This window comes from Candidatus Amarolinea dominans, from assembly GCF_016704685.1.
Taxonomy (GTDB): domain Bacteria; phylum Chloroflexota; class Anaerolineae; order SSC4; family Amarolineaceae; genus Amarolinea; species Amarolinea dominans.
On sequence record NZ_JADIZS010000002.1, the window covers coordinates 230,686 to 325,699 of the forward strand.

Below are 95,014 nucleotides of genomic sequence, written 5' to 3' on the forward strand. Positions count from 1 at the left end.
CGTCAACTGACGCGTGCTGACCGGGCTGTCTGCGGTTTCCTGATTGGGGCCGACGCAGGCCGGGCAGCCGCCGCGACAGCCGCAGGCCATGACCAGGTCACGTGCAGCCTGCAGCAGGGTGGTGTGTAGCTCGAAGAGCCGCGGGGCAAGGCCGATGCCGCCGGGGATGCGGTCGTACAACGTGATCGTCGGCAGGCCGTTGTGCTGGCTCTTGAAATCGTGCGTCGCGCCCAGGTCACGCGGATCGCACATCAGGTGCAGCGGCGCCACGTTGACCAGGGCGTAGGCGAGACCGGCCAGGCCGCTGCGCACGTGGACGATCATCTCCGCACGGCGATGGCAGGTCCGGCAGAGGGTGGTCAGATTCTCCGGCCGGTTGGCCTCCAGGTAGGCCTGGTTGCCCAACGGCGGCGGGCCGGGGATGTAGCCAAAGAAACGAAAGGGGACGCGGTGATGCACATCGTGCTGGCGCGCGGGCGTCTCCGCGGCGCCGCAGCCTGTGCAGCGATAGCCGTCACGCGCCCGCACGTGGCCCCGCTGCTCCTGCCAGTTGGGGCCATAGTCCAGAATCGGCTCGTCCCACCACAGGCCCTGGCTACGCAAACTCTCACTGGCTTCCTCCGGCAAGCTGAGCCAATAGGCCGTGGTGTCCATGCGCTGCTCAGGGAGTTCAATCGTCCCAGTGCCCAGGGTTTCCTGCGTGTAGAGCCGGACTTTGCGGTAGGTGGTGGCCTGGGTAGTGACGGTGACTTCGCCCTGGCCACGCAGGCTGCTGCCCAGCCGTTCTTGTTTCTCCTCACGACGCACCAGCACCGTGGTGGTGCTGCTGGCTTCCGTGTAATACTCCAGGCTGACAGGCTGCACAAAGGCCTGCCCGGCCGGCCAATCCAAGCGCGTCACCAGGTAGCTACTGCCTTCGTGCAGATAAATCGCCCCTTCGTGCAACAACAGCGGCACGCTGAAACGGTCGAGCACGCCGATGACCGGCGCGGCGGCCGCGGTCGGAGCTGCGGCGGCGTCGGCGGCCAGAATGGTGACGGTGTCATTGCCGGCCGCACGCAGTGACACCTGGCGCGCCGGCTGGTTCTCGTTCATCCAGTACCAGGCGTCGCCGCTCTGATGCAGCAGCCCCTGCTGTGCCAGGTAGGCCAGCAGTTCCTGCGTAAAAGCAACCTGTCCAAAAGTTTCAGCGGTCGTCAGCGGCAGCTCGAAGGCCGCGCACTGCAAATGGTTCAGGAGGATGACCAGGTTGTCGGGGTTGATGTAGGCACGCTCCGGACTTTGCTCGAAGAAGTAGCGCGGATGGGTGATGACGTACTGATCGAGCGCGCCCGGGCCGGCGATGAGGATGGCCGCGGCCACGCCCTGGCGACGTCCGGCCCGGCCCATCTGCTGCCAGGTGCTGGCAATGGCGCCGGGGAATCCGGTCAACACGGCCGCGCCCATTTGACCGATGTCCACCCCCAATTCGAGGGCGTTGGTGGCAATCACGGCGCGCACCCGACCCTGGCGCAGGCCGGTTTCGATGGCCCGCCGTTCTTCCGGCAGATAGCCTCCACGATAGCCGCGCACGGCATCCGGGTCAACCTGGTGCTGCGCGCCGCCCGGCTGTTGGCGGGCTGTGGGCAAAGGCCGTTGCACGCGGCGCCGCAGATAGGTCAGCAGCAGTTCGGTGGTCAGCCGGCTACGCGCAAAGACGATCGTCTGCACCCCGTGCGCCAGGAAATGAGCAGCCAGGCGTTCAGCCTCCAGAACGCTGGAGCGGCGCAGGCCCAGGTCGCGATTCACCACGGGCGGGTTGTATAGGACTACGTGACGCGTGCCCTGCGGCGAGCCGTCACGGTCCAGCAGGCGCACCGGCGCTTCCAGCAGGCGTTCGGCCAGCTCTTGCGGGTTGCCGATCGTGGCCGAGGTGCAGATGAACTGGGGCGCACTGCCATAGAACTGGCAGAGGCGGCGCAGGCGGCGCAGCACGTTGGCGACATGGCTGCCAAACACCCCGCGGTAGGTGTGCAGTTCATCCAGCACAATGAAGCGCAGATGCGTAAACCAGGCGGCCCATGACGGGTGGTTGGGCAGGATGCCGGTGTGCAGCATGTCCGGGTTGGTGAGCAGGATGCGTGCCTGGCTGCGAATGGTGCGACGTTGGCCGGCCGGGGTGTCGCCATCGTAAGTGCTGGCGCGGATCGGCGCAGCGGTCGGGCCTGATTCCGCGGCGTGGAGGGTGGTCAGCAAGGTGTTCAGTTCGGCCAACTGATCCTGGGCCAGGGCCTTGGTGGGGAAAAGGTAGATGGCGCGGCCCTGCGGCTGCTGCAGAAGGGTGTGCAGGACCGGCAGGTTGTAACACAGGGTTTTGCCTGACGCCGTGGCGGTGACGATGACCAGGTTTTCGCCGCGCAAGGCGATCTCTAACGCCTCGGCCTGGTGGGTGTACAGATGAGCCAGCCCGCGCTGCTGCAGCGCGTGCGCCAGGCGCGGATCGAGCGCGGCCGGAATGGGCGCGAATTGCCCGGCGCGGGCCGGCAGCTCCTGCCAGGCAGTTACCTGGCGCATGAAGTCGGCGTCCTGCCGCAACTCAGCCAGGCAATCCTCGATGCTCATGGCAATGGCTCCTGCCGGCGTGCTATGGCCGGCTGCTCCCGCCCATGATGGGCTGAGGCACGGGAGTGGCCGGCTGGATGACCGGCAGGGTGTGGAGGCGCGTGCCCAACTCGATCTGCGCCGCATTTTCGGCCGTGACGCCGTTGGGGACATCGGTGACGCCGTTGGCCCAGAGCAAGAAGTTGACCACGCGCCAATACTGGGTTGGGGTCAAATCGCCCGGCGCAGAGTAGGGCATGGTGAGCGAGACGTAATCGTAGAGCACCTGGGCGTTGGCAAAACGACGCAGGGCGCCGGCAGAGACCACGGCCGGCGCGTAGTTGTTGGGTATTTGGAAACCTTCCGGCGGATGGTCACGGCCGTGGCACTTGGCAGAGGCGCAGTTCTGGTGCTCCTCGTCCCAGGTGGCGCGCCAGGCTGCGGTGAGTCCCTGGCCCACGTCGCCATGACAGGTGGAGCAGCGCTGGGCGTAGACTTCGACGCCGGTCTGGCCGGGGGGAGTGGGTGTGCCGGCAAAACGATAGGGCGCCACATCCGGCGGTTGAGCCAACCAGGCTGCGACCGCGACGCCGGCCACGATGACAAGCAAGAGGGGAGCGATTAGACTTGTTTTCATAGTTGAGGCGTTCAGGCAGAAACCCTGTTAATCCTGTCAATCCTGTCCAACAAAAAGCCCGGCTGTCACCGCCGGGCTTGATGGACAAGGCTGCCATGGTTGGCTGTTAGCTGGTACCCTTCAGGCGTGGGTCGAGCGCGTCGCGCAGACCATCGCCCAGGAAGTTGAAGGCGAACATCGTAATGGCCAGGGCCAGGGCGGGGAAGATGGCCTGGTTGGGATAGGTGCGTATCACCTGGGAGCCATCAGCAATCATCGAACCCCACGAGGGCGTCGGCGGATTGACCCCCAGGCCGATGAAGGAGAGAAACGCCTCCAGGCTGATGTAACCGGGAATGGAGAGGCTTTCGGCCACGATCAGGGGGCCAATGATGTTGGGCATGATGTGGCGGAACATGATGGACATGTCTTTGGCGCCGATGGTGCGGGCCGCTTCGACATATTCCTTTTCACGGACTGACAGCACCTGGCCGCGGGAGAGGCGGGCCATCGTCTCCCAGGCGGTCAGTCCAATGCCCACATAGATGAAGAGCACACCTCCCAGGGCGGCGTCCAGTTGACTGATCGCGTAACTAAAAGTACCTGGCTCTGGTTTGGCGAAGGTGGAGCGGAAGAACGCCATGAGCAGAATGATGAACAGGATCTGCGGGAAGGCGTAGAGAATGTCCACGATGCGCATCATGATGTTGTCAACACGACCGCCGAGGTAGCCAGAAACGCTGCCAAAGATCACGCCGATCAGCAGGCTCACCAATGGACCGATGATGGCCACGGTGAGGGAGATGCGCGAGCCGAAGACGATGCGGCTGAAAATATCGCGGCCCACATAGTCGGCCCCGATAGGATAGTCCGCACTGTACCTGGCGTAGGGCTTCATGGAGGTAAAGATGGTGGGCACCCAGGTAGGCACTTTGTTGACATCCAGCAGCGTCTGGTCAGAAAATGACCTGGGCGCAATGAAGGGAGCGCCCACAGCCAGAACAATGAGCATAAAGATGATCGCCATGCCCATGACGGCTGCGCGATTGCGGATGAGCCGGCGGAAGGCCTCAGCCCACAAGCTGTCGCCCTTGCGCGCCAAGTTGATCGTGACGGCGCTGCTATTTTGTGTACTCATTTGCGAGGCTCCTCTTCCGAATTTAGGCGTAGCGGATACGCGGATCCAGGAAGCCGTAGAGAACGTCCACGACCAGGTTGGCGATGACCAGCAGGATGGCGTAGAGCAGAATCGTGCCCATGATCACGGGGTAATCACGGTTGGTGATACTGGTAATGAAGTATTTGCCCATCCCCGGAATGCCAAAGATGGTTTCGGTGACAAAGGTACCGGTCACTAAGCCGGCAAACATCGGTCCCAGGATGGTGACCACAGGGATGAGCGAATTCTTGAGCGCGTGGCGTGTCACCACCGTGCGCTCGGTCAGGCCCTTGGCACGCGCCGTGCGGATGTAGTCTTCGCGGACCACCTGGAGCAAGCTGGCGCGTGTCAGGCGGGCGATGATGGCGGAGCTGCCCAGCCCCAGCGCGATACAGGGCATGGCTGCATAGCGGAAAAAATCCGGCCCCAGGTTGGAGGGCAGAAAACCGAGCACGAACGGCGGTTGAGCGCCCCAGCCGGTGGGTGGCAGCCACTTGAGGGTGACACCAAAGATCCACACCAGGATTGGCCCCATCACGATGACCGGCACCGAGACACCGAAAATAGCGACACCCATGCCGAGATAGTCAAAAAACGAATTCTGTTTGAGAGCAGCCAGGATGCCAAGTGGCATACCGATAATCACCGCTACGATCAGGGCGATGAGACCCAGTTGCGCGGAGATGGGGAATTGCTGGCGGAAGATATCATTGACCGTGCGGCTGCGTGACGTAAACGACGGCCCAAAATTCATCCATTTGATCCACTGCTTGTCACCCACCTTGATGTTGACGATGGCGTCATCCAGGAGAGAGGTGTTGGGCGGTACAGAGGACAGCTTGGGCACAATCACGTTGGACAGATAGTCAAAATACTGTACGATCAATGGGTCATTCAGATGATAGCGCTTGTCCAAGATCGCAATGATCTCAGGCGGCAAGGCTTTCTCTTTGTCAAACGGGCCACCGGGCACAGAGTGCATGAGGGTAAACGTGATGGCTGACACCACAAACATGGTGAGCACCATCCAGAGCAGGCGGCGTACGATGTAACGTCCCATTTTCTGCGGTCTCCTTTATCCATCAGCGTGCAGACCCTCACCCCCGGCCCCCTCTCCCGTCGTGGAAAAGCACACGACGGGAGAGGGGGGGTAGGGCCTGAACGGTTACGGTGGAAGTTCTGTCATCCTGAAATGAAGCGAAAGGACCTGTTGCGCACAGATGGGGCAGCCGCGGCCAGTGGCTTCGCTGCCTTCAGCATGACACAACGCATTGCCGGCGGCGATGAGATGGCGAACATGTCCGCCATCTCACCGCACAGAGGGTGAGAGAAGCACTGCTCCTCCCACCCCATTGGATCAACTTACTGCGTGATGTCCCACTTCTCGTAGGACTCATGGCCAGAGGCCGAGAAGGTGCGGACGACGTACGGCTTGGTCACTGTGTTGCGCGTGTACCAGTAGATCGGTGCAATCGCAGCGTCAGTGTTGACCAGGATGTCTTCCGCCTGCGCGTAGAGCTCGAGGCGCTTCGCAGGATCTGCCTCGACTGCAGCCTTCAGGACGATCTCCTGGAACGTATCGTTCTGCCAGTTGATGCCACCACCCTCGGTCGGGTTCGCAGAACCGCCCTTGATGAACACTTCGCGGGTGAAGTTATTGGCATCCGGGTAGTCCTGGCACCAGCCCAGACGGTAGATCTGCGGCGTACCGATCGGATCACGGATGGTCTTCAAGAAGACCTTCCATTCCTGGTTGGTCACCTTGATATCAACGCCCAGGTTGGTCTTCCACATCTGCTGGATGGCCTCCGCAATCTTCTGGTGACCCGAGGAGGTGTTGAACATCAGGGTGATGTCCAGCTTATCCTTGGTCAGGCCCTTCTCGGCCAGGTAGGCATCGAGGTCCTTGTTGGCCGCGGCGACATCGAACTTGATGCCCAGATCCGGGTGATCCGCCATGGTCGGTGCAGCAGCCAGGCCGGGGCGAGCAAACCACTGCGCCGGCTCCTGGCCGCCCTTGAGCACGTTGTCAATCAGGCTCTGGCGGTCAATGGACTGGGAGAGGGCACGGCGCACGCGGGCGTCGTCCACAAACGGAGCCTGGGTGTTGAAGCCATAGTAGTAGGTACACAGGTTCGGGGCCGTCACATACTGCTTGGACAGGTCAGGGTCAGCCTTGACGCGATCAATGTCGGCCAGCGGCACACCGGTGCTATCCAGATTGCCGGCTTCGTACTCGGAGAAAGCGGCCGTTTCATCCAGCATCGAGAAGACCACTTCGTCCACCTTGGGCTGAGGCACGGCATCGGTGCCGGGCCAGAAGGGATTCTTGACGATGCTCAACTGCGAGTCATGGATCCAGCTCTTCAGCGTGAAGGGGCCATAGCTCTGGAAGAAGCCAGGCTCGGTCCAGCGATCGCCGCGGGCGTCGGTGCAGTCGCTGCCATCAATGACCCAACTGGGCTGCGCATGAGCGACCCACAGGCCGATGATATTGGCATTGTAGGCAGCAGCTTCGTTGAAGTCAACCTTCAGGGTGTAGGTGTCCACCACGGTGACGCCCACCGTGGCTGTGTCGGTGACCGTGCCACTGTTGAAGTCGGTGGCGCCGGCAACGGCGAAGCTCAGCACGTACGCGTAGTCAGAGGCGGTTTCAGGCTTGAGTGTGCGCAGAATGCCATACTGGAAGTCATAGGCATTGACCATGCGGTCCGCGCCGTTGCAGTCCTGAACCTTGTTGACGACGTTCTTGGCGCCATCATACTTGACCCACGGCACATCATTGCGCAGTTGGAAGGTGTAGCTCTTGCCATCTGCTGAGATGTCCCACTTGGTCGCCATGCCAGGGTTGAGCGCCGAGGTCACTTCCTCGAGACGGGTCAGGCCGACGGTCGTGGAATCCACCACCTGCACGGACGACGTATCGCTCGAAAGGGCCGGGTCAATCGTCGGCACATCGCCGTGCCGCCGGTGTTCTGACGCAGAACCTTGGGGCCTACCGGCGGGACTGCCGTCACTTCCACAACCACCGTCTTCTCGACCACCACCGTCTTCTCGACTACCTTGGTGACCTCAACCACGACGGTTTCCTTGGCCGGTGTCGGTGCAGCGCCGCCGCAAGCCGACAGAACTAAACTAGCAATAACCAGGACTGCGAGCAAAACAGTCCGCTTTGTCGAACGCATGAGTATCTCCTCCTAAAAGGGTGTACAGAAATTGTCGCGTTCACGACCATTTGTCGTGAAGCGCGTTGTGCCACCTTCTACGCAGCGTGCCAGGCCGTATGCAGTAGCAAACGAATCATCGAGCCTCAATCACCCCCCTTCATCCATAAAATATACGGCAGTCACAGGCGCGATCTGTAAATTCGGGCGCCTGCAAGACGTTACGTCTTTTTTCGCCAACCTGCGCCGGCCCAGGGGCACAGCCGGAGCAGCATGACGACCGCAATGAGCGCCTATCCCAGTAACCGCTCTGGCCGGTCCACGGCAGCCACTGCGGATAGGCTTCTAGTAGAGATGGCAGGCCGTGAAATGGTCGCTGCCGACACTCTTGAACTCCGGTTCCACCTGGCGACAAATATCCATCACCCGCGGACAGCGGGTGGAGAAGTAGCAGCCCGGAGGTGGGTTAGCCGGGCTGGGCACATCGCCCTTCAGAATGATGCGTTTACGTGTTTGCTCGGCCTGGGGGTCCGGGATCGGCACAGCCGACAGAAGGGCCTGGGTGTATGGATGCAGCGGGTTGCGATACAACTCGGTGCGCTCGGTCAGTTCCACAATTTTGCCCAGGTACATGACGGCCACCCGATTACTGATGTGGCGCACCATCGAGAGGTCATGGGCAATGAACAGATAGGTCAGGTTGAACTTGGCCTGCAGGTCTTCCAACAAATTGACGATCTGCGCCTGAATCGAAACGTCCAACGCGGAAATCGGTTCGTCACAGACGATGAACTGCGGGTTGATAGCCAGGGCACGGGCAATGCCGATGCGCTGGCGCTGGCCGCCCGAAAACTCGTGCGGATAGCGATTGATGAAATACGGATTGAGGCCCACGATCTGCAACAGTTCTTGCACACGGTTGCGGCGGCTCTGCTTGTCGCCAACGTTATGTACATCCAGCGGTTCACCCACGATGCTGCCCACGGTCATACGTGGATTCAACGAGGCATAGGGATCTTGGAAGATCATCTGCATTTGGCGGCGCTGGCGGCGCAGGTCTTCACCCTTGAGGACGGTCAGATCTTTGTCTTCGAAGAAGACATGACCGGCCGTGGGGCGATAGAGCTGCAAAATCGAGCGTCCGGTGGTTGACTTGCCGCAGCCGCTTTCGCCGACCAGGCCCAGGGTTTCCCCGCGCTTGATGTTAAAGTTCAAACCGTCAACCGCCTTGATGGCGCCGACCTGTTTCTGAAAGATGATCCCCTGGGTAATGGGGAAGTGCATCTTCAGGCCATTCACGCGCAGGATATAGTCGTCGGACTTTACTGAACCGTTCGTACTCATGACCGCGCTCCTCCTGTGGTGACGTCTACCCAGCAGGCCGCCTTGTGTCCCGGACCAACCGGCGCCAGCAGCGGGTTATCTTCCTCGCATTTGCCAATCTTATATTCGCAGCGGGCCGCAAACGGGCACCCCTTTGGCAGCGCAATCAAGTCTGGTGGAAAACCTTCGATAGACTTCAGGCGCACCGGCTTGTCTTCGTCCAGGCGGGGCAATGACCCGAGCAGACCCAACGTGTAAGGGTGGCGCGGGTTGTGGTACAGCTCACGCACAGCCGCCTCTTCGACGATGAATCCGGCATACATCACGAGCACGCGCTCAGCCATGCCGGCCACCACGCCCAAGTCGTGGGTGATCCAAATGACCGCCATGCCGATCTTTTCTTTGAGGCTCTGCACCAGGTCAACGATTTGGGCCTGAATCGTCACATCCAGGGCGGTAGTCGGTTCATCAGCGATGAGCAACTGCGGGTTGCACGACAAGCCCATGGCGATCATCACACGCTGGCGCATGCCGCCCGAGAACTGGTGCGGGTAGTCGTCGAGACGATCGGCTGCGGCCGGAATACCGACCAGCTCCAAAAGCTCCACGCTGCGCTTACGCGCCTGCTCTTTGTTCATGCCGAGGTGCAGGATGAGCGTCTCGCTGATCTGAAAGCCGATGGTGAGCACGGGGTTGAGCGAGGTCATCGGATCCTGAAAGATCATGGCGATGCGATTGCCGCGAATCTGCCTCAGCTCATCCGGATCCAGCTTCAACAGGTCACGGCCATCAAAAATGACCTCACCAGCCACAACCTTACCGGGCGGCGAGGGAATGAGCCGGGTCAACGACATGACGCCGACGCTCTTGCCACAGCCGCTTTCGCCGACGATGGCCAGGGTTTCCCCTTCATTGAGTGAATAAGAGATGCCATTGACAGCATTGACTACGCCATCTTTTGTGAAGAACTGAGTGCGCAGTCCACGAACATCAAGCAGGACTCCCATGGGCGCCTCCCTGGCTGGGCGTGATCGAAGGATGAACAATGAACGGACGAAAGGAGGGGGAAAGAAGGAATGCGGAACGGGTAAGGAGAAAGACGCCATGGACAACTTTGAGTTTAGCACATCAACTGGCACTTGTCAAAGTGTCTGCTGCAACGCGAAGCGCCCTTTACTGCTTCTTCACGGCATCTTAATCTTCCGATTCCTCCGCCAGGGGCAGTTCAACAGCAACGGGGGCGCCCACGCCGATCTCGCTGCTGTTGTGCAGGCGGCCGCCGTGCGGCGCACGCGCTCATGGGACTCTCTGTGCTCGGTGACGTCGCGTCCCACCGACTGAATTTCAAGCAGGCGCCCCCCGTGATCGGGGATGGCGTGATCGGTCCGATGTTGCCAATGCGCGCCGGCGTCGGGGGTAAGCACACGATGTTCAACTGCACTGGTTTACGCATCGCGTCACAGGTGCGGCCAAATCTGCACGGCGGATACGATCTATATCATACCGGCGCGCCAGGGCGGCAAGTACAAACTCACATTGCCGCGCTCGACCTTTCCCGCCAATCCGCTCTTCAGAATTGCCGCCTGTCACAGGGCCCCCTGATGGTATCTTTTCAAAATCCGGGGGAGGCAGGCCGGCGGGGCGACCGCAAGGGTGCGCCCCTACAAGATACATGAAAAGGAGGCACTGCATGCAAGCTTCGTCGCCCGTCAGTGCGCCGGCCCCGCCAGGGCTGGCCGAACGCCTGGCGCAACGTGGTATCAGTCGGCGCCAGTTTCTCAAATTCTGCGGCGCCATGGCCGGGGCGTTGGCGTTGCCGCCCCGCTTCGCGCCACGCATCGCCAGCGCCCTGGCTGCAGCCCCCCGCGTCGCGGTCGTCTGGCTGGAATTTCAGGACTGCGCTGGCAACACCGAGTCCTTCCTGCGCGCCAGCGACCCCACCGTGACCGAAATCGTCCTGAAACTCCTGTCGGTCAACTACCACGAGACCATCATGGCGCCGGCCGGCCGTATGGCCGAGAAATCGCTCATGGACACCCTCCATAATAGCCTTCAGATGCCCGGACAATTCATCGCCGTGGTCGAAGGCGCCATCCCCCTGAAGGACGGCGGCGTCTACTGCACCGTGGCCGGGCAGACCGGCGCGCTCAGTCGTATGGGCGTGGGCGCGATCGTCATGTGGGGCTTCCTGATCCTCAGCGGCCGCGCGGGTGCGGCCCTCACGCTCAGCGGCACGCAATGGATATGGGTGCTCCTCACCTCCGTACTGCTCTCGGGCTATGTGTGGACATGGTATCGGGCGCTGCAAACCGCGCCGGCCACGGTCGTCACCAGTGTGTTGACCATCGGCGCCGTCCTCACGGTGGGCCTGAGCATCGTGCTCGAAGGCAAACCCACCACCGGCTTGCAGGTGGCCGGCTCCGCGCTGCTCATCAGCGGCTGTCTGCTGTTTCTCTGGCGACAACTGCGCGCCCTGCCCCGCGCCGAGGCCGCAGCGTGACGGTGGCGCTGTTGACGCCGCCTGCACGCCAAGTCCTACCCAACGGGGCCAGCAACGCCCGGCTGGATGGCCCCCAGGTCTTTGCGCGCTACTCGTTCATGCCCAATCAACTGGGCTACTGCGGCGCGGATGACCCTGGCGCGCTGTTCGACTATGCCGTCGCCGGTATGACCGACACCGGCTTGCGCCTGCTGCTCGGTTCGTTTCAGGGCGCAGTGCCCTACATGAAGCTGATCGCCCAGGGCAATCTGATTGCAGACCCCTTCGATCGCCGCGTGGTCGAAGCCTATTGGATCGGCAACGACCTGCTCAACCACGTCGAAGCACGGGCCTTGCACGCGTCCCTCCAGGCGCGCTTCGCCCGCCAGATGAACCAAAAGACGCTGGAACTGGTGCTGGGCAAGGCGCCGGCCGGCGCCCGGCCCCATCACAGCTTCCACGTGATCGAAGTGTGCCCGCGCAACGGCTGGCCGCAGGCGCTGGGTTACATGGATAACTGCCGCATCAGTTGGGGGCAGGTGCAGGGCGTGGTTGGCGCCGAACTCCGGACCGCGACGACGCCGCTCATCTTGCAGGACGGCCAACTCACGCTCGCCGCGCCGGTCATGCGCCAGGTGCTGCGCCAGATTGACGGGCGTGGTTTTACCGACCACGTGCAACCGGGCGACTGGATTTCGATTCATTGGGGTTGGGCGTGTCAAGTCCTGACCGCGGCGCAGGTGCGTCAGCTCGAATACTGGACGCAGTACCACCTGCGCCTTGCCAACCAGACGTTGTAGGTAACTGCTCAGGCGGCCCCCCTGCCCCCCAATCCTGGGGGAGCCGAATGCTTTTCCCCCCAGGATTGGGGGGCAGGGGGGCACTCCGGGCGCTATCGAGACCATTCTCACTGCCTGGCTGAGCAGTTACCGTTATAGGCTCCCTTCAATCAGTTTTTGACCATCCGGGTCAGGCTCTTATCGTAACTGCTGGGTCTGCCTGGAATTCAGACAGGATTCACAGGATTGACAGGATATTCGAACTCTCGTGGCGGTAGTTTTGCACACCACAGAGCAAGAATCCTGTTCATCCTGTTCATCCTGTTCATCCTGTTCATCCTGTCAAATCAACTTGCAGGGTGAGCAGTTACCAGACGGAGCCAAAGCCAGATGACAACAACCATCACGGTAGCACAGCCCATCCTCAGCGCCAACGACGCGGTTGCAGCCGCCAACCGCGCGGCCTTCGACGCGGCCGGGGTCACGGTCTTCAACCTGATGGCCTCACCAGGCGCGGGCAAAACCAGCTTCATCCTGGCAACCGCCAGCCGTTTGCCGGCGGCTCAGCGGCCGGGCGTCATCGAAGGCGACCTGGCGTCGCGCATTGACGCCGATCGCATCGCGGGCCAGGGCATCCCCGTGGTGCAAATCAACACTGGCGGCGGCTGTCATCTGGATGCGCCGATGATCCAGACCGCGCTGCCGGCGCTGCCCCTGCCTGACCTTGATCTGCTCTTCATCGAGAATGTGGGCAACCTGGTTTGTCCGGCCAACTTTGCGCTCGGCGCCCATGCCAACATCGTCATTGCCAGCGCGCCCGAAGGGCACGACAAGCCATACAAATACCCCGGCATGTTCGCCAGCGCCACGGTCGTCATCCTCAACAAGGCCGATCTGCTGGCCGTCTTCGATTTCGAGCTGGACTACTTCGGCCGCGGCCTGCAGATGGTCAATCCGGGCGTGCCGTTGTTCGTGCTTTCCTGTCGCAGCGGCGCCGGCTTCGAGCCGTGGATGCAGTGGCTGGCGTCGGCTGCGGCCGCCAACCGGGAGAGGAAATAGAGCCTTATGTGCCTCGGACTTCCAGGTCGCGTCGTGACCATCGAGCCAAATCCGCTGGGCATGACCATGGGCGCGGTTGACTTTGCCGGCAACATTCAACGCATCTGCCTGGCCTACCTGCCTGAGGTGCAGGTGGGAGATTACGTGCTGGCAAACATCGGTTTTGCCACCGCACGCCTCAGCGCGGCCGAGGCGCAGGAGGTCACAACCTTCCTGTGCGATCTGGACGACCTAAATTCAGAGGCTGAGAGCTTGTAGTTCGGCCAATTTGCGTCTTGCGCCAAATGTGGCAGGCTAGTATAATGGTCGTCATGATGAGCACCAACCCACGCGCTACCGTAACGCCGCCAGCCACGTTCGTGATCATCCCCACCTACAACGAGGCCAACAACCTGCCTGCCATCGTGAGCGCCCTCTTTGCGCTGGCGATTGACAACCTGCACATTGTCATTGTAGATGACAACTCCCCTGATCGCACCGGCGATGTGGCCGAACGTCTGCGCCGGACCCATCCGCGTCATCTGCACGTCATGCACCGGCCCGGCAAGCTGGGCCTCGGCTCGGCCTACCGCGACGGCTTTCGCTTTGCCCTTGACCAGGGCGCAGACCTCATCATTCAGATGGACGCCGATTTCTCTCACTCGCCCGACCTACCTCACCGAATTCCTGCGCCACATCCAGACCTGTGACGTGGTGGTTGGCTCACGCTACGTCGAGGGCGGCCGTCTCGATCGCAACTGGAGTTGGTGGCGCCATCTGCTCAGTTGGTGGGCCAACGCCATCTACGCCAGGATCATCCTGGGGCTGGGCGTCAAGGACGCCACCGCAGGCTTCAAGTGCTGGCGCCGCGCCACCCTGGAGGCCATCCTGGCCTACCCCATCCGCAGCAACGGCTACGTCTTCCAGGTCGAAATGGCCTACCTGGCGCAGCGCCTCGGTTTTCACACCCAGGAAATCCCCATCTACTTCGAGGACCGCCGCGCCGGCCGCTCCAAGATGTCCAACCGGATCAAGATCGAAGCCGCCTGGCGCACCTGGCTCCTGCGCTGGCGCTACCGCCAGGTTCGTCCCCTGGCCCGCCCCGCGCCGGCTCCGGCGCAATCCCCCAATGGCGCGCCCGGACGTTCATGAGACCGATCCTGGCCGCCTGGCTGCGCCGCTTGATCAGGGGGCCGGCGCTCATCCTCATCGTCCTGCCGCTCCTGTGGTTTGCGCCCGTCCTGTTCAGCAATCGCACCCTGCTGCCGGCCGACAACCTCTTCGATTTCGAGCCCTGGCGTAGCTTGGCCGCGACCTACGGCATCACCGCGCCGCACAACAGCCTGCTCAGCGACCTCCTCCTCGAAAATCTGCCCTGGAAGACCTTCATGCGCCAGGCCCTGGCCGAGCGCCAGCTCCCGCTCTGGAATCCGTACATCTTCAGCGGCGTGCCCTTCCTGGCGGCCGGCCAGCACTCCGCGCTCTACCCGCTGAGCCTGCTCTTCTACATCCTGCCGTTGCCGGCCGCCTACGGCTGGTTCACCGCGCTGCAGCTCGCCCTCACCGGCCTCAACGTCTACATCCTGGCACGCGTCTTCCAACGCTCGCGCCTGGCCGCAACCCTGGCCGGCATCGTCTTCGCCTTCAGCGCGTTCAGCATCGCCAGCGTCGTCTTCAGCATGATCCTGGCCGCCGTCGCCTGGCTGCCCCTGCTCCTGGCAATCATCGAAAAGGTGATTCAGAAACAGGCTGAGAAAGGCAACGCGCCCTTCTCGCCCGTCCCCTACATCGTCGGCGGCGCGCTCGTGCTGGGCGTTCAAGTGCTGGCCGGTCACATCGAAATCACCTACTACACCCTGCTCGTGATGGCCCTCTTTGCCCTCTGGCGCCTGTGGACCTTGCAGCGCCTGCTGGCCGCCTGGCGCCCCGTGCTGCGCCTGGCCGCCTGGTTCGCCGTCATGACCGCGCTCGGCCTCGCGCTGGCCGCGGTCCAGCTCTGGCCCCTGGTCGAACTGGTCAGCAGCAGCTTTCGCGCAGGCTCCGCCTCCTACGACCAGGTGGTGGGCTGGGCCTGGCCCGTGCGCCAGTTCGTCACCTTCCTCCTGCCCGACTTCTTCGGCAACCCCTCCCATCACGGTTTCACCGACCTCTGGACGCGCGCCTGGCAGGCCACCCCCCCCATCTTCTGGGGCGTCAAGAACTACGTCGAAGGCGCCAACTACATCGGCATCCTCCCCCTACTCCTGGCCGGCGTCGCCGTCTTGCTCCACGGCCGCCTCTCCCCCTCTCCGCCTCTCCGCCTCTCCCCTTCTCCCCTTCTCCCCCTCTCCCCCCCCCTCTCCGCCTCTCCCCCTCTCCCCCTCTCCCCCTCTCCGCCGCGCCACCGTCCTCTTCTTCGCCGTCCTGGCCCTGCTCGCCCTCGCCTTCGCCTTCGGCACCCCGCTCTACGCCCTCCTCTTCTACGGCCTGCCCGGCTACCGTCAACTCCACTCCGCCTTCCGCTGGGTCTTTCCGCTCACCCTCAGCCTGGCCGTGCTGGCCGCGTTTGGCCTGGATGCGCTGCGGGCCGGCGCGGGCCGGCGTGGGCCGGCGCGGCTGGCCTGGCCCTTGATCCTGACCGGCGCTGCCCTCGCCGCGGCCGTCGGCCTCAGCCTGGTCTGGCCCGCGCCCTTCCTGGCCCTCGCCGCCGGCGTGCTCGCCCGTTCGGACCTGGCCCGCGTCGCGTTTAGCGATGGCGCCGCGTTCTGGAGCTACCAGGCGCCCGGTCTGCTCAAGCTGGCCCTGGCCCTGGTCGGCGCCGGCGCGGTCCTGCGCTGGAGTCAGCGGAATGAGAGGCCCGGACCCTTAAGCCGCGGCTGGCCGCTGCTGGCGGTAGCCCTGGTTGCGCTCGACCTCTGGCTGGCCACGGGGGCCTTCAACCCCGCGGTGGATCCGGCGCTGCTGGCGGTCGAGCCGCCGTCTGTCCGCTTCCTGCGGGCGCAGGCCAGCCAGGAGCTGGGGCGCATCACCACCTTCGAAGACGCCAGCACCTCCAAGACCCTCAACGCCAACCTGGGCTGGCTGCTGGGCCTGCAGGATGTGCGCGGCTACGACTCGATCATCCCCCGCCAGTATGTGCAGTACATGCAGGCCATCGAGCCGCAGGGTGGTCTGCTCTACAACCGCATCTCGCCCTTCTACGACCCGGCCTCGCTCACCGACCCGCGCACGCATCTGCTCGGCGTGCGTTGGGTGATGACCGAACTCACCCTCGACCTTCCCGGCTACACCTTGATCTACCCTGCGTCGCCCTCCGTCCCCCCCAAAGTTGGGGGGTCAGGGGGGGGCCTGCCGACCGAGCCGGTCAAGATCTACCGCAACGAGAGTGCGTTCCCGCGGGCGTTTGCGGCCCCTTCCGCGGAGTTCGTCCCCGCCGACCGCCTGCTCGACCGCCTGACCGAGGTGGACCTGCGCCAGACTGTCCTCTTCGACGACCCCGCGGCGCTGGGCGCAGCGTCGCCCTCCGCCCCCCCCAAAGTTGGGGGGTCAGGGGGGTTCCTGGCGACCGTGGTCAACATCGCCAGCTACCAGCCCAACGAGATTACCATTTTCGTTGACCTGCCCGCGCCGGCCTGGCTGGTGCTCACCGACGCCTACTTCAGCGGCTGGAAGGCGTACACGCGTCCCCTGGCCGCAGAAGGCGTGCTGCCCGAACAGTCCCTGACCCTCTGGCGCGCCGACGGCAACTTCCGCGCGGTGCATCTGGACGCAGGCAAGCAAACGGTGCGTTTCAAGTACGCGCCCCTGTCGTTCCAACTGGGCCTCTATACCAGTTTTCTGGCGCTGATGACCCTCCTCCTCCTCCTGGGCTGGTGGGCATGGGGACGCTTCTACCGCGGCGAACACGAGGCGCACGAGGTCTCACGCGTCGCCAAGAACAGCCTGGTGCCCATGGGGCTGGCGCTGCTCAACAAAGGCATTGACTTTGCCTTTGCCCTGCTGCGCCTGCGCATCCTCAGCCCGGCCGGCGAAGGCAGCTACACCTTCGCCATCGGCTTCTACGTCATCTTCGAAATCCTGGTGCGCTTCGGCCTGGGCACCCTGCTGACGCGTGAAGTGGCGCGCGACCGCAGCCAGGCCGGTCGCTATCTGCTCAACGTCACGGTCCTGCGCGGCTGGCTGTGGCTGGCCTCCTTGCCGCTGCTGGCGCTCGTCATGCTCGCCTACGGCGCCTGGGGCGGGCTGACGCCGGCGGAGGGCTGGGCGATTGGCCTGTTCGCCCTGGCCCTGCTCTTCGCCGCCATCTCCGATGGCATCAGCGCCGTCTTCAACGCGTTCGAGGGGATGGAATACCCGTCCGGCGTCTCGACCGCCATCGTCCTGGGCAAGGTCGCCCTCGGCGCGCTCGTGCTCCTGCCCCCCCTCTCCTGGGGCTTCGTCGGCCTGGCCGGCGTCTCCGTCGTCATGAACCTGCTGCAGGTCTTCTGGCTGCTGGCCCTCATGCGCAGCAAGCTGCCGTTAGCGCCGCTCACGCGCCGCGATCTCGACCCGACCTTGCAGCGCAGCATGTTGACCGGCTCGCTGCCCCTCATGCTCAATCACCTGCTGGCGCACATCTTCTTCCGCCTCGATGTCTGGATTCTCAAACCGCTGGCGGGCGCGGCGGCCGTCGGCCTCTACGGCGCGGCCTACAAGTACATTGACGGTCTCAACGTCATCCCCTCCTATTTCACGCTGGCGATCTTCCCCTTGCTGTCACGCTACGCGCAGGCCGGCCAGGGCAACGGTGGCCGCGCCGCGCTCCTGCGCTCCTACGTCGTGGCCCTACGCCTGCTCGTCCTGGTCAGCCTGCCCATCGCCATCCTGGTCACTTTCATCGCCACCCCGCTGATCGCCATCCTGGGCGGCGCGGCCTATCTGCCCGGCTCCGCCATCGCCCTGCAACTGCTCATCTGGTCCATTCCCATCGGCTTCACCAACAGCGTCACCCAATACGTCCTCATCGCCGTGGATCAACAGCGCTTCCTCACGCGGGCCTTCATCATCGGCGTGGTCTTCAACGTCGCGGCCAACCTGGTCTTCATCCCGATCTTTAATTTATACGCCGCGGCCGCCATCACCGGACTGTCGGAACTGGCGCTCTGCATCACCTTCATGTTCAGCGTCTACCGGCACGTGGGGCCGTTGCCGTGGGGACAAATCGCCGGCCGGCCGCTGCTGGCCGGGCTGGGCATGACCGCGAGCCTGCTCGGCGCACAGCGTCTGGCCCTGCCGCTGCTGGCGCAGATCGCGCTGGCCGGCCTGGTCTACGTGGTCATCCTGATCGTCAGCGGCGCCTTCGACGATCCTGACATGCAGACCGTGCGCCGGGCGCTGCCCTTCGCCGGCCGCGCCCGGCGATAGCCCTCTCAGGTCTGGCGCCGCGGCCCGAATGGCGCCGCGGCCCGAAGATGGTATACTTCAGGTAGCGAGGAACATCATGCCAAATCAGACAGTCCAACAAGCTATCCAAATGATGGTAGAGCGATTGGTCGCTCGCTTCGATCCCGAGCAAATCATTCTGTTTGGCTCACAGGCGCGCGAGTCGGCCAACCCGGCCAGCGACGTAGACCTGTTGGTGATCATGCCGTTCAGCGGTTCCAAGCGCGCCAAACAACTTGAGATGCGCGTGGCGCTGCGTGACATCACCATTCCAAAAGACATCATTCTGGCGACTCCGGACGAAGTGACCCGGCGACGCGACATCGTTGGCACGATCATCCGGCCTGCACTGCGCGAAGGGAAAGTGCTGTATGCTCGATCTCCTGAATGATGAAGTGCTCATCGCGCGTCGGCTCCGTAATCAGGTGCATCGGCGCCATCCTGAATTGGTTCGCTAACCTTGTCGCATCTGCGGAGGTGATGCCATGAACACCGATCGCGAACGCAGCCTTTCGATTGGTTCTCTGCCCGCGGAGTCCCCATTTCGCTCTCCTCCCTGCTTTGGATGCGCTGATCGTACGCACTCCTTCTTCACAACTTCTTCACAAGCCATGCATCAGATCTTCGCAGCGCGTCGCGATGATGAAGGCGATGAAGGCGCGGCCGGGGTAGTCGAACAGCTCCGGTGCAAACTGACAAGAGAGAGAGACAGAAGATGGAGGAATCAAGCTCATGACGACGACCGCCCACATTCCGAATTTTGGTAGGATCAAACCCCGACGCAAGGGCCTGGCAGCCTGGCTCACGCACCACACCTTCCGCCGACTGGCGCAGCTCGGCGTGTTTCTGTTCATTCTGTTCATTGCCGTCCAGCACCTGCTGGTGGGCGAAGAGAGCGGGACGGTCACCGCGTCCTGGGAAGCCTACTGCCCGATGGGCGGCCTGGAGACGATGGTCAAATATCTCACCACCGGCGGCAGTTTTGTTTACACACGCACCTTTCCAATATCGTCATCCTGGCGGCCGCGCTGGCAACGGCCCTGCTGGCGCGCAACGCCTTTTGCGGCTGGCTCTGCCCGCTTGGTTTCATTCAGGACATGACCAGCCGTTTTTCGACCTGGGTGCAGAAGCGTGTGCCGGCCGTTCGCCGCGCGGTCAAGACGCTCAAGACGCGCGGGCAGCGCCTGGCTGTACTCGACCGCTATCTGCGTTTCCTGAAGTACGGCGTTCTGGCCTGGGCTGTGACCGGCGCGGCCGTCTACGGATTCATGGTGTTTCGCGACTACGATCCCTGGGCGGCTCTCTGGAATCTGCTGGAGCTGAGCATTGGCCCGGGCGTAGCCGTGCTGGCGCTGACGTTGATCGGATCGCTCTTTGTGGAACGCCCCTGGTGCCGCTACGCCTGTCCCCTGGGCGCAGCCACCGGACTGGTTGGCGCGCTCAGTCCCTTCTACCTCAAGCGTGAGGTTGAGGCCTGCAAGGCGTGCGCCATCTGCACCAAAGCCTGTCCGATGGGATTGGCGGTCCACACGGCGACGACCATCAAGAGCGCGGACTGCATCGGCTGCCTGGAGTGCGTGGATGAGTGCCCGCGCGAGGGCGCCCTGGAACTGAAACTTGGCCTGCCGGTCTTTGGTCATTGAGCAGCGAGAGGAGAATCAACCGTGAGAGTCAATCCATTTGTTTATGGTATACTGATCTTGACGCTCTTTTTCGGCGTCATCGGCGGGGCAAAGGCGGCGGGGTTCTGGTCCATTTCCGGCCGCATGACCTCAGCGGGCGGCAAAGTCCTGCCGACAGGCGCCAACGCGGAGGAGATCAAGGGCTGGATGACACTGGACGATGTGTCGGCTGCCTACAAGGTGCCCGTGGCGGAGATGCTGGCGGCGCTCAATCTGCCGGCCGATACACCCGGCGCGACACAGATCAAGTCGCTGGAGAGCGACACCTTCTCAACGGCCGATTTGCGGGCATGGCTGGCCGCTCGCGCAGGGTCGCCAGCGCCGTGAGGCGGAGGGACCCGCCTCGCGTTCGGAAGACTGGCTGAATCAAAGGATTGGACGGAAGGGGTATGACTGCAAAAATCCTGGTTGTGGATGACGAAGCCAAGATCGTCAAGCTGGTGCGTTCGTATTTGGAACAGGCCGGCTTTGCGGTTGTGGAGGCCGCTGACGGCCAAACTGCGCTGATCCAGGCCCGGCGCGAGCAGCCAGACCTGATCGTGCTTGATCTGGGGCTGCCTGGGCTGGACGGGCTTGAGGTTACGCGCACCTTGCGCCGCGAGCGGGCCACGCCCATCATCATGCTGACCGCGCGCATCGAAGATACCGACAAGATCGTGGGGCTGGAACTGGGCGCGGACGATTACATCACCAAACCGTTCAACCCACGCGAACTGGTGGCGCGGGTGCGCTCGGTTCTGCGGCGGACCGGGAGCGCAGCGCCGGCGCCGGCGGTTTTGCGCGCCGGCGAAATGGTCCTGGACACGGGCGGACACCAGGCCACCCTCGATGGTCGCATCCTCGATCTCACCCCAACCGAGTTCGAGCTCCTGGCCGTGCTCTTGCAGAACCCCGGACGCGTCTTCACCCGGCTGGAACTGCTCGACCGCGTGCAGGGCGATGCCTATGAGGGCTATGAGCGCACCATTGACGCCCACATCAAAAACCTGCGCGCCAAGCTGGGCGATGACCCGCGCCGCCCGCGCTTCATCCAAACAGTGTTCGGCATCGGCTATAAACTAGGGGGACTGGGGGCCGATCTGTGAACCGCCTGTGGCTCAAGCTGAGCCTGGCCTTCCTCGCGATCTCCCTGGCCGCCATCGGCGTGGTGGCTGTGTTTTCGGCCCTCGCCACCGGCGAACAGTTTCGCCAGTACGTGGTTGCCAGCGGCATGAGCGGTCAACCGGCCTGGGCGCAGACTTTGACCGACTACTATGCGGCCAACGGCAGTTGGGATGGCGTGGAGAGCGTGCTGGCGCAGCTTGGCCCTGGCAACATGGCGCGCGGACGGGCCGGCGCGGCCGGTCCCAACATCGCGGTCGCCGACGCCTCCGGCCGCGTGGTGGCGAGTAGGACCGGAGAGCTTGTCGGCGATGTCCTGCCGGCCAGCGCGCTGGCGCAGGGCGTTGCCTTGACGCTGAATGGCCGGCCGATCGGCGCCCTGGTCAATGTGCGGCCGGCCGATGTGGTGCTCGATGCGCAGGGACTGGCATTCCTGAGCCGCGTGCAGAACTCCCTGGCCTGGGCCGCGCTCCTGGCGGCCGCCCTCTCGCTCACCCTGGGCGTCCTCGTCAGTCGCCTGCTGACCGCGCCGCTGGCGCGCCTGACGCAGGCCGCGCAGGCGATTACCGGCGGCGATCTTTCGCAGCGCGTCGCGGTGCAGAGCCATGACGAGATCGGCGTCCTGGGCGCGGCTTTCGACGAGATGGCCGCCAGCCTGGCTGAATCGGAGACGCTGCGCAAGAACCTGGTGGCTGACATCTCACACGAACTGCGCACGCCCCTGACGATCATCCAGGGCAATCTGCAGGCGATCCTGGATGGCGTCTACCCACTGGAAATGGCGCAGATGGCCGGCCTTCACGACGAAACGCGGCTGCTGACCCGCTTGGTGGATGATCTGCACGATCTGGCCCTGGCCGACGCCGGCCAACTACGCCTGGAGCGGCTGCCGGTCAACCTGACCGAGCTGGCTGCCAGCGCGCTCGATCAATTCGGCCCGGCGGCCGAGGCGGCGGGCGTCAGGCTGGAGTTGGCGGCTGACGACGCCGCGGCCGTTGTGCTGGGCGACGCTGATCGCCTGGCGCAGGTGCTGCGCAACCTGTTGAGCAACGCGCTGCGCCACACGCCCGCCGGCGGCGCCATCACCGTGCGCCTGGCCCACCGCGCCGACCAGGTGCAGATGCAGATCAGCGACACCGGTTCGGGTATTGCCGCGGATGACCTCCCGCATGTCTTCGATCGTTTCTATCGCGGGGACAAGAGCCGCAGTCGCCGCGGCGGCGGCGCCGGGCTGGGGCTGGCGATTGCCCGTCAATTGATCCGCGGCCATGACGGCGCCATCGAGGTTGCCAGCGCCAGCGGGCAGGGGACAACCTTCATCGTGACGCTGCCCGCAGCGCCAGACGACCTGCTGCCCGCAGCGCCAGACGACCTGCTGCACGCAAAGGACGGTTGACCACCCGTCGAGAAAATGATAGAATGTGACCATGACGCGATCGATAGCGGCAGATTGAAAAAAGGCCAACAGATCAGCCGACTTCGGAATGATAGAAATCGAAAGGGGTGTAAAGACATGGTCGCTCTGGAACGAATTCAACAAGTTCTTCTGAGATTGCCTCCTTCCTACCAGACAGAAGTGCTTGATTTCACTGAGTATCTTCTGGCAAAAGCGAAACGCGAGGCAGTGTATCGAGAGGATGATTGGTCGTCGTTGTCGCTCTCCTTTGCTATGCGCGGAATGGAGGACGAAGAGACACCCACCTACGCGCTATCTGACCTCACGGTGGTGTTCGCATGAAACAGGCCGGACAAGTTGTTCTCTTCAGATTTCCCCAAAACCAATGGGGGGGGAAAAAAAACCGGCGCCCCCCGGCCCTGGCCCCCCCCCCCGGGGGAGGGACGGGGGTGGGCCGTGTTTCCCGCTTTTGCCCCCCCGTGTTCCCCCTTTGGGGGGATTGGGGGGGAGGGCGGGGGGGGGGTGGGGGGGGGGGGGGGGGGGGGAAGGGGGGAGGGGGGGGGGGGGGGGGGGGGGGGGGGGGGGGGGGAAACACCCCCCGCGCGGGGGGGGGGGGGGGGGCCCGGGAGGGAAAAACCACCGGCGCAAATTCGCGGATTGGCTGACTCATTTTTGAAGAAAACGTAACCGCTCAGGCATCCGGCGCCGATTACGGCCGCCGAATGAATTCGGGCCGCAGGGGCGTTCCACCCGGATATCACCTGCACGCCCACTACTACCCGACCCTTAGTATCTTACCAGTTTGCATGTAGCTCAAAACACGCGCCATAGCAGTAGATGGAACCACCTATGAATATCGGTATTATCAAACCCATTGACATTGACCAGGAAATGCAGACGGCTTACCTGGATTACGCGATGAGCGTCATCGTCGCCCGTGCGCTCCCCGACGTGCGCGATGGACTCAAACCGGTGCATCGGCGCATTCTCTACGCCATGCATGACATGGGCTTGAGCCATGACCGGACGCACAAAAAGAGCGCCCGCATCGTCGGTGAAGTGTTGGGCAAGTACCATCCGCATGGCGACGCCGCGGTGTATGAGGCGATGGTGCGCATGGCGCAAGATTTCTCCCTGCGCTACATGTTGGTGGACGGCCAGGGCAACTTCGGCTCCGTAGATGGCGACAACGCCGCGGCCATGCGCTACACCGAGGCCCGCCTGGCGCGCATTGCCTCCACCGTGCTGGCTGATCTGGACAAAGACACCGTGCCCTTTGGCCCCAACTTTGACGAATCGCTGCGCGAGCCTATCATCCTGCCGGCCCTCCTGCCCAATCTGCTCGTCAACGGCGCCAGCGGCATTGCCGTTGGCATGGCCACCAACGTGCCGCCGCACAACATCGGCGAAGTCTGCGACGCGCTGATCTATCTGATTGACAACGTCCAACGTATGGACGATGTCAGCATCGAAGACCTCATGCAGTTCATCCAAGGCCCGGACTTTCCCACCGGTGGGCTGGTCTTCCGTTATGGCGGTACCGCCACCGGCGAGCAGGAAGACCTCATCGCTCAGAGCTATGCCGTGGGCAAGGGGCGCTTCGTCATCCAGGCCAAAGCGCACCTGGAAGAGATGAGCCGCAACCGCAATCGCATCGTGGTCACCGAGCTGCCCTACATGACCAACAAGACGCGCCTGCTGGAGCGCATCGCCGAGTTGGTGCGCGATGGCCGCCTGGAAGGCATCAGCGACCTGCGCGACGAATCTGATCGCACAGGGATGCGCATCGCCATCGAACTCACGCGCACGGTGAACGCACAGCAAATTCTGAACGACCTTTTCCGCCTGACGCCCATGCAGCAGACGTTTGCCGTCTCCTTGCTGGCCCTGGTGGACGGTGAGCCACGCCTGCTGTCGCTCAAGAAAATCCTGACCCACTACATCGAGCATCGTCGCGAGATCATTCGGCGCCGCACGGAGTTCGATCTGACCCGCGCCCGCGCGCGGGCGCACATCATCCAAGGACTGTTGATCGCGCTCAAGAACCTGGACGAGGTCATTCAGATCATTCGCAGTTCGCGCACCGCCGAGACCGCGCGCACCAACCTGATGGGTCGCTTTCAACTGAGTGAAGTTCAGGCGCAGGCCATCCTCGACATGCCGCTCAAACGCCTGGCGCAGTTGGAACAGCAAAAACTGGAGCAGGAGCACAAGGAATTACTGCGCCTGATTGCCAGCCTGGAGGCGCTGCTGGCCTCGCAGGGCAAGATGCTGGCCCTGATTCAAGAGGAACTGCGCCAACTCAAGGCCACGTACGGCGACGCCCGCCGCACGCAGATTGTAGAACGGGCCAAAGGCAAAATGAGCGCGCAGGACCTCTTGCCCGACCAGGACGTGTGGGTGATGGCGGCCCGCGAAGGCACGCTTGCCCGCCGCCCGCTGGAGGAACTGAAGCCCGCCATGCTGCGCAGCCTGGCAGCCAACAGCGACCTGGCGCTACTGCGCGCCAACACCCGCCACGTCCTGGCGCTGTTCAGTCGCGATGGCCGCAGCGTACGCCTGGGGCTGCACCAGGTTAACGAGGTTAATCAGGGCAATCAGGGCAGCGGCAGTCACTGGGCCGATCTCAGCGGCTTCACGCGGCGCGACCGCATCGCGGCCATCGTCACCATACCCCGCAATCTCAACGGCGATAGTTTCCTGGTACTGGTTTCGCGGCAGGGCCGGATCAAGCGCGTGGCGCTGAACGATTTCCTGGACAGCGTCAACCTGGAGCCAACCGTCGTTTTCAATCTGGATGACAAGGACGAACTGGGCTGGGTCATGCTGGCGCCGGCCGGCAGCGAGCTGCTGCTCGTCACCCGCCAAGGGCAGGCCATTCGCTTCAAGGACGAGGATGTGCGTCCCGTCGGTCTGCCCGCGGGCGGCGTCAACGCCATCAAACTGGGCAACAAGGATCAGGTCATCCACGCAGGGTTGGCCGCGCCCGCGGCCGAACTGCTGACAGTGAGCGAACTGGGCTACCTGAAGCGCAGCGCGCTGGGCGATTTTCCCACGCAAGGCCGCGCCGGCAGCGGCGTCGTCGCGCACAGCCTCAACGCTCGTTCCGGTAAGCTGGCACAGGCGGCCGTGGCCGCGCCGGGGGGCCTGCTGGCGCTGGGCGCCAGTCAAGCGTCATGGCACGTCCTGGCCCTGGCCGATGTGCCGCTGGCCGGACGCAACACGCAGGGCAAGGCGCTGCTGTCCCTGGCCCGCGGCGAACAGGTGAGCGGACTGCTGGTGGTGGGTCAGGGGGGGAGCGCTGAGCCAGGTGAGACCAGAGAGACTCCCCCGGCCGCTAACCGACCGCCAAGCAGTGCCGCGCGCGGGGCGAAGGGTCAGGCGCAGCCCGCAGCCGAGCGCCAGTTGACCCTGGCCCTACCGTCAGGCAGGGAGGCGCCGGCCGCCGCAGCCAGGACTGCGCCCGCAGCCAAGCCGGGCAAGTCCACCGCCGCCGCGCCCGTGACAACGATCGCGCCTGGGCCGGGCAAGACCACCGCCGCCGCGCCCGTGACAGCAACAGTCGCGCCCGCAGCCAAGCCAGGCAAGTCAGCGGCCGCGCCCAAGTCCGCGCCGGGGGCCGCCGCGCCCGTGACAGCAACAGTCGCGCCCGCAGCCAAGCCAGGCAAGTCAGCCGCCGCGCCCAAGTCCGCGCCGGTGGCTGCCGCGCCCAAGTCCGCGCCGGTGGCCGCCGCGCCCGTGACAGCAACAGTCGCGCCCGCAGCCAAGCCAGGCGGGTCGGCCGCCGCCAAGTCCGCGCCGGTGGCCGCCGCGCCCGTGACAGCAACAGCCGCGCCGCAGCGCGGCCGGCAGCCAGGCAAGCCGCGTCCGCCGTGCTGCCGCCCGTGCCAGCAGCGGCCGCGCCCGCAGCCAAGCCAGGCAAGACCGCGGCCGCGCCCAAGTCCGCGCCGGTAGCTGCCGCCGTGACACACGGCCGCTGAGCAAACCGCAGCCGCGGCGCCCGGCTGCCAGCGCAGCCAAGCCAGGCAAGACCGCGGCCGCGCCCAAATCTGTGCCTGCGGCGCCGGCCCCAGCGGCGGTTCCCCCGGCCAAACCGGGCAAGTCCACGCCTCTCCGCATCTCCCCCTCTCCCCTTCTCCGCCTCTCCGCCGCCGCGCCCGCGGCCATCACCGAGAAGCCGGTCAGGGTAAGCAGTGTAAGCAAGGCCAGCGCGGCCGCCCAAGAACCGCCATCGCCCAAAGCGCCAAAAGTCAAACGTGTCAAACCATGAAGGGAGCGGCGCGGCGTCGCCACGGAGAGCGACTCAGCGCAGCGCCCAGCGCGTGACGCGCACCCCGGTAACCGCATGCGTGACCACCGGCTCTCCGTGCGCGTCCAGCCACTGCCGATTGAAAGCGCGCCGATCCCACGTCTCTGCCTCCGATTCGATCAACCAGACGTGGTCGGCCCCTTGCACCAGCCGGGTCAGGACCGCGCCGGTGCTGTCGAGTGACACGCGCTGGCGGTCGTTAGTGAACGGCGCCTCACGCCAGGCGTAATCCCAGCCCGCGTAATAGGCGAAGGTGAAGCGACTGTAGGGGTGCAGGAAGATCAGCACATCGGTCGGGCCACGCTGCGCCTGCACGAACGCGGCCGCGGTCCGAAAGTCGGCCTTGATGGGCGTCACGGCCTGGCCGCCCACGCCCACCAGGTTGAGACTCAGCGCCAACAGGAGCGCGCCGGCCGCGAGGGCGCGGCTGCGCTGGGCCACCAGGTAGGCGCCAACCGCACTCAGCAGATAGAACGCCGGGCCGAGGTAGATCAGGTAGCGGTCGTTGAACAGCGGGACACGCAGGGTGATGACAAAGAGCAGCAGCGGCGGTACCAGCAGCCAGGCCGCCAGTATGATGACCGGCCGTCGCCAGGAGCCTGGTTTACCGCCCGCCAGCAGCAGGGCCGCCAACAGCAGAAATACCCAGACGCTCACCAGGCCGATGGTGGGCACACCGCGCATACCGCGGCCAAAAGCCACCAGCAGAATGGCGAACATCCTCGGTAGGGACACGGGGCTGAAGCCGGGGTCGAACGTGGGTGAGGTGAACAGCCGCCATTGCCACCAGACCAGGGGGAGATAGGGCAAGACGAAACTGGCCAGAGCCAGCAGCGCGCCGCGCCAATGCCGTCGCGTGGACGGCCAACCCAGGGCAAAGAGCACCGCATGCACCGGCAGCAGCAGCACGAACATCACATGCAGATAGAAGCCCAGGCTGGTCAGCGCAATATAAACCAACCAGCGCAGGCGCACGCCCGCGGCCGCGGCCGTCAAGGCCCACAGGAGGGCCAACACGCTGCCCAGCGCCAGCGCCACCACCAGGGCGTACATCTTGCCCTCCTGGCTGTACCACACCAGGTAGGGCGACGTGGCGGTGAGCAGCATCGCCAGGGTGGAGACGCCGGCCGCGCCCGCGTGCGCCGTCGCTGTGGCGCCAAAACGCAGCAGACGCCGCGCCAGCACCCAGGTCAGCGGCACGCTGAGGGTTCCCCAAAGCACAGAAGGGAAGCGCAGGGCGGTCTCGCTCTGGCCGAAGACCTGCAGCCAGGGGCGCAGGAGCAGGAAGAAGAGAGGCCCGTTTTCCCCGGGCTTCGTGAACGTGTCCAGGAGTTGCGCCAACGGGCGCGTGGCAAAGCGCAGGGCGTCCACTTCATCACGCCACAGGCTCTGAAAATCAAGGTGATAGACGCGCAGGGCAAAGGCGAGCAGGATGATGGCCCACAAGAGCCATGGGTGACGGCGGCGACCCTCACCCATGGCCCCTCTCCCGCTGGGAGAGGGGAAGGGGTGAGGGCGCTCCCGGCTGGCCGGCGACCGGGCGACTGTCAGCGCGGCGGCGGGTTGAGTTGAGCGTGGCGGCCGGTGCATGGCAGCTTACTCGGCCGGCCCGCGCCGCAGCAGGAAGAACAGCCCGGAGCCGAGGCCCAGGATCACGAGAATGCCGCAGCCCAGCCAGACGAAACTGAGCGCCTGGATGAGGGTTTGCGCGAACAGGCCGGCTTCACCCGCGGATGCAACGGGCGGTGTGGGTGTGGCGGGCTGCACGAGGCCATCGGTGGCAGGCGGCCGCGGCAGCGGTGGTGCAACCACGGCGGGCAGCAAGGTCGCAGGTAGAAGGGCAGGTAGAGCGGTGGGTGTCATCACCTCGGTTGGGGGCGGCGGCGTATCGGGACTGGCCGGGGTAGGCGTGTCGGTCAGGGCAGGCAGAGTCGCGGTAAGAGTCGCGGTAACGAAAGCCGTCGGCCCAGGCAGCGTGGGCGTGGGTGTCGGCGGGGTGGCTGCGGGCAGGGGAGTGGCCGTCGGCGTCGGCATCGGTGTATCGGTCACGGCGCCTGGGGTGAACGAGGGTGTCCAGGTCGGGGTGATGGTGGGCGTGGGCGTCGCGGTGGGGTTCGTGGAATTCGATTGAAAAGGCAATGGCGCGGCGCGACCGGCTTCAAGTTGCAGGCCGATCAACAGAGAAGCCAGCACCAGCCACAGCAAGCTGCGCGCACCGTGCGTTGCGGTGGCAGGCGCCTGCAGCCGACGTTCAGCCGCGGACCGCGCCACGAGCGCAGTAAGATGGCGGTAACAATCAAGAAAGAATCGAATCACTATATTCACACATCGGCAAGCCCGCGCTTGGGGCCATGAGTGCAGATGACCATCAGGGCGCCAACGCATAAGCGCGCCACTGCTGCTCGAATTCACGCAGGTCGAGACCCAGACGCTGCATCGTGTCGCTGGGCGACAGACCGTCACCCAGGGCGCGCAGGAGGACGGGAATGCGACCGGGGTCGGTGCTGTTAGCCAGATAGGTGACCACCTGGTAGGACTGGCCCAGCGCCTGCGAGGTGCGTTCGATGCTGCCGTAGCGAAATGGCGGCCACAGGGCACTGATGGGCAAGAACTGCCCCTGGGAGGCGACAGTTCCGAACTGTTCGCTGAGGCCTGCGGTCATCGCGTTGTCGGGCACAAGGCGCTGCAGTTGCCAGAAGACCACCCCTTGCAGCAACACCCAGTTGCCATTGGCGAAGTTGCGCGTGCGCAGGAACAGCCCCGACTTCTCCATGGCCAGGCGCAAACTGATGTCATACGCGACAGTCTCCACCAGCTCTGCTGGCAGTTGACCGTCGAGGCGCACGCCACTGAGCTGCGGTGACGACAGGTGAAAGCGCCCCTCATCGAAGCGCGCCTGCGTGGGTGGTGCGTCCGCATCGAGGTAAAACTCAAGCTGCGGGCTGGCGCCCACGTTGAAATCGAGATGCGTCCGGCTGTAGAAATCCTCGGCCAGGTCACTGAGGGCCTTGACCAGCGCCTCGTCCTTTTCACGGTAGTGAAAGATCAGGTGTCGGGTTTCGAGGCTCCGCTCCTCGCCCCAATACGCAGTGTCGGGCGCGGTGCGTTTCCAATGGCCCGCAACCAGCCGGTAGAACTGGATGCGTTGATAATCTACCTGGTCGTGCTGATAGCGTACCGTGGCCCACGCGACATCGCCGGTCAGGATGAAGTCTTCCAGGGTCAACGTCGCGCTGACGGCGCTGCTGCTCAGTTGATCCATCTGCGTTTTTTGCAGATTTTGCCAGGCGGCATCGCTGTCATCCTGAAACGTAAGGAAGATCTCTTCATCACCGGCCGCCAGCGCGTTGGCCTCGACGGTGATGACTGCCTGCAGGTCGGCCCGTGCGATCTCACGATTACGCTGAGCCACAGCATAGATCACGCCCAGGCTGATGATCGTGCCGATCAGGGCGCCCAGGCCGAGATAGCGCACGACGCGCGTGGCTTCCCAATGCGTGGTGTGCTGCGAGGCAACCTGGCGCCCCTTTGGCTTTTGCGGGAGGGCCGATGCGGCAGGCGGCGCCGACTCCTGGTCCTCAGGCGGTCGCCAATCGTGCCGGGCCGGGCGGTGGTCGCCATCCCCATGACGCCAGCGCTCGTCTTCAGAATCATGCCAATCGAACTGAATGCTCATGGAGCTACCTATCGTCTGCTATTTTCTTGTGCAACAACAGCACATCGCCTGCCCATACGGTGTGAGTCAGGCCGGCCGCGTCCTGAACGAGCAGAGCGCCGTCGGGATTGACACCTGCCACCGTGCCGGTGAGCGTCGTGTCCGGCAGCGTCACCTGCACGGTCTGTCCGTAGTATGCCATCCGCTGCGCCCACGCGGCATAGGGTGAATGTCCTGCTTGCAGGCGTGTGTAATGGTCCTCGATGTGACGCAGGAGCGCCTGCAAGAGCGCCAGCCGGCTGACAGGCTGCCCCAACGCCTGGGAAAGGCTGATGGCGGTCGGCGCCAGTTCGTGGTCGGCCGGCAGCGCCAGGTTGACGTTCAGCCCCAGCCCCACGACCGCGTAGGCGATGCGATCGCCCTCCAACTGAGTTTCGGTCAGCACGCCCGCCAGCTTTTTCCCGTGCAGAAGGAGATCGTTGGGCCACTTCAACTGCACAGGCAGCCCGGTAACCTCTTCCACCGCGGCCGCGGCGCCCAGACCCACGCACATGGTCAAACGGGGGCCTTGCGGCGCGCCAAGCGCGGGGCGAAAAAGCATGGAGAGCAACAGGCTGGAGCCAGATGGCGCCTGCCAGACGCGTCCCAGGCGTCCCTTGCCGGCCGTCTGCGCGTCGGTCAGCAGCACGAAGCCATCGCCGGCGCCTTGCTGCGCGGCGATATGCACGAGCGGCTGGGTGGAGGGCACGATGGGCAGGTAGCGCAACGGGTGGCCCAGGCGGCGTGTCGGCAGGGTCAACGGTCGGCCCGCGCGCAGCGCCGTGGTCAAATCATCGGGCAGCGTCTGTAAGTCATGCGTCATGCCCATACGATACATCGGTTCTGCTGCCAGGTCAAGAAAGGTAGCTTCCGCAAACAGCACGGTCTGGTTCTGAGTTGACGCTGCGCGGCATATCTGGTACACTGCAAGCGTATCCAGCGACTTCGGACATCATCCGGCAATCGAGAACCCTGATTTCGGGCACGACAGTCGAGACACGGGTTGGGACGAGAAACCGTTCTGGAAGGTAGCATCACCATGTCAATCCTGTGGGCGCCGTGGCGCATGAGCTACATTCGTAGTCATTCCCAGCAACCGATCGTCGGCTGTATCTTCTGTGACAAGCCTGCCGGTGCGCACGACCGCGACGAGTTGATCTTGTTGCGCGGGCGGTACAACTATTTGATGATGAACCTGTATCCCTATAACAATGGTCATTTGTTGGTTGCCCCCTTCGCCCATCGGTCCAGCGTCGAAGATCTGCCCGTGGAGACGCTGACCGAGATGATGGTCATGACCAACCAGGGGTTGGCTGCGCTGCGTCAGGCGCTCAAGCCGCACGGCTTCAACCTGGGCGTCAACCTGGGCGCTGTGGCCGGCGCGGGAGTGGCGGAGCATGTCCACATGCACATCGTGCCGCGCTGGGGTGCGGACACCAACTACATGACGGTGACCGGCCGCACACGCGTCATCCCGGAGGCGCTGGAAACTACCTATGAGCGCTTGCTGGCTGTGCTCGACCCCATGGCGCCACCTGATCCCCGCCGGTGAAGGGCAGGCTCTCCTTTCTTCTGATTTCTGCTAGTTTCTGCTGATTTCCGCTAATTTGCCTTGTGATTTTTCCCCGGATCGTGTAAAATGAATCTATCTCACTGTCTCGCGAGAGGAACACCCGCTTGAAACGATTAGGCATTGCCCTGTTAAGCGCCAGTTGCGGTTTGATCGTTGGCGCTGCCGTTCTCTACCTGTTGACGGCTGTGATGGGAACAACCCCAGGGATCGCTCAACTCATTGCCGGCATCCTCACCCTGGCCATCAGTTTTGGCCTGGCGTTTGCCTTGTCGCGATCAGACGGCAGGTCGGCCGGCAACCTGGTCGCCACCCTGATCGCGCTCCCCGTGCTACTTGGCGTCTTCCTGGGCTGCGGGCTTGTATGGGCGATGCTGGCGGTTCTGATCACCGGCAGCTAGGCTGTGCGCCGGCATGCCACCTGCTGGCTCCAAACCTGATCCGGGACGCAGGCATTCAGTGCTCGCAGTTCAACAAAGGCTAATAGAGGCCGAGAGATATCAGCCGAGAGATATCAGCCGAGAGATATCAGCCGAGAGATATCAGCCGAGAGATATCAATGGAGGTCAGAAATGGACTTTAGGCTCAATGACGAGCAACGCATGATTCGTGATATGGCGCGCGACTTTGCGCGCAAGGAAATTGCGCCGGTTGCGGCCCACCACGATGAGACCGGGGAATTCCCCTACGAGATCGTGAAGAAATTGGGCGCCCTGGGCCTGATGGGCATCGAGGTGCCGGAAGAATACGGCGGCGCCGGGCTGGACACGTTATCCTATGTGTTGGCTATCGAAGAAGTGGCCAAAGCCGATGTCGCCACCAGCACCATCCTGTCGGTCAACAACTCGCTCTATGGCCACGGCTTGCTCAAATTTGGCAGCGAGGCGCAAAAACAGAAATACCTGGCGCCGATTGCCAGCGGACAGGCCATTGGCGCGTACGCGCTCACCGAACCGATGTCCGGTTCGGACGCCGGCAGTATGATCAGTCGTGCGGTGCGCAGTGCGGACGGCAGCCACTACGTCATCAATGGCCGCAAATCGTGGGTCACCAGCGGGCCGGTAGCCGATTATGTGGTGCTCTTTACAATGACCGAGCCGGAGAAGCGCCACAATGGTATTTCGGCGTTCGTCATCGAAACCGACCGGCCCGGCTTCAGCCCGGGCAAGGTAGAACCAAAACTGGGCATTCGGGCCAGCGCCACGTCGGAGTTGATCTTCGAGGATTACCGCTGCCCGGCCGAAAACATGATCGGCCAGCCGGGTCAGGGTTTCCGCATCGCCATGACGGTGCTGGACACTGGGCGCATTGGCATTGCGTCGCAAGCGCTGGGCGTGGCCGAAGCCGCGTACGAGGCCAGTGTGCTCTACGCCCGTGAGCGCCAGGCGTTTGGTCGGGCCATCGGTGAATTTCAGGGCATCCAATGGAAGATTGCCGACATGAAGACCCGCATCGAAGCCAGCCGCCTGCTCATCTACAATGCTGCGCAGGCAAAGATGGCGGCCAAAGAAACCGGCGGACGCTACACGCTGGAGGCGGCCATGGCCAAGTTGCACGCCAGTGAGACGGCCATGTTCGTGACGCATCAGGCCATTCAGATTCACGGTGGGATGGGTTACAGCAAGGAGATGCCGCTGGAGCGCTATTTCCGCGATGCCAAGGTCACTGAGATCTACGAAGGCACCAGCGAAGTGCAACGACTGGTGATTGCCCGCAGCGAACTGGGACTGCGTTGAATCGAAAGTAAACAAAGTAGACAAAGTAAACAAAGTAAACAATGAAAGCGGTTGTATTTTACGAACACGGCGGCCCCGAAGTGCTGCAATACCGGGAGGATATTCCGGTACCTGAAATCGGTGCGGACGATGTACTGGTGAAGGTGCGCTATGCTGCGCTCAATCGGCTGGACAACTTCGTGCGCAGGGGTTGGGCCGGCCTGCAGCTCAAAATGCCGCACATTCTCGGCTCTGACGGCGCCGGTACGCTTGCCGCTCTGGGCGAACGCGTCAGCGGCTGGCAGATCGGTCAGCGGGTGACCTACAATCCCACGCTGTGGTGTGGCAAGTGTGCCTATTGCGTGGCCGGCGAACACCCCTACTGTGACGAGTTTGCGATGCTGGGTGAACATGCGCCCGGCAACTACGCCGAGTACGTGCGCGTACCGGCACGCAATCTGCTGGCCGTGCCGGATGACGCCGATCTGCTGGCGGCGGCCGCGGCGCCGGTGGTTTTCGTCACTGCCTGGCGCATGCTGTTCACCAAGGGCAACCTGCAAGCGGGCGAAAGTGTGCTGATTGTCGGCGCGGGCGGGGGCGTCAACACGGCAGCGGTGCAACTGGCAAAATTTGCCGGCGCCACCGTCTTTGTCATAGCCGGTGATGCCGCCAAGGCCGAGGCCGCGCTGGCCCTGGGCGCCGATTGGGCCATTGATCGCAGCGTGCAGCCCAATTGGGGCAAGGCGGTGTGGGCCAGAACCAACCGGCGCGGCGTCAACGTGGTGGTTGACAATGTGGGGGAACCCACCTGGCTCAACAGCCTGCGCAGCCTGGGCGCCGGCGGCCGCCTGTTGACGGTGGGCGGCACGGCCGGCTACAATGCGGTCACGCCCATCAATCTCGTCTTTGCCCGTCAACTGCACATCATCGGCTCCACCATGGGCAGTCAGGCGGACTTCAACAAGGTGATGACCCTGATCTTCGCGGGTAAGATCAAGGTGGCGGTAGACGAAGTTTTCCCGTTGCAGGCGTACCCGGCGGCGCTGGCACGCATGATGACCGACCAGCACTTCGGCAAGCTCGTCGTGGAGATCGGATAAGCCGTTATGACACCGAGCAACAGACGCCATGACCGTCTGCAGATTCGCCCATCCCCTGATGAACGCAACACGCTGCAGCACCTGTACAGCACAGTTCCCTTTTGGCGGGTGGTGCGCAACTGGTTGGTCATCTACACAGCACGCTACCTGCCGTGGCTGCATGTCAAACGACGCCTGTACCAGGCCGTCGGCGTGACCATCGGCGAGGATGTATCGGTGGGACTTGCCGCGGTGTTCGATGTCTTTTTTCCCGAAGAGATCACGATCGGCGCCAATTCGATCATCGGCTACAACACGGTCATTCTGGCGCACGAGTATCTGCAGCGGGAATGGCGTAAAGGGCCGGTGGTGATCGGGCGCAACGTCGTCATTGGCGCGAACTGCACCATCCTGCCGGGGATCATCATCGGTGATGGCGCCGTGGTATCGGCCATGAGCCTGGTCAACAGGGACGTTTCACCCGGCGCCACCGTGGGCGGCGTGCCTGTTCGGGTGCTGGCTGAAGCTGAGAGCGGGGAGCGGAGAGCTGAGCTATGTTGAATGTCAATCGGCCCCTGCGACAACTTTTCGATCTATTGCAGCGCCGCGACCTGGCCTGGACGATCATCAGCCTGAACCTGATCGGTTTTATCGTGGGCACAGTCTACTGGTATGGCCCGCATTTCATGGTCGGCAAGAACGGCCTGGGCGCGCCGTCACCCCTGCTCTGGGTGTTCATCCCTGACTGCCCGCTCTTTGCGTTCCTCTTTGTGCTGGCGTACATCGGCTTACGCCGCCACAGGGACTGGAACTGGTTCTACGCCGTGACCGCCATCGGTTTGATCAAGTATGGCGTGTGGACGGTCACTTTTTGGCTTACGTACTGGAACGTGGGCGCCCCCATCACCCTGGAAGGTGTCATCATGACCGTCGCCCACCTCGGTATGATTACGCAAGGTATCTTTTTGTTGACGCAGTTCCGTGCCGAAATGCGTCATGTGTTGGTCGCCCTGGCCTGGTTTGTGCTCAGTGATTTTGTGGATTACGGCCTGGGCGAATACCCGTTCTTCTATCCAAGCGTGCCTTTATGGCTCATGCAGTGGCATACGATCAGCATGACGTGGTTGTTGTGCGCGTGGGTGGCCTTCCTGGCTGCACGCAAGGCGCCCGTGTTGCAAGCATCTGGTAGCAAATCCTAATCTCGACTGGAGGTCAGGCCAGTGACGCTCGACCCAAAGATCAAAGAACTACGTGAGTTGAAAGAGCAGGCCACGCTGGGGGGCGGCGCCGAGCGCATCGCCCGTCAGCACGAAAAAGGCCGGCTCACGGCGCGTGAGCGCCTGGAACTTCTGCTGGACAAAGGGAGCTTCCGCGAACTTGACATGTTCGTTACCCACCGCATCACTGACTTCGGCCTGGCCGATCAGCTCATCCTGGGTGATGGTGTGGTGACAGGCTACGGCACGATTGATGGACGCCTGACTTTTGTCTATTCCCAGGACTTCACCGTATTTGGCGGGTCCCTGTCGCAGGCGCATGCCGAAAAAATCTGCAAAGTGATGGATCTCGCCCTCAAGAATGGCGCACCGGTGGTGGGGCTGAACGATTCCGGCGGCGCTCGTATCCAGGAAGGGGTGGTTTCCCTGGGCGGTTACGCCGACATCTTCCTGCGTAACACCCTGGCCTCCGGCGTGCTGCCGCAGATATCGGTCATTCTCGGCCCCTGTGCCGGCGGCGCCGTCTATTCGCCAGCCATCACCGACTTCATCATCATGGTCAAGGACTCCAGCTACATGTTCGTCACCGGGCCGGAGGTGGTGAAAACCGTGACGCACGAAGATGTGACCTTCGAGACGTTGGGTGGCGCCCTGGTTCATGCCAACAAGAGCGGGGTGGCGCACTTCGTGGCCGAAGGTGAAGAAGAGGCCATGTTCCTCAGTCAGAAGCTGCTGAGATTCTTCCCGCAGAACAACCTGGAAGACCCGCCTCGGCGCACCGCCAGTGACGATCCGCTGCGCATGGATGCGGCGCTGGATCAGTTAGTGCCCGACAACCCGAACAAGCCTTATGACATGAGGGATATTCTGCAGCGCATCGTGGACGATGGCGATCTACTGGAGGTGCATGAGCACTTTGCGCGCAACATCCTGATCGGTTTCGCGCGCCTGGGCGGTCGTACCGTGGGCCTGGTTGCCAATCAACCGATGGTGCTGGCCGGCGTACTCGACATAGACGCATCCTGGAAGGCGGCGCGCTTCGTTCGTTTCTGTGACTGTTTCAACATTCCGATCGTGGTCTTCGAGGATGTGCCCGGTTTCATGCCGGGTACGGCCCAGGAGCATGGCGGGATCATCCGCAACGGCGCCAAACTGCTCTACGCGCTGTGCGAGGCCACGGTGCCCAAGATCACGGTCATCACGCGCAAGGCATACGGCGGCGCCTACTGCGTGATGAGCAGCAAACACATTCGCGGCGACCTCAACCTGGCCTGGCCCACGGCCGAAATTGCGGTGATGGGGCCGGAGGGTGCGGTCAACATCATCTTCCGACGCCAGTTGATGGAGGCCGCGGATTCGGAGGCCGAAAAAGCGCGCCTGGTAGCGGAGTATCGCGCCAAATTTGCCAATCCCTATGTGGCGTCCAGCCGCGGTTACATTGATGATGTCATCGAGCCGCGGGAAACGCGGCCGCGGCTGATCAACGCGCTGGAGATGCTGCAAAACAAGCGCGACACGAACCCGCCGAAAAAGCACGGTAACATTCCGCTCTGAAAGTCGCCCACTCTTATGCAACTCACGATCGAACTACCTGGCTGGCAATTTGCCGCCGCTGGTTATCCTAGCCTCCGCCCTGGCTCGCTCATCACCGTCATCCCCGATGGCGGCGCCGTCACCTTCGGCGAAGAGGGTGGCCTGGGCCAGTTGCACCGTGCCGTGCAGGGCAAGCCGCGCCTGGTGGCATTGGCCCCGGGCGTCTACGCGTTAGCCGGTGTGGTCACCGCGATCACCGATTTCCAGGTGGACGATGACACCCTGCTCGAATTCGAGGTGGATTGCGGCCTGTCCGTGCGCTTTACCTGCCTGCCAGACAACAGCGAACTGCCGCTGCACGGGCTGTGGGTCAGCGGTCTGGTGGTGCTGACCGCCGTCATGGCCGAATCAGACACGCGCCTGTTGGGTCAACCCCTGACCGCCATCGTGCAGGAGATTCAACAGTGCTGCTTGCGCAGCACGGAAGAGACCTTTGGCAATCTTCAAGCGCTGGCCGAGCTGGCCCCCTTGCCGTTTGGCCCGGACCTGGTGTACGTGACCCTGCATGGTCGAGGCGGGAATCTGTGAACGAACCTGGTGCGTCAACGACCTCCGCCGAAGCCCTGGCGCAAATCGTCGAACTGCTGCGCGCGCGCGCCTACTTCACCAGCCAGGGCCTGCCGGTCGCGGCCATTGAAAAGGCGCAAGAGGCCAACAAACTGGCCGAGCAGCACGGCATGTTGGCGCAGCAGGCCAACATCTATGTCCACCTGGCTGAGGATCAGGCCTTTCTGCTGGGCAGCTACGAGGCGGCGGCGCAGAATGCGCGACACTGCCTGGAGTTGAGCGAACAGCTCCTCGGCGACAACAAGACGAAAATCGCCACGGCCTACAGTGTCATTGGCTTTTGTGCCGCCCAAGAGCATCATTACGTAGATTCAGTCTGGGCGCTGCGTGAGGCGCTGGACACGCTGGCAGAAATGCAGCAGCGCAAGCCGGTTGATCTGTCGGTACACGAACAGCGCACCTTGCTGCGCGCGTATATCAACCTGGCGAACTCGTTTGCCCTGGTTGGCGAGTACCTGCAGGCGCGTGACCTGTACCTGAAAGGTCTGGAGTTGGCGCGGGCGGTGGGCAACCAGGTGGCTCTCATCACCCTGCTTGAAAATCTGGGCCACTATGAGATCCTGCTGGGCAACTATGCGCAAGCCGAAGCGTATCTGATCGAAGGTGAAGAATTGGCGCGCACGGCCACCCATGCCGATTGGCTGGAGCGCCTGAGCTACTTCCACCAGATGCGCGCCGAAGTCTGCTTCCGCCGCAGCGAACTGCGTGAAGCCTGGCGCTACGCCAGCCAGGCGCTCGACATGCACGTGCGCCAGTTGTTCCATTTCGACCGCTCCGTGGTGGCCGACGTCAATGCGCTGATTGGCAACATCTACCTGGCCAGCGGCGCCTACCAGACCGGCCTCGATTGTCTGCAGCGCGCCGAACGCATCTACCATCACCGGGGCATGGTGGCCGAGGCCGACCGCGTCCATTTGCAGTTGGCCCTGGGGCGCATGTTGCTGGAGGGCGGCAGTTTGCTACCCACGGCACGGCCCAACTTGCTCTCGACCGAAGATGAACGTTCGTTCGTATTGCTCAGCCAGGTCATGGATCTGCTCTTCGATATGTACACCGTGGAAGAAGAGGTGGCAGATCACAGCGATCGGGTGGTGCGTTATGCGCTCCTGTTGGCGCGGCAGCTCAACTTGCCGGCTGCAGGCATAGACGCCCTGGCCTACATTGGCCCCTTGCACGACCTGGGCAAGATGCGCGTGCCGCCGGAGATTCTCAACAAGCCAGGCGCCTTGACCGAAGACGAGTTCAATCTGATGAAACGCCATCCCGAAGAGGGGGTGGAGATTCTGCTGCAGGCTGCCCTGGGCCTGAGCGATGAGGCGCTGGCCCTCCTGCGCCATCATCACGAACGTTGGGACGGCCGGGGTTATCCGGCCGGCCTCAAGGGTGAGGCCATTCCACCTGTCGCCCGTGCGCTGAGCGTGGCCGATTCATACGATGCCATGACCATGGATCGTCCCTATCGTAAAGGTATGCCGCACGGCGAGGCCATGCGTCGCCTGGCAGCCGCGTCCGGTTCACAGTTCGATCCGGCGGTTGTGGCGGCCTGGGAGGCACTGCACGAAGTGCCCGCTGACTTCAAGTATGTCGCAAGCTGGTAAAACCTGGAGCATCCGCCCCCCCGACAAACCCGGCCGGCCCTATGACCCGCTCCGGGGGCGTACACCGGTTGCTCCAACAGGAGGCAAACCATTTTATGTTCAAAAAAGTTCTGGTCGCCAATCGCGGTGAAATTGCCGTGCGCATCCTGCGCGCGTGTGAGGAGCGCGGATTGAAAACCGTCGCTGTCTATTCGGATGCCGACCGCAACGCCTTGCATGTGCGTTTCGCTGATGAGGCGTACCACATTGGCCCGGCGCCGTCGCGTGAGAGCTATCTACGCATTGACAAGCTCCTGGAAGTGGCGCACAAGGCCGGCGCCGAGGCCATTCATCCTGGCTACGGCTTTCTATCTGAAAATGCAGATTTCGCCGAAGCCTGTGAGGCTGAAGGCATCGCCTTCATCGGTCCGCCGGCCGCCGCCATCCGCGCGATGGGTGACAAGGTGGAGGCGCGGCGCAGCATGGTGGCGGCCGGGGTACCGGTGGTGCCGGGCACGCCGCACGGGTTGCGCGACGATGAAGCCCCGGGCGCCGCGGCGCAGATTGGCTTTCCCCTGCTCATCAAGGCGGCGGCCGGCGGCGGCGGCAAGGGCATGCGCGCGGTGCGCCGCGCCGAAGACCTGCTGAGTTCCCTGGATGCCGCACGCCGCGAGGCCAGGAACGCATTTGGCAACGACACCGTGTACATGGAAAAACTGGTGGAGAACGCCCGCCATATCGAGATTCAGATTCTGGCCGACCAACACGGCAACGTCATCCACCTGGGCGAACGTGAGTGCTCCATTCAGCGCCGTCACCAGAAGCTGATCGAAGAGGCGCCCTCGGTGGCGGTGAACGACGAATTACGCACGCGCATGGGGGCGATTGCCGTACGTGCCGCGCAGGCGGTCAAATACGTCAACGCCGGCACCTTCGAGTTCCTGCTCGATCACGATGGGCATTTCTATTTTCTGGAGATGAACACCCGCCTGCAGGTGGAACATCCGGTGACGGAGATGGTCACCGGCGTGGACATCGTCAAAGAGATGATTGCCATTGCCAGCGGCCGTAAGCTGCGCTGGAAGCAAGAGGACATTCGCCCGCGCGGCTGGGCCATCGAGTGCCGCGTCACCGCCGAGGACCCCTTCAACAACTTCATGCCGTCCGGCGGCCGCGTGGTCACACTGTCGGAACCAACGGGGCCAGGGGTACGCGTGGAAAGCGGCATCTACGAAGGCTTTGAGGTGTCGCTATACTACGACCCCATGATTGCCAAGTTGATTGTGTGGGGCGAGACACGACCCGAAGCGATTCTACGCATGCGCCGCGCGCTGCGTGAATATAAAATTGGCGGAATCAAGACCAGCATCCCATTCCATCAACAGATCATGGACAGCACGCGCTTCATGTGGGGGACGTTCGATACCACCTTCCTGGAGCAGCGCTTTGCCCTGCAAAGCACTGAGAAGCCGGAAAATAAAGAGATTGCCGCGATTATCGCCACGCTCCTCTTGCACGAAAGCGAACGCCGGGCCATCAGCGTCCGCCAGTCGGCCGACGCCGGCACCTCAATCTGGAAGCGTGCCAGCCGTTGGGGAGGGTTACGCGTATGAAGTATATTGCATCCGTCCAGAGTAAGGACTTCCTGGTTGAGATTGACCTGGACCACCACATCACGGTGGACGGCAAGCCGTTCGACGTTGATCTCAAGCGCATCGGCACCCTGCCGGTCTTTTCGCTGCTGCTCAACAAAGCCTCGCACGAAGTAGTGGCCGAGGAGTTGCAGGGCAACACCTACCGGATAATGATCGGCGGTGAAGTCCTGGAAGTACGGGTGGAGGATGAACGCTGGCGTCGCCTGAATCAAGCGCGTGATCTTCTCGCGGTGCAAGGCGGCGAGCTACAACTCAAGGCGCCCATCCCCGGCCTGGTGGTCAAGGTACTGGTCGCCGAAGACGAGGCCGTGCATGCCGGGCAGAGTCTTGTCATCCTGGAAGCCATGAAGATGGAAAACGACCTCAAGGCGCCGCGCGCGTCCATCATCGGCCAGGTCAAGGTCAAACCGGGCGATCGCGTGGATCAAGGGCAGGTGCTGCTGACACTGCATGGTGAGGCGTAGGGGCCTCATCGCGGCACCTTCTCAATTTGTAGGGGCGCACCCTTGCGGTCGCCCACACGGGCAGGCGCGAGGCCATGCCCCTACCCCGGATTCCCCCGGATGATTAAAAAGCGACAAACCATTTGCTACAGACCCCCGCCTATGCTATAATCTGAAACTGCGGTTGCGAGAGCATACGTCACTGGTGTTCCAGCGGTGCCCTGGCTTCACGCAAAGGGATTGCAAAAAAGGAGAGAAACTGTGTCACTGTCACGTGAAAACAAATCAGTCGTCATCCAGGAATACCACACGCACGAAACCGATACCGGTTCACCCGAAGTTCAGGTGGCCCTGCTGACCAAGCGCATCAATTCCCTGGTCGAGCATCTCAAGGCGCACGCGCATGACGAGAATTCGCGCCGCGGCCTGCTCAAACTGGTTGGCAAACGCCGTCGCCACCTTAACTATCTGAACCACATCAACAACGACCGTTACATGGCGTTGGTTGGTCGTCTCGGTTTGCGCAAGTAGGCTCACCGTTTTTACGGCGCCGCGGCAGGCGGTCTCCCGCCTCACCGTCGAAACGGATTATCACGCACCTCGGCCTGAGGAACAGGCATTGGGGAAAGCGGAGAACAGAGGTCTGTTCTCCGCTTTCCCCAGTTCCTGGCCTTTCGGTCCGACCCATAAATTTGGCGCTGGTCAATCCAGACGCCAGGCGCTGGTGTATCGCACGAGTTGATACACCTCACTGACTGCTGTTGCCCCCACCCTCCCCCACGATCAAAGGGGGACACACTCGTGCCTGTTGACCCAGGCATGAAAGGACCGAATATGATACAGAAGCATCGTTTTAGTGCCCGGCTGGGCAATCATGAGATTGCCATCGAGACCGGCACCCTGGCCCAACAGGCCGGTGGTGCAGTGACCATTCACATTGGCGACACCGTACTCCTGGCCACCGCCACCGGATCCAAAACCGTCCGTGCTGGCATTGACTTTTTCCCTTTGACCGTTGACTTCGAAGAGCGACTCTATGCCGCGGGCAAGATCCCCGGCAGCTTCTTCCGCCGTGAAGGGCGCCCCAGTGAGTCCGCCATCCTGCTCTGCCGCTTGGTAGATCGCCCGCTGCGCCCGCTCTTCCCCAAAGGTTGCCGCAACGAAGTTCAGGTCATTCTCACCGCCCTCTCCGCTGACCCAGACCACTACCTGGACACGCTGGCGATCATTGGCGCCTCAGCCGCGCTGATGATCTCCGACATTCCCTTCGGCGAGCCGGTCGGTGCTGTGCGCATCGGCTACGCAGATGGCGCATTCATCGTCAACCCCACGGCCACTGAAATGGCGAATAGCACCCTGGACTTGCGTGTCGCGGGCACCAAGGACGCCATCCTGATGGTGGAAGCCGGCGCCGACGAGATTCCTGAGGACACGATGGTGGAGGCGCTGCGCCTCGCACACGAGTCCATCCAGGATGTGATCCGTATGCAGATTGAAATGGCCGCGCAGGTGGGCAAGCCCAAGATGACGTTCAAGTCGTACCTGCCCAAATCCGAGACCGTTGAATCGGTCACTGAGCAAATCCAGAGCAAAATTGCCGAGGTGGTGACCAGTGGCATGGGTAAGAGCGAACGCAACGATGCGCTGGACATCCTGCGCAGCGAAGTGGTGGATGAAGAAGATACGATTGACGATACCCGCGAGCGCATCGCCGTCTTTGACAGTCTGGTCAAGAAGCAGGTGCGTGATCGCATTCTGAATGAGGGCATCCGCCCCGATGGCCGGCGCACCGCGGAAATCCGCCCGATCAGTTGCGCGGTGGGTGTTCTGCCGCGCACGCACGGCTGCGGCCTGTTCACCCGCGGCGAAACCCAAGTGCTCTCCATCGCCACGCTGGGCACGCCGCGCGAGGCGCAGACGCTGGACACCCTGATGCCGGAAGAATCGAAGCGCTACATGCACCACTACAACTTCCCGCCCTACTCCACCGGTGAAGTCTACCCGATGCGTGGCCCCAAGCGCCGCGAGATCGGGCACGGCGCCCTGGCCGAGCGCGCCCTGCAATCCATGATCCCGGCCGTGGACAAGTTCCCGTACACCCTGCGCGTGGTATCCGAAGTGCTGTCATCCAACGGCTCCACCTCGATGGCGTCTGTCTGTGGCAGCACCCTGGCGCTGATGGATGCCGGTGTGCCGATCGTGGCGCCGGTGGCCGGCATTGCCATGGGCCTCATCACCGAATCAAACAGCGACCGCTACGCGATCCTGTCGGACATCCAGGGCATGGAAGATCACCTGGGCGACATGGACTTCAAGGTCGCCGGCACCAAGGATGGCATCACGGCGCTGCAGATGGATATGAAGATCAAGGGCCTGCGCATGAGCATCATGGAAAAGGCGCTGGAACAGGCACGCGAGGGGCGTTTGTTCATCCTGGACAAGATGCTGGCTGTGATGCCCACCTCGCGACCGGACCTTTCGATGTTGGCCCCGCGCATCCTGACGATCCACGTTGACCCAGAAAAGATCGGCAAGATCATCGGCCCCGGCGGCAAGCAGATTCGGGCCTTGCAAGAGAAGTACGGCGTCAAGATTGACATCGAGGACGACGGCTCCGTCTACATTGCGGCCAGTGATGGCGCCAGTGCGCAAGCGGCCGTTCACGAAATCGAAGGGCTGACCGAGACGGTGGAAGTTGGCAAAACCTATGTGGGCACCGTGGTCCGCACCGAGAGTTACGGCGCCTTCGTCGAAATTCTGCCCGGTGTAGATGGCATGGTGCATATCTCGCAGTTGGCCGATTACCGCGCCCCGTCCGTCGAAGATGTCGTACGCATCGGCGACGAAGTCATGGTCATGGTCACCGATGTGGATGACCAGGGCAAGATTCGCCTCAGTCGCCAGGCCGTCCTCGAAGGCTGGACCGTGGACGAAGCCCGCTCGCGCGACCGTCGTTCACCCGGCGGCGACCGCGGCGGTGATCGCGGCGGCGACCGCGGCGGCTCACGCGGTGGTGACCGCGGCGGCTCACGCGGCGGTGATCGCGGCGGCCGACGCTAAGCAGCAATAGACAAGGGACCCGTTTTCTCGCAGAAAACGGATTTCTCATGACACAAGAGACCCGTTTTCTGACAGAAAACGGGTCTCTGCAATAGAACACACAACGACGATGACACACGCGATTGATGTGTGATTAGTTGCCCATGCGCCGTGGGACACAACCATAGATGAAAATGGTGCGCAAGCCGGCTGCTTGCCTCTGTGGGCGCTACAATCCGGAGGATTGCGTTACAGGGCTGTTTTCAGGTCAGCCCAGGCTCGGCGTCTTTGAGTGGATGACCGGCGTACCCGGGCTTGAAGTACCGCTGCCGTCCAATGGCACCGCCACGACCCCATCCTCGGTGCGCACCAGGCGGCGAATCTCGGTCGCCATGTCCACAAATAAGCGCCCGTTCAGATGGTCAATCTCGTGCTGAAAGGCACGGGCAAGCCAGTCTGCGGCCTTGATGCGCACTTCCTTACCGTCGCCGTCCAGGCCCTTGATGGTCAGCCACTGCGCGCGCCAGACATCGCCCACCAGGTTCGGAATAGAGAGACAGCCCTCCTCGCCCAGCACTTCGTCGCGTGAGGCTTTCACAATTTCTGGGTTGACCAGTGTATACAGCTTCCCGCTGCCGGGGATTTTCTCATCTTCGGGTATTTCAACCACGATGACCCGTTCGGGCACACCCACTTGGGGCGCCGCCAGGCCGATACCTGGCGCTGCGCGCATCGTTGCCACCATATCATCAATCAGGGTTTTCAGGCCGCTCCCAAACCGATTCACCTTATTGGCACGCTGGCGTAACACCGGCTGTCCAATTCTGACTATTTCACGAATCGCCATACCATCATCGTCTCCTAGAGATTCCCCGCGATTATAGCCAGTTCACACAGCGCTGTCAAACCTCTTTGCCACCTCCTTGCAGCAGGCAGGGGAGCCTGGGGACGAAGCCTCATTGGATCGGCGCGCGGCAAGTGTAGGCCCACTGCCTTTCTCAGGGCGACACGCAAAAATGGTCATATAGTACACTATTCCAGCTTGACGGTTTGTGTTATATCGTATACAGTTGCACCGCTTTGATTCGGTACACAGACTCGACCCGCCGAGCCGCATCGCAGCACGAAGGAGGAGAAAGGAGGAGAAAGGAGGAGAAAAGAGGGGAAAGGAGGAGAATCCAATCTTGCCCTCACATGATCGCCGGGACTCAATGTGTCACTCAATCCCGATGACGGCCCGCACCGTCAGGCTTGGGGCTTTTGCCCCACAGAATCGTTAGCTCAGCTTAGGAGAATCAACCACCTTATGAATAAACGCACCGTTCTCACTCTTGTTGCTCTGCTTGTCGTGGTCAGCCTGGCCGTGGTGGCCGTGCGGCCGTCAAACCCTGTCGCCAGTGTGGCTCCCCAGTTAGCCGCACCCGGTCTGGATGAGGGGACAACCCCCGATGCCGATGGCGTTCCTCTCCTCGATGTGGCCCCAACGTTCGACATTTCGGCTCCCATCGTGGGCGAAGCGGTCGCGGCCGTCTCGTTCGATGGTGATGTGCGCTCGCTGCCGCAGACTGGCCCTGAAACAAAGACCGTTCTTCGCGAGCTTGAGCTGCCGCGCAACCTGCGTGACGCCGTGACTGCGCCCGATCCGGTGGTGCAGAGCGCCGACGGCCCCCTGGCCATGCCGGCCGCTTCGGTCAGCTTCAAGGGCCTTTATCTGCAGGCCTGGGGCGCCGGTTGGCCGCCCGATACCCATGGCGACGTTGGCCCCAACCATTACGTGCAGGCCGTCAACACCTCGATCGGCATCTACAGCAAGACTGGAACGCAGTTAGCCGCCTTTACCTTCGACACCCTGTTCGCAGGCACCGGCACCCCGTGCGATGCCAACAACAGGGGCGACCCCTACGTGCTGTACGACGCGGTCTCTGGCCGTTGGATCGTAACCGATTTCGCCTGGTCATCCACCTCCGGGCCATTCTATGAGTGCATCGCCGTTTCCAAGACGGCCGATCCGGTCAGCGGCGGCTGGTGGTTCTACGGTTTTGTGGCCAGCAGTAACGCCCTGCATGATTATCCCAAACTCGGCGTCTGGGCCGACGGCATCTACATGTCGGCCAACATGTTCCTCAACGCCAGCAGCTTCAACGGCGTCAAGGTCTGGGCGTTCAACCGCGATGACCTGATCAGCGGCGCGCCGCTGCGCAACGTGGCCTTCTCGCTGGGCACCGCCTATGCCAGTTTGCTGCCGAGCAATGTGCGCGGCGCCATGCCGCCCGCCGGCGCGCCCGCCTACTTCGTTTCACGCACCAGCAGCGCGCTGCGTCTGTGGAAGTTCTCGGTCAACTGGGCCAATCAGGCCAGCTCCACCTTCACCGGGCCGACCTCCATCAGCGTCGCCAGCTATTCCACGCCAAGCGGCCGCGTGCCCCAGAAGAGCGGCGAGCGCCTGGACACCCTGGGCGACCGTCTGATGTCGGCCCTACAGTACCGCAACATTGGCGGCGTCGAATCGCTGTGGGTCAACCATACCGTGGCCGTCGGCTCAACCTCGACCGGTGTGCGCTGGTATGAAGTGCGCGGCATGAGCGGCACTCCTGCGGTCTATCAGCAGGGCACCTACGCCCCGGACACCAAGTATCGCTGGATGGGCAGCCTGGCCGTGGACAAGCAGGGAAACATGGCCGTGGGTTACAGTGTCTCCAACAAGCAGATGTTCCCGGCCATCAACTATGCGGGACGGTTGGTGGGCGATGCGTTGGGACAACTGGCGCAGGGTGAGGCGACGTTGATCGCGGGCACCGGCGCACAATCGGGCGGCTACAACCGCTGGGGCGACTACGCGTCCATGTCGGTGGATCCGAGTAACGACTGCACTTTCTGGTTCACCACTGAATACTACGAGACGACCGGCAACAACTGGCAGACCCGTATCGGCGCCTTCAAGTATCCCGGCTGCAACTAGCCAGCACCACGGCTCGGCCTGATCTTTCTGTCGGGCCATGACCACAAAAAGGACCCTGCCAGCTCTTGCTGGCAGGGTCTGTTTTTGGCAAGTTCCGGAGAGCGGCCTCACCTCATCCCCCGGCCCCTTCTCCTCTCCGCTGTGCGGAGAGGAGAAGGGGGGAAGGGGGGGAGAGGAGTAGGACGACGTTGGGCGCGGGAGAGCGTGATCTATTGCAGAGAGCGCCGTCACGCCGGAGACGTGACCTACGGCCGGGAGGTGCTATTTTCACATCAACTCTGCGACTTATGGCACGCCAGGCAAGATTCAGTGGTACGCCCCTGGTGGTTGGCCGGGAACGGCTTGAACCCACCCGCCGCGTGACAGACCAGGCACTGATCGCGTCGTCCTTCGAGCGAATGCGGAATCGCCGGCGGGGCAGCAGTGGCCGGCTCGCCTGGCTGAGCGTTGGCATCGGTGGCAGCCGACGCATGGCACTGCGTACACAACGAGCGCTCAAAATCGGCGTGATTCTCAGGGAACGGGCGCACCGCGGCCTTGAGGCCGTGGCACAACACACAATCGGTGCGCTCACCGACCGGGTGTGGCACCGGACGGGGTTGCCCAGACCCAGGCACCGCGGGCGGTTGCACCAACTGGCGCACAGCAGGAGCGTCCAGGCCAGCAAATTTCCACTCAGAGGCATGACAGGCGCTGTTGCTGCAAAAACTGCTGTTGTCGGCGCCGCCGGGATTCGTGACGTTGTGGCAGCCGGCGCAGCTCTCATCGAACACGAAACGGTGACGGGCGATCCAATTGGAGTCTTTGTGCGATGCGGGTTCGCCTGGCCTGTCCACGCTGAGCACTGGTGCGGTATCGTCGCCTGTCACCACTTCCGGGATCGAGTGGCACACGTTACATTCGAGGCGCACCGTCTGACCCTGCGGAGAGACGTGTTTGCCATCATGGCAGCGGAAACAGCCAGGAAATTCCAGGTGCCCGGCGTTGTCAGGATGGGTTTGCCAACCAACCTTCAGATTGGGAAAGACAGTCTGGCTGAAAATGCCTTTGACCGCAATGACGGCTTCCTGCACCTTCTGCGCATTGGCCGCGTAATAGGCGGGTTGATTGCTCCTGTACCACTCCTCGATTCCCTCAACCGCCTTCATGCCCGCGTCCAGGCTGGTGTAGTCCTGACTCAGAATCTGGCTACCCTGCCATTTGATGTAGGGGATGGTGCTGTCAACCTGACCGCGTGCCAGGGCAGCGTCCATGGCATCATTGGGCGAACGGAAGAGGTGCGAGATGCGGGTATGGCAGTCAATGCAATCCATGCGGTGCAACTGGCTTGCGACCTGCGTGCCAAAATCGGGCGGCAGGCCGGCTTCCACATCGAAGTACTCCGTCACCTTGCCATCTGGCGCGACCTCTTTGACATACGGAATCGTCTGTTTGAGGCGGTCATCGGTGTAATAGTAGACTTCGCTCTCGATGTGCCAATGAATACCGCGTCCAAGCCCCTCACGCTGCGAACCGCCGCCGGTCTTGATGACCATGTAGTTGCGCGTGTGTGTGTTCTGCTCATCACCGGCGTAGCGTTTGATCTCAATGAAAGTATCTGAGGAGAATTTATCGGGACTATGACACTGCTCGCAGGTGTCGCGCGCAGGGCGCAGACTCTTGACATAGATGGGTGGTTCATACGCCTGGGTCAGGGCGTTGATCACATGGCTCAACTCACGCGCCTTGCGGGGCACCGTGAGCAGGATCGAATCTTGTCCCAGGTGACAGTCCACGCACGCCACGCGTGCATGGGGTGAAGCCTGGTAGGCGAGGTATTCGGGGGGCATAGTGTGGCAGGTGGTGCCACAGAATTGGGCGCTGTTGGTGTACTCCCACGCGGTTGCGCTGACCGTGATGGTGGCCAGCACAATCAGGATAGTCAGCGACCCGCCAACAATCCACGGCCAGGGGCGACGCAGAGACCTGATCCAGGAAAAGAATCGTTTCATTGGTGTACCTGCCTGGCTGACAGAGGCAAAAACAGGAGCCAGGCGCCCAGTCAGAAACTGAACGCCCGGCTGCAACAACGATCAATAGGGGCAAACTAACGCAGAGGTTAGGGCCGGGTCATGCCGGTCATGTCTATCTTGACGCCGCCCGTGCCCAGATCTTCCAGTGCATCGTACAGAATCTGCGCGGCGTACTTGGGATTGTGGGCAAAGGCGCCCGGATCCTTCTGAACGTACTGGTAGTTGTAAGCCGCACGCAGCAGGCGCGGCGTCCAATCGGTGTAGGCCTTTTCGTCCTGGTCCGCCGCGCCGTTGCCGTTGGCATCTGCATAGAAGTAAGGATAGGCAGTCGAACTGTAGGCGATGGCGGTCTTGGCGACATCCTGCGCGTAGGTTTGCAGACCGACGAACAGCTTCTCTTCCAGGGTCGCAATCTCACCCGCGACGCCTTCCTTCGTATCCTGGTCGCCGTCGAAGTCGGCGGCGGTGGCGCGAATGTCCTGCGGCGACTTGACGCCGGCATGGCAGGTGACGCACTTGTCTAAGCTCAGTTCAAGCTCATGCGTCTGATGGCATCCCGTGCAGGTGTCGAGACCCGGTGCGTGGGTATTGCGGCCCGCGTACTCTTTGTCCGCGTACTGATACGCAACCTGCGCATCGTTGCCAAACAGCGTGGCGCCGGCTGCGAAGTAGTGTACGTTCAGGAAGCTCAGCTTCTTCTCCGGCACAACATCGTCCTCCAGTCCCTTGAGGCGGTTGTTGACCGCGACCGTGGACTGGCGACCCTGGTGGCACTCGATGCATAGATTCGCATCCACCGGCTTGAGGTTACCCTTCTCGTCCTTCTCCGTGCTGAAGGTGACGCTCTTGCCGCTGGGGAACGGCACGCTTGTCACCGCGCGCACCGAGAAGTCGGTCAGGTCATCGTGACAGGTGGTGCAGGCCAGGCCATTGGACGGCTCGGCCCCAACAACGCCCGATGTCACAATCGAACCGCTGCCGGTAACAGCCACGGTGCCGCCATTGGTCAGGAACTGGGGCAGGCCGGTGGCCGAGTGGCACTTGGCGCAGCCGGCCGGCACCATGCCCGCATCGTCCCAGTCTCGGAAGGCCATCGCTGTGCCGTCGAAATGACCGGCATCGTTGCGAGCAGCTTTCGAGAGGTCCAGCGGTGCAGCCAGCTTGGTGTTCAGGTCTGCGATCGAGTCGTGCAGGAGCTGGATGATGTACTTGGCATTGTGCGCGAATTTGCCTGGGTCCTTGCTCGCAACCTGGTAGTTGTACGCGGCCCGTAACAGGCGGGCGGTCCAGGTGGAATATGACTTCTCACCGGTGTCGAGCTTGCCGTTGGCGTTCGCATCGGCAAAGAAGTACGGATAAGTGACCGCATCGTAGCCGATGTCTTGCTTCGGGACCTCTTTGGCGTAGGTCGTGATGGCGACCAACAGCTTCTCCTGCAGACCGGCCGCCTCCGCCGACACCCCTTCTTTGGCATTGCCGTCGCCGTCATAGTCCATCAGTGAGCCGTTCATGCGGATATCGAGCAGATCGGTCACGGCCTTGACGTCCTTGTGGCAGGCGGTGCATTCCTCAACCTTGACTTCCAGGGTGTGCGAGTTGTGGCAACTGATGCAGGTGTCGTACCCTTCTACGTGGCGGAACTTGCCATCGTACAGCATGCCTTCATACTCGTAGCCGCCCTTGACCAGGGTGCCGTACTGAGTGGCCGCGGCCGCAAAGTAGTGAACATTGCGGAAGCCAAAGGTCTGGGTGACGCCCTTGCTATCCACGAACGGCTTGACGACCGCATCCATGTCCGTAATCTTGAACGTGTCGGTAATCAACTTGTCCACGCTGAGCTTGGACTCACGGCCCTGGTGACATTCCATGCAGCGGGACTCGTCACCCAGGTCCTGAATTTCAATGCCCGACGGGAAGGTGACGCTGGTCTTGGTGGCCGTCACGTCGTTGTGACAGGCCGCGCACTGAACGGTCGTCCCGATCGCGGCCGCCTTGTCAACCTTACCCGCGGCGCTGCCGTCGGCGCCCAGGAAGTCGAGGTAACCAGGGGTGCTATGGCACTTGGCACAACTGGCCGGAACCTCGGCTGGGGTGGCGGCATCCCAATGGACGAATGCCTCGGCTGTTTTGTCATTATGCGGTGAACCGGTCCAGGCCGCTTCGAATGGCACTTCGACGGCTGGCTTCGCTTCAGGGCAGGGCGCGGGTGCGGGGCAAGCCGCGCAGGTGGGACATGGCACCGGCGTCGGCGCCGGCGCCGCGGTGGGCGGCGGGGGCGTTCCCTGGCACGCAACCAGCAGAAAAACGATGGTTGCGAGCACGAGAACACCAAACAATCCATCTCTTACCTTCATAAGGACCTTCATAAGGAACCCTTCCTTTCCAGCGAGCAATCTTTCCCTGACAACAGCGTCAAGGATTTCCGGAGATGGCTGAGGCTCCTCGTCGGTCGGCCAATCAAGCACGGCGGAGGGCTGTCTTGACTTCCGTCGCACGGCGAGAGGGCTTGACGAAACAAAATGCGTGGGATAGATGCAAGTCTACCTGCGCTGGCGTTACGCGTCTATGACATCTATCATAAGACACAAGCCTATTTTTCTGGCGCGCCGGCGTCAATCCAGGCCCTGATCTGAGCCATCTCAGGATCGCTCAGTTTGAGCGGATGCGCGCTGCCGCTCAGTATCGTCACGACCAGGCTTTCATCTGACTTACCGGCCGTGAAGATCGGGCCTGACTTCCCTCCTTTCTGCGCGTCCGCATAGCTGGCCAGTGACAGATTGCCGAGAGCGCCATGACAGGCGACGCACTTTTGCACAAACAGCGGGCCGATGAAGCCATCCCAGGTGACGGCGCCGACCGCCGGCGGTGTGCTCGGGGCCGGCGTTGGCGTCTGCGGGATGGGCGTTGGCGTCTGCGGGACGAAGACCACCACAGTCGCCCGCACCGGCAGGGTGGTGATCGCGGTCTGCTCGAAGGAGACAAACAGGTAAAGGCCAATCAACAGAGCGACTGACAGAACCCCTGCCGCCGGATAGAACAGGCGCTGCCGGCGCTGCATCTTCTGGGGATCCAGCGGTCGCGTGGCCGTACCCATCCTGATGGCGGCCAGCTCGGCCGGGTGCTCGTGCAGCATCTCTTCTTCGCTGAGCACGCCGGTGAACATACTCTTGTTGAGCGTCCGCAGGTGAACATGATACATGTGCCAGACGATGATCGCCAGCACAGCCAACAGCGCCTCGCCGCCGTGCGCGGCCTTGGCGGCCGGGATGAACTCGCCGGGCATGAAACGCGTCGTGGAGATGGGATTCCAAAGCATGAAGCCGGTCAGGATCATGATCAGGGTGCCCCACACCAGGGACCAGTATTCGACCTTTTCATCGAAGGCATAGCGCCCCATGGCCGGTCGTTCAGAACGGCGCCCCAGGAGATACAGAATCAAACCCCCGAAGTTGCGGACATCCTGCAGATCGGGCAGCATGGACAGGGAAACGCGGCGCACATAGATCTTGTAGGCAACGACAACGACATGGTAAACCGATTCCAGCATCAGAACGATCGCCGCGACACGGTGAATGACACGCGTCACCTCGATACCGCCGAACAGCCCGATCATGATCTCGGCCAGGGGCTGGCCGATGAACTTCTGCGGCAACCCGGTCAGCGCGAGAACGACAAAGGCGGCGACCATCAACAGATGCTCGATACGCTGGGAAAGAGAGAAACGCAGATAGGTTTTCGTGGTCGTAGTCATGCTCCTTTCTCTCCCTTCGCTGCGGGGGGAGTGGAGATGCGCCGCCGGTTGAGAAGACGACGGCCGGCGTCCCCGACCGCAAACAAAACCATGCCGCCGATGAGGGTGGGGATGACAATCTGGTAGAACAGATTGACATAGTAGACGATTGGGTATTTCTCGCGATCGGGCGTGTAGTGGCTCAACCAGGCTTCAGAGAAATTGGCGTTGGCGTCGGGATGACAACTCTGGCACTGGGCCACGAGGTTTTCGCGCACATGCAAACCCTTCTGGGGATCACTGGCTTGCTTGATATCGTGAAAACCGTGGCAATCAATGCAAACCGGCTTGTTCGTCAACTGGTCTGGCGCCTGCTTTTCGAACAGCGTCACCGTCGAGCCATGGAAATCGGCCAGGTAGGTGTTCATGACCTGGGTCGAGATGCCGTACTTGTCCATTCTGGCCGCGTCGGTGTGGCACTTGGCACACACAGATGGAGAGTTCAAGCGAAAGGTTGCGGAAGTGGGATCGGCGATGCCATGCACACCATGACAGTCAATGCAGGTTGGCACATCCGGGTTTTGCGCATCTACCAGGGCCGCGCCATGCACGCTCGTCTTGTACTGTTCGTAGATCGTGTTATGGCAGGTCGCGCAGGTCTGTGGAATAGCCAGGTGCGCGTCCGGCAGCGGTTGATGGGTCTTCTGATCCAGGATGCGCCCCTGCGCGTGCGGATCATGACAATCTGCGCAGACGGCTGCCTGTCGGTTGCCCGCCTGCAGCGCAGTTTGATGCACGCTGTCTTTGGACAGTTCATACTTGTCGGCATGGCAGGTCTTGCACAATTCGTAATTGGCGATGGCATACCCGCGCAGGTCTTGCGCCTGCTGCGGAGGATGAGGATAGCCCGAAATGTTCGTGTGGCACTGAGTACACAAGTAGCCCCCGCTGCCATGCACCGAAGCGGCGTAGCGCGCCGGGTCAATCCCCAGATACAGATCCTCGCCGCTCGGCAGCCTGGTCGTTGCAGCGGTCGCGTGACACGCGAGGCAGGTTTCGTTGCTCACCATGATTGGCGGGGACAGAGGGGAACTGGTGGGGGGCGTCGTATCTTGTACAGGCGGGGCGGCGGCCGCAGGAGCCACGGGCCAGGTCAGGGCAGCCAGCCACAGCACCGCGCCAGCAAAGACCACCATCAAGCCGAGGCTCAAACCGCTTATGCCTCCGGACCAACGTTGCGCACCTTTCATCCGTTACTCCTCCACTTCAGTGTTCAGCATCGTTCAGCATAAACTATCGGGCCGGTGGGCGCCGGCCCGGTAGAGGCGTCGTCGTCAACAGTCAACAGATGTTAGCGCTGCCCGTCTACTGCTTATCGTGGTAACCGACAGCAGCAGCCTTCAGGGCCTCGTCCGTCTTTTCAACCGCCGAACCTGGAATGTGGCAGCTCTTGCAGGCAAAATCGAGGCCAAGCTGCGAAAGCGCCTTCTTCCCGTCGGCGCTGAACTGACTCGTCTGCGTGGGGTCAATGGCCATCAGGTGCGTGCGAATGTCGCCGGTGAATTTCGTGGCGTCGCCCCACGCACTCTTGCCCACACGGGGCATGTGGCAGGAAACGCACTGCACGTTCAGCGCGGCATGTTTGCTCACCTGGGCATTCTGCGCTTGCTGATAATGGCAATTTTCGCACGTGGTACGCGTCGGCGGCTTGTCCTCAGCGCGCAACTGCACCACACCCTCGTGCGGGTTGTGGCACACCACACAATCCAGCGTGATGTGCTTGCTCTGGTACAACTCCTCGTACTGCTCGTGGTGCTCGATGAAGCCGCCACTGGCGTCAACCGCTTCGACGGCGTTACGGCGATGGCACGCGCCGCACGCCTCACCGCTGCGATCAACCTTCAGCGCGATCCCGTACGGATTTGCCATGTGCAGGCTGCCCGGCCCATGACACGCCTCGCACTGGATGCCCGGCGCGGCCCAGACGCCCACGATGCCCGGCAGATCGTCCTGATGGCCGTCTGGCCGATAACCGGTCGTGTGACAGGCGCCGCAGTTGTAAACGAGCTTGGGCTTACCGGAGTTGTACTTGACCCAGCCGGCCTCTTTGCCCACAGCCACATTGGCAAAGTTGTACTGGTTCAGGTAATTGGTGTCGCTGATGGTGGCGCCCGGCTTATCGGTGATGATGTAGCCGTTTTTGTCCATGAAGCGCGCCTTCCAGTTGTAGCCGCCGATCACATACGAAATGTCGTTCCAGGTGTAGCCTTCGGGCGGCTTCTCCACCGCGGTGAAGGGATAGGTTGGCGCCTTGCCGTCCACCACCTTGTTCAACTTGTAGCTGTGGCCCGATTTCATGAACAGATCATAAGTTGCTTTATGACAGGCGCCGCACTTGTCAGAACCAACGTATTCAGCGCCGATGGCGGCGCTGGCCACAGCGCCGGCAGGACCGGCAGACCCAGCGGGACCTGGGGAGCCAGCAGGCCCAGCCGGCCCCTGCGGGCCAGGCGCGCCTTGTGGCCCGGGCGGCCCAACCGGGCCGACGGGACCGGTACAGGCCGAGAGCACGAACAGAGTACCCAAGACGATCACGAACACAACGATCAACTTATGTAACATACGTCCCCCTTTTGTCCCCCTTTTATAACGAAGCAAACGAGGTCAATCTGCTGCGAACGTGCTGACAACCGCTCAACAATTGCACTCATCATACACTAATTTTAGTTGCCTTGCAAGGTTTTACACATCGCTTCGATTTCTTTATAATGAACCCGCGACGCACCGCTGGTCGCTGAAAATCTGAACCGGCTACCTGTTCGATGACACGATCCGCATTCTTTTTACAACGCATCACCTGGCTGGCTTTCTTAGCCCTGGCGCTGTGCCTGCCCTTCGAGGCCGTGCAGCCCTGGCTGCAGGCCGGCCCGCTGCGTTTTACCAATCTCGAACTGCTGGCCGCGCTCGCGCTCATGCTGTGGGCGCTTGCTCTGCTGGCGGCCCGCCGCATGCCGCGCTGGCCGGCCTGGCTGGGGTGGCCGCTCCTGGCCTGGAGCCTGGTCTTGTGCCTGTCGGCCCTGCTCGCGCCAACCGAACGGGGCGCTGCGCTCAAGTTCGCCTTGCGCAGCCTGGCCGGAGTCATCGTGAGTCTGGCTGCATTCGATGTGCTGACCAGGCAGCGCGCCGCAGATGCGCGCGCAACCGGCCCTGTCGCCGCCCTGGCCTGGGCGCTGACGAGCGGCGCCCTGTTAGCTGCCGTCCTGGGCTGCGCCGAAGTCCTGTGGCCTGCCGTGCTGACCCCCTGGCTGAGCCTTTTCAAGCTCCACACCACGCGCGTCGCCGGTACGATCCGGGCCAGCGGCACATTTGGCTATGCCAACATCGCCGCCCAGTACTGGGAAGCGGCCCTGGTATTGCTCAGTGTTCTGCTCACCACCGTCAGCCGGCGGCGCGCCCAAATTCTAATCCTGTTCGCCATCGGCCTCATGGGCGCGGCGCTCGTCTTGACGGCCAGCCGCGGCGGCCTGGTAGCCATCCTACTCAGCAGCGGACTGTTGCTGGCGACCGCCGGCTGGAGCCAGCGCCGCCTGCGCCGGCTGGCGCCCGATTCTCCCCCGCTCGTCGGTGTGTCGCTGCCCCGCGCGGCCGCCATCACGATCATCGTGATTGTGGCGCTGGCGAGCGTCCAGGTGGCGTTGAGTCCGGTGCAGCAGGCGCGCCTGCAGCGCGAGGTTGAAGCCGGCTTCATGCAGGCCGAGTATGCCGCGCCGGCCCATCTCACCCTGGTTGCCGGTCAACGCACGCAGGTTCCGGTGCATCTTACTAATGCCGGGCGCCTGCTCTGGCGGGCACACGGCGCGGAGCCGATCTTGCTCAGCTATCATTGGCTGGACGCCAGCGCCGAGATGATCGTCTTCTTCGAAGGCGATCGCACCGCCCTGCCCCATGATGTGCCGCCCGGCGGGTCCGCGCGGGTGTCGGCCTACGTCCTGCCGCTCCTTCAACCTGGCCGCTACATTCTGGCCTGGGACCTGCTGCAAAACCACGTGGCCTGGTTCTCCACGCGTGGAGCTGGCCTGGGGCGCACCACGGTTGACGTGGCGGCCGGGGCCGGCGGCGCTGCGGCCCCACCCCTGCCGCCCCCTCTTTCCGCCAGCTTGCTGACCGCAGCCCAGGGCAGCACCCAGGTTGAGCGCACCACCCTCTGGCGGGCTGCCTGGCTGCTGTGGCGCCAACACCCCTGGCTGGGCGTCGGCCCGGACAATTTCCGCTACCTGTGGGGCGACGCCTTGGGCTTGACAGACTGGCGCCCGGCCGGGCAGGCGTCTGTCCTGCACAGCAACAGCCTGTATGTCGAAATTCTGGTGACGCTTGGATTGGCGGGAGGCGCTTGCTTCGCCTGGCTCCTGCTCAGCCTGGCACAGCACGTCTTCACGCGGCTGCGCTGGCTGCTGACCCTTGCCCCACCCACCTTACCTGCAAAGTCCCGCATTCACTCCCTCAACTGGCTACTTGGTTTGTGTGCGGCCCTGGTCGCCTTCCTGGTGCATGGGTTTTTCGACTATTTCCTGGAGTTTACGCCTACCTACCTGCTGTGGTGGATCCTGGTCGGCAGCCTGGCCTCCTGCACAACAGAGATCGGGGCACAGAGCGTTTCGCTTCGTCTCCCCCTCTCCCGTCGTGTGCTGTTTCACGACGGGAGAGGGGGTCGGGGGGTGAGGGCGTCAACGGAGAAAACGCCGTGATGCGCATCGGCTATGATGTCACCACCCTGGAAGGGCAAATGACCGGCGTTGGCTACTACTCGGCGCATCTCCTCGCCCATCTCTTACGCCGCGCCGACCCCTGGTGCTTCGAGCTGCTGAGCAATCGCCGCTCGCCGCACCTGGCGCATGCACTCGCCGGCGCCATCGTGCCGCCGGTCGGCCCACGCGGCCCCTCGATGCCGCTGCGGCCGCTCTGGCTGCAGGTCGTTCTGCCGCTCTGGCTGCGCCAACTCAACCTCGATGTGTGCCATTTCACCAACTCGCTCCTGCCGCTGGCCGCCCACGGCCGCATGATCGTCACCGTCCATGATATGTCGCTCTTCCTGTTTCCCCGGTACCATCGCCCGCGCAGCCTGCTCATGGCGCGTCCTTTGATCAAACCGTCTGTGCGCCGGGCACAGGCCATCATCACCGTCAGCGCCAGCGCCAAGGCCGACCTGGTACGGGTGTTGGGCGTTCCCGCGTCCATGGTGCATGTGATCTATGAGGCCGCCGCGCCGCAGTTTCGCGTCCTGCACGACGCGGCGAACCTGGCAGCCGTGCGTCAACGCTACGCCCTGCCCGACCGTTTTCTGCTCTATGCCGGCACGATCGAACCGCGCAAGAACCTGGTGCGCCTGGTCGAAGCGCTGGCCCTGCTGCACCACCGAGGGCTGCACGTGCCGCTGCTGATCGCTGGCCAATGGGGACCGCTCCCCTACCACGACCTGTTGGCAACCATCGAGCGCCTGGGGCTGCGCGAGGCTGTGCGTTTCGTCGGCTATGTGCCCACGGAAGACCTGGTTGCGCTCTACAACCTGGCCACGGTCTTCGTGTTCCCTTCCATCTATGAAGGCTTTGGCCTGCCCATCATCGAGGCCATGGCCTGCGGCGCGGCGGTGCTCACCTCGAACGGCTCATCGCTGGCCGAGATTGCCGGTGCGGCCGCCACCCTGGCCGATCCGCACGACCCCGAGGCGCTGGCAGAGGCGCTGGTCACCTTGCTCAGCGATGATGCTCAGCGTTTTGCCCAGCGCACACGCGGGCTTGCGCGCGCGACCGAGTTTTCCTGGGCGCGCACAGCGGCCGAAACGGCCGCCATCTACCGTCAGGTCATGGCGGCATGAGCGTCGAGACGTCGCCCGTCCCTGTCCTGCCCGCGTCGGCCGTCACAGCGAGCCGGGCCGCGTGCAGCCAGGTGCAGTCGCGGCTAACCGTCGCGGCCCATACCCTGCTCACCATTTTCCTGGCGCTGGCCTTTCTCACCCCGTCCTGGCGCCAGGGGCCGTTCACCTGGTGGCCGCTGCTGACCGCCAATCTGGCCGGGCGCCCGGCGCAGATTGGCCTGCTGGCGTTGCTGCCGCTGCTGGCTGCGCTGCTGCGGGTTGCCGCGTGGATGGTTCGCCCCGCGCGCCGCGACTCGATGCGCTTCCACGCCTGGCGCGACGCCTGGCCGGTGCTGCTGCCGGTGATCGGCCTCGGCGCGCTGACCTTGCTACGGCTGCGGCCGGCTGTGGCCCCCGGCGTGGCACTGATCATTCTGGCCGGCATTGGCTTCTTTTGGCTGCTGACATTCTGGCTGGCCCAGGCGCCGGCCGCGCAGGTGATGCGCTGGCTCTCGCTGCTGTTTGCCCTGGTCGTCTTGGGCCAAAGCACCGTTGGCGTCGTACAGTTCGTGCGCCAGGACTCCGCCCATCTGACCTTCCTGGGCGAACCGGCGCTCGATCCACGCGTCGAAGCCACCAGCGTGGTGGGTCCGGAGGGTCAACATCGCCTGCGCGCCTATGGCCTGACCGCGCATCCCAACGTGTTGGGCGGCCTGCTCAGCATCGGCCTCCTGTGGATCATGGCGGGATGGCTGGCAGGCGTGCCCTGGCCGCGCGTGTCACCCGCGATCAGCACCGTGCTCTGGCTGGTCATTGGCGCGGTCGGGTTGATGGGGCTGCTGGTCAGCTTTTCACGTGCGGCTTGGTTGGGCTTTGGGGTTGGCGCGGCCTGGCTCTTCTGGCGTCAACGCCGCGCCTGGTTGCGCAGCCGTTGGCTGCTGCTGGGGATGCTACTTGGAGTGATCTTCTTCGTGTGGCGCCAGCCCGATCTGCTCTGGACTCGTTTCTTCGATCTGACCAGTCCGCTCGAAGCGCGGTCCATCAGCGAACGCGTGGGCGGGCTGGTCGTCGCGGCCGGCCTGATTCGAGATCAGTGGCTGCTGGGCGTCGGCAGTGGGTTGTACGCGATGACGCTGGTACCTGGCGCGTCCCCGCCGGTGGTCCACAATGCACCGCTGTTGGCCGCCGCGGAGTTGGGGGTTGGCGGCGGGTTGTTGTGGCTGTGGCTCAACGGGGCCTGGTTGGTCGGCCTGCGCCGTGGACATGCGGCGCAGGGGAGCGCCGCGCTGGCGCTCTTCGATGCCGTTTCGGCCTGCTGGCTGGCGCTGTTCGTCACCGGCCTGTTCGACAACTACCCCTGGCTCACCAGTTCGTGGCGCGCCGCCATGCTGCTCGGCCTGCTGGCCGGCGCGCTGATTGCCAGCCTGCGCGCAGCAACGCCGGGCAACGGGGATCAGGATCCCCAATCGAACATGCGCTCCGCGGCAAAGTCGTAACGAAACGTCATCTGACCGAACACAGCCGGCAGGAACAAGCGCGGATTCGACCCGTCCGCTTCCATCATAGTCACCTGCCAGGAGCCGCTGCGATCGCTCAAGAAGATGACCTGGCGCCCGTCAGGCGACCAGGCCGGGGCAACGTTGTTGGGGGCGCGGTCGGCCAGAGGATCATTGGCCGTCAGGCGGGCCACAACGCGACCGTTACGATCGAGCATAAAAATATCGCGATGATCGTGCAGGCGCGTCTGCACCAGCAGATGTTGGCCGTCGGGACTCCAGGCCGGAGATTCCTGGAATAGATTGGCTGTCAAGACATCTTCACGCGCATCCGCGCTGCCCGGCTCGGTAAATTTCAGGCCCTGCTTGCCCCGGTAGACAATGCGCAGGCCATTCGGCTCCCAGGCCGGGGACTGCACCGTCTGGCTGGCCGGCAGATCGCGCAGAATCTTCTCATCCACTCGCACCGTGGCCAGGCCATTATAGTCTTCCGGTGGAATGTCGAAGCAGAAATCGCCAATGCACACCTGGCGGCCAGGAATCGTCTTGCGCCACCAGGCAAAAGCCAGCTCGCTGCCGTCCGGTGACCAGGTGGGGGTGCGCGCGCCATTGGCCTGCACCAGCAGATACTCCTCGTTCGTGCGCAGGTCGTAGATCCAGACCCCGCGCGGCTCGTTCCAGCGCGTGAAGGCCACACGCTGTCCGTCCGGCGCCAGGGCCGGGTCGAAACCACTGGTCAAGCGGCGCAGGCCGCTGCCATCGGCGTTGACCAGGTAGATGGAGCCGCCGTTGCTCTCCTGGAAGACGATCTTGCCGGCCGGCGCAGGCTGCGGTCGAACTGTTGGCGCGGGCGCGACCTTGACCACCGGCAGCGCCGCTGGCTCGCCGGTTAGGCGCACCAGGCTGGCGGCTACCCAACCGCGCTGACCGCCCGGCAACGTGATCTGCCACCAGGCGCCGTTGTCATCACGGCCGCTGACCTCGGCCGCGACCGCCGGCAACAGACGGCCAACAATCGGATAAGCCGTGCCGGGGCCGCTGCGCACATGGATCGCCGCGTCGCCGATCACCGTGACTGCCGGCGTGACTGCGCCGGGAGCTACCGTCGCTGTGGCTGTTGCGCTCACCGCGGTGAGCGTCGGCGCGAGCGTGGCTGTGGCCGTAGGCAGAGGCGTCACGCTCGGCAGCGGCCTGGTCGTCGGCATGACCGTCGCGGTGGTCTCATCGCCGGCGAGCGGCACCAGGGTTGGCGTCGGCGCCGCCGGCGGTGTGCTACATGCCGTCAGCGCGAAAGAGCCGATGAGAAGAGCCAGAGGAATCAGTAGGGGACGCATGGGTAGGCGCCTGCTGCGCCATCGAAGGGTGAACACGAATTGTAGCATTTCTTGGTTTACTCGTAGCGCAGTGCATCAATCGGGTTCAGGCGCGCGGCGCGTGTGGCCGGGTAGATGCCAAAGAAGAGTCCGACCGCCGCGGAGAAACCGGTGGCGAGGGCCACCGAGTCGAGCGTGACGAAGGTTTGGAAATCGCTCTGCAAGCTCGAGACGGCCGCCGCGCCGCTGGCGCCCAGGCCAATGCCAACGAAGCCACCGATGAGAGAGAGCACAACGGCTTCGAGCAGGAATTGGGCCAGGATGTCGCGGCGTTTGGCGCCGACCGCCTTGCGAATGCCGATCTCGCGCGTGCGCTCCGTCACCGACACCAGCATGATGTTCATGATGCCGATGCCGCCGACCAACAACGAGATGGCGGCGATGGCGCCCAGGAATAGCGTCAGCACGCCGGTGATCTGACCGAAGATGTTGATCAGGTCCGCCTGGCTGACCACGCTGAAATCATCATCGTTGCTGTAGGTGATACCGTGCGTCTCACGCAAGACGTCGGTAATTTGGCTGGCCGCAGCTTCCATGCGGTCCTCGGCCGTGGCCTGCAAGTAGATGACCGACACCCGATAGTCGCCGCTTGGTGTGCGGCTGGGGAAGAGGCGTGATTGTGCGGTGGTGATGGGCACGAAGATCTGGTTATCCTCATCGCCAAAGCCGCTGCCGCCGCGCTTTTGCAGCACGCCCACGATACGGAAGGCCACATCGTTGATTTCGATGGTGCGATTGGCAAGGTTTTCCTCCTCGGGGAAGAGGCGCGTCACGACCGTTTGACCAATGACGGCCACGCGTGCGTGGGCCGTCACATCTTCAGGTGTGATGAAGCGCCCGGCCTCGACCACCCAATTGCGCACGGCCGCGTACTCAGGCTCCACACCGCCTATCTGAGGCGTGATTTCGCGCTTGCCCGCCTTGACCGCGGCCACGCGGCTGACTTCCGGGGCCACCGCCATCACATCAGGCACCCGCAAGGTGTCGCGCAGCGCCATCACATCGCGCATCGTCAGGCTGGAGCCTGTGTTCGCGCGCGTGCGCGGGGGGCCGCCGCTGGTGAGTTGCCCCGGCACCGCGAACAGCAGGTTGGAGCCGATGCTCTGGAACTGATCGGTGACGTAGCGTTCAACTCCGCGCCCCACCGAAAGCAGAGTAATGACCGCGCCCACGCCGATGATGATGCCCAGCATCGTGAGCACCGAGCGCAATTTATTGGCCGCAAGTGCCCGCAGGGCGACTCGTAGTGCTTCGCTTAAATTCACAACTTACTCCTAAAATCAGATACCGGCTGCCACGGCGTCCATTTCGGGGGCTCGCCGCCTTGCACCAGGTCGCGCGTGCGTCGGGTGTAGGCGCGTTCGCCGGCGCGGCGTTGATGTGCCACCAGGTTATCAGATTCGACGCAGCCGTCCATGATGCGTACGATGCGCTTCGTATGCTCGGCAATATCCGGCTCGTGCGTCACGAACACGATGGTGATGCCGCGCTCCTCGTTCAGGTGCTGGAAGATCGCCATAATCTCAGCGCCAGACTTCGAATCGAGGTTGCCGGTCGGCTCGTCCGCCAGGATGATGGCCGGGTCATTGATGAGGGCACGGGCAATTGCCACACGCTGCTGCTGACCGCCCGATAGCTCATTGGGGCGATGATGAATACGTTCGCCCAGGCCCACCGCTTCCAGCGCGGCAATCGCTTTCTGCCGGCGCTGGCGGGTGCCAGCGTAGATCAGCGGCAGCTCCACATTTTGCAGAGCCTCGGTGCGCGAGAGTAAGTTGAAGCTCTGGAAAACAAACCCGATTTTGCGATTGCGAATGTCCGCCAGTTGGTTGTCGTTCATCTGCGACACATCAGCGCCATCGAGCAGGTAGGTGCCACTGGTGGGTTGATCCAGGCAGCCGATGATGTTCATCAACGTGGACTTGCCTGAGCCGGACGGCCCCATGATGGAGACCATTTCGCCCGGCATCACGCGCAACGCAACGCCGCTGAGCGCGTGTACTTCCATTTCTCCCATCCGGTAGACCTTGCGCAGATCCCGGATCTCGATCATTGGTTTGTTATTGTCTGCCATCGTCTTGCCTTTCTTGCCACCCGTCTGTCCAACACGAGTTTGCTCGAGGAACCCTAGAAGCCAAAAGTGCGCCGCAACTGGTCGCCCGCAGTCGTATTGGGGATGATGATCACGTCGCCTTCGCTCACCCCTTCGCTGATCTCGGTCTGGCCTTCATTGCGCATGCCAATCTTCACCTCGATCCGCTGCGGCGCCTCACCCACGAGCTTCTCGACATAGGTCTTATCCGAAGTGCGGTCGCGCTGAATGGCGCGGTTGGGCAGCACCAGCACGTTCTCAACCTCGGCCGTGGTCACATTGGCCGTGGCGCTGAGGCCGGCGCGCAGCACGGCATCGGTGGGATCGAGCACGACGGTGACCAGATAAGAGACCACGCTGGTGTTGGCCTCGGCCATCGGGGCAATTTGGCTGATCTGCCCGGTCACCTGCGCATCGGGCAGTGACTCCAGCGTAATCACGGCGATCTGGCCTTCCTTGATCTGCCCAATGTCAATTTCATCTACGCTGATGTCAATGTGGAAGCGATCAATGTTGACAATGACGATGGCGGCCCGTGCGGCGTTGGGGAACTCGCCGGGCGTGATGTTCACCTGCGCGACCACGCCCGCGATGGGGCTGCGCAGAATGGTGTTGTCCCGATTCAGGTGCGCCTGCGCCAGCACCGCTTCGGCCTGTTTGACCTGCGCCTGCGAGGCGGCCGTCTGCTCAGGCGTGGCGCCTTCCTGCAACTTCAGCAGCGACGACTTGGCCTGTGCGACCTGCGCGCGTGAACCGGCCACGGCCGCTTCGGCCTGGGCAACGGCGGCCAGCGCCTGCGCACGCTGCGCCGCGTCCGCGCCGGCGGTGGCAATCTGGTATTGCGCCTTCGCCTGCTCGTAATCAATGGTCGCCCGCTGCAGGTTGAGCGACTGCGGGAGCAGCCCCACGTTGGGCAGGCTGGCTACCTGGTCGTAGGCAGACTGCGCCTGTTGCAAGGCGGCCTGCGTGCGCTCCAGGTTGGCCGCGGCCACCTTCTTGTCATTTTCTGTGGCGCCGGCCTGCAGCTTGGTGTAGCTGGCGCGGGCGCTGAGCAGATTGGCCTCGGCGCTCTTGACACTGGCCTGCCCGCTGTCCAACGATGCCTGGCGGCCTCCAGGTCTTCCGGGCGCGCCTTGCGCGTCAACTGGGCCAGGTTGGCCTGTACGCTGGCCAGGCCGGCCTCAGCCTGCAGCACCGACAGCGCCACATCCTGGCTATCGAGCAGGGCCAAAACCTGCCCAACCTGCACGCGGTCCGTTGTCTTGACCTTCACCTCGGCCACACGGCCCGCGCCTTTGAAGGCCAGGGAGACTTGCCCCTCCGGCTCGATGCTGCCCGTGGCGCTGACAATCGAACGCAGCGTTGTGCGGGTTGGCTGCACTGTCTCATACTTGGGCGTCTGGGGCGCCTGGGCCTGTGCCAGTGTTCGCCACAGGAGAAAGCCCCCGGCCGCTACGACTACCAAAATGACTAAAATAATCAGAGTTCTGCGCATAGATTCGTCTCGTTTTTCTATTCCTTTTTTTCAAGCTCAGCTCAGCCAGGGAGCAAGGCACCGTCAATCAAGCCAGGTTTGCCAAAGCTTTGCATAAACCTACTCTACCACGCCTGTCACTCCGCGTCAATAACGGCGCCGCTTTCTGTACCCTGATATGACGGCGAACGGGCGATAACAGTCACCCGGCCCTCACCCCCCGGCCCCCTCTCCCGTCGTGGAAAAGCACACGACGGGAGAGGGGGGGAGGGCCTGCGTTTTGCATAAAAACGTCGGGTGTGTTAGTATTGTGTACACAACTTCACAAAAGTCACACAAGTTAAATTTCGTACACAAAAAGGAACGCCATTCGATGTCAATCATCACCATACCCGACATCGTGGTGGGTCGCTTGCCCATCTATCTGCGAGCGCTCAACTTCTTGGTGGCAGAGGGGCGTGAAATCACGTCCTCGCAAGAGCTGGGCGATAGATTAGGCATCAGTTCGGCCCAAATCCGCAAAGATTTATCGCACTTCGGTGAATTTGGCAAGCAAGGCACCGGCTACGACATCTCCTTCCTGCGCGATCAACTGCAGCGCATCCTGCAGGTGGATCGCATCTGGGATGTCGTGCTGATCGGCGCCGGCGATTTGGGCCATGCTTTGGCGCACTACGGCGGCTTTAGCGGGCGCGGCTTTCGCATCGCCGCGGTGTTCGATAGCGACCCTGACAAGGTAGGCCAGCCCCTGGCTAACCTCGTCATCCAGGACAGCCAAGACCTGGTGGATGTCGTGCGCCAGCAGGCGATCTACGTGGCGCTGATTGCCACGCCAGCCAGCGGCGCCCAACCCGTGGCTGACGCCCTGGTCAGCGCAGGGATCAGGGCAATCCTCAACTATGCGCCCATCACCCTGACGGTTCCACACGGTGTGCGCGTGCAGTATATTGACCCGGTGGCGCACCTGCAACGCATGACTTTCTACCTGTAGACCAGATCCGCTAAGGCTCCAGACTGTTCCCGAAACCGGGTTGCGCAAGGCATCCCGGTTTTTGCATTTCTACCTGCTGGCGCTGCGACCCTGCGCACATCAGGCCGGACAGCACGCGTCCGTGGCACAGTGCGTTACAAATGGCGACCCATCGTCAGCAGATGTATGATGGGTATCATGTTGAAACGGCGTTCTTGGGGTTACAATGAACTCACAGCGGCGGTAGCCCACCATGGTACGCGAGTTCAACACTTGTCAAAGGTGAAAACGGATGACCCGAGTTGCCGAAATCATGACAGAGGATCCTGTCACAATTCAACCTTCGCAATCTATTGGCACAGCCATTGCCCTGATGCGCCAGGGAATCTTCCGCCGCTTGCCGGTGGTCGAAAACGGGCGCCTGGTTGGTATCGTGACCGATCGCGACATGCGCCGTGCGACCAACTCGCCTATCCTGTTGCACGAAACATGGTATGACAACTTCCTCCTCGAACATATCGAGGTGGGATCCTGCATGACGTCCAACCCGACAACCCTGTCACCGGATGCGGACATACTCGAGGCGGCCGTCATCATGCGCAGCCGCAAAATCGGTGGCATCCCGATCGTACGCGGCGACGTGCTGGTGGGAATCATCACCGAAACGGACCTGCTCGACCATTTGATCGAACTGCTTGAGGCCGAATAAGTGGTTCAGCGAAATCAGGCGCCAACCTGAAACATCGTCAACGACGACGAGATTCCGGATGAAATTCCGGATGAGATGCCAGATGAAATTCCGGATGAGATGCCAGATGAGATTCCAATGGAGGAACAACAATGGCCAGAGGTACTGTAATCATCACGACGAATCGCTGTAAAGGTTGCGAACTATGCACCACTGTCTGCCCACAGGAGGTGTTGCATATGTCAACCGCCCTGAACGCCAAGGGGTATCACCCGGTCGAGCTGAACGATCCCCAGAACCGATGCACAGGCTGCGGCCTGTGCGCGGTGATTTGCCCCGATGTCGTGTTCAAGGTCTACCGCTATCAGGCAAAGATGCCGCAGCGGGCAGCAGCCGTCGCGTAAGCGAGCATTAGGTAGCACGCAGCAAAGGAGATTGACCATGGCAAAGGAGCTATGGAAAGGCAACGAAGCAATAGCCGAGGCCGCCATCCGTGCCGGCCTGGAAGCCTATTTTGGCTATCCCATCACCCCACAGACTGAATTATTGGAATATATGGCCGCCCAGATGCCTGCACTTGGGCGGGTTTTTTTGCAGGCCGAAAGTGAATTGGGCGCCATCAACATGGTGTACGGCGCCGCGTGCGGCGGCTCCCGTGTCATGACATCCTCGTCCAGCCCCGGCGTCAGCCTGATGCAAGAGGGCCTCTCATACATCGCCGGATCAGAAGTATCCTGCGTTATCGTAGACATCATGCGCGGCGGGCCTGGCCTGGGCAACATCCAGCCGTCACAGTCAGACTACTTCCAGATGGTGAAGAGCGCCGGGCATGGCGACTACAACAATATCGTGCTGGCGCCGGCCACCGTGCAAGAGGCCGTTGACATGACCTACGAGGCCTTCGACCTGGCCGACAAATACCGCACCACGGTCGTCATCCTGGCCGATGGCACCATCGGGCAGATGATGGAACCGGCCGAAATGCCGCCAAGCAAACCCTTGCGCACCGAGAGACCAGACTGGGCGCTGAGCGGAGCGGCCGGCCGCCACCACCGCTCGATCACGTCGCTCAACCTGACGGCGGAAGGGCTGGAGAAACACAACCTGCATCTGCAGGCCAAGCTGGCCGAAATCAAGGCACGCGAAGCGCGCAGCAAAGAGTTCATGACCGAGGATGCCGAATACCTGATTGTGGCCTTTGGCACCATGGGGCGCGTGGCTACCTCGGCCATTCGCCAGGCGCGGGCGCAGGGCGTCCGCGTGGGCCTGCTGCGCCCGGTGACGCTGTGGCCCTACCCTGAAGACCGCCTGCGCGAGCTGGCCGCGGGCAAGAAGGCCATCCTGGTGGTGGAAATGAACGCCGGCCAGATGCTCAACGACGTGAAAGCCATCGTGGAGGGGCGCGCCCCGGTCCACTTCTACGGCCGCATGGGCGGCTCCATCCCCCTGCCCGACGAAATCCTGAACGCCCTGCACACCCTGGTCTCCCTGTATGGCACGGTGCAAATGAGCGGACACAACAACGGCTACAAACACAACGGTCATAATGGCAGTGGTCAGCCGGGCGCTGCGCTGCGCCAAACGACCAACGCCGCTACCCTGTCCGTACACCTGGCGGAGGTGAAGTCATGACAACGCAAACCCTGGCGCTCGATGAGATGATGCTGGTTTACCAGCGCCCCGATTCCCTGACCGATGTGGCAACGCACTACTGCCCCGGCTGCACGCATGGCATCATTCACCGCCTGGTGGCCGAGGTGCTGGACGAGTTGGGCGTGCGTGAGCGCACGATTGGCGTGGCGCCCGTGGGCTGCGCGGTCTTTGCCTACAACTACTTCAATGTAGACATGGCTGAGGCGGCGCATGGACGCGCCCCGGCCATGGCCACCGGCCTCAAACGAACGCAGCCGGACAAAGTCGTCTTCACTTACCAGGGCGACGGCGACCTGGCGGCCATCGGTACGAATGAGATCATTCATGCCGCGGCGCGCGGCGAAAAAATCACGGTGATCTTCGTCAACAATGCGGTGTACGGCATGACGAGCGGCCAGATGGCGCCGACCACCCTGCTGGGCCAGGTCACCACCTCATCACCGAAAGGGCGCGATGTCAGCCTGACCGGCTATCCCCTGCGCGTGGCCGAATTGTTGGCAGGGCTGCCGGGCACATCGTACGTCGTCAGACGCTCGACACACAACGTGCGCGAAATCAACCGCACCAAGAAGGCCATCCGCACCGCGTTCCAGGCTCAGTTGGCCGGGCAAGGACTCTCCCTGGTAGAAATCCTGTCGTCATGTCCCACCAACAACCATACCACCGCGGCCGAAGCCCTGACCTGGATCGAGAATCAGATGGTGCCCTACTATCCGTTGGGCGATTACAAGGTGGTGGATGCCGTGGCGCGTCTGAATTAGGCGCTTTGCAGTTGATTTCTTGCACATGGGGATGCAAGGAGGATACAAGGAGGACACAAAATGGAATTCTCGATCGTTTTCTCTGGCTTTGGGGGACAGGGCGCCCTGTTCGCCGGCCAGTTACTGGCCTATGCCAGCATGGATGAAGGCAAAGCGGTGACCTGGATCCCGTCCTATGGGCCGGAGATGCGCGGCGGCACCGCGCACTGCATCGTGGTGGTTGGGGATGAAGAAGTTGGGGCGCCGCTGGTGCGCAACCCTGACGCCGTGATTGCCCTGAATCTGCCATCGGTGGACAAATACGAACCGTTGGTCAAACCGGGCGGGTTCCTGATCTACAACAGTTCATTGGTGACGCGCGCGGTGACGCGCAGCGACATCAACGTCATCCCGGTGGCGGGCAATGACATTGCCAGCGCGCTGGGCAATATCAAATTAACCAATGTCGTCATGCTGGGCGCCTTGCTGCAGGCCACCGACCTGCTGCCGCTGGAGGCTCTCGATCGGGCCTTGCTGGCTCATCTGCCGGAACGCAATCGGCGCTTTCTGGAGCCAAACAAGGTGGCTCTGCGGCGTGGCGCCGAGTGTGCCATGCGCGTTCCGGCCTGACACCTGGACGCGTTTCAATGATGGGAGGCAAATGCATATGTATCACAACATTCTCGTGCCGCTGGATGGCTCAGCGCTGGCAGAAGCCGCGCTGCACCACGCGGAGGCCCTGGCGCTGGAGTTCAAGAGTAACATCACCCTGCTGCGAATTATCATCTCGCCCTACCAGTTGATTGCGCCTGACCTGGTGCTTTCCGGGACCGTGGCCGAAATACCCGGACTGCGCGACCAGGCGATGCAATACTTGCAGGGAGTATCCGGTGAGCTGCGCGAAAAGGGCATCTCTTTCCAGACCGCCATTTTGGACGGCCCCGTGCCCGATGCCATCACCGACTATGCCCGGGCCGAGCACATTGACCTGATCGTCATGTCAACGCATGGGCGGGGCGGCATCAGCCGCTGGGTGTACGGCAGCGTTGCTGAAAAGGTTCTGCAGGCTGCGCCCTGCCCGGTACTGCTCATTCGCGCATCCGGCAAGTAGGAACAGACGCGTCCCGGCACAGCAAAAGATAGACACAAAGGAGTGTAACTATGACCACACCGTGGCAACGACGGTACGCACAGCGCAATCAACGGATGGGTGGTTCTATCATCCGTGAGCTGCTGAAGTTTACCCAACAGCCAGACATGATCTCGTTTGCCGGGGGCCTACCGGCGCCTGAGTTGTTCCCGGTTGAGGCCTTTCGCGCGGCGGCCGACAGGGTTCTTGTCCAGTCAGGCAGCAAGGCATTACAGTACAGCACCACCGAGGGCTATCAGCCATTGCGCGCACTCATCGTCGAGAAAATGGCGCACTACGGCATCCTGGCCAAAGAAGATAATGTATTGATTACTTCCGGTTCGCAGCAGGCCCTTGACCTGATCGGCAAGTTGCTCATCAACGCGGGCGATACGATCCTGGTGGAACGCCCAACCTACCTGGGCGCGCTGCAGGCCTGGAATGCTTACCAGGCCGAGTACGTCGAGGTACCCATTGATGACAACGGGCTGCAGGTAGATCAACTGGAAGAGGCGCTGCGCGCGGGCGTCAAGTTCATGTACGTGTTGCCAAACTTCCAGAACCCGGGCGGTGTCACACTCTCTCTGGATCGCCGGCAGGAACTGGTGGAGTTGGCCGACCGCTACGGGGTGCCCATCATCGAGGATGACCCGTATGGCGAGCTGCTCTACGAAGGGGAACATCTGCCCACCCTGGTGCAGTTGGACTGTGAGCATCTGGAATCACGGGCTTGTGATGGTCACGGCTATTTCCGGGGCAACATCCTGTACCTGAGCACCTTCTCCAAGACGCTGGCGCCTGGTTTGCGCCTGGGATGGATCGTGGCGCCGGTTGAGGTGATTCAAAAGTGCGTGCAGGCCAAGCAGGGCATGGATTTACACACCAGTATTTTCGATCAGATGGTGGCATACGAGGTAGCCAAAGGCGGCTTCCTGGAGAAACATGTACGTACCTTGCGCCGGGTGTATGGCGCACGTCGCGATGTGATGTTGGCCGCCATGGAGCGCTACTTCCCGGCCGGTGTACACTGGACGCACCCGCGCGGCGGGTTGTTCCTGTGGGTGGAATTACCGCCGGAGATCAACGCGGAGGAACTGCTGCAGGACGCCATCAAAGAAAAGGTGGCCTTCGTACCGGGCCATGCGTTCTATGCGGCCGGACGCAGCAGCGGACAACTCAATACCATGCGCCTGAACTTCTCCAACGCCGAGCCGGAGATGATCGAAGAGGGAATTCGCCGCCTTGCGCGTGCCATCGAGCAGCGCATGGGCGGGCGCATGACGCCCGTGGTCACACCAGTGCCGGCCATGAGCATGAACTAGAGAATGCCCTCCGGCGCCCGATCGCTGGCTGGTCACGAGGCATCGAGGATGAAGGACGAAGGATCAAGATTGCTGACCGTTCGTCCTTCGTCTTGTCCTTGCGAAAGACCGGGTTTCAGCAATGAGCCTGGCTGTGAACGACTGCAAGAGGAGACGAACATGCCGACCTATTTCGTGCGTGACATTATGAGCGCTCCCGCCCTCACGATTCACTATGAGGCTGACCTGGATGAGGCGGCAGCGATGCTGGAAAGCAACCAGATTCGCCGCTTACCGGTGCTGGACGACGAAGGGCAATTGGTCGGCATCCTGACGCAAGGCGATGTGCGCGTGGCGTCCATGGCCACTGCAGTGGACCCGTACGATGCCGCCGCCACCACCTGGCTGACCGCGGGCGACGCCATGACACACCGGACGTTTACGGTGACGGCTGACACATCGGTGGTCGAAGCGGTAAAAATGATGTTGGCGCACAAAATTGGCGGCCTGCCGGTGGTAGATGACGCCGGCGCCGTCATCGGCATGGTGACTGAGACAGACATTTTCCGCTTGGTCGTACGCGAGTGGAGCGAAGAATAAAGGAATAAAATAAAGGAATAAAGGGAACAGATCATATGGATATCGGAGTCCCGCGTGAACGGAGGGCCAGCGAGTATCGAGTGGGCATCACGCCGGCCAATGTGCAGACCCTGCACGACGAAGGTCATCGCATCTACGTGGAGCAGGGCGCAGGTGTGGGCAGCGGCTACAGCGACGAGGATTACCGCCGTGCCGGCGCCACCCTGGTCTACTCTGCGGATGAGGCATTTGCCCGCGCCGACCTGTTGCTCAAAGTGGCACGCCCGACCCCCGAAGAGACCGGTTTGCTGCGCAGCGATCAGATTGTCTGTGGGTTTCTGTATTTGCCGGCGGCGCGCAAGAGCCGGGTACAGAGCTTTCTGAACAACAACGTCACAGCCATTGGCTATGAAACCATCCAAGAGGACGACGGCTCCTTGCCGGTGTTGCAGCCGATCAGCGAGGTCACCGGTCGCATGTGCGCACAGGTGGCGGCGCGCTTGCTGGAAAACACCAGCGGCGGCAAGGGCATCCTCCTGGGAGGCGTGCCAGGCGTCGCGCCGGCCGAAGTAGTCATCCTGGGCGGCGGGGTGGTAGGCGCCCAGGCGGCCCGCGTCTTCCTGGGTCAGGGCGCCAACGTCTACCTGCTGGACAAAGACATCAAGCGTCTGCATTACATTGACAGCCTTTTCATGGGCCGCGTCATTACGCTGATGTCCAACCCCCTCAATGTGGACAAGATGGTGCGCTTTGCCGATGTGGTTGTGGGCGCGATCCAGGTGCCGGGCGCCCGCTCGCCGGTCCTCATCTCGCGCGAGTTGGTGCGCAGCATGAAACGGCGTTCCATCATCATAGATGTCGCGGTGACCACGGGCGGTTGCGTCGAAACCACACGCCCCACCACGCACACGGCCCCCACCTACATCGAAGAAGGCGTCATCCATTATTGCGTTCCCAATATGACCGGCATCGTGGCGCGCACCGCCACGCACGCGTTCAACAATGCCGCTTGGCCGTACATCTACAGTATCGCCTCCGAAGGGTTGGACGCGGCGATCGAAAAATCACCATCGCTGGCGCGTGGCGTCAACATCCGGGCCGGCAAGATCATGCTGCCCGGCCTGGCAGCTGCGTACACGATGAGTTCCTAAGGGTTTGGGATGTAATTCATGAATAATTGGATGATGCGCTGTTGGAACAAGATCGTTCCGGCCGAAAGGGCGGTGCAGGCCGTCAAATCAGGGAATCGTGTGTTCTTGACCGGCAACTGCAGCGTTCCCCAACAACTGCTCAGCGCGCTGGTGGATCGCGCAGCCGCGGGCGAGGTTGAGAATGTCGAAATCGTGCAAGTCCTGACGATTGGTGATGCCAAATATGTGGCGCCGGAAATGGAAGGTAAGTTGCGCGTCAACACCCTCTTCATCAGCCATAACGTGCGCAGCGCGGTCAACGAGGGTCGCGCAGACTTCACGCCGGTCTTTCTATCAGAGATTCCACGCTTGTTCCGTAACGGCCAACTGCCGCTCGATGCCGCGCTGATTCACTGCTCGCCGCCCGATGAACATGGCTTCCTGTCGTTTGGGGTCGAGGTGGGCTTGACCAAACCGGCCGCCCAGAACGCGAAGATCGTCATTGCCGAAGTCAACGAATTCATGCCCCGCGCCCTGGGTGACAGCTTCATCCACATCAGCAAGGTGGACTACATGGTGCCGGTCAGCTACCATCTGCCGGAAGTGCCGCAGGGTACACCGGGCGAGCTGGAGAAGCGGATCGCCGAGCATATCGTGCATCTGATCCCCGACGGTGCGACCATGCAGATGGGCATTGGCGCCATTCCCGACGCCGTGCTGCACTTCCTCAGCAGCAAGCGTGACCTGGGCATTCACACCGAGCTTTTCTCTGATGGCGTCATCCCCCTGGTGGATGCCGGGATCATCAACAACGAGCGCAAGACGCTGCATCCAGGCAAAATCGTCGCCGGGTTCATCCTGGGCAGCCAGCGCCTGTATGAATTCGTGGACAACAACCCGATCGTCGAATTCCATCCGCAGGATTATGTCAACGATCCGTTCATCATCGCGCAGAACGACAACATGGTCTGCATCAACTCCGCCATCGAGGTGGACCTGACCGGACAGGTCTGCGCGGATTCGATCGGCACCAAGTTCTACAGCGGCGTCGGCGGCCAGTTGGACTTCATCTACGGCGCGTCACGCAGCAAGGGCGGCCGTCCCATCATCGCCCTGCCCAGCACCACCAAGAACGATACGGTTTCACGGATCGTCCCTACGCTGCAAACGGGCGCCGGTGTCACTACCAGCCGCAACCATATTCACTACGTGGTGACGGAGTACGGTGTGGCTGAGCTGTATGGCAAGACGATCCGCCAGCGCTGCCTGAACCTGATTCAGATCGCCCATCCCAAGTTCCGCGATCAACTGACCGCCTGGGCCAGGGAGCAGCACTACATCTGAGCCGCCAACGAGCATGTGACGATGGTGAAACATCGGTCGTCAAATGACGACAAGAAAGGTAGGGGACGGACGATGAACCAAAAAACGATGTTGATTACCGGCGCGACCGATGGTATTGGCAAGGCGACTGCACAGGCGTTGGCGATGCAGGGCCACACGGTCATTTTGCACGGCCGCAACGCGGCGCGGGGACAGGCAGCGGTTGACGAACTGAAGAAGGCTGCCGGCCACGACCGTGTGGATTTCATGGCCGCGGACCTCTCCTCCCTGCGCGAGGTGCGCCAGTTGGCGGCCGCGGTGCAGGCGAAGTATGAGCAGTTGCACGTGCTCATCAACAATGCCGGTGTGTTCATGAACGAGCGCCAACTCACCGAGGACGGTTTCGAGATGACCTTTGCAGTCAATCACCTGGCGCCGTTTCTGCTGACGCAGCAACTTCTGCCCCTGCTGAGGCAGAGCGCGCCGGCGCGCATCATCACGGTCAGCTCTGTGGCGCACCAGCGCGGCCGCATCAACTTCGACGACTTGCAGAGCGAGCGGGCCTTCAACGGCTACCGGGCGTATGCGCATTCCAAGCTGGCGAACGTGCTCTTTACGTATGAACTGGCCGCGCGCCTGGCCGGCGCGGGCGTCACCGCCAACTGTCTCCACCCCGGCGTGATTGGCACCAAACTGCTGCAGACCGGCTTTGGCATCGGCGGCGCGACGCCTGCGGAAGGCGCACGCACCTCGGTCTACCTGGCTTCTGCGCCCGAGGTGGAAACAGTCACCGGCGCGTATTTCGATGATCTGCGAGCCGTGCCCTCAGCGCCGCAGACACACGATGAGACCACACGCCGTCGCTTGTGGGAAATCAGCGAGCAACTGTGTCAATGAGAAAAATGAGAGGACCGGTATCCAGAAAGACGGGCAGCGCCTTCGTCATGCCTTGAGATTGACAGCATGGCTGGCGGTCCTGGGTCTGTGCGCTTTTCTCCTGAGAGACATGACCGGTGCGGCAGCCGGGCCGATCGCCCGCGTTCCGCCCGTCGCCGCCGAGATTTCTCAATTCGGCATTACGTGGACGTTCGACGACAGTTACCCCTACGGCCAGTTCGCCAACGGAGATTTCTGGGTGGCCGGCCCGGTGACGATCATCCAGATCTCCCCGGCGTCCATCATTTCTGGGACGCGCACCCTGCATGGCTCCATGATCAACCCCTCGCCCCGCAGCGGCCAAATCCAGGGCTACGACAGCGCGATGTATGGCGACTTTGGCCCCTATTTCGACGCGGCCCTGAACGTGGCCCGGCCCAACCAGCAGGACCTGTCTGCGCTCAACCCGCTGCTCGTACCGGCCAACTCATCGCTGGTGTCCAGCATCAGTGTGCCGCAGGCCGGCGCGCTGCCGCAGTTGCAAACCGCCGCCATCCTGACCGTCCTCCCTGCGCCCCCGCCGGCCGGCAGCTTTCGGCCTGCCTACAGTGGAAACGACAAAACGATCCGCTTCAATCGCAGCCAGCTCAACCATGCCCTGCTGAGCCGGCTGCCGCCGGTGAGTGGCACGCCCGACCTGGCTGCGGTCGAGCGCTTGTTCGAGCGCCCCTGGCTTGACCATGTGCCCAACTGGCCGGCCCGTTTCCTGCATCCCCTGGACAACATGCCCGATTACGGTCGCGAGATGTCCACTCAGGTTGGCATCGGCGCGCTCATGCTGCATCTGAACTTCAGCGACGCGGCCAAAGAAACGCTGCTGGTTCGTTTTGTGCAGTTGGGAATTGACCTGTACGGCGTTGCCCAGGATGGCGGCAATCACAACTGGCCGCCGGCCGGCGGCCAGACCAGTGGGCGCAAATGGCCCATTCTCTTCGCCGGGCTGCTGCTCAACGACGCCGCCATGCGCGGCATTGGCCCCGGCAATGGCACAGGCGCCGTGGAGTTCTCGGAAGATGGGCAGACCTTCTTCGTGACCCAGGCCGACATCGAACGCTCGCATGCGCCCGACACGCGCGGTTGTTACGCGGAGGAGTACACGCAGGCCGATTTGGGGTTGGCCGAATGGGGCATCTCCCATTCGACGGAGCCGGCCGGCGACAACCGGCCCTGGTGCGCGGCTTACCGCCAGTGCTGCACAGCCACTGCCTGGGCCGGCTTTGTGCTGGCGGCTCACATCATGAACGCCACGGACGACTGGCAGCACGACGCGCTGTTCGATTACCAGGACCGCTACATGGCAACCGAACCCCATGAGGGCTATCGCTGCTGGGACCCGTTCACCGAGGCGATGTGGGACGCTTATCGCGGCCACTACCCCAACCAACGTTCGCTGCACCTGCCGCTCGTATTACGCTGAGCAACCGCCGCAAGGGCTTCCACGAGTTCGGTCGAGCCGTCGGTCTGCGCCAACCGGCATCGCTTTCGCACCGGTTACTGGTACACGGATTGACACCGATCGTTTTTACATCCGTGTCCGTCCGCGTGAATCCGTGTACCAATGTATAGCAACTGTCAATCCACTACTCTACACACCAGTTCCCCTTGCCCGATGGGGACGATCAGCGCGTCCACGCGTGGATCGTGCAGGGCGGCGATTTACTTTTCATCAAGGGCGCGTGCGAGCAGATCGGCGACCTGGAGTTCATTGGCCCAGGTGCGCAAATAAGCGAGGTCGAGATCGCCAGCGCGGACTTTGAGAACGCCGAGAATATCACGCCACTGGCGCTCCGAGACTTCACCGCCCAGGCGATACCATTCCAGTTTGGCAAGGATGGTGTCTTCGGGGCTGGTCACGTAGACGCTTCGGTCGGGATCCGCTGTAATGACGGACGGCTGGCGTCGCTCCAATTGCATTTGGTCGAAGGGGCGCAGTTTACGGATGAAAATGTCCACTTTGAAGGCGGTTTCGTAGTGGATGAGGTTGAAGCTGCTGTGATGAACGATGGCTTCTCGGATCATTCCGTCGTCGGCGTAGAATTCCTGCGCGAGCGCGGCGACCAGCGTTGGGATGTGCGCCAGTTGCACGTCTGCCACGATGTCCGCGTCCAGCGTGGCGCGCATGACGCCATGCAGAGAACTGGCAAGCGAGCCGCCCACTGCGTAGGGGATTCCGATTTGCTCCAGCGCTTGTGTGACGAGCAGTACGACTCGCGCGATTTCACTTTGCATAGCCGTACACCTTGCGCGCCAGATCTTCGCCGAGTATCAATTCTGCCAACATGCGGCGAACTTCCCCGGGCGTGGCGGCGGGATGGCGCTGCTTGATCCCGCTGATTGCCAGCGTTCGCACGGTTTCGTTCAAGTCATTCACGATGGCGAGTTTCTTCCACGCGGGCATGCGCCGAATGAGTTGGATTTGCAGAGCCTCCACGGTAGGATGAGTATCGGAGAACAGGGCGTTCATGATAGATGGTTCCCTCTGGTGGTCATGATATTTCCTGTTTCATTCCTTTGGCTTGGCGCGGCGGGAAGAAGCCATTACTCATCGCTTCGGCTGCCCCTTTGCTATCCAAATGGAAAACAAAGATGCTTACATTATAGCATAATAGCATATGCCCAGGCCTACAGGCCTATCCTCCCCGCGCGGTTGTGCAGACAAGCCAGCCGATGCGCCAGCCCCACGATGGGATTGCGCTGCAAACCGAATTTCCTGTCGAGCAGGAGTTCAAGGGGTTGCCCCATGGTGGGCCTACGCCTCGCGCTTGATGGCGAATGCGTTTTCCAGTTTCTCGAACCCGATTTTGGGATAATACCCCATCGCCGCGGGCGCGGAGAGCAGGAGGAGGGTGCATTCCAACCCCGCGGCTTCCCGCGTGCGCCGCACAAGCTCCTTGCCGATGCCCGCACGCTGGTATGATTCATCCACGGCCAGGTCGGACAGGTAACAGCAGTAACTGAAATCGGTCACCGCGCGGGACACGCCGACGAGCCTGTCTCCATCCCAGGCGGTGACGATCAGATTGGCGTTGTCGAGCATGCGCTGCACGCGCTCGGCGCGGTCGAGCGGCCGCCGGGCGGCCAACGTGGAGCGCTGGAGCAGGTCAATGAACTGCTCGACGCTGATCTTCTCGTGGACTCGATACCGGATGTCTGGCATGGGTTTTCACCTCGCAGCGCGTCTCAGCGTGACAATGACTACAATGCGGGTGGGCAGAGGATACTCCTGCCACGAATGACACGAATTCACACGAAAACGAAAAACCAATTCGTGAAAATTCGTGAAATTCGTGGCGAAAACTGCTCCTACATGCTGCGCAGCTTGAGTTGGCGCAGGGCTTTCAACGGCGAGTCGGCGCGGCGGCCAAACTGATCCACCAGGCGACTGTACTGCTGGTAGAGCACCTCATAGACCGCGGCTGCGCCTGCGTCCGGCTGATAGGAAGCGGCCGGCACGCTGGCCATCGCCGCCACCGCGTCGCCCAGGCTGTCGAAGCCGCCGGCTGCCGAACCCGCGGCCGTGGCGCCCAGCATCGCCGCGCCCAGGCCGGTCGCCTGCTCTGTACCCGCCACTTCGATGGGCCGGTTCGTCACATCGGCATAGATTTGCATCAGCAGCCGGTTCTTGGTCAACCCACCGGTCGCCACCAGGCGCTCCACCGGCACCCCCTGGCTCGTGAAGGTCTCGATCACCAGCCGCGTGCCAAACGCCGTGGCCTCGATCAGGGCGCGGTAGACCTCTTCGGGCTTCGTGTTCAGGCTGTAGCCGAAAATCACCCCGGTCAGGTCTGCATCCACCAGCGGCGTGCGGCAGCCGTTCCACCAGTCCAGCGCCAGCAGCCCGCTGGCGCCGGGCGCCAACCGCGCCGCCCTGGCGCTCAACAGCTCGTGCAGACTCACGCCGCTGGCGCGCGCCTCATCCTCATACGCGGCCGGCGCGCCATGCTCGACGAACCAGGCGAAGATGTCGCCCACGCCGGCCTGCCCCGCCTCATAGCCGAACAGTCCCGGCACGATGCCATCCTCCACCACGCCGCTGATGCCTTCGGCCAGCGCGGCCTCGCGGCCCAGCAACATGTGACAGGTGCTGGTGCCCATAATCATCCCCAGCACGCCGGGCGTCCCCACGCCCATGCCCAGCGCGCCCGCGTGCGCATCAATCATCGCGACGCCCACCGCGACGCCGGCCGGTAAGCCCAAGCGGCCAGCCCAGGCCGGCGTTAGCCCACCGGCGTACGCGCCGGCCGGCAGCACCTCCGCGCTGAGCTTCTCTTCGACCACCGCGGCGAAACGTGGATGCAGCGCGGCCAGAAAATCAGCCGACGGGTAGCCCTCGCCCTTTGTCCAGCACGCCTTGTAGCCGGCCGCGCAGGCGTTGCGCCGCTCCTGCCCGCTGAGCTGCCAGACCAGCCAATCGCCGCCCTCGATGATGCGACTGGCCGCATCGTAGACCGAGGGCGCCTCCTCCAGGATGGACAGCGCCTTGGGCAGCAGCCACTCCGACGAAACTCGGCCGCCGTAGCGGGCCAGGAACGCTTCGCCACGCGCAACCGCCACCTGGTTGAAGCGGTCGGCCTGCGGCTGCGCGGCGTGGTGCTTCCACAGCTTGGGCCAGGCATGAGGCGTCTCGCGCCAGGCCGGCAGTTGGCACAGCGGCGTCCCGTCCGCGGTTGTCGGCAGGATCGTGCAGGCGGTGAAGTCCACGCCGATGCCGATGACCTGTTCTCCGGCCACGCCGGCCGCGGCCAGCACCTGCGGCACGATCGCTTCCAGCACGGTCAGCCAATCGGCCGGATTTTGCAGCGCCCAGTCTGCGCCCAGCGCGCGGCGTGAGCCTGGCAAATGTTCGTCAATCACACCGTCCGCATAGTCACAGACGGCCGTCGCCGCAATCAGTCCATCCGTGCGCACCAACAGCGCCCGCGCCGACTGCGTCCCGTAATCGAGTCCGATGGTGTATGTTCTGTTCACGATGCCCCCATTCCCCACCCTACCACTTCGTATACGCGTCGCTGCCCTTGCGATACTCGATGAACGGCTCGTTGATCTGCCGGGCGTAGACGCTGATCTGGCAGGCCTCTTCGAGTACGGAGGACCAAAAGAACGCTTCGTCGAGGGTCTGGCCGATGGCAAAGCTGCCGTGGCCGCGCAGCATGACGATCTTGTACTTCGACAACGTCTGCGCCACGTTCTTTGCCATCTCCGGCGTGCCGGAGGCGAACTCCTCGTAGATCACCGGCACCTTCTTGAGCAGATAGGACGCCTCGTTGTCAATCGGCACGATCTCATCGCGGGAGAGCGAATAGGCGATGGCCGCGCGGGGGTGACAGTGAACGATCGCCAGCGCTGGCGTGGCCTTGTAGACGGCGCGGTGAACCAGCAGCTCGGTGGAGGCCAGCGCCACCCCGCTGTCGTTGCGCTCCAGGTCGGTTTCCACCAGGTCGTGCGGCTGCAGGCGGCCCAACATCGCGCCCCGCCGTTTGATGACCAGGCGATCGCCCAGGCGCAGGCTCAAGTTGCCGCCGTGCGAGCTGATCAGGCCGGCCACATACAGATCACGGCCAATCTCCTGGAACTGCTTGAAGATGCGTTCGTCAATCATAAATTGCTCCCTACCCCGTCGGTCATCGCCTCCGGCGTGATTTCACCGCCTATCATCACATACGGGTCACGCGGTCAACTTCTCCAACCCCAACTCGGCCAGCTTGGCCGGTTTCGGCACGCCGGCCGCGTCCCAGCCGCGCGTCCGATAATACTCACGGCGCATCTGCTCCAGCTTCACCGTCCAACCGGCGCTGGGGCCGGCCGGCGCGGGTTCTTCCAGCAGGCGCCTGGGCAGCGTGTCGTCCGCCGCGGTGAAGCCCTCGCGCAGGTTGTACAGGCGCTCCAGGTTCCAGATGCGTTCGCCGGCCCGGATCAGGTCGCCCGTGGAGTAGGGCAGCCCGGTGACCGCGCTGAGCACGCGGGCGAAGTATTCATCGGCCACCGCCATGTTGGTGAACTTGCACAGCACCAGCGAGTCAATCGCGGCCGCGCTGTTCTGATGCAGCGTGACGTAGGCCGACTTGCCCTGCACCTGGAAGCGGTCAATCAGCTTGGGCAGGCCGAGCACCTCCAGCCCCAGCATGTTGCCGCGCATGTGGCAAGCGCCGCGGTTCGAGGTGGCGAAGAGCAGGCCCTGCCCCTGCATGCCGCGCGGGTCGTAGGCCGGCAGTTCCAGCCCCTTGACGCTCATCGAAAGCTCAGGCGCGCCGTACTTCGCGGCCAGGCGCCGGCTGCCCTCGGCCATGTCCGCGCCCAGGCCGCGGCGCAGCGCGATGTCTTCCACTGCCCCCGCCAGCAGGTCGGCCCGGCCAAAGCGCAGATCGCTGTCCACCAGCCCGCGCTCGCTCAGTTCCATCAGACAGCCGATGGTCGAGCCGACCGAGATGGTGTCCAGGCCAAAGTCGTTGCACAGCGAGTTGGCTTCGATGATCGCGGCCAGATCGCCGATACCGCACTGTGCGCCGAACGCCCAGACCGATTCGTACTCCGGCCCTTCGCCTGCCACCTTGTCGGTCTTGCTGATGCGCGTACAGGCGATGGGGCAGGCCCAGCAGGCCGCGTTGTCCACCAGGTAGCTGTCGCGCAGCGCCTCGCCGGAGATGGCCTCCGCGTGCTCAAACTGCACGGCCTGGAAGTTGCGCGTGGGCAGCGCGCCGATGGCGTTGATCAGGTTCATCACCACCGCGGTGCCAAATTCTGGCAGCGCCTGGCTGGTGAGCGGGCTGGCGCGCAGCATCTTGCGGCTTTCGTAGAGCAGGAACTTGAACCGCTCATCATCTTCGATCTCCGGCCGCGTCTTGCCTTCCACCACAATCGCCTTCAGATTCTTGCTGCCCATCACCGCGCCGGGGCCGCCGCGGGCCAGGGCGCGTTCGCCATCGTTCATGATGGCCGCCATCAGCCCCAGGTTCTCGCCAGCCGGGCCGATGCACAGGACATTGCGCCGGTTGTTGTTCTGCCCCAGGCGCTGCGTCACCTCTTTCACGCGCAAACCCCACAGCGGCGCCGCGTCCTGGATGCTCACCCCCGCCGGCGTGATTTCGATGAAGACGGGATGATCGGCGCGGCCGCGCACGATCAGCACATCGTAACCGGTCTTCTTGAACTGCATGCCCCAGAAGCCGCCGCTGTTGGCGTCAAGGATCGTGCCCGTCAGTGGACTCTTGGTGCTGACCGAAAAGCGATTACTGGTCTGGTAGCCGGTTCCGGTGAGCGGGCCGACGGCGAAGATCAGGACATTCTCCGGCGCCAGCGGCGCCACCTCCGGCCCCACCAGGTCCCACAGCAGCCGGCCGCCCAGGCCGCGGCCGCCGAGAAACTGCTGCGCCATGTCCATGTCCAGCGCATACGTCTTGGTCTCCCTGTTGGTCAGGTTGATATCTACCACGCTGCCGTTCCAACCATTCATCGCCCATTACCTCTTTGTTCTGAGATAGATCAAAAATAGCTCTGCTTGACATTGAACGCGGCCGCGATGGCCCTGATCTCCTCGGCTGTCAAGCCCTCGGCGCGGTTGCCGTTGACCAGGTTCATGAACTCGTAACGCGCCGCCGTCTCCACGTATTCGATGCGGTCAGCGGCCCGTTTCACCGATTGGTCCGAACGCGCCACAAGGCCGTGCTTGCACCACAACACCACCGGATGATCGCGCAGCGCGGCCAGCGTCGCGGTCATCAGATCGGCCGAACCGGGCGGGAAGAAAGGCGCAATACCCAACCCTTCCGGCAGGGTGATGATCGTCTCTGGCTGCCAGCGCAGCAGATGGCGGTTGAGATAGGTCTCGTCACGGTAGTCGGCAATGTGGCTCAAGTGGACGATATGCACCGGCTGCGCATGGACGACCGCATGGAAGTTGGTGCCCGAACGCCGAATCTGCTGGCGATGCACGGCCAGGTGTGAGTTGAACTCGCTGGTCAGCCGGGCAAAGAGCCGCCGCTGGGAGGTGTAGAGCGCGCCGGTAGCGCCGCCCTCGTTCACCACCAGCGCGCCCAAGTTGGCGGCCGGGTCGTGAATGATGTCGCGCAGTCGCCGGCCCGAACCGGTGACCAGGAACAGCCGGCCGGCCAGCTCAGGCACGGCCTCGGGCAGGGCGATGGTCTCGGCCTGCGGGAAGATGCGCCGCGGCTCCAGCGGCCAGCCGATGTAAACTGAGATGTTGCCGGCCGCGCCCTCCGAGGCTTCGATCTCGGACAGGCGCTGGCCCGCTTCGCCAATCGCCGCGATGAGCTCGGCAAGGTCTGGGTAAGGTACTTCAAGTGCCATGTGTTGTCGTTTCTCCTATTTTTTCGATCAACCGCGCCGCCTCAGCGGGCGCCAGGTAGCCGGCCGTCATCTCGAAGCGCAGCGCTGCGCCGCCGGTCAGTTGCCGCACATGCCCCTTGGCCTTCTCAGCCGTGTACCCTTCCGGCTCGGCCGTGGCAGGCAAACACAGCCCCAGCGCGTCCTGGTCAGCGGTGCGGCTGATCCAACGCACGCCATGATCGAGCTGCGCCGGCCGGTGGGAGACGATGTCGGCCGATCCGTCGGGGTGAACCTGCAGGGAATGCGCCCAGCCGTCCGCATCGGCCAGATAATCAATGAAAAACACCACCTCAGGATCGAACGCCAGGCCGGGCGCCAGCACATGGTGGCGTTCGGGATGCTGCGCCAGCTCCTCCAGAAACTCAGCGTACCCGGCCGGCGGCCTGATGTGCGACGGAATGCTGCGGCGCACGCGCACCGTCTGCGGCGTGCAGGCCGCGCTGTAGATCAAGCGCCCGTTGTCCACCGGCCGGAAGTTGATGTGCGCCAGGTACATCGTCTCCATCGGCGTCCGCTTGCGGTTCTCGATGGTGATCGAAATGAACGCTTGTCCGCGGCCCGCGACCAGGCGCACCTCCGGCCGCGCCACGTAGTGATGGCTGAACGCCATGATATGTTCGTACTCGCCGCTCAGCCCCAGGTACGCCCCCTGCGCATCTTCCCCCAGCACCAGCCAGGCGCGCTCGTAGGGCGCATTGGGTAGTTCACCATGCAGCGGATGGCTATCGGTCGCGCCGGGGACGCCCATGGCCGTTGCGCCGCAGTGAATCAGGAACCCGCCGTAGGTCTCCAGATAATTGCGCGTCGGTCGCGGCGCGCTGAACATGGACTTCATGGTCAGATCGCGACCGCCGAACGCGGCCGACCAGATCTGTTGACCCTGGAACGGCAGCATGACCAACTCGCCCAACTCGTTGCGCAGCCGCAGCGCGCAGACGCCGCTGTCGTAGCGAAACGTGCTGGCCGTCAGCGGCCCACATTCCACCAGCAGTCGCTCTCGCTCGCCAAAGACGGCGGGTGTCAAATGAACGTTCGTTCGTTTCATGTCAACGCTTCCAGGCGACCGAGCCGCTCATCCCGGTCGGGGCGCGGCCGCGGTTCGAACGCCTCGACTTCGAAGGAGCGGCGCACGAGGTTGCGACCCTCGGCCAGGGAGGCCAGGGCGCCGGTCGCCAGCATCTGCATCAGGATGTTGCCGATGGCGGTCGCTTCCACCGGCCCGGCGATGACCGGCCGGCCGGTGAAGTCGGCCGCCAGTTGATTGAGCAGGCGGTTCTGGCTGCCGCCGCCCACGATGTGCAGCGGCGCGGCCGTCCGGCCGGTCAACCCCTCGATGCGCGCCAGCGTGCTGCGATACTTCAGCGCCAGGCTCTCATAGACCACGGCCGCCAGCGCGCCGACGGTATCTGGAACAGGCTGGCCCGTGCGCTCACAAAAGGCGCGCACACGGCCGGGCATATCGCCAGGGGCTGCGAACTCGGCCGCGTCCACATCAATCACCGCCGTGGCCGGCATGGCTGCCCCGGCCGCGGCCACGATCTGATCCCACGACAGGGGGCGACCCGCGGCGGCCCAGGCGCGGCGACATTCCTGGATGATCCACAGCCCGGTGATGTTCTTCAGCAGGCGCACGGTGCCACACACGCCGCCTTCGTTGGTGACATTGGCGGCTAGGCTGGCCGCGTTGATGACCGGCGCCTGCGTTTCGACGCCCAGCAGCGACCAGGTGCCGGAGCTGAGGTAGGCGTAATCCGCGCCTTCTGCCGGCACCGCGGCCACCGCGCTCGCGGTGTCGTGACAGCCCGGAGCCACAACCAGCACGCCCTGCGCGCCGGTTTCCGCGGCCACGTGCGGCAGCAGATCGCCCAGGACCGTGCCCGGCTCCACGATGGGCGGCAAGATGTGCGTCGGCAAGCCAAGCCGCGCCAGCAGGTCAACGGCCCATTGACCGCGGTAGGGATCGAGAAACTGCGTCGTGCTGGCAATGGTGCGCTCGCTCAGCGCCCGGCCCGTCAACCAGTAGTTGAGCAGATCGGGCGTCAGCAGCAGGGTGGCGGCCGCGGTCAGGCCGGGGTCCTGGCGTTCGGCCAGGGCCAGGAGCTGATAGAGCGTGTTCAACTGCATGAACTGAATGCCGGTTGCGGCAAAGATCTCCTCGCGTGGCACGCGGCGGAACGCAGCCCCCATCATGCCATCGGTGCGGCTGTCCCGATAGTGGTAGGGATTGCCGAGCAGTTGGCCGCGGCCATCCAGCAGGCCAAAATCCACCCCCAGGTATCAATGCCCAGGCTGGTCAACCGGCCGCCGGCGGCCGCGGCCCGGCGCAGCCCCTCTTTGATCTCGGCGAACAGGCCCAGGATATTCCAGTGCAGACTGGTTCCCCCGTCGGCGCGCGGCAGTTGCACCGGCCCGTTGGCGAAGCGGTGCAGCTCGACCAGCGTCAGGCGTTCTCCGTCGAAGCGACCGACGATGGCCCGCCCCCCCGAAGCGCCGAGGTCAAGCGCAAGGTAATTGCGTGTAGACCGGTTCACGGTTCTCCTCGATCGGGAAAGCCTTTGCGCCCCTGCGCCGTGGCGTCTTTGCGTTTGGGCTTTTTCGTGTCAAAGCTTCCGTCCCAGCATCAGCTTGGCGTTGTTTTCACCACCGTTGGCGGCGTAAAGCAACGGCAGCGGCCGATCCACCCCTTCGATGAACGCTGGGCGGGCGCTCCAGTTGGCCTGCGACAGGACGCAGTTCAAGTCCATCCAGTATTGCAGCCGTGCCGGGCTGAGTCCCTGCACCATGTGAAAATGGTTGGCCGGCGGCAGATGCTTGTACTCGCCCATCGTGGCGTACTTGGGCACCACAAACGTGTGCGGCCATTGCGGCGTGGTGGCTTTGCACAGCGCGGTGGCGAGCGGTTCGGGCACGCCGGCCGAACTGGCCTCGTCCCAGCTCATACTAAAAATGCCGCAGAGGTCGCTGAAAGTCAGGCGCCCGGCAATACCGGTCAGGCCACCCGGCGAGATGAAGGTGACCGAGTTGCCCATGCCGGGGAAGTAGCCGGAATCGGCCAGCGGCATACTGACGGCGGCCATGATCTCGTCCACGCTGGCGCCCGGCGCCGCGGCCCAATCGAACGACGCACTGCCAGAGTTATCGCCATCCACCAGGCCCTTGTTCGCCCAGGTCGCGTCGGGCAGACTGAAATCAAGTTTCTGCGCCAGCGCCTTCAATTCCCACGGCTCCCACACCTTGCGGAAATCCATGAAGAGGGGCGGAGCGCCGCCGGTCAAACCGGACATGAAGAGCATGGTGAGCAGCCCTTGCATGTCGGCCTCGGTGGCGAAGGGGACCGGCGTCTTGCGGCCGTTGTGATCGAAGGTCGAGTTGAAGAAGGACTCCATGGCGTCGGCCACCGGCAGCGGAATACCCCGCAGATCGGAGCCCCATTCGAGCTGGCTCATGAAGCCGCCACCCACCGCGTTCAGGTCAGTCAACAGATTGCGCGTGATCAGGTAGAGCGCCAGGCTCTGATCGAACCGGTCCGAGTCCACCTGGTCGCGCAGTTCCAGCCGTTGGCCCAGGTGATGATCCACGAAACCCCGCAGCGCCTTGAGTTCGGCCGCGTCATAGGCTTTCCTGGCGAGCATGTCGGAGAGCAGCTTCATGTCCAGGCGGGTGATTTCCACGCCAAACTGACGCCGCGTGGGGATGACGTGCGCGAGCGCGGTTTCCATGCCCATGCTGTCATGGCCGAAGATGACCACGCGGCGCCCCTTCAGCGCCTGGGTAGTCACGGCCGCGTAGGCCCAATCCACCAGCGCCTGCGCCGTGCCCTCGCTCATCGGCGGGTTCATGCCGCTGTCAGGCCATGAGCCTACGTTGAGGTGCGAGAGCTTGCCGTACTGCGCCAGCGCGCCGTTGACCGCGTGCGCAAAGACGACCCCAGGTTTGGGGCCGGAATTTCCACAGGTGAAGTTGATCGGGGTATCCCTGGGGAATTGAGCGAGCAGCGAAATCACGCTGAGCTGCGGAAAGGCCCAGGTGTCGGGTGTACAGACCAGGATCTTGACGCCGGCGTCCTGAAACTGCTTGGCGACCGCATCCGCCTGCGGTTCGCCGTCCACCAGGGTGGGCGACCAGACGACTTTGACCGCCGAGCCGTCAGGAAGTTTGACCCGATCGGCCAGCATGTCAGCCACCATCTGGCAGATGTTGCGGCAGCGTTGGCGGCTGGCGGCATCAATGCGCGGGTCGCCGGCCACGAACACGCCGATCGCGGGGGTGTTGTGCGCGACTGCGGGGACAGAATCGGAAAGAGCCATCGCTTTTTGCATGGTTGGTCTCCCTGCAATTGTGTCGTTGTCCATGAGCCATTTTTGTCAGCAGGGCGAGCCGCGGCTCATGGCCGCCGAATGAATTCGGGGCGAATGGGCGTTCCGCCGGGCGTCCACCTGCGTGGACGGGAGGCACCTGGCGGGGAAGCCCGGCGGCGGTTTTCCCCCGGGGGGGGGGGGGGGCCGCCGAGGGGGGGGGGGGGGGGCCGCCGGCGTCCACCTGCGTGGACGCGCTGGTCGGCGCAGGCCGACCTGGCGGCGGAACGCCCGTCAGGCGCGATTTCAATCGCTCCCTAACGCTCTCCCTGACGATCAATCGTACAGGAGCGGCTTCATCTCTTCCGAGTCCACGTTGGTCTTATCCCACCACTTGAACCCGGTGTCAATGTTCTTCTCGACCTTCTCGCCCTTGATCGCCTTGACCGCGGCTTCGACAGCCTTGTAGCCGATGCCGACCGGGTCCTGGGTGATGGCGCCAGCCATCAGGCCATCGCGCACAGCCTGCTTTTGCAGCTTGCCGGCGTCATAGCCGATCACCACGATCTTACCGCTCTTGTTCATCTCCGTGACCGCGTTGATCACGCCGACGGCCGAGCCTTCATTGGCGCCGAAGAAGCCCTTCAGATCAGGATTGGCCTGCATGATCGCCTTGGCCAGGTCGGTGGACTTGGCATGGTCGCCGCCGCCGTACTGCACATCCACGATCGTGATGTTCGGGTACTTCTCCTTGATGCGATTGACGAAGCCATCGCGGCGGTCAATGCCGGTGCGGCTGGTCTGATCATGCACGATGACCGCGATCTTGCCCTCGTTGTTGATCAACGCGGCCATCTTGTCCGCGGCAAACGCGGCCGCGGCGATGTTGTCGGTGGCGGCCGTTGCGACCGGGATATCGCTGTCCACGCCGGAGTCGAAACCGACAACCGGGATGTTGGCGGCCTTGGCCTTCTCCAGCAGCGGGATCAGGGCCTTGCTATCGAGCGCAGCCAGACAGAGCGCCTTGGGGTTCTTGGCGAGCGCAGCCTCCACCATCTCAACCTGCTTGTCAACCTGGCTTTCTGATTCCGGCCCTTCGAAGGTGATCTTCACATTGTAATCCTTCGCGGCCTGCTCAGCGCCCATCTTGACGGCCTGCCAGAACTGATGCTGGAAGCCCTTGGAAATCACAGGGATGTAAATATCCCCGGAGGCGGCTGGCGTGGGGGCGGCGGTCCCGCACCCGGTCAGCAGCGATGCAACAACCAACAGGGTCAGTACAACGAACCAATTCTTCTTCATACGTTCTGCTCCTTCTGTGTGCAACGAAACTTATTGTCAAGCCCACAATGGGCCTCAGGGATGCTCAAGCATGAATTCCAACCGCTCATCACTTGAACGATCCCCTAACAACCAACAGAGTATTGCCGTCACCCCTGCCCGCGCCTACGTGTTCCGGCGCCGCACGATGTCGGCGTACACCGCGAAGATGACGATCACACCGGTCACCACCATCTGCCATTCCTGCGGCACAGCCATGATGCGCAGGCCGTTGGTCAGCGTGCTCATGATGAACGCGCCGATGATGGTGCCCAGGATGGTGCCTTCACCGCCGCTCAGCGAGGTGCCGCCAATCACCGCCGCAGCGATGGCGTCCAGTTCATAGCCGGCGCCCAACGCGGGCTGTGCGGAGTTGAGGCGCGCGGCCATCAGCACGCCGCCTAAACCGGCGAACAGGCCACAAAGCGAGTAGACGGCGATCTTCCATGTGTCCACATTGACGCCGGAGAGGCGCGTGGCCTCTTCGTTGCTGCCCATCGCAAAGGTGTAGCGGCCCAGGATCGTCTTGCTCAGGATCAGGCTGGCCACCAACGCGGCGCCGAAGAGAATCAGCACGGCGTTGGGAATATCAAAACCGGGAATGAGGCGGCCCAGGATGGACCCCATCGCAATCTGGTTGAACGCGGGGGTATCGAGCAGATAGACCGGCTTGGAGTGTGACAGGATCAGCGACAGGCCTTTGGTGATCATCATCATGCCCAGGGTGGCGATGAAGGGCGGGATCTTCATCTTCGCGATGACGATGCCGTTGACCATGCCGCACAGGGTGCCCGCCAGCAGGCCACCGATGACGCCGACCCCTACCGGCAGTCCCAGGTCAACGATGAACACGCCGCTCATCACCGCGGAGAAGGTCAACACCGTGCCGATGGAGAGATCAATGCCGCCGGTGACAATGACAAAGGTGACGCCCAGGGCCAGCACGCCGTTGACCGCGGTCGAAAGCAGAATGGCGACAACGTTGTCGAACTGGCGGAAGTAGGGCGATGCCAGCGAAAAGCCGATGAAGATCACGATCAGGCCGGCAAAGGCCAAAATCTTCTGCATGGCGTCGGGGCGGATCAGCACTCGTTTGGCGGTCGTCGCCGGTGTTGTCTTGCTAGTCATGGCTCAACCTTCCTCGCTTGCGGTCGTCGCCGCGGCTGCGTCAACAATACTGCCGCGCTGCGTTGCATATTTCATGATCCGTTCCTGCGTGGCTTCAGCCGCGGTCAGCTCACCGGTGATCCGACCCTCGCACATCACCACGATGCGATGACTCATGCGTAGAATTTCGGGTAGTTCCGACGAGATCATCATGATGGCCTTGCCCTGCTGCGCCAACTCGTTCAACAGCCGGTAAATCTCGCTCTTGGCGCCGACATCAATGCCGCGGGTCGGCTCGTCGAAAATCAGAATGTCAGTATCGGCGGTCAGCCACTTGCCGACAATGACTTTCTGCTGATTGCCGCCGGAAAGGTTGCGCACACGCTGCCTGAGTCCGGGCGTCTTGATGGCCAACGCCTGGACGTGCTCCTGCGCCGTCTTGTGAGTCCGGTTCGTGTTGACCCAACCCAGCCCGTTGATGAACTTACGCAGCGAGGCCAGGGCAATGTTGGTTTCCACGTCCAGGCCCAGCGCCAGGCCGTAGCGTTTGCGATCCTCAGACAGATAGGCGATGCCATGCCTGACCGCGTCGCGCGGATGCCTGATCTGCACCGACTGGCCCTTGATGACCATCTGGCCGGAATCGTACGGGTCGGCGCCGAAGATGGCGCGCGCCACCTCGGTGCGACCGGCGCCCATCAGCCCGGCAAACCCCAGGATTTCGCCCTTCTTGAGGCGAAAATTGATGTCGCGCAACACCCTGCCCCGATTCAGGCCCTTCACTTCCAGCGCGATATCCTGGCTGGGCCTTTCCGGCAGCTCCGGGGTGGACTCGAAGATCGTGCGGCCCACCATCAGGCTGATGATCTGGTCAATCGTCACTTCTTTGGTGTTGACGGTGTCAATCGTGCGGCTATCGCGCATCACCGTGATGCGATCGGAGATCTGTTTCAACTCCTCCAGGCGGTGCGAGATATGCACGATGCCCACGCCCTTTGCCCGCAGTTGGCGCACGATACGGAAAAGATCGTCTATTTCCGATTCCGTCAGCGCGGCGGTCGGCTCGTCCATGATGAGCACTTCAGAGTTGAACGACAGGGCCTTGGCAATTTCTACCATCTGCTGCATGGCGACGGTGAGATCGGCCACTTTCGTGCGCGGGTTCAGTTTCAGGTGCATCATCTCGAAGAGCTGCTCGGCCTTCTTGTTGGTCGCATCGTCGTCTACGAGGAAGCGGACGCCGCGCCGCGGTTCGCGGCCGATGAAGATGTTCTGCGCCACGGTCAGGTGCGGCATCAGGTTCAATTCCTGGTGAATGATGCTGATGCCCAAGTCCTGCGCCGCGCGTGGGTTGGGGATGTCCACTTCCTGGCCCCTGTAATAGATGCGGCCCGCGTCCTTGCGGTAGACGCCGGAGAGAATCTTCATCAGGGTGGATTTGCCTGCGCCGTTCTCACCGACCAGGGCATGCACCTCGCCGGGACGCAGTTCGAAGTGCGCCTGATCCAGCGCATGAACGCCAGGAAAGCTCTTGTCAATCCCTTCCATCACCACGAGGGTTTCACTCATGCGTCGTCCTCCTTGCCCTGATGTGACAATCTACGGCTGGGATCGCGGCCGGGTCGCTTCGATCATCGCGACGAAATTCGCGGGCGGGATAGCGTCCGAAATTCCGCGGGGCGAACCGGGCACGTAGCCTCCCTGCCCCGCCAAGCGCCGGCACGTCTCGGCAACGGTCGCCTCGATCTTCTCACGCGGTCCTTCGATCAGCAGAGTTTCGGAGATGCCGCCCATGAGAACCAACCTGCCCGCCCAGGCCGCGTGCAGCGCATCCAGGTCATTGAACGCCGGATCCAGGCCGTGAATTGCCCGGAAACCGGCCTGCTGCACAAAGGGCAGCGCGGCCGCCACCTGACCGGTGGAATGAAGCACCGCGGGCACGCCGTGCTCCAGCACCGGGGCAATCAGGCGTTGCAGGCGGCCTGGCGCCAGTTGGGCAAATAACTCCGGCGGCAAAGCCAAACCCTGGTCGTTGGCCACGTCATCGGCGATCAAGACAAAGGCCAAATCATCGGCGAAACGATCGCAAACAGCGCGGATCAGGCGTTCACCATGCGCCGCCAGCAAATCCATCACCCGCTCCAGGAGAGGCAAATCAGCCGCGCCGCGGCCGTTCAACGAGCGCAGCGCATTGGCAAAACAGCCGCTGAAACTGGCGAAGACCCCCACGCCGGCGCCTTGCGCGGCCCGCAGATAGCGCTCCAGTTGGCCCAGTTGCCAGGCCAATGGCGCAGGCTCCAACCGCGCCATATCGGTGACAGAGACGACAGCATCGTCAGCCCAGGTTTCGGCGTGCCAGGCAAACTCGCAGCCAACCGCATCCAGGCCCACATGCTGGGCGAACTCGACCTGCGCCTCAGGAGGCGCTGCGAAGGCGCCGGAACGGCCGGCCGCAACCTCCTGTTTCAGTGGTCGTTCCAACACATACTCGTACACATTGCGCCCACCGATACGCAGCTCCACGCGCGGCGGACGATCTGCCTCACGGAAATTGAACACCTGCCGTAGACGGCCCAGATCCGGTTTGTCCGGCGCCAGCGGCGCCGTGCGCCGGCCGTGGCGCCGGCGTCCATCGGTCGTGCGGCCGGCTTCCAGTCCCGCCAATCCAGCAGATTCCTCCGGCGCCAGTGGCTTGACCAGGAACTCCCTGGGGGGGACGAGACCCTCCAGGGGCAGACTCAGCGTAGAATGTTGAGGCTCTTTCAAGGTGCTGCCACACGAGTAGCGCACCACCATGCGCACCGGCAACACCACACGCCGCGGCTTCAAGGGTACGGGCGATTCCAGGCGGCTCAGCAGGAGTTGGGCCGCGTTGGCCCCCATGTCGTAGGCCGGCTGCGCAATGACGGTGAGAAAGGGGAAAAACTTGACGGCGTGAGGTAAATCGTCGAAGCAGACCAACGCTACATCTTGTGGAATGCGCAGGCCCAGTTTGCCCAAGGCCCCGATTACACCGATGGCGATGGCGTTGTTGGCCGCAAAGATCGCCGTCGGCGTGTTGCCCTCACGCCAGAGCTGGTTGGTCAGCTCATCACCGGCTCGCCAGTTGAAGCCCCCCCGGCGAATCAAGCACGGGTCAGGTTCGATGCCGGCATCTGCCAGCGCCCGGCAGTAGCCAACGATGCGATCCTCGGCTGTGGGCGCGCCCTCCGGCCCTGACAGCATGGCAATGCGGCGGTGGCCAAGATCAATCAAGTGACTGGTCAAGGCATAGGCGCCAGACAAGGAATCGCCATACACCATGTCCAGGTCCCAGCCAATGATGCGCCGATCAATCA

General features: G+C 63.0%; 84 protein-coding genes (1 of these 84 cut by a window edge). 46 read left to right on the top strand and 38 right to left on the bottom strand.

Annotated elements, in window-relative coordinates:
- From IPF85_RS02580 to IPF85_RS02610, 7 genes are all read right to left on the bottom strand, one after another.
- On the bottom strand, positions 1 to 2,601 hold the 5' portion of the coding sequence (locus IPF85_RS02580) for a DEAD/DEAH box helicase (protein ID WP_343406501.1). 33 nt of this gene lie to the left of the window's left edge; the window shows 2,601 of its 2,634 coding nt (coding positions 1–2,601); it begins with the start codon at positions 2,599 to 2,601; its stop codon lies off the left edge, out of view.
- Positions 2,602 to 2,623: 22 nt separating this feature from the next.
- Positions 2,624 to 3,217, bottom strand: coding sequence for a hypothetical protein (locus IPF85_RS02585; protein ID WP_343406502.1), 594 nt, complete (start codon positions 3,215 to 3,217; stop codon positions 2,624 to 2,626).
- Positions 3,218 to 3,323: 106 nt separating this feature from the next.
- On the bottom strand, positions 3,324 to 4,334 hold the full coding sequence (locus IPF85_RS02590) for an ABC transporter permease (RefSeq protein WP_343406503.1): 1,011 nt from the start codon (positions 4,332 to 4,334) through the stop codon (positions 3,324 to 3,326).
- Between the two features lie 22 nt (positions 4,335 to 4,356).
- Complete coding sequence (locus IPF85_RS02595) at positions 4,357 to 5,415, bottom strand: ABC transporter permease (RefSeq protein ID WP_343406504.1); 1,059 nt, start codon at positions 5,413 to 5,415, stop codon at positions 4,357 to 4,359.
- Positions 5,416 to 5,717: 302 nt separating this feature from the next.
- On the bottom strand, positions 5,718 to 7,310 hold the full coding sequence (locus IPF85_RS02600) for a peptide ABC transporter substrate-binding protein (protein WP_343406505.1): 1,593 nt from the start codon (positions 7,308 to 7,310) through the stop codon (positions 5,718 to 5,720).
- A 554-nt stretch (positions 7,311 to 7,864) separates the two neighbouring features.
- Positions 7,865 to 8,863: a dipeptide ABC transporter ATP-binding protein gene (locus IPF85_RS02605; RefSeq protein ID WP_343406506.1), complete on the bottom strand. Its 999-nt coding sequence runs from the start codon at positions 8,861 to 8,863 to the stop codon at positions 7,865 to 7,867.
- The gene (locus IPF85_RS02610; RefSeq protein WP_343406507.1) at positions 8,860 to 9,849 is read right to left on the bottom strand and encodes an ABC transporter ATP-binding protein; all 990 of its coding nucleotides are present in this window, start codon (positions 9,847 to 9,849) and stop codon (positions 8,860 to 8,862) included. The genes IPF85_RS02605 and IPF85_RS02610 overlap by 4 nt, the downstream gene beginning before the upstream one ends.
- A 683-nt stretch (positions 9,850 to 10,532) precedes the next feature.
- Between IPF85_RS02610 and IPF85_RS02615 the strand changes: the two genes are divergently transcribed.
- The 9 genes from IPF85_RS02615 (at position 10,533) to IPF85_RS02655 (ending at position 18,929) form a co-directional block, all read left to right on the top strand.
- The gene (locus IPF85_RS02615) at positions 10,533 to 11,342 is read left to right on the top strand and encodes an EamA family transporter (protein WP_343406508.1); all 810 of its coding nucleotides are present in this window, start codon (positions 10,533 to 10,535) and stop codon (positions 11,340 to 11,342) included.
- Positions 11,339 to 12,121: a DUF6390 family protein gene (locus IPF85_RS02620; RefSeq protein WP_343406509.1), complete on the top strand. Its 783-nt coding sequence runs from the start codon at positions 11,339 to 11,341 to the stop codon at positions 12,119 to 12,121. Before IPF85_RS02615 ends, IPF85_RS02620 begins: the two co-directional genes overlap by 4 nt.
- A gap of 369 nt (positions 12,122 to 12,490) precedes the next feature.
- Positions 12,491 to 13,159 (top strand): hydrogenase nickel incorporation protein HypB, encoded by a 669-nt coding sequence (gene hypB / locus IPF85_RS02625; RefSeq protein ID WP_343406510.1) that lies wholly within the window; start codon positions 12,491 to 12,493, stop codon positions 13,157 to 13,159.
- A 6-nt stretch (positions 13,160 to 13,165) separates the two neighbouring features.
- Entirely contained in the window at positions 13,166 to 13,417 is a 252-nt protein-coding gene (locus IPF85_RS02630) for a HypC/HybG/HupF family hydrogenase formation chaperone (RefSeq protein WP_343406511.1), read from the top strand.
- A 44-nt stretch (positions 13,418 to 13,461) separates the two neighbouring features.
- Positions 13,462 to 13,848 carry a glycosyltransferase gene (locus tag IPF85_RS02635; protein ID WP_343406512.1) on the top strand — a complete coding sequence of 129 codons (387 nt, stop codon included), beginning with the start codon at positions 13,462 to 13,464 and terminating at the stop codon, positions 13,846 to 13,848.
- A 1-nt stretch (position 13,849) separates the two neighbouring features.
- Complete coding sequence (locus IPF85_RS02640; protein ID WP_343406513.1) at positions 13,850 to 14,290, top strand: hypothetical protein; 441 nt, start codon at positions 13,850 to 13,852, stop codon at positions 14,288 to 14,290.
- Positions 14,287 to 15,867 carry a YfhO family protein gene (locus tag IPF85_RS02645; protein ID WP_343406514.1) on the top strand — a complete coding sequence of 527 codons (1,581 nt, stop codon included), beginning with the start codon at positions 14,287 to 14,289 and terminating at the stop codon, positions 15,865 to 15,867. The genes IPF85_RS02640 and IPF85_RS02645 overlap by 4 nt, the downstream gene beginning before the upstream one ends.
- A 1,096-nt stretch (positions 15,868 to 16,963) precedes the next feature.
- Positions 16,964 to 18,520: a flippase gene (locus IPF85_RS02650; RefSeq protein WP_343406585.1), complete on the top strand. Its 1,557-nt coding sequence runs from the start codon at positions 16,964 to 16,966 to the stop codon at positions 18,518 to 18,520.
- A 76-nt stretch (positions 18,521 to 18,596) separates the two neighbouring features.
- Positions 18,597 to 18,929: a nucleotidyltransferase domain-containing protein gene (locus IPF85_RS02655; protein ID WP_343406515.1), complete on the top strand. Its 333-nt coding sequence runs from the start codon at positions 18,597 to 18,599 to the stop codon at positions 18,927 to 18,929.
- Between the two features lie 211 nt (positions 18,930 to 19,140).
- Here the strand turns inward: IPF85_RS02655 and IPF85_RS02660 are convergent, their stop codons facing one another.
- Positions 19,141 to 19,272, bottom strand: a complete 132-nt coding sequence (locus IPF85_RS02660) for a hypothetical protein (RefSeq protein WP_343406516.1) — start codon at positions 19,270 to 19,272, stop codon at positions 19,141 to 19,143.
- Here IPF85_RS02660 and IPF85_RS02665 point away from each other — a divergent pair.
- From IPF85_RS02665 to gyrA, 7 genes are all read left to right on the top strand, one after another.
- On the top strand, positions 19,271 to 19,639 hold the full coding sequence (locus IPF85_RS02665) for a hypothetical protein (protein ID WP_343406517.1): 369 nt from the start codon (positions 19,271 to 19,273) through the stop codon (positions 19,637 to 19,639). The two genes, IPF85_RS02660 and IPF85_RS02665, sit on opposite strands and share 2 nt — an antisense overlap.
- On the top strand, positions 19,636 to 20,181 hold the full coding sequence (locus tag IPF85_RS02670) for a 4Fe-4S binding protein (protein WP_343406518.1): 546 nt from the start codon (positions 19,636 to 19,638) through the stop codon (positions 20,179 to 20,181). Before IPF85_RS02665 ends, IPF85_RS02670 begins: the two co-directional genes overlap by 4 nt.
- Positions 20,182 to 20,202: 21 nt before the next feature.
- Positions 20,203 to 20,547 (top strand): hypothetical protein, encoded by a 345-nt coding sequence (locus IPF85_RS02675; RefSeq protein ID WP_343406519.1) that lies wholly within the window; start codon positions 20,203 to 20,205, stop codon positions 20,545 to 20,547.
- A gap of 62 nt (positions 20,548 to 20,609) precedes the next feature.
- Entirely contained in the window at positions 20,610 to 21,305 is a 696-nt protein-coding gene (locus IPF85_RS02680) for a response regulator transcription factor (protein ID WP_343406520.1), read from the top strand.
- Positions 21,302 to 22,717 (top strand): ATP-binding protein, encoded by a 1,416-nt coding sequence (locus tag IPF85_RS02685; RefSeq protein WP_343406521.1) that lies wholly within the window; start codon positions 21,302 to 21,304, stop codon positions 22,715 to 22,717. Before IPF85_RS02680 ends, IPF85_RS02685 begins: the two co-directional genes overlap by 4 nt.
- A gap of 117 nt (positions 22,718 to 22,834) precedes the next feature.
- Entirely contained in the window at positions 22,835 to 23,059 is a 225-nt protein-coding gene (locus tag IPF85_RS02690; RefSeq protein WP_343406522.1) for a DUF2281 domain-containing protein, read from the top strand.
- Positions 23,060 to 23,566: 507 nt separating this feature from the next.
- On the top strand, positions 23,567 to 26,671 hold the full coding sequence (gene gyrA, locus IPF85_RS02695; RefSeq protein ID WP_343406523.1) for a DNA gyrase subunit A: 3,105 nt from the start codon (positions 23,567 to 23,569) through the stop codon (positions 26,669 to 26,671).
- A 349-nt stretch (positions 26,672 to 27,020) separates the two neighbouring features.
- Here the strand turns inward: gyrA and IPF85_RS02700 are convergent, their stop codons facing one another.
- The 4 genes from IPF85_RS02700 to IPF85_RS02715 all read right to left on the bottom strand — a co-directional run bounded on the left by IPF85_RS02700 (position 27,021) and on the right by IPF85_RS02715 (position 31,558).
- Complete coding sequence (locus IPF85_RS02700) at positions 27,021 to 28,505, bottom strand: glycosyltransferase family 39 protein (RefSeq protein WP_343406524.1); 1,485 nt, start codon at positions 28,503 to 28,505, stop codon at positions 27,021 to 27,023.
- A 117-nt stretch (positions 28,506 to 28,622) separates the two neighbouring features.
- Complete coding sequence (locus IPF85_RS02705) at positions 28,623 to 29,342, bottom strand: hypothetical protein (protein WP_343406525.1); 720 nt, start codon at positions 29,340 to 29,342, stop codon at positions 28,623 to 28,625.
- A gap of 52 nt (positions 29,343 to 29,394) precedes the next feature.
- Positions 29,395 to 30,702: a hypothetical protein gene (locus tag IPF85_RS02710; protein WP_343406526.1), complete on the bottom strand. Its 1,308-nt coding sequence runs from the start codon at positions 30,700 to 30,702 to the stop codon at positions 29,395 to 29,397.
- A gap of 4 nt (positions 30,703 to 30,706) precedes the next feature.
- Positions 30,707 to 31,558: a biotin--[acetyl-CoA-carboxylase] ligase gene (locus tag IPF85_RS02715; RefSeq protein ID WP_343406527.1), complete on the bottom strand. Its 852-nt coding sequence runs from the start codon at positions 31,556 to 31,558 to the stop codon at positions 30,707 to 30,709.
- 201 nt (positions 31,559 to 31,759) lie between these two features.
- On the opposite strand from IPF85_RS02715, the gene IPF85_RS02720 reads away from it, so the two are divergent.
- The 13 genes from IPF85_RS02720 to IPF85_RS02780 all read left to right on the top strand — a co-directional run bounded on the left by IPF85_RS02720 (position 31,760) and on the right by IPF85_RS02780 (position 45,196).
- Positions 31,760 to 32,272 carry an HIT domain-containing protein gene (locus tag IPF85_RS02720; protein ID WP_343406528.1) on the top strand — a complete coding sequence of 171 codons (513 nt, stop codon included), beginning with the start codon at positions 31,760 to 31,762 and terminating at the stop codon, positions 32,270 to 32,272.
- Between the two features lie 125 nt (positions 32,273 to 32,397).
- The gene (locus tag IPF85_RS02725) at positions 32,398 to 32,691 is read left to right on the top strand and encodes a hypothetical protein (RefSeq protein WP_343406529.1); all 294 of its coding nucleotides are present in this window, start codon (positions 32,398 to 32,400) and stop codon (positions 32,689 to 32,691) included.
- A 171-nt stretch (positions 32,692 to 32,862) separates the two neighbouring features.
- Positions 32,863 to 34,026, top strand: coding sequence for an acyl-CoA dehydrogenase (locus IPF85_RS02730; protein WP_343406530.1), 1,164 nt, complete (start codon positions 32,863 to 32,865; stop codon positions 34,024 to 34,026).
- Between the two features lie 41 nt (positions 34,027 to 34,067).
- The gene (locus IPF85_RS02735; RefSeq protein ID WP_343406531.1) at positions 34,068 to 35,105 is read left to right on the top strand and encodes a zinc-binding dehydrogenase; all 1,038 of its coding nucleotides are present in this window, start codon (positions 34,068 to 34,070) and stop codon (positions 35,103 to 35,105) included.
- Positions 35,106 to 35,111: 6 nt separating this feature from the next.
- The gene (locus tag IPF85_RS02740) at positions 35,112 to 35,645 is read left to right on the top strand and encodes an acyltransferase (protein ID WP_343406532.1); all 534 of its coding nucleotides are present in this window, start codon (positions 35,112 to 35,114) and stop codon (positions 35,643 to 35,645) included.
- Positions 35,639 to 36,283, top strand: coding sequence for a DUF1405 domain-containing protein (locus tag IPF85_RS02745; protein WP_343406533.1), 645 nt, complete (start codon positions 35,639 to 35,641; stop codon positions 36,281 to 36,283). Before IPF85_RS02740 ends, IPF85_RS02745 begins: the two co-directional genes overlap by 7 nt.
- 21 nt (positions 36,284 to 36,304) lie before the next feature.
- A complete protein-coding gene (locus IPF85_RS02750; protein ID WP_343406534.1) occupies positions 36,305 to 37,855 on the top strand; it encodes an acyl-CoA carboxylase subunit beta in 1,551 nt (516 codons plus the stop codon).
- A gap of 15 nt (positions 37,856 to 37,870) precedes the next feature.
- Entirely contained in the window at positions 37,871 to 38,422 is a 552-nt protein-coding gene (locus IPF85_RS02755; RefSeq protein ID WP_343406535.1) for a hypothetical protein, read from the top strand.
- Positions 38,419 to 40,059, top strand: a complete 1,641-nt coding sequence (locus IPF85_RS02760) for an HD domain-containing phosphohydrolase (protein WP_343406536.1) — start codon at positions 38,419 to 38,421, stop codon at positions 40,057 to 40,059. Before IPF85_RS02755 ends, IPF85_RS02760 begins: the two co-directional genes overlap by 4 nt.
- A gap of 95 nt (positions 40,060 to 40,154) precedes the next feature.
- Entirely contained in the window at positions 40,155 to 41,651 is a 1,497-nt protein-coding gene (gene accC, locus IPF85_RS02765; protein ID WP_343406537.1) for an acetyl-CoA carboxylase biotin carboxylase subunit, read from the top strand.
- Positions 41,648 to 42,157: a biotin/lipoyl-containing protein gene (locus tag IPF85_RS02770; protein WP_343406538.1), complete on the top strand. Its 510-nt coding sequence runs from the start codon at positions 41,648 to 41,650 to the stop codon at positions 42,155 to 42,157. Before accC ends, IPF85_RS02770 begins: the two co-directional genes overlap by 4 nt.
- A gap of 240 nt (positions 42,158 to 42,397) precedes the next feature.
- Positions 42,398 to 42,667, top strand: a complete 270-nt coding sequence (gene rpsO / locus IPF85_RS02775) for a 30S ribosomal protein S15 (RefSeq protein WP_343406539.1) — start codon at positions 42,398 to 42,400, stop codon at positions 42,665 to 42,667.
- 303 nt (positions 42,668 to 42,970) lie between these two features.
- Positions 42,971 to 45,196, top strand: a complete 2,226-nt coding sequence (locus tag IPF85_RS02780) for a polyribonucleotide nucleotidyltransferase (RefSeq protein WP_343406540.1) — start codon at positions 42,971 to 42,973, stop codon at positions 45,194 to 45,196.
- A 247-nt stretch (positions 45,197 to 45,443) separates the two neighbouring features.
- Here IPF85_RS02780 and def read toward each other — a convergent pair whose 3' ends face one another.
- Entirely contained in the window at positions 45,444 to 46,022 is a 579-nt protein-coding gene (gene def / locus IPF85_RS02785) for a peptide deformylase (RefSeq protein WP_343406541.1), read from the bottom strand.
- A gap of 459 nt (positions 46,023 to 46,481) precedes the next feature.
- Between def and IPF85_RS02790 the strand changes: the two genes are divergently transcribed.
- On the top strand, positions 46,482 to 48,134 hold the full coding sequence (locus IPF85_RS02790; protein ID WP_343406542.1) for a hypothetical protein: 1,653 nt from the start codon (positions 46,482 to 46,484) through the stop codon (positions 48,132 to 48,134).
- Positions 48,135 to 48,406: 272 nt separating this feature from the next.
- Here IPF85_RS02790 and IPF85_RS02795 read toward each other — a convergent pair whose 3' ends face one another.
- The 5 genes from IPF85_RS02795 to IPF85_RS02815 form a co-directional block, all read right to left on the bottom strand.
- The gene (locus tag IPF85_RS02795) at positions 48,407 to 50,125 is read right to left on the bottom strand and encodes a NapC/NirT family cytochrome c (RefSeq protein WP_343406543.1); all 1,719 of its coding nucleotides are present in this window, start codon (positions 50,123 to 50,125) and stop codon (positions 48,407 to 48,409) included.
- A gap of 107 nt (positions 50,126 to 50,232) precedes the next feature.
- The gene (locus tag IPF85_RS02800; RefSeq protein WP_343406544.1) at positions 50,233 to 52,500 is read right to left on the bottom strand and encodes a hypothetical protein; all 2,268 of its coding nucleotides are present in this window, start codon (positions 52,498 to 52,500) and stop codon (positions 50,233 to 50,235) included.
- A 236-nt stretch (positions 52,501 to 52,736) separates the two neighbouring features.
- Entirely contained in the window at positions 52,737 to 53,897 is a 1,161-nt protein-coding gene (locus IPF85_RS02805; protein WP_343406545.1) for a cytochrome b/b6 domain-containing protein, read from the bottom strand.
- Complete coding sequence (locus tag IPF85_RS02810; protein WP_343406546.1) at positions 53,894 to 55,087, bottom strand: cytochrome c3 family protein; 1,194 nt, start codon at positions 55,085 to 55,087, stop codon at positions 53,894 to 53,896. Before IPF85_RS02810 ends, IPF85_RS02805 begins: the two co-directional genes overlap by 4 nt.
- Before the next feature lie 154 nt (positions 55,088 to 55,241).
- Positions 55,242 to 56,234 carry a multiheme c-type cytochrome gene (locus tag IPF85_RS02815; RefSeq protein ID WP_343406547.1) on the bottom strand — a complete coding sequence of 331 codons (993 nt, stop codon included), beginning with the start codon at positions 56,232 to 56,234 and terminating at the stop codon, positions 55,242 to 55,244.
- A 464-nt stretch (positions 56,235 to 56,698) separates the two neighbouring features.
- On the opposite strand from IPF85_RS02815, the gene IPF85_RS02820 reads away from it, so the two are divergent.
- From IPF85_RS02820 to IPF85_RS02830, 3 genes are read left to right on the top strand one after another with little or no spacing between them, the layout of a single operon-like run.
- Positions 56,699 to 58,621 (top strand): O-antigen ligase family protein, encoded by a 1,923-nt coding sequence (locus IPF85_RS02820; RefSeq protein WP_343406548.1) that lies wholly within the window; start codon positions 56,699 to 56,701, stop codon positions 58,619 to 58,621.
- The gene (locus IPF85_RS02825; RefSeq protein WP_343406549.1) at positions 58,621 to 59,748 is read left to right on the top strand and encodes a glycosyltransferase family 1 protein; all 1,128 of its coding nucleotides are present in this window, start codon (positions 58,621 to 58,623) and stop codon (positions 59,746 to 59,748) included. The genes IPF85_RS02820 and IPF85_RS02825 overlap by 1 nt, the downstream gene beginning before the upstream one ends.
- Positions 59,745 to 61,223: an O-antigen ligase family protein gene (locus IPF85_RS02830; protein ID WP_343406550.1), complete on the top strand. Its 1,479-nt coding sequence runs from the start codon at positions 59,745 to 59,747 to the stop codon at positions 61,221 to 61,223. Before IPF85_RS02825 ends, IPF85_RS02830 begins: the two co-directional genes overlap by 4 nt.
- Here the strand turns inward: IPF85_RS02830 and IPF85_RS02835 are convergent.
- Genes IPF85_RS02835 through IPF85_RS02855 form a run of 5 tightly spaced genes read right to left on the bottom strand, consistent with a single transcriptional unit; the run spans position 61,181 to position 66,183 of the window.
- Entirely contained in the window at positions 61,181 to 62,557 is a 1,377-nt protein-coding gene (locus tag IPF85_RS02835) for an SH3 domain-containing protein (protein WP_343406551.1), read from the bottom strand. The two genes, IPF85_RS02830 and IPF85_RS02835, sit on opposite strands and share 43 nt — an antisense overlap.
- 56 nt (positions 62,558 to 62,613) lie before the next feature.
- On the bottom strand, positions 62,614 to 63,861 hold the full coding sequence (locus tag IPF85_RS02840) for an ABC transporter permease (RefSeq protein ID WP_343406552.1): 1,248 nt from the start codon (positions 63,859 to 63,861) through the stop codon (positions 62,614 to 62,616).
- Positions 63,858 to 64,670 carry an ABC transporter ATP-binding protein gene (locus IPF85_RS02845; RefSeq protein ID WP_343406553.1) on the bottom strand — a complete coding sequence of 271 codons (813 nt, stop codon included), beginning with the start codon at positions 64,668 to 64,670 and terminating at the stop codon, positions 63,858 to 63,860. The genes IPF85_RS02840 and IPF85_RS02845 overlap by 4 nt, the downstream gene beginning before the upstream one ends.
- Positions 64,671 to 64,723: 53 nt before the next feature.
- On the bottom strand, positions 64,724 to 65,680 hold the full coding sequence (locus tag IPF85_RS02850; RefSeq protein ID WP_343406586.1) for an efflux RND transporter periplasmic adaptor subunit: 957 nt from the start codon (positions 65,678 to 65,680) through the stop codon (positions 64,724 to 64,726).
- Positions 65,611 to 66,183 carry a biotin/lipoyl-binding protein gene (locus IPF85_RS02855; protein WP_343406554.1) on the bottom strand — a complete coding sequence of 191 codons (573 nt, stop codon included), beginning with the start codon at positions 66,181 to 66,183 and terminating at the stop codon, positions 65,611 to 65,613. The genes IPF85_RS02850 and IPF85_RS02855 overlap by 70 nt, the downstream gene beginning before the upstream one ends.
- 289 nt (positions 66,184 to 66,472) lie before the next feature.
- On the opposite strand from IPF85_RS02855, the gene IPF85_RS02860 reads away from it, so the two are divergent.
- From IPF85_RS02860 to IPF85_RS02920, 13 genes are all read left to right on the top strand, one after another.
- Positions 66,473 to 67,153: a redox-sensing transcriptional repressor Rex gene (locus tag IPF85_RS02860; RefSeq protein ID WP_343406555.1), complete on the top strand. Its 681-nt coding sequence runs from the start codon at positions 66,473 to 66,475 to the stop codon at positions 67,151 to 67,153.
- 271 nt (positions 67,154 to 67,424) lie between these two features.
- A complete protein-coding gene (locus IPF85_RS02865; RefSeq protein ID WP_343406556.1) occupies positions 67,425 to 67,841 on the top strand; it encodes a CBS domain-containing protein in 417 nt (138 codons plus the stop codon).
- A gap of 131 nt (positions 67,842 to 67,972) precedes the next feature.
- Positions 67,973 to 68,224: a 4Fe-4S binding protein gene (locus IPF85_RS02870; protein ID WP_343406557.1), complete on the top strand. Its 252-nt coding sequence runs from the start codon at positions 67,973 to 67,975 to the stop codon at positions 68,222 to 68,224.
- Between the two features lie 37 nt (positions 68,225 to 68,261).
- Positions 68,262 to 69,452 carry a 3-methyl-2-oxobutanoate dehydrogenase subunit VorB gene (locus IPF85_RS02875; protein WP_343406558.1) on the top strand — a complete coding sequence of 397 codons (1,191 nt, stop codon included), beginning with the start codon at positions 68,262 to 68,264 and terminating at the stop codon, positions 69,450 to 69,452.
- 26 nt (positions 69,453 to 69,478) lie between these two features.
- Complete coding sequence (locus IPF85_RS02880; protein ID WP_343406587.1) at positions 69,479 to 70,234, top strand: thiamine pyrophosphate-dependent enzyme; 756 nt, start codon at positions 69,479 to 69,481, stop codon at positions 70,232 to 70,234.
- A gap of 60 nt (positions 70,235 to 70,294) precedes the next feature.
- Entirely contained in the window at positions 70,295 to 70,843 is a 549-nt protein-coding gene (locus tag IPF85_RS02885; RefSeq protein WP_343406559.1) for a 2-oxoacid:acceptor oxidoreductase family protein, read from the top strand.
- Between the two features lie 37 nt (positions 70,844 to 70,880).
- The gene (locus IPF85_RS02890; protein WP_343406560.1) at positions 70,881 to 71,324 is read left to right on the top strand and encodes a universal stress protein; all 444 of its coding nucleotides are present in this window, start codon (positions 70,881 to 70,883) and stop codon (positions 71,322 to 71,324) included.
- A 50-nt stretch (positions 71,325 to 71,374) separates the two neighbouring features.
- The gene (locus IPF85_RS02895) at positions 71,375 to 72,664 is read left to right on the top strand and encodes a PLP-dependent aminotransferase family protein (protein WP_343406561.1); all 1,290 of its coding nucleotides are present in this window, start codon (positions 71,375 to 71,377) and stop codon (positions 72,662 to 72,664) included.
- Positions 72,665 to 72,823: 159 nt separating this feature from the next.
- Positions 72,824 to 73,243, top strand: coding sequence for a CBS domain-containing protein (locus IPF85_RS02900; protein ID WP_343406562.1), 420 nt, complete (start codon positions 72,824 to 72,826; stop codon positions 73,241 to 73,243).
- Between the two features lie 35 nt (positions 73,244 to 73,278).
- Positions 73,279 to 74,373, top strand: coding sequence for an alanine dehydrogenase (gene ald, locus IPF85_RS02905; RefSeq protein WP_343406563.1), 1,095 nt, complete (start codon positions 73,279 to 73,281; stop codon positions 74,371 to 74,373).
- Positions 74,374 to 74,391: 18 nt separating this feature from the next.
- Complete coding sequence (locus IPF85_RS02910) at positions 74,392 to 75,696, top strand: acetyl-CoA hydrolase/transferase C-terminal domain-containing protein (protein WP_343406564.1); 1,305 nt, start codon at positions 74,392 to 74,394, stop codon at positions 75,694 to 75,696.
- A 72-nt stretch (positions 75,697 to 75,768) separates the two neighbouring features.
- Positions 75,769 to 76,572, top strand: coding sequence for an SDR family oxidoreductase (locus tag IPF85_RS02915; protein WP_343406565.1), 804 nt, complete (start codon positions 75,769 to 75,771; stop codon positions 76,570 to 76,572).
- Positions 76,573 to 76,681: 109 nt separating this feature from the next.
- Entirely contained in the window at positions 76,682 to 78,028 is a 1,347-nt protein-coding gene (locus tag IPF85_RS02920; RefSeq protein WP_343406566.1) for a hypothetical protein, read from the top strand.
- 239 nt (positions 78,029 to 78,267) lie between these two features.
- Here the strand turns inward: IPF85_RS02920 and IPF85_RS02925 are convergent, their stop codons facing one another.
- The 15 genes from IPF85_RS02925 to IPF85_RS02995 all read right to left on the bottom strand — a co-directional run.
- Positions 78,268 to 78,840, bottom strand: coding sequence for a hypothetical protein (locus IPF85_RS02925; RefSeq protein ID WP_343406567.1), 573 nt, complete (start codon positions 78,838 to 78,840; stop codon positions 78,268 to 78,270).
- A complete protein-coding gene (locus tag IPF85_RS02930; RefSeq protein WP_343406568.1) occupies positions 78,830 to 79,075 on the bottom strand; it encodes a hypothetical protein in 246 nt (81 codons plus the stop codon). The genes IPF85_RS02925 and IPF85_RS02930 overlap by 11 nt, the downstream gene beginning before the upstream one ends.
- 285 nt (positions 79,076 to 79,360) lie before the next feature.
- Complete coding sequence (locus IPF85_RS02935; RefSeq protein ID WP_343406569.1) at positions 79,361 to 79,768, bottom strand: GNAT family N-acetyltransferase; 408 nt, start codon at positions 79,766 to 79,768, stop codon at positions 79,361 to 79,363.
- Between the two features lie 146 nt (positions 79,769 to 79,914).
- A complete protein-coding gene (locus tag IPF85_RS02940) occupies positions 79,915 to 81,579 on the bottom strand; it encodes a ribulokinase (protein WP_343406570.1) in 1,665 nt (554 codons plus the stop codon).
- 19 nt (positions 81,580 to 81,598) lie between these two features.
- Positions 81,599 to 82,210, bottom strand: a complete 612-nt coding sequence (locus IPF85_RS02945) for an aldolase (protein WP_343406571.1) — start codon at positions 82,208 to 82,210, stop codon at positions 81,599 to 81,601.
- Positions 82,211 to 82,276: 66 nt separating this feature from the next.
- The gene (locus IPF85_RS02950; protein WP_343406572.1) at positions 82,277 to 84,061 is read right to left on the bottom strand and encodes an aldehyde ferredoxin oxidoreductase family protein; all 1,785 of its coding nucleotides are present in this window, start codon (positions 84,059 to 84,061) and stop codon (positions 82,277 to 82,279) included.
- Positions 84,062 to 84,090: 29 nt separating this feature from the next.
- Positions 84,091 to 84,915 (bottom strand): class II aldolase/adducin family protein, encoded by an 825-nt coding sequence (locus IPF85_RS02955; RefSeq protein WP_343406573.1) that lies wholly within the window; start codon positions 84,913 to 84,915, stop codon positions 84,091 to 84,093.
- Positions 84,905 to 85,999, bottom strand: coding sequence for a DUF4432 family protein (locus tag IPF85_RS02960; RefSeq protein ID WP_343406574.1), 1,095 nt, complete (start codon positions 85,997 to 85,999; stop codon positions 84,905 to 84,907). Before IPF85_RS02960 ends, IPF85_RS02955 begins: the two co-directional genes overlap by 11 nt.
- Positions 85,996 to 87,222, bottom strand: a complete 1,227-nt coding sequence (locus tag IPF85_RS02965; RefSeq protein WP_343406575.1) for a rhamnulokinase family protein — start codon at positions 87,220 to 87,222, stop codon at positions 85,996 to 85,998. Before IPF85_RS02965 ends, IPF85_RS02960 begins: the two co-directional genes overlap by 4 nt.
- Complete coding sequence (locus tag IPF85_RS02970) at positions 87,141 to 87,485, bottom strand: hypothetical protein (RefSeq protein WP_343406576.1); 345 nt, start codon at positions 87,483 to 87,485, stop codon at positions 87,141 to 87,143. Before IPF85_RS02970 ends, IPF85_RS02965 begins: the two co-directional genes overlap by 82 nt.
- A 69-nt stretch (positions 87,486 to 87,554) precedes the next feature.
- Entirely contained in the window at positions 87,555 to 89,273 is a 1,719-nt protein-coding gene (locus IPF85_RS02975) for a hypothetical protein (RefSeq protein WP_343406577.1), read from the bottom strand.
- A gap of 312 nt (positions 89,274 to 89,585) precedes the next feature.
- The gene (locus IPF85_RS02980) at positions 89,586 to 90,551 is read right to left on the bottom strand and encodes an ABC transporter substrate-binding protein (protein ID WP_343406578.1); all 966 of its coding nucleotides are present in this window, start codon (positions 90,549 to 90,551) and stop codon (positions 89,586 to 89,588) included.
- A gap of 144 nt (positions 90,552 to 90,695) precedes the next feature.
- On the bottom strand, positions 90,696 to 91,697 hold the full coding sequence (locus tag IPF85_RS02985) for an ABC transporter permease (RefSeq protein ID WP_343406579.1): 1,002 nt from the start codon (positions 91,695 to 91,697) through the stop codon (positions 90,696 to 90,698).
- A gap of 3 nt (positions 91,698 to 91,700) precedes the next feature.
- Positions 91,701 to 93,245, bottom strand: a complete 1,545-nt coding sequence (locus IPF85_RS02990) for a sugar ABC transporter ATP-binding protein (RefSeq protein WP_343406580.1) — start codon at positions 93,243 to 93,245, stop codon at positions 91,701 to 91,703.
- 30 nt (positions 93,246 to 93,275) lie between these two features.
- The coding region (locus IPF85_RS02995; protein WP_343406581.1) for a substrate-binding domain-containing protein at positions 93,276 to 95,014 on the bottom strand (1,739 nt) is incomplete at its 5' end.

What these genes read in the sequence shown, in the direction of transcription:
- IPF85_RS02585 (WP_343406502.1), bottom strand. Translation starts at nt 3,217, where the DNA reads ATGAAAACAAGTCTAATCGCTCCCCTCTTGCTTGTCATCGTGGCCGGC.
- IPF85_RS02590 (WP_343406503.1), bottom strand. Translation starts at nt 4,334, where the DNA reads ATGAGTACACAAAATAGCAGCGCCGTCACGATCAACTTGGCGCGCAAG.
- IPF85_RS02595 (WP_343406504.1), bottom strand. Translation starts at nt 5,415, where the DNA reads ATGGGACGTTACATCGTACGCCGCCTGCTCTGGATGGTGCTCACCATG.
- IPF85_RS02605 (WP_343406506.1), bottom strand. Translation starts at nt 8,863, where the DNA reads ATGAGTACGAACGGTTCAGTAAAGTCCGACGACTATATCCTGCGCGTG.
- IPF85_RS02610 (WP_343406507.1), bottom strand. Translation starts at nt 9,849, where the DNA reads ATGGGAGTCCTGCTTGATGTTCGTGGACTGCGCACTCAGTTCTTCACA.
- IPF85_RS02615 (WP_343406508.1), top strand. Translation starts at nt 10,533, where the DNA reads ATGCAAGCTTCGTCGCCCGTCAGTGCGCCGGCCCCGCCAGGGCTGGCC.
- hypB (WP_343406510.1), top strand. Translation starts at nt 12,491, where the DNA reads ATGACAACAACCATCACGGTAGCACAGCCCATCCTCAGCGCCAACGAC.
- IPF85_RS02630 (WP_343406511.1), top strand. Translation starts at nt 13,166, where the DNA reads ATGTGCCTCGGACTTCCAGGTCGCGTCGTGACCATCGAGCCAAATCCG.
- IPF85_RS02635 (WP_343406512.1), top strand. Translation starts at nt 13,462, where the DNA reads ATGGTCGTCATGATGAGCACCAACCCACGCGCTACCGTAACGCCGCCA.
- IPF85_RS02645 (WP_343406514.1), top strand. Translation starts at nt 14,287, where the DNA reads ATGAGACCGATCCTGGCCGCCTGGCTGCGCCGCTTGATCAGGGGGCCG.
- IPF85_RS02650 (WP_343406585.1), top strand. Translation starts at nt 16,964, where the DNA reads ATGACCCTCCTCCTCCTCCTGGGCTGGTGGGCATGGGGACGCTTCTAC.
- IPF85_RS02655 (WP_343406515.1), top strand. Translation starts at nt 18,597, where the DNA reads ATGCCAAATCAGACAGTCCAACAAGCTATCCAAATGATGGTAGAGCGA.
- IPF85_RS02665 (WP_343406517.1), top strand. Translation starts at nt 19,271, where the DNA reads ATGACGACGACCGCCCACATTCCGAATTTTGGTAGGATCAAACCCCGA.
- IPF85_RS02660 (WP_343406516.1), bottom strand. Translation starts at nt 19,272, where the DNA reads ATGAGCTTGATTCCTCCATCTTCTGTCTCTCTCTCTTGTCAGTTTGCA.
- IPF85_RS02670 (WP_343406518.1), top strand. Translation starts at nt 19,636, where the DNA reads ATGACCAGCCGTTTTTCGACCTGGGTGCAGAAGCGTGTGCCGGCCGTT.
- IPF85_RS02680 (WP_343406520.1), top strand. Translation starts at nt 20,610, where the DNA reads ATGACTGCAAAAATCCTGGTTGTGGATGACGAAGCCAAGATCGTCAAG.
- IPF85_RS02690 (WP_343406522.1), top strand. Translation starts at nt 22,835, where the DNA reads ATGGTCGCTCTGGAACGAATTCAACAAGTTCTTCTGAGATTGCCTCCT.
- gyrA (WP_343406523.1), top strand. Translation starts at nt 23,567, where the DNA reads ATGAATATCGGTATTATCAAACCCATTGACATTGACCAGGAAATGCAG.
- IPF85_RS02700 (WP_343406524.1), bottom strand. Translation starts at nt 28,505, where the DNA reads ATGGGTGAGGGTCGCCGCCGTCACCCATGGCTCTTGTGGGCCATCATC.
- IPF85_RS02710 (WP_343406526.1), bottom strand. Translation starts at nt 30,702, where the DNA reads ATGAGCATTCAGTTCGATTGGCATGATTCTGAAGACGAGCGCTGGCGT.
- IPF85_RS02715 (WP_343406527.1), bottom strand. Translation starts at nt 31,558, where the DNA reads ATGTATCGTATGGGCATGACGCATGACTTACAGACGCTGCCCGATGAT.
- IPF85_RS02720 (WP_343406528.1), top strand. Translation starts at nt 31,760, where the DNA reads ATGTCAATCCTGTGGGCGCCGTGGCGCATGAGCTACATTCGTAGTCAT.
- IPF85_RS02730 (WP_343406530.1), top strand. Translation starts at nt 32,863, where the DNA reads ATGGACTTTAGGCTCAATGACGAGCAACGCATGATTCGTGATATGGCG.
- IPF85_RS02735 (WP_343406531.1), top strand. Translation starts at nt 34,068, where the DNA reads ATGAAAGCGGTTGTATTTTACGAACACGGCGGCCCCGAAGTGCTGCAA.
- IPF85_RS02740 (WP_343406532.1), top strand. Translation starts at nt 35,112, where the DNA reads ATGACACCGAGCAACAGACGCCATGACCGTCTGCAGATTCGCCCATCC.
- IPF85_RS02745 (WP_343406533.1), top strand. Translation starts at nt 35,639, where the DNA reads ATGTTGAATGTCAATCGGCCCCTGCGACAACTTTTCGATCTATTGCAG.
- IPF85_RS02755 (WP_343406535.1), top strand. Translation starts at nt 37,871, where the DNA reads ATGCAACTCACGATCGAACTACCTGGCTGGCAATTTGCCGCCGCTGGT.
- accC (WP_343406537.1), top strand. Translation starts at nt 40,155, where the DNA reads ATGTTCAAAAAAGTTCTGGTCGCCAATCGCGGTGAAATTGCCGTGCGC.
- IPF85_RS02770 (WP_343406538.1), top strand. Translation starts at nt 41,648, where the DNA reads ATGAAGTATATTGCATCCGTCCAGAGTAAGGACTTCCTGGTTGAGATT.
- IPF85_RS02780 (WP_343406540.1), top strand. Translation starts at nt 42,971, where the DNA reads ATGATACAGAAGCATCGTTTTAGTGCCCGGCTGGGCAATCATGAGATT.
- def (WP_343406541.1), bottom strand. Translation starts at nt 46,022, where the DNA reads ATGGCGATTCGTGAAATAGTCAGAATTGGACAGCCGGTGTTACGCCAG.
- IPF85_RS02790 (WP_343406542.1), top strand. Translation starts at nt 46,482, where the DNA reads ATGAATAAACGCACCGTTCTCACTCTTGTTGCTCTGCTTGTCGTGGTC.
- IPF85_RS02795 (WP_343406543.1), bottom strand. Translation starts at nt 50,125, where the DNA reads ATGAAACGATTCTTTTCCTGGATCAGGTCTCTGCGTCGCCCCTGGCCG.
- IPF85_RS02800 (WP_343406544.1), bottom strand. Translation starts at nt 52,500, where the DNA reads ATGAAGGTAAGAGATGGATTGTTTGGTGTTCTCGTGCTCGCAACCATC.
- IPF85_RS02805 (WP_343406545.1), bottom strand. Translation starts at nt 53,897, where the DNA reads ATGACTACGACCACGAAAACCTATCTGCGTTTCTCTCTTTCCCAGCGT.
- IPF85_RS02815 (WP_343406547.1), bottom strand. Translation starts at nt 56,234, where the DNA reads ATGAAATCGGGCCACAGCTACAAGTTGAACAAGGTGGTGGACGGCAAG.
- IPF85_RS02820 (WP_343406548.1), top strand. Translation starts at nt 56,699, where the DNA reads ATGACACGATCCGCATTCTTTTTACAACGCATCACCTGGCTGGCTTTC.
- IPF85_RS02825 (WP_343406549.1), top strand. Translation starts at nt 58,621, where the DNA reads ATGCGCATCGGCTATGATGTCACCACCCTGGAAGGGCAAATGACCGGC.
- IPF85_RS02830 (WP_343406550.1), top strand. Translation starts at nt 59,745, where the DNA reads ATGAGCGTCGAGACGTCGCCCGTCCCTGTCCTGCCCGCGTCGGCCGTC.
- IPF85_RS02835 (WP_343406551.1), bottom strand. Translation starts at nt 62,557, where the DNA reads ATGCGTCCCCTACTGATTCCTCTGGCTCTTCTCATCGGCTCTTTCGCG.
- IPF85_RS02845 (WP_343406553.1), bottom strand. Translation starts at nt 64,670, where the DNA reads ATGGCAGACAATAACAAACCAATGATCGAGATCCGGGATCTGCGCAAG.
- IPF85_RS02855 (WP_343406554.1), bottom strand. Translation starts at nt 66,183, where the DNA reads ATGCGCAGAACTCTGATTATTTTAGTCATTTTGGTAGTCGTAGCGGCC.
- IPF85_RS02865 (WP_343406556.1), top strand. Translation starts at nt 67,425, where the DNA reads ATGACCCGAGTTGCCGAAATCATGACAGAGGATCCTGTCACAATTCAA.
- IPF85_RS02870 (WP_343406557.1), top strand. Translation starts at nt 67,973, where the DNA reads ATGGCCAGAGGTACTGTAATCATCACGACGAATCGCTGTAAAGGTTGC.
- IPF85_RS02875 (WP_343406558.1), top strand. Translation starts at nt 68,262, where the DNA reads ATGGCAAAGGAGCTATGGAAAGGCAACGAAGCAATAGCCGAGGCCGCC.
- IPF85_RS02880 (WP_343406587.1), top strand. Translation starts at nt 69,479, where the DNA reads ATGATGCTGGTTTACCAGCGCCCCGATTCCCTGACCGATGTGGCAACG.
- IPF85_RS02885 (WP_343406559.1), top strand. Translation starts at nt 70,295, where the DNA reads ATGGAATTCTCGATCGTTTTCTCTGGCTTTGGGGGACAGGGCGCCCTG.
- IPF85_RS02890 (WP_343406560.1), top strand. Translation starts at nt 70,881, where the DNA reads ATGTATCACAACATTCTCGTGCCGCTGGATGGCTCAGCGCTGGCAGAA.
- IPF85_RS02895 (WP_343406561.1), top strand. Translation starts at nt 71,375, where the DNA reads ATGACCACACCGTGGCAACGACGGTACGCACAGCGCAATCAACGGATG.
- IPF85_RS02900 (WP_343406562.1), top strand. Translation starts at nt 72,824, where the DNA reads ATGCCGACCTATTTCGTGCGTGACATTATGAGCGCTCCCGCCCTCACG.
- ald (WP_343406563.1), top strand. Translation starts at nt 73,279, where the DNA reads ATGGATATCGGAGTCCCGCGTGAACGGAGGGCCAGCGAGTATCGAGTG.
- IPF85_RS02910 (WP_343406564.1), top strand. Translation starts at nt 74,392, where the DNA reads ATGAATAATTGGATGATGCGCTGTTGGAACAAGATCGTTCCGGCCGAA.
- IPF85_RS02915 (WP_343406565.1), top strand. Translation starts at nt 75,769, where the DNA reads ATGAACCAAAAAACGATGTTGATTACCGGCGCGACCGATGGTATTGGC.
- IPF85_RS02920 (WP_343406566.1), top strand. Translation starts at nt 76,682, where the DNA reads ATGACCGGTGCGGCAGCCGGGCCGATCGCCCGCGTTCCGCCCGTCGCC.
- IPF85_RS02925 (WP_343406567.1), bottom strand. Translation starts at nt 78,840, where the DNA reads ATGCAAAGTGAAATCGCGCGAGTCGTACTGCTCGTCACACAAGCGCTG.
- IPF85_RS02930 (WP_343406568.1), bottom strand. Translation starts at nt 79,075, where the DNA reads ATGAACGCCCTGTTCTCCGATACTCATCCTACCGTGGAGGCTCTGCAA.
- IPF85_RS02935 (WP_343406569.1), bottom strand. Translation starts at nt 79,768, where the DNA reads ATGCCAGACATCCGGTATCGAGTCCACGAGAAGATCAGCGTCGAGCAG.
- IPF85_RS02945 (WP_343406571.1), bottom strand. Translation starts at nt 82,210, where the DNA reads ATGATTGACGAACGCATCTTCAAGCAGTTCCAGGAGATTGGCCGTGAT.
- IPF85_RS02950 (WP_343406572.1), bottom strand. Translation starts at nt 84,061, where the DNA reads ATGAATGGTTGGAACGGCAGCGTGGTAGATATCAACCTGACCAACAGG.
- IPF85_RS02955 (WP_343406573.1), bottom strand. Translation starts at nt 84,915, where the DNA reads ATGGCACTTGAAGTACCTTACCCAGACCTTGCCGAGCTCATCGCGGCG.
- IPF85_RS02960 (WP_343406574.1), bottom strand. Translation starts at nt 85,999, where the DNA reads ATGAAACGAACGAACGTTCATTTGACACCCGCCGTCTTTGGCGAGCGA.
- IPF85_RS02975 (WP_343406577.1), bottom strand. Translation starts at nt 89,273, where the DNA reads ATGCAAAAAGCGATGGCTCTTTCCGATTCTGTCCCCGCAGTCGCGCAC.
- IPF85_RS02980 (WP_343406578.1), bottom strand. Translation starts at nt 90,551, where the DNA reads ATGAAGAAGAATTGGTTCGTTGTACTGACCCTGTTGGTTGTTGCATCG.
- IPF85_RS02985 (WP_343406579.1), bottom strand. Translation starts at nt 91,697, where the DNA reads ATGACTAGCAAGACAACACCGGCGACGACCGCCAAACGAGTGCTGATC.
- IPF85_RS02990 (WP_343406580.1), bottom strand. Translation starts at nt 93,245, where the DNA reads ATGAGTGAAACCCTCGTGGTGATGGAAGGGATTGACAAGAGCTTTCCT.